At 72.4% G+C, this 115,343-nt stretch carries 89 protein-coding genes (1 of these 89 running past the window's edge); 41 read left to right on the forward strand and 48 right to left on the reverse strand.

Going from position 1 to position 115,343, the window contains the following annotated elements; translation table 11 throughout:
• The 4 genes from HCK04_RS18250 to HCK04_RS18265 all read right to left on the reverse strand — a co-directional run.
• The coding region (locus HCK04_RS18250; protein ID WP_205830422.1) for a hypothetical protein at nt 1-267 on the reverse strand (267 nt) is incomplete at its 3' end.
• Nucleotides 268-321: 54 nt separating this feature from the next.
• Nucleotides 322-951: a DedA family protein gene (locus tag HCK04_RS18255; protein WP_142648557.1), complete on the reverse strand. Its 630-nt coding sequence runs from the start codon at nt 949-951 to the stop codon at nt 322-324.
• A 268-nt stretch (nt 952-1,219) separates the two neighbouring features.
• Complete coding sequence (locus HCK04_RS18260; RefSeq protein ID WP_185948991.1) at nt 1,220-1,744, reverse strand: DUF6789 family protein; 525 nt, start codon at nt 1,742-1,744, stop codon at nt 1,220-1,222.
• 83 nt (nt 1,745-1,827) lie between these two features.
• Complete coding sequence (locus tag HCK04_RS18265) at nt 1,828-4,812, reverse strand: LuxR family transcriptional regulator (protein ID WP_142648558.1); 2,985 nt, start codon at nt 4,810-4,812, stop codon at nt 1,828-1,830.
• 352 nt (nt 4,813-5,164) lie between these two features.
• Here HCK04_RS18265 and HCK04_RS44245 point away from each other — a divergent pair, with 352 nt between their 5' ends.
• Nucleotides 5,165-6,313 carry a LuxR family transcriptional regulator gene (locus HCK04_RS44245; RefSeq protein ID WP_205830423.1) on the forward strand — a complete coding sequence of 383 codons (1,149 nt, stop codon included), beginning with the start codon at nt 5,165-5,167 and terminating at the stop codon, nt 6,311-6,313.
• Between the two features lie 2 nt (nt 6,314-6,315).
• On the opposite strand, the gene HCK04_RS42495 is transcribed toward HCK04_RS44245, so the two are convergent.
• Together HCK04_RS42495 and HCK04_RS18320 are read right to left on the reverse strand one after the other, a co-directional pair.
• Complete coding sequence (locus HCK04_RS42495) at nt 6,316-18,507, reverse strand: type I polyketide synthase (RefSeq protein WP_142648559.1); 12,192 nt, start codon at nt 18,505-18,507, stop codon at nt 6,316-6,318.
• The gene (locus tag HCK04_RS18320) at nt 18,504-20,291 is read right to left on the reverse strand and encodes a condensation domain-containing protein (RefSeq protein ID WP_168066041.1); all 1,788 of its coding nucleotides are present in this window, start codon (nt 20,289-20,291) and stop codon (nt 18,504-18,506) included. The genes HCK04_RS42495 and HCK04_RS18320 overlap by 4 nt, the downstream gene beginning before the upstream one ends.
• Nucleotides 20,292-20,504: 213 nt before the next feature.
• Between HCK04_RS18320 and HCK04_RS18325 the strand changes: the two genes are divergently transcribed.
• From HCK04_RS18325 to HCK04_RS18370, 10 genes are read left to right on the forward strand one after another with little or no spacing between them, the layout of a single operon-like run.
• Nucleotides 20,505-21,452: a ketoacyl-ACP synthase III family protein gene (locus HCK04_RS18325; protein WP_142648561.1), complete on the forward strand. Its 948-nt coding sequence runs from the start codon at nt 20,505-20,507 to the stop codon at nt 21,450-21,452.
• Between the two features lie 12 nt (nt 21,453-21,464).
• Nucleotides 21,465-22,865 (forward strand): ATP-grasp domain-containing protein, encoded by a 1,401-nt coding sequence (locus tag HCK04_RS18330; RefSeq protein WP_142648562.1) that lies wholly within the window; start codon nt 21,465-21,467, stop codon nt 22,863-22,865.
• Complete coding sequence (locus HCK04_RS18335; RefSeq protein WP_142648563.1) at nt 22,862-24,190, forward strand: type III PLP-dependent enzyme; 1,329 nt, start codon at nt 22,862-22,864, stop codon at nt 24,188-24,190. Before HCK04_RS18330 ends, HCK04_RS18335 begins: the two co-directional genes overlap by 4 nt.
• Nucleotides 24,187-24,459: an acyl carrier protein gene (locus HCK04_RS18340; RefSeq protein ID WP_142648564.1), complete on the forward strand. Its 273-nt coding sequence runs from the start codon at nt 24,187-24,189 to the stop codon at nt 24,457-24,459. Before HCK04_RS18335 ends, HCK04_RS18340 begins: the two co-directional genes overlap by 4 nt.
• Before the next feature lie 9 nt (nt 24,460-24,468).
• Entirely contained in the window at nt 24,469-25,329 is an 861-nt protein-coding gene (locus HCK04_RS18345; protein WP_142648565.1) for a hypothetical protein, read from the forward strand.
• Complete coding sequence (locus tag HCK04_RS18350; RefSeq protein WP_142648566.1) at nt 25,326-25,907, forward strand: hypothetical protein; 582 nt, start codon at nt 25,326-25,328, stop codon at nt 25,905-25,907. Before HCK04_RS18345 ends, HCK04_RS18350 begins: the two co-directional genes overlap by 4 nt.
• Nucleotides 25,900-27,141, forward strand: a complete 1,242-nt coding sequence (locus HCK04_RS18355; protein ID WP_142648567.1) for an acyl-CoA dehydrogenase — start codon at nt 25,900-25,902, stop codon at nt 27,139-27,141. Before HCK04_RS18350 ends, HCK04_RS18355 begins: the two co-directional genes overlap by 8 nt.
• Nucleotides 27,141-27,512 (forward strand): 4'-phosphopantetheinyl transferase superfamily protein, encoded by a 372-nt coding sequence (locus HCK04_RS18360; RefSeq protein ID WP_142648568.1) that lies wholly within the window; start codon nt 27,141-27,143, stop codon nt 27,510-27,512. Before HCK04_RS18355 ends, HCK04_RS18360 begins: the two co-directional genes overlap by 1 nt.
• Before the next feature lie 17 nt (nt 27,513-27,529).
• Nucleotides 27,530-28,486 (forward strand): ATP-binding cassette domain-containing protein, encoded by a 957-nt coding sequence (locus HCK04_RS18365; protein ID WP_312845749.1) that lies wholly within the window; start codon nt 27,530-27,532, stop codon nt 28,484-28,486.
• A gap of 40 nt (nt 28,487-28,526) precedes the next feature.
• Nucleotides 28,527-29,294 (forward strand): ABC transporter permease, encoded by a 768-nt coding sequence (locus HCK04_RS18370; RefSeq protein WP_142648569.1) that lies wholly within the window; start codon nt 28,527-28,529, stop codon nt 29,292-29,294.
• Between the two features lie 47 nt (nt 29,295-29,341).
• Here HCK04_RS18370 and HCK04_RS18375 read toward each other — a convergent pair whose 3' ends face one another.
• The 3 genes from HCK04_RS18375 to HCK04_RS18385 form a co-directional block, all read right to left on the reverse strand.
• Complete coding sequence (locus tag HCK04_RS18375) at nt 29,342-30,823, reverse strand: helix-turn-helix domain-containing protein (protein ID WP_142648570.1); 1,482 nt, start codon at nt 30,821-30,823, stop codon at nt 29,342-29,344.
• Nucleotides 30,824-31,096: 273 nt separating this feature from the next.
• Nucleotides 31,097-32,050 (reverse strand): glycosyltransferase, encoded by a 954-nt coding sequence (locus HCK04_RS18380; protein WP_142648571.1) that lies wholly within the window; start codon nt 32,048-32,050, stop codon nt 31,097-31,099.
• A gap of 58 nt (nt 32,051-32,108) precedes the next feature.
• On the reverse strand, nt 32,109-32,687 hold the full coding sequence (locus tag HCK04_RS18385) for an HAD family hydrolase (RefSeq protein ID WP_260617322.1): 579 nt from the start codon (nt 32,685-32,687) through the stop codon (nt 32,109-32,111).
• A gap of 186 nt (nt 32,688-32,873) precedes the next feature.
• Here HCK04_RS18385 and HCK04_RS18390 point away from each other — a divergent pair, with 186 nt between their 5' ends.
• From HCK04_RS18390 to HCK04_RS18435, 10 genes are all read left to right on the forward strand, one after another.
• Nucleotides 32,874-34,514, forward strand: a complete 1,641-nt coding sequence (locus tag HCK04_RS18390) for a carbamoyltransferase C-terminal domain-containing protein (RefSeq protein WP_142648572.1) — start codon at nt 32,874-32,876, stop codon at nt 34,512-34,514.
• The gene (locus HCK04_RS18395; protein ID WP_142648573.1) at nt 34,511-35,518 is read left to right on the forward strand and encodes a glycosyltransferase; all 1,008 of its coding nucleotides are present in this window, start codon (nt 34,511-34,513) and stop codon (nt 35,516-35,518) included. The genes HCK04_RS18390 and HCK04_RS18395 overlap by 4 nt, the downstream gene beginning before the upstream one ends.
• Nucleotides 35,515-36,609 (forward strand): glycosyltransferase family 9 protein, encoded by a 1,095-nt coding sequence (locus tag HCK04_RS18400; protein WP_142648574.1) that lies wholly within the window; start codon nt 35,515-35,517, stop codon nt 36,607-36,609. The genes HCK04_RS18395 and HCK04_RS18400 overlap by 4 nt, the downstream gene beginning before the upstream one ends.
• Complete coding sequence (locus HCK04_RS18405) at nt 36,606-37,799, forward strand: glycosyltransferase (RefSeq protein ID WP_142648575.1); 1,194 nt, start codon at nt 36,606-36,608, stop codon at nt 37,797-37,799. Before HCK04_RS18400 ends, HCK04_RS18405 begins: the two co-directional genes overlap by 4 nt.
• 3 nt (nt 37,800-37,802) lie before the next feature.
• Complete coding sequence (locus tag HCK04_RS18410; protein ID WP_142648576.1) at nt 37,803-38,354, forward strand: SIS domain-containing protein; 552 nt, start codon at nt 37,803-37,805, stop codon at nt 38,352-38,354.
• Nucleotides 38,351-39,868: a PfkB family carbohydrate kinase gene (locus HCK04_RS42500; RefSeq protein ID WP_142648577.1), complete on the forward strand. Its 1,518-nt coding sequence runs from the start codon at nt 38,351-38,353 to the stop codon at nt 39,866-39,868. The genes HCK04_RS18410 and HCK04_RS42500 overlap by 4 nt, the downstream gene beginning before the upstream one ends.
• A 22-nt stretch (nt 39,869-39,890) precedes the next feature.
• A complete protein-coding gene (locus tag HCK04_RS18420; RefSeq protein ID WP_142648578.1) occupies nt 39,891-40,571 on the forward strand; it encodes an SDR family oxidoreductase in 681 nt (226 codons plus the stop codon).
• Entirely contained in the window at nt 40,562-41,509 is a 948-nt protein-coding gene (locus tag HCK04_RS18425) for a glycosyltransferase family 9 protein (protein WP_142648579.1), read from the forward strand. Before HCK04_RS18420 ends, HCK04_RS18425 begins: the two co-directional genes overlap by 10 nt.
• A complete protein-coding gene (locus HCK04_RS18430) occupies nt 41,506-42,465 on the forward strand; it encodes a UDP-glucuronic acid decarboxylase family protein (RefSeq protein ID WP_142648580.1) in 960 nt (319 codons plus the stop codon). Before HCK04_RS18425 ends, HCK04_RS18430 begins: the two co-directional genes overlap by 4 nt.
• A gap of 106 nt (nt 42,466-42,571) precedes the next feature.
• Nucleotides 42,572-43,741, forward strand: coding sequence for an alpha-hydroxy-acid oxidizing protein (locus tag HCK04_RS18435; protein WP_142648581.1), 1,170 nt, complete (start codon nt 42,572-42,574; stop codon nt 43,739-43,741).
• Between the two features lie 162 nt (nt 43,742-43,903).
• On the opposite strand, the gene HCK04_RS18440 is transcribed toward HCK04_RS18435, so the two are convergent.
• The 4 genes from HCK04_RS18440 to HCK04_RS18455 form a co-directional block, all read right to left on the reverse strand.
• Complete coding sequence (locus HCK04_RS18440; RefSeq protein ID WP_142648582.1) at nt 43,904-44,497, reverse strand: hypothetical protein; 594 nt, start codon at nt 44,495-44,497, stop codon at nt 43,904-43,906.
• 121 nt (nt 44,498-44,618) lie between these two features.
• On the reverse strand, nt 44,619-45,536 hold the full coding sequence (locus tag HCK04_RS18445; protein WP_142648583.1) for a MerR family transcriptional regulator: 918 nt from the start codon (nt 45,534-45,536) through the stop codon (nt 44,619-44,621).
• A 38-nt stretch (nt 45,537-45,574) separates the two neighbouring features.
• Nucleotides 45,575-46,294 (reverse strand): Mut7-C RNAse domain-containing protein, encoded by a 720-nt coding sequence (locus HCK04_RS18450; RefSeq protein ID WP_142648584.1) that lies wholly within the window; start codon nt 46,292-46,294, stop codon nt 45,575-45,577.
• A gap of 17 nt (nt 46,295-46,311) precedes the next feature.
• A complete protein-coding gene (locus HCK04_RS18455) occupies nt 46,312-46,761 on the reverse strand; it encodes a MarR family transcriptional regulator (protein WP_142648585.1) in 450 nt (149 codons plus the stop codon).
• Nucleotides 46,762-46,824: 63 nt separating this feature from the next.
• On the opposite strand from HCK04_RS18455, the gene HCK04_RS18460 reads away from it, so the two are divergent.
• Nucleotides 46,825-47,694: an alpha/beta hydrolase gene (locus tag HCK04_RS18460; protein ID WP_142648586.1), complete on the forward strand. Its 870-nt coding sequence runs from the start codon at nt 46,825-46,827 to the stop codon at nt 47,692-47,694.
• 1 nt (nt 47,695) lies between these two features.
• Here HCK04_RS18460 and HCK04_RS18465 read toward each other — a convergent pair whose 3' ends face one another.
• Both HCK04_RS18465 and betA read right to left on the reverse strand, forming a co-directional pair.
• Complete coding sequence (locus tag HCK04_RS18465) at nt 47,696-49,153, reverse strand: aldehyde dehydrogenase family protein (RefSeq protein ID WP_142648587.1); 1,458 nt, start codon at nt 49,151-49,153, stop codon at nt 47,696-47,698.
• 1 nt (nt 49,154) lies between these two features.
• Entirely contained in the window at nt 49,155-50,789 is a 1,635-nt protein-coding gene (betA, locus tag HCK04_RS18470; RefSeq protein ID WP_142648588.1) for a choline dehydrogenase, read from the reverse strand.
• A 29-nt stretch (nt 50,790-50,818) separates the two neighbouring features.
• Here betA and HCK04_RS18475 point away from each other — a divergent pair, with 29 nt between their 5' ends.
• Nucleotides 50,819-51,661: an IclR family transcriptional regulator gene (locus HCK04_RS18475; protein ID WP_142648589.1), complete on the forward strand. Its 843-nt coding sequence runs from the start codon at nt 50,819-50,821 to the stop codon at nt 51,659-51,661.
• A gap of 6 nt (nt 51,662-51,667) precedes the next feature.
• Here HCK04_RS18475 and HCK04_RS18480 read toward each other — a convergent pair whose 3' ends face one another.
• The 6 genes from HCK04_RS18480 to HCK04_RS18505 form a co-directional block, all read right to left on the reverse strand.
• The gene (locus HCK04_RS18480; protein WP_142648590.1) at nt 51,668-52,834 is read right to left on the reverse strand and encodes an FAD-dependent oxidoreductase; all 1,167 of its coding nucleotides are present in this window, start codon (nt 52,832-52,834) and stop codon (nt 51,668-51,670) included.
• Between the two features lie 37 nt (nt 52,835-52,871).
• Entirely contained in the window at nt 52,872-53,219 is a 348-nt protein-coding gene (locus HCK04_RS18485) for a bifunctional 3-phenylpropionate/cinnamic acid dioxygenase ferredoxin subunit (protein ID WP_142648591.1), read from the reverse strand.
• Nucleotides 53,220-53,524: 305 nt separating this feature from the next.
• The gene (locus tag HCK04_RS18490) at nt 53,525-53,869 is read right to left on the reverse strand and encodes an SPW repeat protein (RefSeq protein ID WP_142648592.1); all 345 of its coding nucleotides are present in this window, start codon (nt 53,867-53,869) and stop codon (nt 53,525-53,527) included.
• Nucleotides 53,870-54,007: 138 nt separating this feature from the next.
• Entirely contained in the window at nt 54,008-54,643 is a 636-nt protein-coding gene (locus tag HCK04_RS18495; protein ID WP_142648593.1) for a hypothetical protein, read from the reverse strand.
• Between the two features lie 81 nt (nt 54,644-54,724).
• Nucleotides 54,725-57,460 carry a M14 family metallopeptidase gene (locus HCK04_RS18500; protein WP_168066043.1) on the reverse strand — a complete coding sequence of 912 codons (2,736 nt, stop codon included), beginning with the start codon at nt 57,458-57,460 and terminating at the stop codon, nt 54,725-54,727.
• Nucleotides 57,461-57,689: 229 nt separating this feature from the next.
• Nucleotides 57,690-58,349 carry an SDR family oxidoreductase gene (locus HCK04_RS18505; RefSeq protein ID WP_142648595.1) on the reverse strand — a complete coding sequence of 220 codons (660 nt, stop codon included), beginning with the start codon at nt 58,347-58,349 and terminating at the stop codon, nt 57,690-57,692.
• Between the two features lie 148 nt (nt 58,350-58,497).
• On the opposite strand from HCK04_RS18505, the gene HCK04_RS18510 reads away from it, so the two are divergent.
• Together HCK04_RS18510 and HCK04_RS43650 are read left to right on the forward strand one after the other, a co-directional pair.
• Nucleotides 58,498-59,265, forward strand: coding sequence for a DUF4239 domain-containing protein (locus tag HCK04_RS18510; protein ID WP_142648596.1), 768 nt, complete (start codon nt 58,498-58,500; stop codon nt 59,263-59,265).
• Between the two features lies 1 nt (nt 59,266).
• A complete protein-coding gene (locus HCK04_RS43650; RefSeq protein WP_142648597.1) occupies nt 59,267-59,896 on the forward strand; it encodes a hypothetical protein in 630 nt (209 codons plus the stop codon).
• 83 nt (nt 59,897-59,979) lie between these two features.
• Here HCK04_RS43650 and HCK04_RS41235 read toward each other — a convergent pair whose 3' ends face one another.
• From HCK04_RS41235 to HCK04_RS18535, 5 genes are all read right to left on the reverse strand, one after another.
• Nucleotides 59,980-63,687, reverse strand: coding sequence for a DUF87 domain-containing protein (locus tag HCK04_RS41235; protein ID WP_240971564.1), 3,708 nt, complete (start codon nt 63,685-63,687; stop codon nt 59,980-59,982).
• Nucleotides 63,684-64,649, reverse strand: coding sequence for a hypothetical protein (locus HCK04_RS18525; RefSeq protein WP_142648598.1), 966 nt, complete (start codon nt 64,647-64,649; stop codon nt 63,684-63,686). The genes HCK04_RS41235 and HCK04_RS18525 overlap by 4 nt, the downstream gene beginning before the upstream one ends.
• Nucleotides 64,642-65,892, reverse strand: coding sequence for a DUF559 domain-containing protein (locus tag HCK04_RS18530; RefSeq protein ID WP_142648599.1), 1,251 nt, complete (start codon nt 65,890-65,892; stop codon nt 64,642-64,644). The genes HCK04_RS18525 and HCK04_RS18530 overlap by 8 nt, the downstream gene beginning before the upstream one ends.
• Nucleotides 65,893-66,175: 283 nt before the next feature.
• Nucleotides 66,176-66,307, reverse strand: coding sequence for a hypothetical protein (locus HCK04_RS43655; RefSeq protein WP_260617323.1), 132 nt, complete (start codon nt 66,305-66,307; stop codon nt 66,176-66,178).
• 180 nt (nt 66,308-66,487) lie between these two features.
• Nucleotides 66,488-67,243 (reverse strand): DUF998 domain-containing protein, encoded by a 756-nt coding sequence (locus tag HCK04_RS18535; RefSeq protein ID WP_142648600.1) that lies wholly within the window; start codon nt 67,241-67,243, stop codon nt 66,488-66,490.
• Between the two features lie 174 nt (nt 67,244-67,417).
• Between HCK04_RS18535 and HCK04_RS18540 the strand changes: the two genes are divergently transcribed.
• The gene (locus HCK04_RS18540) at nt 67,418-68,023 is read left to right on the forward strand and encodes a TetR/AcrR family transcriptional regulator (RefSeq protein WP_142648601.1); all 606 of its coding nucleotides are present in this window, start codon (nt 67,418-67,420) and stop codon (nt 68,021-68,023) included.
• A gap of 287 nt (nt 68,024-68,310) precedes the next feature.
• Here the strand turns inward: HCK04_RS18540 and HCK04_RS18545 are convergent, their stop codons facing one another.
• Entirely contained in the window at nt 68,311-70,080 is a 1,770-nt protein-coding gene (locus tag HCK04_RS18545; protein WP_142648602.1) for a 5'-nucleotidase C-terminal domain-containing protein, read from the reverse strand.
• Nucleotides 70,081-70,201: 121 nt separating this feature from the next.
• Between HCK04_RS18545 and HCK04_RS18550 the strand changes: the two genes are divergently transcribed.
• Complete coding sequence (locus HCK04_RS18550; RefSeq protein WP_142648603.1) at nt 70,202-71,218, forward strand: DNA polymerase ligase N-terminal domain-containing protein; 1,017 nt, start codon at nt 70,202-70,204, stop codon at nt 71,216-71,218.
• 24 nt (nt 71,219-71,242) lie between these two features.
• Nucleotides 71,243-71,611: a hypothetical protein gene (locus tag HCK04_RS18555; RefSeq protein WP_142648604.1), complete on the forward strand. Its 369-nt coding sequence runs from the start codon at nt 71,243-71,245 to the stop codon at nt 71,609-71,611.
• A 12-nt stretch (nt 71,612-71,623) separates the two neighbouring features.
• Here HCK04_RS18555 and HCK04_RS18560 read toward each other — a convergent pair whose 3' ends face one another.
• A complete protein-coding gene (locus HCK04_RS18560; protein ID WP_142648605.1) occupies nt 71,624-72,259 on the reverse strand; it encodes a sigma-70 family RNA polymerase sigma factor in 636 nt (211 codons plus the stop codon).
• Between the two features lie 70 nt (nt 72,260-72,329).
• The gene (locus HCK04_RS18565; protein ID WP_142648606.1) at nt 72,330-73,607 is read right to left on the reverse strand and encodes a site-2 protease family protein; all 1,278 of its coding nucleotides are present in this window, start codon (nt 73,605-73,607) and stop codon (nt 72,330-72,332) included.
• Nucleotides 73,608-73,853: 246 nt separating this feature from the next.
• On the opposite strand from HCK04_RS18565, the gene HCK04_RS18570 reads away from it, so the two are divergent.
• Entirely contained in the window at nt 73,854-74,315 is a 462-nt protein-coding gene (locus HCK04_RS18570; RefSeq protein WP_142648607.1) for an ester cyclase, read from the forward strand.
• Nucleotides 74,316-74,447: 132 nt separating this feature from the next.
• Here HCK04_RS18570 and HCK04_RS18575 read toward each other — a convergent pair whose 3' ends face one another.
• Nucleotides 74,448-76,769 (reverse strand): cellulose binding domain-containing protein, encoded by a 2,322-nt coding sequence (locus HCK04_RS18575; protein ID WP_142648608.1) that lies wholly within the window; start codon nt 76,767-76,769, stop codon nt 74,448-74,450.
• Between the two features lie 668 nt (nt 76,770-77,437).
• On the opposite strand from HCK04_RS18575, the gene HCK04_RS18580 reads away from it, so the two are divergent.
• Entirely contained in the window at nt 77,438-78,733 is a 1,296-nt protein-coding gene (locus HCK04_RS18580) for an FAD-dependent oxidoreductase (RefSeq protein WP_142648609.1), read from the forward strand.
• Nucleotides 78,734-78,924: 191 nt separating this feature from the next.
• Here the strand turns inward: HCK04_RS18580 and HCK04_RS18585 are convergent, their stop codons facing one another.
• The 5 genes from HCK04_RS18585 to HCK04_RS18605 all read right to left on the reverse strand — a co-directional run bounded on the left by HCK04_RS18585 (nt 78,925) and on the right by HCK04_RS18605 (nt 91,322).
• The gene (locus tag HCK04_RS18585; RefSeq protein WP_168066045.1) at nt 78,925-83,592 is read right to left on the reverse strand and encodes a HAMP domain-containing protein; all 4,668 of its coding nucleotides are present in this window, start codon (nt 83,590-83,592) and stop codon (nt 78,925-78,927) included.
• Nucleotides 83,593-84,196: 604 nt separating this feature from the next.
• The gene (locus HCK04_RS18590) at nt 84,197-85,585 is read right to left on the reverse strand and encodes a M1 family metallopeptidase (RefSeq protein WP_142648610.1); all 1,389 of its coding nucleotides are present in this window, start codon (nt 85,583-85,585) and stop codon (nt 84,197-84,199) included.
• 96 nt (nt 85,586-85,681) lie between these two features.
• Entirely contained in the window at nt 85,682-86,410 is a 729-nt protein-coding gene (locus HCK04_RS18595; RefSeq protein WP_142648611.1) for a BPL-N domain-containing protein, read from the reverse strand.
• A gap of 12 nt (nt 86,411-86,422) precedes the next feature.
• Entirely contained in the window at nt 86,423-90,445 is a 4,023-nt protein-coding gene (locus tag HCK04_RS18600; RefSeq protein WP_142648612.1) for a Pls/PosA family non-ribosomal peptide synthetase, read from the reverse strand.
• 235 nt (nt 90,446-90,680) lie between these two features.
• Nucleotides 90,681-91,322, reverse strand: a complete 642-nt coding sequence (locus HCK04_RS18605; RefSeq protein ID WP_142648613.1) for a helix-turn-helix domain-containing protein — start codon at nt 91,320-91,322, stop codon at nt 90,681-90,683.
• Nucleotides 91,323-91,434: 112 nt separating this feature from the next.
• Here HCK04_RS18605 and HCK04_RS41240 point away from each other — a divergent pair, with 112 nt between their 5' ends.
• The 3 genes from HCK04_RS41240 to HCK04_RS18615 all read left to right on the forward strand — a co-directional run bounded on the left by HCK04_RS41240 (nt 91,435) and on the right by HCK04_RS18615 (nt 94,735).
• The gene (locus tag HCK04_RS41240; protein ID WP_142648614.1) at nt 91,435-92,643 is read left to right on the forward strand and encodes an acyl-CoA dehydrogenase family protein; all 1,209 of its coding nucleotides are present in this window, start codon (nt 91,435-91,437) and stop codon (nt 92,641-92,643) included.
• Complete coding sequence (locus HCK04_RS18610; protein ID WP_185948992.1) at nt 92,640-93,383, forward strand: SDR family NAD(P)-dependent oxidoreductase; 744 nt, start codon at nt 92,640-92,642, stop codon at nt 93,381-93,383. Before HCK04_RS41240 ends, HCK04_RS18610 begins: the two co-directional genes overlap by 4 nt.
• Nucleotides 93,384-93,577: 194 nt before the next feature.
• Nucleotides 93,578-94,735, forward strand: a complete 1,158-nt coding sequence (locus HCK04_RS18615) for a lactate 2-monooxygenase (RefSeq protein WP_142648616.1) — start codon at nt 93,578-93,580, stop codon at nt 94,733-94,735.
• A 96-nt stretch (nt 94,736-94,831) separates the two neighbouring features.
• Here the strand turns inward: HCK04_RS18615 and HCK04_RS44250 are convergent, their stop codons facing one another.
• From HCK04_RS44250 to HCK04_RS18630, 3 genes are all read right to left on the reverse strand, one after another.
• Nucleotides 94,832-96,109 (reverse strand): MFS transporter, encoded by a 1,278-nt coding sequence (locus tag HCK04_RS44250; protein ID WP_142648617.1) that lies wholly within the window; start codon nt 96,107-96,109, stop codon nt 94,832-94,834.
• Between the two features lie 39 nt (nt 96,110-96,148).
• Nucleotides 96,149-96,613 carry a MarR family winged helix-turn-helix transcriptional regulator gene (locus HCK04_RS18625; RefSeq protein ID WP_205830425.1) on the reverse strand — a complete coding sequence of 155 codons (465 nt, stop codon included), beginning with the start codon at nt 96,611-96,613 and terminating at the stop codon, nt 96,149-96,151.
• Between the two features lie 195 nt (nt 96,614-96,808).
• A complete protein-coding gene (locus tag HCK04_RS18630; RefSeq protein WP_142648618.1) occupies nt 96,809-97,726 on the reverse strand; it encodes an AraC family transcriptional regulator in 918 nt (305 codons plus the stop codon).
• A 143-nt stretch (nt 97,727-97,869) separates the two neighbouring features.
• Between HCK04_RS18630 and HCK04_RS18635 the strand changes: the two genes are divergently transcribed.
• The gene (locus tag HCK04_RS18635) at nt 97,870-98,883 is read left to right on the forward strand and encodes an aldo/keto reductase (RefSeq protein ID WP_142648619.1); all 1,014 of its coding nucleotides are present in this window, start codon (nt 97,870-97,872) and stop codon (nt 98,881-98,883) included.
• A 15-nt stretch (nt 98,884-98,898) separates the two neighbouring features.
• On the opposite strand, the gene HCK04_RS18640 is transcribed toward HCK04_RS18635, so the two are convergent.
• Complete coding sequence (locus tag HCK04_RS18640; RefSeq protein ID WP_205830426.1) at nt 98,899-99,924, reverse strand: LacI family DNA-binding transcriptional regulator; 1,026 nt, start codon at nt 99,922-99,924, stop codon at nt 98,899-98,901.
• Between the two features lie 398 nt (nt 99,925-100,322).
• Between HCK04_RS18640 and HCK04_RS18645 the strand changes: the two genes are divergently transcribed.
• Nucleotides 100,323-101,780 carry a GH1 family beta-glucosidase gene (locus HCK04_RS18645; RefSeq protein ID WP_205830427.1) on the forward strand — a complete coding sequence of 486 codons (1,458 nt, stop codon included), beginning with the start codon at nt 100,323-100,325 and terminating at the stop codon, nt 101,778-101,780.
• 127 nt (nt 101,781-101,907) lie between these two features.
• Complete coding sequence (locus HCK04_RS18650; RefSeq protein WP_205830428.1) at nt 101,908-102,723, forward strand: SAM-dependent methyltransferase; 816 nt, start codon at nt 101,908-101,910, stop codon at nt 102,721-102,723.
• 58 nt (nt 102,724-102,781) lie between these two features.
• On the opposite strand, the gene HCK04_RS18655 is transcribed toward HCK04_RS18650, so the two are convergent.
• Both HCK04_RS18655 and HCK04_RS18660 read right to left on the reverse strand, forming a co-directional pair.
• Complete coding sequence (locus tag HCK04_RS18655) at nt 102,782-103,966, reverse strand: globin domain-containing protein (protein ID WP_142648621.1); 1,185 nt, start codon at nt 103,964-103,966, stop codon at nt 102,782-102,784.
• A gap of 73 nt (nt 103,967-104,039) precedes the next feature.
• Entirely contained in the window at nt 104,040-104,468 is a 429-nt protein-coding gene (locus tag HCK04_RS18660) for an Rrf2 family transcriptional regulator (protein WP_142648622.1), read from the reverse strand.
• A 122-nt stretch (nt 104,469-104,590) separates the two neighbouring features.
• On the opposite strand from HCK04_RS18660, the gene HCK04_RS18665 reads away from it, so the two are divergent.
• Nucleotides 104,591-105,151, forward strand: coding sequence for a cysteine hydrolase family protein (locus HCK04_RS18665; protein ID WP_142648623.1), 561 nt, complete (start codon nt 104,591-104,593; stop codon nt 105,149-105,151).
• Between the two features lie 226 nt (nt 105,152-105,377).
• Nucleotides 105,378-106,025 (forward strand): protein-L-isoaspartate(D-aspartate) O-methyltransferase, encoded by a 648-nt coding sequence (locus tag HCK04_RS18670; protein WP_260617324.1) that lies wholly within the window; start codon nt 105,378-105,380, stop codon nt 106,023-106,025.
• On the opposite strand, the gene HCK04_RS18675 is transcribed toward HCK04_RS18670, so the two are convergent.
• Nucleotides 106,013-107,614, reverse strand: a complete 1,602-nt coding sequence (locus HCK04_RS18675) for a fatty acyl-CoA synthetase (protein WP_142648714.1) — start codon at nt 107,612-107,614, stop codon at nt 106,013-106,015. The genes HCK04_RS18670 and HCK04_RS18675 overlap by 13 nt on opposite strands.
• Nucleotides 107,615-107,935: 321 nt before the next feature.
• On the opposite strand from HCK04_RS18675, the gene HCK04_RS42515 reads away from it, so the two are divergent.
• On the forward strand, nt 107,936-108,901 hold the full coding sequence (locus HCK04_RS42515; RefSeq protein WP_260617325.1) for an inositol monophosphatase family protein: 966 nt from the start codon (nt 107,936-107,938) through the stop codon (nt 108,899-108,901).
• A 14-nt stretch (nt 108,902-108,915) separates the two neighbouring features.
• On the opposite strand, the gene HCK04_RS18685 is transcribed toward HCK04_RS42515, so the two are convergent.
• The gene (locus HCK04_RS18685) at nt 108,916-109,059 is read right to left on the reverse strand and encodes a hypothetical protein (RefSeq protein WP_168066047.1); all 144 of its coding nucleotides are present in this window, start codon (nt 109,057-109,059) and stop codon (nt 108,916-108,918) included.
• A 106-nt stretch (nt 109,060-109,165) separates the two neighbouring features.
• Nucleotides 109,166-110,038, reverse strand: a complete 873-nt coding sequence (locus tag HCK04_RS42520; protein WP_142648624.1) for a LysR family transcriptional regulator — start codon at nt 110,036-110,038, stop codon at nt 109,166-109,168.
• Between the two features lie 116 nt (nt 110,039-110,154).
• Between HCK04_RS42520 and HCK04_RS18695 the strand changes: the two genes are divergently transcribed.
• Entirely contained in the window at nt 110,155-111,018 is an 864-nt protein-coding gene (locus tag HCK04_RS18695; protein WP_142648625.1) for an aldo/keto reductase, read from the forward strand.
• A 201-nt stretch (nt 111,019-111,219) separates the two neighbouring features.
• Here the strand turns inward: HCK04_RS18695 and HCK04_RS18700 are convergent, their stop codons facing one another.
• Entirely contained in the window at nt 111,220-112,062 is an 843-nt protein-coding gene (locus HCK04_RS18700; protein WP_168066049.1) for a hypothetical protein, read from the reverse strand.
• Nucleotides 112,063-112,280: 218 nt separating this feature from the next.
• Between HCK04_RS18700 and HCK04_RS18705 the strand changes: the two genes are divergently transcribed.
• The gene (locus tag HCK04_RS18705) at nt 112,281-113,105 is read left to right on the forward strand and encodes an SAM-dependent methyltransferase (protein WP_142648628.1); all 825 of its coding nucleotides are present in this window, start codon (nt 112,281-112,283) and stop codon (nt 113,103-113,105) included.
• 389 nt (nt 113,106-113,494) lie between these two features.
• On the opposite strand, the gene HCK04_RS18710 is transcribed toward HCK04_RS18705, so the two are convergent.
• The 3 genes in view from HCK04_RS18710 to HCK04_RS18720 are tightly spaced (at most 29 nt apart) and all read right to left on the reverse strand, a layout consistent with a single transcriptional unit that may run on beyond the window.
• Nucleotides 113,495-114,298: an ABC transporter permease gene (locus HCK04_RS18710; protein ID WP_142648629.1), complete on the reverse strand. Its 804-nt coding sequence runs from the start codon at nt 114,296-114,298 to the stop codon at nt 113,495-113,497.
• A complete protein-coding gene (locus tag HCK04_RS18715; RefSeq protein WP_142648630.1) occupies nt 114,295-115,269 on the reverse strand; it encodes an ATP-binding cassette domain-containing protein in 975 nt (324 codons plus the stop codon). Before HCK04_RS18715 ends, HCK04_RS18710 begins: the two co-directional genes overlap by 4 nt.
• 29 nt (nt 115,270-115,298) lie before the next feature.
• On the reverse strand, nt 115,299-115,343 hold the 3' end of the coding sequence (locus HCK04_RS18720) for a DUF4097 family beta strand repeat-containing protein (RefSeq protein WP_142648631.1). It continues 801 nt past the right edge of the window; 45 of the gene's 846 nt are visible here — the last part of the coding sequence; its start codon lies beyond the right edge, outside the window — the gene reads right to left on this strand; its stop codon occupies nt 115,299-115,301.

Here is a 115,343-nt window from a genome sequence, read left to right on the forward strand (position 1 = left end):
GGCGGCGACCACGGCCGCGATCGCCGGCCAGGGGACGACCAGGGGAACTGCCGCGCCCGCCTTCTGCGCCAGCCCGGCGCGCATTCCGAGCAGCGCGGGAACGGCCACGACGAGACCGAGCCCGGTGCCGATCGCGGTGACGAGCGCCGCCTCGGCCGCCACCGCCTCGGCCGCCGCCGCCTCGGCCGCCGCCGCCTCGGCCGCCACCGCCTCGGCCGCCACCGCCTCGGCCGCCACCGCCATGGCCAGGCCGCCCGCGACCGACACGGCGCCCGTGATCCACCACGCCGACGACCACCGCCGGGTGCTCGCCGTGCTCGCCTACCTGCGCGCCGCCGTCTGAGCGCGTTCCGGGGACGGCGCGGGCAGACGCCGGGCGGCGCGCCGCTTCCTGAGCCATCTCACCAGCTCGGCGACCGCGGTGATCGACAGCACGATGCCGAGGCCGAGGAGCAGGCCCTTGATCGGGTCGTTCTCGAACGCCATCCCGCCGAAGAAGCCGATCAGCCCGGAGTACACCGCCCACGAGCCCGCCGCGATCGCGTCGAAGAACGTGAACGAGCGCAGCGGATGCCGTACGGCGCCCATGGTGAGCGTGGTCGCGGTGCGCCCGCCGGGGATGTACCTGGCCACGACCAGGACGAGACCGCCCCGCTCGGCCAGCGTGTCGCGCGCCCAGACGAACGGCTTCGTGTTCCGCAGCCTGCCCGCCGACCTGCTGCCGATCAGATAGGAGACGTGGTCACCCGCGCACGCACCGAGAGCCGCGACAACGATGACCAGGGCCAGGTTGGTCTCGCCCGACGCGGCGAACACCGCGGCGGTGATCACCGAGGTCTCGGCCGGAACGACCGGGAAGAACCCGTCGAGCAGCGCCAGGGCGAACAGCGCCACGTACAGCCAGGGCGATGACATCACCTGGTGGACCAGGTCGAGGATGGCGTGCGTCATGGGCGTGACTCCGATCGTTGGACACCCGTAAACCGTGTCGGCCTGGGGGCATCGGAGACATCCGGGAGATCCCGGATCGGACGCGGGCCCATCCCTCAACCGGGATCAGGGCCGGCACCCCGTGAAGCTGGGAACGCCGCAGGTCACGGCACATCGGACTGCACGTCACCGCCTGCATCCACCTGAAGGGCGGGCGGCGGCCCTGCCGGACGGGCCGTCGGCGAGGTATCCCGAAGTCGGCTTCTGGTAACCGGACGAGCGGCCGGAATCAGCGTGCGGCGGCCGGCTCGGGGGTGGGCATGACGCGCCGGACCTGCTCGCGCATGCCGGGCGCGAGCTCGGCCGCCATCTGCCCCTTGTCGGTGCGCAGCCGGTTGAGCGCGAAGGCGAGCGCGGTGCCCCACAGCAGGTGTCCCGCCAGCAGCGCGGCCTGGCGTCCGGGGCGGTCCTTCGGGACCGGCGGGTACGCGCCGATGCTCGGCGCCATGCCCTGATAGCCGAAATACCACACCAGCAACCCGTACGCCGTGCCGATCGGGACGGGCACCCGCTGCCCGGCCGACAGCAGGCCGAGCACAGAACCACAGGAGGAGCCGAACGCGAAGTGCGCGATCGTGCCCAGCACGTTCTCGCCCCTCCTGGGCTTGTCCCGCCCGGAAAGGGACAGCCGTGCGAACCGCCGCGGCGGCGGCTCCTCCAGCAGGCCGGCCCTGTCCGCCGCCATCAGCATCGCGCTGTACACCGCCGTCGCAAGCGCGCCGCCGACGGCGCCGTTCACCAGGTTGCGCATCATGAGGAGGCTTTTCCCACCCGGACCGGATCACCTGCCCTCGCGGTGCCCCGTTCTCGGTAAACAATCAAGGCCCAGCGGCGCGGTCACGATTTCACGGACGTCGCGTAGAGCGCGCGGGCGACCCCGACACGATTGGACACGCCGAGCTTGGCGAAGATCCGCGACAGGTGCATCTCCACGGTCTTCTGGGTGACGTAGAGCCGATCGGCGATCTCCCGGTTCTTCAGCCCTTCGCTGACCAGCCGGGCGATCTGCCGTTCGCGTTCGGTGAGGAGGGCGGCGCCGGGCAGGCCGCCGGGCGGGCCGGAGGGCATCAGCGACTCCGTGACGACGTGCTCGGTCACCGCTGCGGTCATGTCTGTGGCGCTCGTCGGTCGTGCGGCCGGACCGGTGAGCACAGGCTGTTCCCGGCCGCACCTGTTCGCCGCCTCCGCGACGCCTCTGGCCCGCGCCGCGTCCCACGCCAGCCCGGCGGCGTCCAGCGTCGCGGCGGCTTGGAACGCGGCCTTCGCCCCGGCCACCGCCTCGGCCGCCGCATCGGTGGCGGCGAGGACCTGTGCCCGGGCGAGCAGCGCGACGGCCGCGGGCACGGGGGAGTCGAACCGCGCGGCGAGAGCCTCGGCCGCGGTGGCCCATCGGGAGGCCACGTCGGGCCGCCCGGCGTCGAGCGCCGCGCGGGCGAGCAGTTCGTATCGCCGCACCGTCGGACCCGCCGCGCGGTCGTCGCCGGCGATATCGAGCAGACTCCGGCAGCCGTCGGGATCGCCCGCGGCCAGCCTCGCCTCCGCGACCATCTCGGTGGCCAGTGCCCCGGGCCAGCCTCGCACGACCGGCGGGCCGGACGCCGCCAGGCGGCGTCGCAGGGTGTCGAGGTCGCCCACGCGGGCCGCGACCAGGCAGCGCGCCGCCTGCGCGTAGGAGCGGAGGGCGGTGCTCCCCGACAGCCAGGCCGCCTGCGCGGCCTCGTCGGCGCTCTCCTGGGCCGCCGCGAGCCGGTCGCCGGCGCACAGCGCCATGACACGCGCCACCAGCGCCTGGCATTCGACGGCCCACCGGCCCGTCGACCGGCTGACGGCCACGGCACGATCGAGATGCCGAATCGCGTCGTGGGGGCGTTCGAGGAGAAGCGCGGCCCAGCCGATCCAGAGCGGCGCGTCGGGCCGCGCGGCGAGCTCGTCGTCGGTGAGGGCGCCGAGGACCGCGGCGGCCCGGGGGAGTTCGCCGAGTCCTCCCGCCGACGGCGTCGCCGAGAGCACGGCCGCGACGGCGAGCGTCCCCCGGGCCGCGCAGCCCAGCAGGCGAAGGCCGAGCCGATCGGCCATGCGGCAGGCGCGTGCGGCGTCGTCGCACGCCACGGCGGGGTCTCCGCTCGCCGTTTCGAGCCACGCCTGCTCGTACGACAGGATCGCGCGATCGGCCTCGTGCCGGGTGTGCGCGAGCTCGGCGCGTACGAGGATGCGCGCTTCGCCGGATCGGCCCACAGCGTGCAGAAGATGGGCACGCTCCGCGACCACCGTGGTGCGCAGGCCGGAGACGCCGGGCGGGAGCGACCGCAGGGCCTCGCCCAAGGCGTCGGACGCCGGTTCCGGCTGCCCCGCCGACACGCAGGCTCTGCCGAGCGCGAGCAGCAGGCCGACGCGGCCGTCGGGATGATCGTCGTCATCGCCGGGAAGCAGGTCGAGGGCCGCCCGCCGCCATTGGGCCGCCCGCCGGGGACATGTCGCCTCGATCTCGTCGGCGGCCACGGCGAGCAGCGCGACCGCCGTGCGGTCGCGCGAGGTGGCGATTCGCGTGACGTGCGGCGCCCTCTCGACCGCCCTCTCGACCGCCCTCTCGACCGCCCTCTCGACGGGCATCCCGGCGGGCATCTCGGCGGGCATCCCGGTGGCGACGGCGGGCGTCCGGCCGCCGGTCAGCAGGCGGGCCACCCGTGCGTGCGCGGCGAGCCGCCAGCCGGGGCTCACGCCGTGGTAGACGGCGCGGCGCACCAGTGGGTGCCGGAACCCGAAACGTCCGGTGCCCGCCACGAGACGGATGAGGTCGTGGGAGGCGATCTCGTCGATGGCAGGATAGGCGTCGTCCTCGTCGAGCTCGGCGACCGCGGCCACCAACGGCACGGTGAGAGGATCGCCGAGCACCGAACACGCGGCGACGACCAGCCTGCTCGTGTCCGACAGGCGGGCGACCTCGGCGGTCACGCCCGAGGCGAACCACGGCGGCACCGGGGCGATGTCGGCCTCGTCGATGCCGGGCGGGCCGCCGTCCAGCAGATCGGTCAGGGCCGCGAGATAACCCGGATTGCCCTCGCTCGCGCGGTACAGATCCCTGCGCCATCGCACGGGCAGGTCCTCGTCGATCAGCGCGAGGGCGTCGCTCTCCGCCAGCGGTTCCAGGTGCAGACGGGTGAGCTCCCGCGCCGTGTCCGCGGCGGCGCGCAGCCGCGGGGACGCCTGCCGGGGCCGGTGCGCGAAGGCCAGGAGCACAGGGGCGCGCGGCGGCGTGGACAGCAGCCGCGACACCACGTCGATGGTGCCCGCGTCGGCGTGATGCAGATCGTCGAGGACGAGGGCGATCGGCCGCGACGCGGCGAGAGTCTCCAGGAGCATGCGTACGGCGTGGCCGGCGCGGCGGGGCGCGGCGGCCTCCGGCGGCGCGCAGCCGCCCGCGGCAAGGGAGGGAAAGACAGCCGCCAGCACGTCCCCGTGGACCGTCGTCAGCCCCTCTGGCCGTACGCTCCGCATGGTGGCGGAGAGCGGACCGTCCAGAGCGTCGACGATCGCTCCGAACGCCAGATCGCCGTCGGCCGGGTGCGGCCGTCCGGTGAACACGGCGGCTCCCGCCGCCTGTGCGATGCGGGTCACCTCGGCGAGCACCGCGGTCTTGCCGATTCCGGGATCTCCGCTGATTTCGACGAGAGCGGAGCGGCCCTCCGACAAGCGGGAAACGGCCGCTTCGATCTCCCGGTGTTGTGCCTCCCGTCCGATGAGCGGACCCGCCGACCGACATCGATTCGGCGCCGCAGCGGTCGTGTTTTCGGGTGCCGGATACCACCCTGACAGCGCACTCATTTCTGTCACTCAATGGCCTCGCACTCTTGTCGCGGTGCTTGCTAACCGGATTTCGGGCACGGTTGTGAAACGATCGGAGGGGTTGTGGGAGCGCTCCCACAATGTTTACAGAATTGTCCGCGGAATGTCAGTGGCCGCTGAGTGGCAAGAAATGTCCTGGCAGGTTGTTGTCAGCCGCCTGCTTTGGCCTGCGTCGTGAAAGTGGCGCCGCCGCCCGCGCGTCCACGCTCCGTAAGGGTGCGGCGACGTGGTGTGGGACCGGTCCACAAGTCCGCCGACATGCTCCGGTTGCCAAAGCAGATGGCAACCGGAGCCGCGGAGACGGGTCGGCGGGCCAGCCTTAATATGACGGGTGTCCGGCAGGCTGCCGCGGCCTTCTGTGCCGGATAACTGCCATGTGACGCGGTACAGCGATCTGCCGGCGGTGTACGAGGGAAATGGCATGTGGATTCGCAGGCATTGCCGTAATAGCGTGTTGCAGGGTTTCGGTTTGGACGCGACCAGCGAATCGGTTTACCTCACCATCCTGGCCGAGCCCGACAGCACGGTCGCCGACCTGGCGCTGCGGCTGGACCTGGACGAGGATGACGTCCGGGCCGCGCTGGACTGTCTGCGACGGCTCTCGCTGTTGCGGCCGTCGCGGGATAGCCCGGGGGCGTTGTGCCCGGTGAGCCCGGAAATCGCCTTGGAAGCCCTCGTCAAACACCAAGAGGCCGAGCTGGTCCGGCAGCAGAACCAGATCGCGGAGAGCCGGGCGGCGATCGCCGTGCTGGCGGCCGAGTATGCGATCACGCGGCACGCGTCCGGCGACGTCCTCGAACGCCTCGCGGACATCGACGCGGTCCGTGAGCGGTCGGTGCAACTGGCGCGTGACGCGCGCCACGAGTTCCTGTCCCTGATGCCGATCGGCGCGCAGTCCGCCGAGGGCATGACGGCGAGCCGGTCGGCGGACACGCAGATGCTGGAACGCGGAGTGGACGTGCGCACCCTCTGCCTCGACACGATCGATCGGGATCCGGCCACGTCGGGGTACGCTCACCGGCTCATCCGGCTCGGCGCCCGGGTGCGCACCGTTCCGGTGCTGCCCATCCGGATGATCATCGTGGACCGGGAGGTGGCGATGGTCCCGGTCGACTCGGAGCGCACCGCGCTGGGCGCGGTCCTGGTCCGCGGCGCGGGCATCGTCGTGGCGATGCGCACGCTGTTCGACCTGCTGTGGGAACGCGGCCGGGACTTCGGCGCGCCCCGGGCGCGCGACCGCCACGGCCTCACCGGCCAGGAGCGCGAACTGCTGAGGTTCCTGTACGAGGGGCACACCGACGAGGTGGTCGCGCGCAAACTCGGGATCTCCATCAGGACGTGCCGCCGGATCACGGCCGACCTGATGAACCGGCTGGGCGCCCGCAGCCGGTTCCAGGCCGGGGCACAGGCGGCGGAACGCGGCTGGTTCCACTACCCCGTGCCCGAAACCGACGTGTGCCTGGACGCGCCGTTGTCGTGACGTCACGCGTCCACCGGCCGGCGCTCCCCGGGCAGCCGGTCGCGCAGGTGATCGACCAGAGCCGCAGGTGTCGGATGGTCGAACGCGACGTTCGCCGGCAGGGCCAGCCCGCTGGCGGACGCCAGGCGGTTGCGCAATTCCACGATCATGAGCGAGTCGAGGCCGAGCTCGAACAGGGTGGCGTCCGGCTCGATCGCTTCGGCGGAATGGCCGCTGACCTCGGCGACGTGCCCGACGACCAGGTCGAGGAGGAACGCGTCGCGTTCGTCCGGCGACAGGCCGGACGGCATCGGCGAGGCCGCGGCGTCCCGCGTGGCCTCCCCTCCGGCGCGTGCCGCCGCGAGGTCCAGATCGGCCGGCATGAGCAGCGGCTCGGCCACCGTGAGGGCGTCGTCGAACAGGCCCAGCCCGTCTTCGGCCGGCATCGGCCTGATCCCGGCGCGCCGCATCCGTTCGAGATCGGCCTGCCCGAGGCCGCCGCCCATGCCGTCGGCGTCCCACAGCCCCCACGCGAGTGACGTCGCGGGCAGCCCGAGGGAGCGGCGGTGGTGGGCGAGGGCGTCGAGAAAACCGTTGGCCGCCGCGTAGTTCGCCTGACCCGCGGTGCCGAGCACGCCCGCCACGGAGGAGAACAGCACGAAGGCGTCCAGGTCGAGTGTGCGGGTGAGCTCGTGGAGATGCCACGCGCCGTCGGCCTTCGGCCGCATGACGGCGTCGACCTGCTCCGAGGAGAGCGCGGTGACCACGGCGTCGTCGAGCACGCCGGCGGCGTGGACGACCGCGGTGAGCGGGTGATCCTCCGGGACCGCGGCGAGCAGGGCCTCCACGGCGGCGCGGTCGGCGACGTCGCAGGCGACGACCCTGACCTCGGCGCCGTGGGCGGCCAGTTCGGCGACGAGCGCGCCGGCACCCTTCGCGGCGTCACCCCGGCGGCTCGCCAGGATCAGGTGGCGCACGCCGTGCTCGGTGACGAGGTGCCGGGCGAACAGCGCGCCAAGGCCGCCGGTGCCCCCGGAGACGAGCACGGTGCCGCCCGGATCGAGGTGCCGGCCGGTCCGGCCCGTGATGAGCGACACCTGTGCCGGCTCCGGCAGGTGGAGGATTCCGTTGCGTACGGCGACCTGCGGCGCACCGGTGGCCACCGCCTCCGCGATCGCGTCCTCCGACTCGGGCGCCCCGTCGACGTCGACGAGCGTGAACCGGCCCGGATGCTCGGCCTGGGCCGAGCGGATCAGGCCCCAGGACGCGGCGTTGGCGAGGTCCTCGACCGGGTCGGTGGGGAGGGCGGCGACCGCGTGCCGCGTGACGAAGACCAGCCGGACGCCGGCGACGGTGTCGTCGGAGAGCCACCGCTGGGCGATTTCCAGCGTGCGGCGGGTGGCGCGGCGGGCGGCGGCGGGCGTCATGTCGTCCGGCGGCAGCGGTACGACCACGCCGGCCGGCGGCTCCGCCTGCGCCGCGATCGCCGCCCGCGCGGCGGACGGGTCGCCACCGGGCACCGTGACGACAGGGCGCGATCGGCCGCGCGGCGGCTCGGCGGCCTGCCAGGCGATGCGGTGCAACGCCGCTCGGCGGCCGGACGAGCTTCCGAGCTGCTTCGGCGAGACGGGCAGCATGACCAGCGACTCGACGACGACCGCCGGGCGGCCGGTCTCGTCCCACGCGGTGATCGACACCGCGCCCGGGCCGGCGGGCGAGACGCGCACCAGCAGCTCGCGCGCGCCGTTCCCGGATATGGCGACCCCGTTCCAGATGAATGGGATGCGCGGCCTCGGGGTGCCGTCTCCGCCGTCGGTGATCAGGTCGATGAGCGGCTCCGGCGCGCCGTCGAGGCCCAGCCCGTGCATCACCGCGTCCAGGAGGGCCGGATGCAGGTCGAACAGGCCGGAGCGAAGGCGCGGGTCCTCCGGCAGCCGGAGCTCCGCGTAGAGATCGTCGCCGTGCCGGAAGGCGGCGCGCAGGTTCTGGAACACCGGACCCCAGCCGTAGTGGCCGCGGGCGTTGAACCGCTGGTAGAAGTCGCCGACCTCGATCGGGATCGCGCCGTCGGGGACGCCGCCCCGACCCGTCGCCGCGTCCTTGGCGCGCCGTGCCGGGACGCCGGAGGTCCGGGCAGGCCCGAGGACGCCGGTGGCCAGTTGCGACCAGGGACGCCCGCGTGAGGCGGTCGCGCTTCTGCACCGCAGGGAGAACTCCCGCCGCCCGGCCGGGTCGGCGGGCCCGGTCCGCAGCTGGAGCTCGATCCTGCCGTCCGGCGGGACGATCAGCGGTGCCTTGTGGGTCAGCTCGACGACCTCGGCGCAGCCGGTCTGCCGGGCCGCCCACGCGGCGAGCTCCAGGAACGTCACACCCGGCACGACGACGTGACCATGCACCTCGTGGTCCGCGAGCCACGGCTGCGTACGCGCCGAGATGCCGCCGGTGAACAGCATGCCGCCGTCGTCGAGTTCGATGGCCTGGCTGGCCAGGGGGTGGCGCTCGGCCGCCGGCGGTTCGTCGCCGGCGCGGCCGCGGCCGGAGGCCGGCAGCCAGAACCGGCGATCGTCGAAGGCATACGTGGGGAGGTCGACGGGCGTGCCCGTCCCGCTGGGAAGGAGGTTCCGCCACTCGACGGCCTGGCCCTGGCAGTACGCCTCCGCCAGCGCGGCGGTCAGGCCCCGCACCGCGTCGTGTGCGGGGCCGAGCACCATGACATGGCCGGTCCCGGCCTCGGTGAGCAGCCGGACGCCGTCGGAGGGCGTGGTCGCCTCCCCGCGGATCCAGTGCTCGGAGAGGGCCAGGTCTCCGGCGGTGACGAGCCGGCCGGTCGAGGGGGAGACCATCGATATGGCGGGCTCGCCGAACCGGATGCCGTCCACGACCGCGCGGAACTCGCGGAGCGCCGCCTCCTCGCCGGGCCATCGGCTGAGCCGGCCGAGGGCGGTGACCAGAGCCGCGGCGTCGGAAAGGGACAGGGTTCCGGCGACGTACGCGGCGGCGGGCGCGCCGCACCCGATGCCGAGCACGCACTCGGGCACCGGTCCGAGGTGGCCGAGCAGCCGGGTGAGCGCGACGTCGAACGCGAACCGCGCGGCGTACGCGTGGGCGGAGCGGCCGTCCTTGAGCGTGTCCGGGGCGTCGCGTAGCACGTCGCGCAGGGGCTCGTCCAGATGGACGTCCAGCGCGGCGCAGGCGGCGTCGAACTCGGCGGCGAACACGGGGAACGCGTCGTGCAGGTCGAGCGCGGCACCGGTCTCCCCGGCGCTCTCGCCGGAGTAGAGGAAGCCCGTCGGCGCCGTCTTCGCGACCCCGCGCACGACGCCGGGATGCTCCTCGCCGGCGGCGAGACGGTCGAGCGCCTCGACGCGCTCCGTGTGGGTCCGGCCGCTGACGGCGGCGCGGTGCTCGAACGCGTGCCGGGTGGTGACGAGCGCGTGGGCGATGTCATCGGGGGACAGCTCCGGGTGACGCCGGGCGAAGTCCCGGAGCCGGGCGGCCTGCGCCCGCAACGCCGTCTCGGACCGCGCCGAGACGAGCCACGGCACAGGAATCGGGACCGGGACCGGCATCGGCACCGGTTCGCCGGGTCGAGCCCCGGACGCGTGCTCGGACGTCCCTTCCTGCGGAGCCTGCTCGATGACGACGTGGGCGTTGGTGCCGCTGATGCCGAACGACGACACCGCGCCGCGGCGCGGCCGGCCCGTGCCGGGCCAGGCGGTCGGCTCGGTCACCAGGCGGAGCGCCCCCGAGGACCAGTCGACGTGCGGGGTGGGCCGGTCGACGTGCAGGGTCTTCGGCACCGTGCCGTGCCGCATCGCCATGACCAGCTTGATGACGCCGGCCATTCCGGCCGCCGCCTGCGTGTGCCCGATGTTGGACTTCACCGATCCCAGCAGCAGCGGCGTCCGCGCGTCCCGGTCCCGGCCGTACGCGGCGAGCAGCGCCCCGGCCTCGATGGGGTCGCCGAGCGTGGTGCCGGTGCCGTGCGCCTCCACGACGTCCACCTCGGCCGGTTCGAGCCCGGCGGCGGCGAGCGCCTGCCCGATCACCTGTTCCTGCGCCGGCCCGTTGGGCGCGGTCAGCCCGTTGCTCGCGCCGTCCTGGTTGACGGCGCTGCCGCGGATGAGGCCGACGATCCGGTGGCCGTTGCGGGTGGCGTCGGACAGCCGTTCGAGCAGGAGCACCGCGGCCCCCTCACCCCACGCCGTCCCGTCGGCGGCGGCGGCGAACGGCTTGCACCGGCCGTCGGCGGCCAGCCCGCGCTGCCTGCTGAACTCGGTGAAGACCATGGGGGTGGCCATCACGGTGGCCGCGCCGGCCAGCGCCATGCCGCACTCCCCGGAACGGAGGGCCCGGACGGCGAGGTGCAGGGCGACCAGGGACGACGAACACGCGGTGTCCACCGTCAGCGCCGGTCCGCGCAGGCCGAGGGTGTAGGCGATGCGGCCGGAGTTCACGCTCGCCGCCGTACCGGTCAGCAGGTGGCCGGCGACGTCCTCGGGAACGTGCCCGCCGTCGCCGCCGTACTGGTGTGACGAGGCTCCGACGAAGACGCCGGTGTCGCTGTCGCGCAGGGTGGCGGGGTCGATCCCGGCGCGCTCCAGGGCCTCCCAGGCGAGCGTGAGCAGCAGCCGCTGCTGCGGGTCCATCGCGAGGGCCTCGCGCGGGCTGATGTCGAAGAAGGCGGGATCGAACTCCCCGGCGTCGTGGAGGAAGCCGCCGAGGTTCGTGTACGACGTGCCGGGCCGTGCGCTCTCCGGGTCGTACAGGCCGTCGAGGTCCCATCCGCGGTCGGCGGGAAACTCCGACACCGCGTCGGAGCCGGCCATGAGCAGGTCCCACAGGTCCTCCGGGGAGCGCACGCCGCCCGGATAGCGGCAGGACATGGCGACGATCGCGATGGGGTCCTCGGACACGGGCGGCGCGGCGCCGGCCGGGCCCGTGACGGGGGCGCGCTCGCCGGTGAGCTCGGCGTACAGGTGATCGGCGACCGCGGCCGGCGTCGGGTGGTCGTACGCGAGCGTGGGGGGAAGCGCCAAGCCTGTGGCGGCGGTGAGCCGTTCCGGCAGCTCGACGGTCATCAGCGAGTCGAACCCGAGGTCGCGGAACGGCCGGTTCGGGTCGGTCTCGTCGGCGGAGTCGCCGCAGATCGCCGCCGTGTGGCCCAGCACCACCTGCAGAATCCGCGGGCGCCGTCTGGCGGCGGGCAGGGCCGCGAGCTCCTCTCGCAGCCCCGGGCCGGGCGTCCGGTCCGGCGCGTCCGCCGGAGCGCGCGGCGTCTCCCTGCTTTGGGCCTCCCGCGCCGCCGCGAGGTCGTCCAGCAGCGGACGGGTGCGCCCTGCGGTGAACGGCGGCACGAACCGCTCCCAGGCGATGTCGGCGACGGTCAGGCAGGTCTCGTCGTCGTCGAGGGCGGCCTGGAGGGCGGCGATCGCCTTCTCAGGCGGCATCGCCTCGATGCCGTGCCGTGCGAGGTGCCGGGCGAACGCGGGGTCTTCACCCATTCCCGGGCCCTCCCACAGTCCCCAGGCGAGCGAGGTCGCGGAGCGGCCCAGCGCGCGGCGCCGCTCGGCCAGGGCGTCGAGGAAGACGTTGGCCGCCGCGTACGCGGCCTGGCCGGTGGTGGCCCACAGGCCGGTGCCGGCGATCGAGGAGAACAGCACGAAGGCGTCGAGCGCGGTCGCGCCGAGCAGGTCGTCCAGGTTGGCGGCACCGGCCGCCTTGGAGCAGGCCGCCGCGAGCTCGTCCGCCGTGAGCTCCGCGATCGGGACGCGCCGACCGACTCCCGCCGTGTGGAACACCGATGTGATGGGGCCGTGTCCGGCGTTGACGGTGGCGATCAGATCGGCCAGCGCGGCGCGGTCGGCCACGTCGCAGGAGGCGATGGTGACGGCGGCGCCGTGCCCGGTGAGCTCCTTTTCGAGTGCCTCGGCGCCGGGCGCGGACCGGCCCCGGCGACTGACCAGCACCAGGTGTTCGGCGCCCGCGGCGGCCAGCCATCGGGCGACGTGCGTGCCAAGACCGCCGGTGCCGCCGGTGATCAGGACGGTCCCGCGGGGACGCCAGGGCTCGGCCGCGGACGTGGGCCGCGGCGCGGTCGCCAGGCGGCGTCCGAACAGCCCGGCGGGGCGTATCGCGATCTCCTCTTCGTGCCCCGGTGCGGTCAGCGCCGTACGCACCAGATGCGCGCACCGGGTGTCGGCCGGGAGGTCGACCAGGCCGCCCCACATCCGCGGGTGTTCCAGGGCGACGGATCGGCCGAGCGCCCAGATCTGCGCCTGGGCGGGATTCTCCACCGGATCCGTGGGGCCGGTGCCGACCGCCCCGCGCGTGAGCATCCACAGCGGGACGCCGAGCGCGGCGACGGCCAGGGCCCGCACCAGCGTCAGCGACGCGGACAGGCCGCGGGAGATCTCCGGGTGACGCGGGTCCGTGCGGTCGTCGAGCGCCAGCAGCGACAGCACCCCGCCCGGCGCGGCGCCGCCGCCGAGCGCGGCGCGCAGCCGCGACGCGAGCGCCTCCGGGCCGCTCTCGCCGCCGTCGTCGGCGATCACGCGGACGTCCGCGCCTCCGTCGCCGAGGACGCTCGCACACGCGGTCACCCACTCGTGGCCGGCGTACCCGGCCGGAACCACCACGAGCCAGGTGCCGCGCGGAGCGGGAGCCACCGTCATGGGGATCGGCCGCCAGACGATGCGGTAGCGCGACCCGTCGCGGACGGCCGGGGACGGTTGCGATCCGGACGTGGCGGTCAGCCAGAACCGCCGGTGCTGGAAGGGGTAGGTCGGCAGGTCAACGCAGGCGTCCGGCCGCCCGGGCCGTCCGGGCCGTCCGGGCCGTCCGGGCCGTCCTGGGCGGCCCGGGGGCAGGGTGACGCCGGCGGTGCGGGCGCGCGCCCAGCCGAGGGCCCGGTCGGCGGTCTCGGCCTCGGGGCGCCCGCGCTGCAGGACGGACATGAACTCCGGCGCCGCGCCGGGCTCGGCGGCGGGGCCGGGCTCGGCCGCCGGGGCGGCGAGAGTGACCCGCGCGAGCGGGGCGAGCACGGCGTCGGGGCTCAGCTCCAGATAAGAGGTGACGCCCTGTTCGGCGAGCCGGCGGACGCCGTCGAGGAAACGCACCGCCTGGCGCGCGTGCCGGGCCCAGTAGGCGGGCGAGCGCAGCTCCTCCGGGGTGGCGATCCGGCCGGTGAGGTTGGAGACGACGGGGATGGCGGGCGGCCGGAAGGCCAGGCCGGACGCGACCGCGATGAGGTCGTCGAGCATGCCGTCCATGTGCGGCGAGTGGAAGGCGTGGCTGACGTCCAGCCGCCGGGTCGCCCAGCCCAGCTCCGCGCAGCGCCGGGCGACGGCGAGCACGGCGTCGGTGTCGCCGGAGACGACGACCGAGGCCGGGCCGTTGACGGCCGCGACGCCGACCCTGTCCTCCTGGCCGGCGAGCAGCCCGAGCACGGCGTCCTCCGAGGCCCGGATCGACACCATCGCGCCGCCCTGCGGCAGCTCCTGCATCAGCCGCCCGCGCGTGGCCACCAGCGTGGCGGCGTCGGCCAGGGAGAGCACGCCCGCGACGTGAGCGGCGGCGAGCTCGCCGATCGAGTGGCCGATGAGATAGTCCGGGGTGATGCCGTGCTCCCGGGCCATCGCGTACAGCGCGGTCTCCAGGGCGAACAGCGCCGGTTGGGTGTAGCGGGTCTGGCCGAGCAGCTCCGCGCCGGCCGATCCGGCGGGCGCCCACATGACGTCGCGCAGCGGCAGGTCCAGATGCGCGTCCAGGTGTGCGCACGCCTCGTCGAGCGCGGCCGCGAAGACCGCGGACGCCTCATAGAGCTCACGGCCCATGCCGGGCCGCTGGCTGCCCTGCCCGGCGAACAGGAAGGCGGTCTTGCCTGCCGGGCCGGCGGCGCGGAGCACGCCGGGAGCGGTCTCACCGGCGGCGAGCGCGCCGAGGCCGGCCAGCAGGCCCGATCGGCCGGCCGCCGTGATCACGGCACGGTGCTCGAAGACGGTGCGGCCCGACGCGAGGGCGTGCGCGACGGCGTCGGTGTCGAGCCCGGGGCGGGCGGCCACGTAGTCCCTGAGCTGCTGCGCCTGCGCCCGGAGGGCCGGCTCGGTCTTGGCCGAGACCAGCCAGGCCGCGGGCGGGCCGTCGTCCGCGTGCGCGGTTTCCGGGGCGGCCGGGGCCTGCTCGACGATGAGGTGCGCGTTGGTGCCGCTGATGCCGAAGGACGAGACCGCCGCGCGGCGGGGGCGGCCGGTGTCCGGCCAGGCGGCCGGCTCGGTCAGGAGCCGGACGGCGCCGGAGGACCAGTCCACACGGGGGGTGGGCTTGTCGACGTGCAGGGTCATGGGCAGGAGCCCCGCGCGCATGGCCATGACCATCTTGATGACTCCGGCGGCGCCCGCGGCGGCCTGGGAGTGCGCGATGTTGGACTTCACCGAGCCGAGCAGCAGCGGCCGGTCGGCCCGCCGGCCCTGGCCGTAGGTGGCCAGCAGGGCCTCGGCCTCGATCGGGTCGCCGAGCGAGGTGCCGGTGCCGTGCGCCTCGACGGCGTCCACGTCCGCGGGTCCGAGCCCGGCGGCGGCCAGGGCCGCGCGGATCACCCGCCGCTGGGCGGGGCCGCTGGGCGCGGTCAGCCCGTTGCTGGCGCCGTCCTGGTTGACGGCGCTGCCGCGGATCAGCGCCAGGACCGGATGGCCGTTCCGCCGCGCGTCCGACAGCCGTTCGAGCACCAGCAGCGCCGCGCCCTCGCCCCAGCTCGTGCCGTCCGCCGCGGCGGCGAACGGTTTGCACCGGCCGTCGGCCGCGAGCCCGCGTTGCCGTCCGAACTCGGTGTACATCGTGGGAGAGGCCATGACGGTCACGCCGCCGGCCAGGGCCAGGCCGGTTTCGCCCAGCCGCAGCGCCTGGCAGGCCATGTGCACCGCGACCAGCGACGACGAGCAGGCCGTGTCGACGGTCACCGCCGGGCCGCCGAGGCCGAGCGTGTAGGCGATGCGGCCGGAGATGACGCTGCCGGTGCCACCGGTCATGAGGTAGCCCTTGAGCTCGTCGGGCCCCTCGTGCCCGCGCGGGCCGTACTCCTGCGGGATGGCGCCCACGTAGACGCCGGTGTCGCTGCCCGCGAGCGTCCCGGCGGGGATCCCGGCCCGTTCCAGGGCCTCCCAGGTGACTTCGAGCATCAGCCGTTGCTGCGGGTCCATCGCCAGCGCCTCGCGCGGCGAGATGCCGAAGAAAGCGGCGTCGAAGCCGGCCGCGTCCGCCAGGAATCCGCCCACGGCGGGGATCCGCCAGCCACGGTCGGCGGGTACGCCGGAGACGGCGCAGACGCCGGACTCCACCAGACGCCACAGATCCTCGGGGGAGCGTACGCCGCCGGGGAACCGGCAGGCCATCGCCACTATGGCGATCGGCTCGCCGGCCTCGGCCTCGGCCTTGGCCGCGGTGGTGGTGGCCGCGGTGGTGGTGGTCGCGGTGGTCGTCGTAGTCGTCGGAGCCGCCGCGCCCGGCGTCGTCTCGGCCAGGCGCCCCGCCAGATGTTCGCCGATGGCCATCGGCGTGGGATGGTCGAAGATCAGCGTCTCCGGCAGGCGCAGCCCGGTCGCGGCGCTCAGGCGGTGGCTCAGCTCGACGCCGGTGACGGAGTCGAGGCCGAGGTCGCCGAAGGCGCGCCGCACGTCGACGGCCTCCGGCGCCGAGTGCCCGAGGACGTCGGCGACCTGCGCGCGGACGAGCCCGATCGCCGCCTCGCGCCGTTGCGCCTCCGGCAGGCCGGACATCACGTGCCTCCACCCGTCGGCGTCGTCGGCCCGGGTCGGCGACGTGACGGCGGCGGCCGGCGCGATCCAGTGCGACGTGCGCTGGAAGGCGTAGGTCGGCAGGTCGACCAGGGCCGTCTCGTCTCCGAAGACGGCGGACCAGTCGACGTCCGCCCCGTGCACGTGGGCCAGGGCGATCGAACGCAGCACACCGGCGCGGTCGGGCCCGGCGGCGAGAACCGTGCCGGCCTCCCTGCCGGCCTCCCTGCCGACGTCCATGCCGTCGTCCTCGCGGGACGCGTCGAGCGCGGCCTGTATCGCGCCGCTCAGCAGGGGGTGCGCCGCGGCCTCGATGAAGACCCGGTGCCCCTCGCGGACCAGGGCGCCGATCAGAGCGCTGAGCCCATCGGGGGCGTCCTCGGATGCGGAGCCGACGTCGGCCCGGTCGAGCCGGCCGGCCGTACGCGTCGAGTAGCAGGGGATGCCGCCTGGCAGGCCCGGGGAGAGCGCGCCCGGTCCGCGCCCCGCGCCCCCGGCGATCAGCTCGGCGCCCTCGCCGAGGCTCAGCAGACCGGCCGCGCAGGCGGCCGCGATCTCTCCGTCGCGGTGGCCGACGACCGCGTCGGGGCGGACGCCGGACGACCGCAGCGTCGCGGCGAACGCCACCGCGACGGCCCACGACAGGGACCGGGCGACCTCCGGCGTCTCGGCGGGGGGCGCTCCGGGCGCGTTCCGCACCACGTCGCGCGGCGACCAGCCGGTGAACCGCGCGAGCGCCTCGGCGCACTCGTCCAGGTGGCGGCGGAACGTCCGCCCGAGGGGCGTGGCCGCGTCCATCAGACCGCCCGGGGCGGTGAGCCGGTCGAGGACGTCGCCGGATGACGTCCCGGAGAACACGAGGACCAGCTTGGCCTCCTCACCGGCGTCCCCCCGGATGAGATTCCCGGCCGGCGCGCCCTGCGCCGCCGCCGCGAGGCCCGTCAGGAACTCCGCGGGATCGGTGCCCAGGATGACGGCGCGCTCCCGCAGCGGCGCCCGGGTCATGGCGAGCGAGCGCGCCACGTCCGCCGGTGCGAGCCGCAGGTCCGCCTCGGCGAACTTCCGGAGCCGTCCGGCCTGGGCACGCAGGGCCTGCCCGGTCGCCGCCGAAAGCACCCACGGGAGAAGCAGGCCGTCGGCGGCGGCGCGCGCCACCGGACGGCGCGGCGGAGCCTCGCCCAGCACGACGTGGCAGTTGGCGCCGCCCATGCCGAACGCGGAGACGCCCGCCACCAGCGGACGGTCGGGCTTCGGCCAGGGGGACAGCGTGGTCTGGACCCGCAGGCCCAGCCGCTCCAGCGGGATCGCGGGATTCGGCGTGACGAAGTTGAGGCTCGGCGGGAGCTCCCGGTGCGCGAGGCTGAGGGCCACCTTGAGCAACCCCACGATTCCCGCGGCGCCTTCCAGATGCCCCACGTTGGTCTTGACGGATCCGACGGCCAGCCGGTCGCCGTCCGGCCGCCCCGTCCCCAGGACCGCGCCGAGCGCGGCCGCCTCGATCGGATCGCCGACCCGCGTGCCGGTGCCGTGCAGCTCGACGTACTGGACCTCGTGCCGGCCGACGCCCGCGCGGCGCGTCGCCAGGTCGATCACCCGCTCCTGTGCCTCGCGGTTCGGGACGGTCAGCGCGCCGGCGCTCCCGTCGTGGTTCACGGCGCTGCCGAGGATCACGCAGTGCACGCGGTCGCCGTCGGCCTCGGCGAGGCGCAGCGGCTTGAGGACGACGGCCGCGGCGCCCTCGCCGCGGACGTACCCGTTGGCGCGGGAGTCGAAGGTGAAGCAGCGTCCGTCGGGCGACAGCGCGCCGAACCGCTCCGCGCCGACCGTGCTCTCGGGCACGATGGTCAGGTTGACCCCGCCGACGATCGCCAGCTCCGCCTCCCCGCCGCGCAGGCTCTCGCAGGCGAGGTGGACGGCCAGCAGCGACGAGCACTGGCCGCTGTCCACGGCGAAGCTCGGGCCGCGCAGGCCGAGGTGGTGGGAGATCCGGTTGGCGATGAGGCCGCGGTTGGAGCCGGTCAGGGTGTGGTGGCTGATCCCGGACGGCCCGTCGCGGTGGAGCACCGTGTCGTAGTCGGCGGACATCGTGCCGACGAACACGCCGACCGGGTGATCCTTGATCGAGGTCGGCGCGATCCGAGCGTTCTCCAGGGACTCCCAGGCGAGCTCCAGCATGAGCCGGTGCTGCGGGTCCATGGCGGCGGCCTCGACCGGCGGGATCCCGAAGAACTCGGCGTCGAACTCGTCGATCCCTTCGAGGAACCCGCCTCGCCGGTGTTCCGGTGCGGCCTCCGGCCGGCCGGGAGGCGGATCGGTGATCGCGTCCGTGCCCGACCGCAGCAGCCGCCAGAACGCGTCCGGGTCGGGTGCCTGGGGGAGCCTGCAGGCCAGGCCGATCACGGCGATCGGTTCGACGTGGCTCACCGCTGCTCCTTCCGGCCGTCGCCTTCGGCGAGGACGGGTCTGCGGCGCCAGGCCGCCGGGTCGTCCGGATCCTCGGGAGGCCCGGCACAGATCACGTACCGGCCGGGAGCCATCGCGGTGTATCGGCCCGTCAGCATGCTCATGCAGGCCTCGTGAGCCTCCCGGGGGGTACGTACGGGGCCGCCGGCGGTGACGTAGGCGGTCAGGACGGTGCGGCCGTGGTCGTCCGGGGCGGCGAACACCCGGGCCGGCACCCGGACGGCGTCGTCGACCAGTCGCTGCACCTCCGGCAGCTCGATCCAGCAGCCGTCCACCCGCTGCCACTCCGGGCCGCGGACGACCGGTGTCAGGCCGGTGATCTCGGTCATGCGGCGGAGATCCACATCTCCGGTGGCCGCCTCGGCCAGCAGCCGGTCGATCCCGAGCAGCAGCGACTCGATCTCGGCCGCGGGCACCAGATCGGCGTGACCGGTGGTGAGGCCGAGCAGCGGCTCGCCGTCGGAGTCGATGACCCGCAGCAGGAGCAGCACCCGGAAGTACGGCGGCACATGCCAGCGGAGGGTGGTCCGGTCGAGCGCGGCCTGCGCCTCCTCCGGCGGCCCGGCCGGCCGGACCTGGCTCTCGAAGAGGTTGATGTTGCAGGCGCAGTCCCGCTGGAACAGCACGCCGCGGCGATCGCCTATCTCGGCCTGCAGATTCTGGAGCAGTTTGACGTCGTACAGCCCGTGCATTGCCGCCCGGAGCGTCCCGCTGCCGGCCCGCCGGATCAGCTGGTCGAAGCTGGTGGTGTCGGCATCGACCGCGAGCAGAGTGTCCTGCGCCAGGGTGCCGACGTAGTCGTGCAGGTCGCGGCCGATCCGGTTGTTCGCCAGCGAGGCGAACACCAGGTCGGTGTTGCCGGTGCGCCAGGCGAGCACCGCGCAGAACGCGGCCGAGAGCACCATGGGGAGGGTGGTCTGGGTGCGCGCCGCGACGTGCGGCAGCGCGAGCCGCAGCGCGGGCGAGTCGAGCCAGCAGCCGAGCGGGGCGCCCTCGCCGGAGGCGGAGCCCGGCACCGCGTAGGCGTGGCGCACGTCGCGTTCGGCGCCGCCGGCCGGCCGGGGCATCGCGTACACGCTCTGCGGCATCCGCGACATGTGCTGCCCCCAGTATCGGAGCGACGCCTCGGCGCGGCGCCGGCCGCGCGGGGAGTGCTCGACGGCCGCCTGGTCGACCGGCTGGTGCGTACGCGGCCCGGCGCGGCGCTCGGCGGGATGGCGGATCATGTGGTCGAACTGCCGCACGACCACGGCCAGGCTCTCGCAGTCGACCGCCAGGTGGTTGCACGCGATGAGGACCAGCCGGATGGCGCCGTCGTGCACGGCGACCGCCGCGCGGAGCATCGGGTTCCCCATCTCGTCCACGGGCCTGGCCTGGAGCGCCGCGATGAGATCGGTGACCTCCTCCGGGTCGACGGGCGACCCGGCGTCGGCCTTGGTCTCGTACACGTCGACGGCCACCCGGCCCGATCCCGACACGCGCTGGCGTGCCGAATCGCCGGTGACGCAGGACGTCCGCAGCGACTCGTGGCGCTCGACCAGGGCCGCGAGCGTCTCGGCCACGTCGTCGAGCGTGGTCCCGTCCGGCACCGTGACGGCCCACTCCATCATCCGGTAGAGCCCGGCTCGCGTGTCGTCGCCGAGCCATTCGAGGGTGTTGATCTGCCCGAGCGTCAACGGCCCCTCCACCGCGCGTTCTCCGGCGTATTCAACAAGCATGCGCTCGGTGAAAGTCAGGTCACCCATGCCGCCTCCTGAGAACTCAGCACCCGGGCGTTTTACGAATTTGATGCGGAGAGTAATTTTCCGGCGGACCGGCGGCATATTGGGGAAACCCCTATATCTCCCGTCCCGCCGTCCGGCGGGCAAGGGTAGGGAAAACCCCAATATTGCTCCGGGGGTGGTCGGGCCTAGCCTGTGCATCGTTTCGACGAAGTGACCCATGTGGAGGCACGTCTCATGCCCACCGCCCTCGTCCCGGCCATAGAGGCGGTGCAGGGTTTCGTCCCGAGCCGGTCGGTCGCCATCGAGGAGGTGGCCGATCGACTGGGGATCAACCGGCACCAGCTACGGGTGTTCCAGCGCGTCCACGGCCTGGCGCGGCTGCCCATGGATCCGGACCTCGACCTGATCGACCTGCTCGTCGCGCCGGCGCGGGCGCTCGTCCCGTCGGCGGCCGACCGGGAGCGGATCCGCTACCTGGTCTACGCGCACACCGCCCCTGACGTCGCGCCCGCGCACGTCAGCGCGGCGCAGGAGCTGTGCCGCAGGCTGGACCTGCCCAGGGCCACGGCGTTCGCGGTCACGCAGCAGAACTGCGCCAGCGGGCTGGCCGCCGTCGACATCGCGGTGCGACTGCTGCTGGCGGACGGAGACCCCGGCGGGCGCGCCCTCGTCGTGACCGGGGAGAAGGCGTCGTCGCGGATCTTCTCGGTGATCCCCAACACGACGGTGATGGGGGAGGGGTCGGCCGCCTGCCTGGTCGGCGTGGCGGGCGCCGGCCGGCGTATCCGGTCGTACGCGGTGCGGACCCGCGGTGAATACGCGCAGTTGTATCGCCCGCGGCCCGAGGTGCTCGCGGAATTCTTCACCTCCTATACGCCGGCCGTCGTCGAGATCATTCGCCAGGCCGTTCACGAGGCCGGGCTGAGTCCGCAGGAAATAACGATGATCGTGCCGCACAACGTGAACAACTCGTCATGGCGGGGCGTGATTCGCGAGCTGGGTTTCGGGGTCGAGCGAATATATCTCGACAACGTGCCCCGATATGGCCATTGTTTCGGATCGGATCCGTTCATCAATCTCGCCTCCATGCGTGACGAGGGCAGGCTGCGCGACGACGGCGTCTATCTGCTCGCCGCCGTCGGCCTGGGCGCCACGTACGCCGCGATGGTGATCGGCGGATAGGGGGAACACGCTGTGACACGCGAGAGCACGGACTACCTCCGGCGGCTGAAGACCGCGCTGACCGGAGACCCGGCCACGCCTCTGGCGTTCCTGTGCAACTTCGAGGTGGAGGCCCAGTGGGCCCGGCATCACGTCGGCCTGCCCGCGCCGGCGGCGGCGCCCACGGCGATCGTCCAGCGGATGGAGGAGCTCGGCATCCTGCTCGCCGGGCCCGGCGACGTCCTCGTCGTCAAACACGCGCCGGACGAGGGCTACCTCCGCTACCTGGAGGAGGACCTCGGGGTCGGCCTCCCGGAGGTGCTCGTGCCGGAGAGCACCACGCCGGACAGATCGACCGCGGAGGATCTGCTGAACTCGCCGCGCGCGCTCGACCGGCTGAGCCTTCTCGGCCGACGCGGGGCGCAGCTCATGCCGATGGGGACCTCGGAGCACGAGGAGAAACTGGCGGTCTCCGCCCAGGTGCCGCTGGCCGTGCCGGACGCGGCGACTTTCGAGCGGGTCAACAGCAAGATCTACAGCCGCAGGATCACCGAGGAGCTCGGGCTGCCCGCCGTGCCCGGATGGTGCTGCGAGTCGCTCGGTGAGCTGCGGGACGCGCTCGCCGAGGCGGCCGGCGCCTCGAAGCCGGTGGTGGTCAAGGACGCGTACGGCGTCTCCGGCAAGGGCCTGGTCGTGCTCGACACCCCGGCCAAGGCCGACCGGCTGCTGCGCATCGTGGAGCGGCGCGCGGCCCGCACCGGTGACGACCGTCTCGCGGTGGTGGTCGAGCGCTGGATCCCCAAACGCGCCGACCTGAACTACCAGATCACCGTCGACCGCCGTGGCGACGTGCGGTTCGACTTCGTCAAGCAGGCGTTGACCGAGCGCGGCGTCCACCAGGGGCATCTCATGCCTCCCGAGCTCGGCGCGGACCAGCACGCGCTGCTGCGCCGCGCCGCCGCGGAGGTGGGCGGCCGGCTGGCCGCCGACGGGTTCTCCGGGGTGGCGGGCATCGACGCGATCGTCGCGGAAGACGAGCGGGTCTACCCGGTCCTGGAGATCAACGCCAGGCTCAACATGTCGACCTACCAGGGCGGGATGACCGAGCTGTTCCACCAGCCGGGTCACGTGGCCTTGGCCCGGCACTACCCGGTGCGGTCGGCGGCGCCGATCGTCTTCGACGACCTGCGCCGGGTGCTCGGCCCGTTGCTGTCCCCGGCGCCGGGCGGCCGGGTCGTCGTCACCTGCTTCGGCACCGTCAACGCCGGCACCGTCGACGCCGGCACCGTCGACGCCGGCACCGGTGACGGCCCGCCACACCAGGGCCGGCTCTACACCCTGCTCACCGCTCCCGACCACGACCGGCTGGCGGCGCTCGACGAAGCCGCTCGGGCCGCCCTGGCCGGTGTGCTCCAGCCCAGGGAGGGCTCATGACCGATGCGTACGCCGTCCAGGGCATCCCGGTCGCGGATCTCGCCGACCGGTTCGGCACCCCCTTGTACATCTACGACGCCGACGTGCTGGCCGAGTCCTACACCGCGCTCCGGCGACGCCTCCACCCGGCCGTCGACGTCTTCTATTCGGCCAAGGCCAACCCGAACGTGAGCGTCTGCGCCGTCATGCGGTCACTCGGCGCCGGTCTCGAGGTGTCCTCCCTGGCGGAGCTCGCCACGGCGCGATGGGCCGGCGCGCGGCCGTCCGACGTCATCTTCCTCGGGCCGGGCAAGTCCGAAGAGGAGCTGCGGGCCTGCCTGGAGTATGGGATCGCGGCCGTCGTCTGCGAGTCGCTCGACGAGCTGGCCGCGCTCGACCGGCTCAGCCCTCCGGGGACCCGGGCCCTGCTGCGGGTCAACCCGGCGTTCAGCACCAAGGGCGCCCGGCTGTCCATGGGCGGCAAACCCCGGCAGTTCGGCATCGACCACGAGCTGCTGCTGCAGAGCGGGCCGTCGCTGCGCGCCCTGCGCAACGTCCGCGTCGTCGGGATTCACGCGTACATGGGCACCCGCATCCTCGACGCCGACGGCGTCGTCCAGAACACCGCCGGCATTCTCGCCGCCGCGCGTGAGCTGAGCGCCGAGCTCGGTTTCCCGCTCGAGACCGTCGACATCGGCGGAGGCCTCGGCATCGCGTACTTCGAGAACGAGAAGGACCTCGATCTCGACCAGTTGACCAAGGGGGTCAACGCGGTCGTCGCGGACTTCACGGCCGAGCACCCGGACTGCCGGGTGATCATGGAACTCGGCCGCTATCTGGCGGGCCGCTGCGGCCTCTACGTCGTGCGGGCCAGGTATGTGAAGTGCTCCAAGGGGGAGTGGTTCGTCGTCACCGACGGCGGGATGAACCATCACATGGCCGCCGTGGGGGTGGGCAGTTTCGTCAAGCGCAACTTCCCCATTCGCTCGATCGACCACCACGACGCCCTCGCCGACCGCCGCTACACCGTCACCGGGCCGCTGTGCACCCCCGACGACGTGCTCGGCCGCCGGGTGGCCCTGCCGGAGATACGGCCGGGCGACCTGATCGGCGTCGAACGCTCGGGCGCCTACGGACCCACCTCGTCGCCGGTGCTGTTCCTCAGCCACGGCTATCCCGCCGAGGTCCTCGTCTCGGGCGCGACCGCCCACCTCGTGCGGCACCGCGACACCGTCGAGGACCTGCTGGGACGGCAGGTCCTCATCGACCAGCCGGTGCCGGCGGCCGGCGGCCAGGAGACGAGCACAGCGAACAGTTCCACCGTGAGAAGGGAAACCCGGCAATGACCCGACCCGAGATCGTCGCAGCCGTCGTCCGGTCCATCGGTGAGGTCCTCCAGCGGGAGATCTCCGACGTGACGGAGGACACCCGGCTGTTCGACGACCTCCAGCTGGACTCCACGTCGATCCTCGAACTGCTCATGGCCGTGGAGGACACAATGGACGTCGAGATCGACCCCGAGGGCCTGGACATGGACAGCTTCCGCACTGTCGGCACCCTGGTCGACTACCTCCAGGGGCTCGTGGACCTCGTCGCCACCGGAAACGCGGGCTGACGCACGGCCATGGCCCTGTCATTGGAGACCGCGGTCGCCTACGTGCCGCGGGTCACCCGTCCGTGCCACTTCGAACCCGACATCCTCGAGTTCAACGAGGGCGTGCTCGCGCCGTACGGGATGCGGTTCGATCCGTCGTACGCGGCGGGCGGGAGCAACACGACCTTCCTCGAACTCGCGGAGGGGGTGCTGCGGGCGGCCCTCGGCCCGCTGCCCGCCCCTGACCTGCTGATCGTCGCCTACGCGCTGCCCGACCCGCACGCGCCGGAGAAGACGCTGGCGGCGCACCTCACCCGCGTGTTCGACGGCCGTCCCATGAGTTTCGCGGTCTCCGAGCAGGGACTCGGCGCTCCGTTCACGGCACTGCGGATCGCCGACGCCTACCTGCGCTCCGGCCGCTGCCGCAGCGTCGTCCTGCTGATCCTCGAACAGACGTCGTTCCCCTACCCGGAGCCGTTCGCCCAGGACGGCGGCCTGGTGGATTCGGCGGTGCTGCTGGCGCTCGGACCCGGCGGCGGCTGGGAACTGGCCGGGGTCGGCTCCGCGGGCCCGCACTGCGACCTCGCGGATCTGCTCGGCAACCCGCCGGGACTGCCGCGGGACGAGCGGCCCGGCGAGCGGCTGGTGGTGACCGGTTCGTGGGGTGACTCCCTCGACCTGGGGCCGGCCGGGCCGAAGGCGCACCAGGCGCCTCCCGGCTCCTACTGCACCGGTGTCTGGCTGGAGTTCGCCCGGCACCACGAGGAGTGGCGCGACGCCTACCGGACGATCGTGTTCGGCGACGTCGATCCGCGCACCGGCGCCGGCCATGTGGCGACGTTCACCCGCCGCGAGCGCGCCGCCGGGAACGAGCGGAGAGGGCACCCATGACGACAGACGCATCGGCGACGTTCGGAGACTATCCGGCCCTGCTCGACGCCCTGCACGCCGACGTGGCGCCCGGTCGTCTCGTCGCCTCGCCCTCCGGGCGCGTCCTCGCGTCGGCGCAGGCGCTCGGCGAGGACGGGACGCGGAGGTTCACGCGCTTCGGGCTCGTGTGCGTGCCCGCACCCGGCGGCAGCGCCCGGGACGACGTGACGGCCGGCCGGTTCGCCGAGGGGCTGCTCACGCTGCAGCGCACGGTCGTCCACCGGACGCTGACGCACACGATCGCGCGCCTGGGCGAGCGGACGAGCGAGGGCACCAGCCTGCTGACGCGGCCTCAGCTCCAGGCCGACCTGGCCGATGTCGCGATGGAGCTGCGGGAGGCGGCGGTGGAACCGGCCGAGGAGACCGGCCGCGACCTCCGCTGGGCTCGCCACATGCGCCTGACCCGCGCGGGGCGGGTCCTGCTGCGCCTCCTCGGCGGCTCCAGCATGCTCGCCGAGGGGCCCGGGATCGATCTGTACCTGGCCGAGGTGACGGGGAACGTCTACCTCCAGCCCGAGGAGGGTGACGGCGATGTCTGAGCCCGGCCGGACGGCCTCGGCGTATCTCCCGGACACGTACGGCGGACGGGCGGGCGAGCTCGAACACTTCCTCCGGGAGGTCGCGCGGGACCTGCGCGGACCGGGCGAGGAGCTCGACGCCGATCCGGGTGCCGTCTCCCGGTTCCTGCACCTGCCCGCGGTGCGGATCCAGCAGCACATGCTCACCCCGGCCCGGTATGCCCGCGACCGGGATCTCCTGCCGCGTTTCGTGCCCGCCGAGGCCTCGTGCGCGGAGTGGGTGCTCGCGGCGGAGTGGCTCGCGTACGGCGATCCGGGCATGACGCTGGCCAGCCCGGGTCCGGCCCTGTCGACCGCGGTCCTGCGGGCACTGGCCGACGAGGCGCAGCGCGACTGGTTCTTCACCAGGACCTCCGACTGGCCCTCGTGGTCCTTCTTCGCGCTGACCGAACCCGGGAAGGGCTCGGCGGCGACCGAGCTCACGGCCCGTCTCGATCCCGCCCCCGGCGGCGACGGCTGGGTGCTGACCGGAGAGAAGATGTACATCGGCAACGGCGCGCACGCGCGGGCCGGTGTGGTGTTCTGCCGGCGGGCTCCGGGACCGTGGGGCATCGAGGCCGTCATGGTGGACACCGGCGATCCCGGCTTCCACGCCGAGATGCTCCCGATGACCGGGTTGCGCGGCGCGCGGATCAGCCGGTTGAGGTTCGACGGCATGTACATTCCGCCCGAGCGGATACTCGGCCGCGACCGGCCGCGCAGCCGGCGCGGGCTGCAGGGAGCGCTGCAGGCCATGCTGTGGTTCCGGCCGAGTGTGGCGGCGTTCGCCCTGGGTGCCGGGCGGGCGGCCTGCGACTACGTGCTGGAGCAGCGCCCCGCGCTCGCCGGTGCGGACCGCGCCCAGGTCGACGGCCTGGCCGACCGGCTGCGGCGGCTGCGCCGCCTCCTCCACGAGGTGGCGGCGGAGATCGACGCCGGTTCGCCCAACACGTTCCGGGTCAGCGGCGTCAAGATGCGCGCCGCGCACCTCGCGGAGGACGCCACGATGCTGGCCGCCCGGCTGCTCGGCCCGGCGTCGCTGGTCGAGCATCCGTGGCTGGACAAGCTCTACCGGGACGTGCGCGCGTTCGAGTTCATGGAGGGCACCGGGAACGTCCACCGCCGCGGCGTCTTCCAGGGGCTGTTGAGGGACGACTATTTCACGCCGCGAGACCGGGACGTCCGTCCCGGACGTGCCGTCGAAGGGGTGATCTGATGCGTGTCGGTGTCGACCTGATGTCCGTCGGCGAGCTGGAGCGGCTGCGCGCGCGCCGCTGGTTCGACGGCTACGCGTTCGCCCCGGCGGAGCTCTCGGAGGCCGCGGGTCTGTCGGACGCGCGCGCCAGAGAGTTCCTGGCCGGGCGGTTCGCCGCCAAGGAGGCCGTGCTCAAGGCGTTCCGGATGGGACTGTTCCAGGGCGTGGCGCCACGCGAGATCGTGGTCGCCCGCGCCTCTTCCGGAGCCCCCGAGGTCACGCTGCACGGCGCCGCCCGCACGGCCGCCGACGCCGCCGGGGTGCGCCATCTCGACGTCTCGATCACACACAAGGGCGACCTGGTCGTCGCGGTGGCGGCGGGCTGGTCATGAGCGCATCGGGAGCGGCCGTGCCCATCATCGAGGCCACAGGGCTGGCCCATACCTTCAGGGTCGGCGGCCGGCAGGTCGAGGCGGTCCGGGGCGTCGACTTCGAGGTGCGCCCCGGCGAGATCATCGGGTTCCTGGGGCCGAACGGCGCAGGGAAGACCACGACGATGCGCATCCTCACCACGCTGCTCAAGCCCACCGCGGGCCGGGCGGTCGTCGTCGGCGCCGACGTGGGCGCCGACCCCGGCGCCGTCCGACGGCGTATCGGCTACGTGGCGCAGTCCGGCGGCACCGACGGAAACTGCCGGGTGGCCGAGGAGCTGGTCACCCAGGCGCGGCTGTACGGCATCGCGAAGCAGGACGCGGTGCGCCGCGCCGCCGACCTGTGCGAGCGCCTCGACCTGACCGGGCTCGCGGACCGGCCGATCAGGACGCTGTCGGGCGGGCAGCGGCGGCGCACCGACATCGCCCTCGGGCTCGTCCACCAACCGCCGCTGGTCTTCCTGGACGAGCCGTCCGTCGGCCTGGACCCGCAGAGCCGCAGCGACCTGTGGGCGCACATCCGCCGCCTGCGGGACGACCTCGACACGACGGTCTTCCTCAGCACGCACTACCTCGACGAGGCCGACACGCTCTGCGACCGGATCCTGGTGATGAACCATGGGCGGATCATCGCGGAGGGCACCCCCGACGCCCTCAAGCGCCGGATCTCCGGCGACGTGATCAGCCTGACCCTCGGCGGCGACGCCGACCGGGCGAAGGCGGTGCTCGCCGAGTGCCCCGGGCTGGACGAGATCGCCGTGTCCGGGCAGACCGTACGGCTCACGGCGCGCGGCGGCGAGCAGGCGCTCGTCTGGCTGCTGCGGACGGCGGACCAGGCGGACCTCGACCTGCGCTCCGTCAACATCGCCCGGCCGACGCTGGACGACGTCTTCCTTGCCCTGACCGGTTCCTCGCTCAAGGAGAACCCCTCGTGACCGTGGCGCTGCGGCGGTCCCCGACCGTGGAGGAGCTTGCGTGTCCCTCATCCCTGCGAGCCTGCTGATCTTCACACGCCAGATGCGGCTGTCGCTGCGCTCCCCGGCGTGGCCGATCATCGGGCTGTTCCAGCCGGCGCTCTATCTGGCGTTCCTCGGCCCGCTCCTGGTCAGGGTCGCCGGGGCGGGCGTCGACGGCCTGCCCGCCGGGGCGGCGTGGCGCTTCTTCGTGCCCGGTCTGCTGATCCAGCTCGGCCTGTTCGGCCCCTTGTTCGCGGGCCTGTCGATCATCGCCGACCTGCGATCGGGGGTGTTCGAGCGGATGCGGGTCACTCCGGTGAGCCGGTTCGCCCTGCTCGCCGGCCGAGTCATGAGGGACACGGTGGTCCTGCTCGTACAGACGGCGGTCCTGCTCGCGGTGGCGTACGCGTTCGGCCTGCGCGCCCCCGTCGCAGGTCTCCTCCTGATGTTCCTCTTCGTCGCGGCCATCGCGGTCGGGCTGTCCGCCCTGTCTCACGGGCTCGGCCTGCTCGTGCGCCAGGAGGAGTCGTTCACGCCCCTGCTCAACGCGGCGGCCATCCCGCTGCTGCTCCTGTCGGGGGTCCTGCTCCCGATGACGCTCGCGCCCCAATGGCTCGACATCCTCTCCCGGCTCACTCCGTTCCGTTACGTCATCGACGGCATGCGCAGCGCCTTGTACGGCGATTACGGCAGTTCGGCCGTCGCGGTGGGCGCCGGGGTCGCCCTCGCCACCGCCGCGTGCTGCCTGGCGCTCGGCGCCCGCCTTTTCGCCAGGAGGAACGCCTGAGGACACCGGCCGGAGACGGCGACGCACAAGCGATCGTCCGGCGCGGGTCAGACGTCGCCGGAGTCGTTCAGACAGGCGCATCCGGACGCCCGGTCGCCGGCGCGGCGCAGGATCGCCAGGGCCTGTTCGCAACGTTCCAGCGCCTCGTCGAGATCGTCCGGGTCGCCGTGCGCCGTGGCCGGGTTCCCGCCCTCGGTGTCGAGCCGGCCGGGGGCGTCGTCACGCGCCGGCTGCCGGCCTGCGGCGTCCAGACACCACGTGAGCAGCCGGTGCACCGCGGCCGACCGGTCCTCGGGCGATTCGTCGGCCTCGGCGCAGTCGGCAGCGTACAGCCGGACCAGGTCGTGGAAGCGGTAGCGGCCACCGCCGGTCTCCTCCAGCAGGTGGACGGCGGCCAGCGCGTCGAGCAGCCGCCGCGCCTGCCGGTGACCGGTCCCGGCCAGCGCGGCGGCCGCCGGAACACCGAGATCGCCTCCGTGATGCAGGCCGAGCAGCCGGAACATGCGGGCGGCGTCCGGCGCGAGCGCGCGGTAGGACCAGGAGAGCACCGATCGCACGGTGGTCGCCTCGTCTTCCGTGGTGGCCAGCAGATCCAGCACCCCGCGGGTGGCCGCGAGCTCGGCGGCGAGCGTCGTCAGCCGCAGCGACGGGCGTGCCTGCGCCCGTTCCGCCGCGATCCGCAGCGCCAGCGGCAGATAGCCGCACCTCCTGGCGATCTCCGCCGCGGCCTCGGGCTCCTCCGCGACACGCCGGCCGCCGATGGCGCGGCCGAGCTGGTCCAGCGCCTCGTGCTCCGGCAGCGGCGCGAGCACGACGCGCGCGGCGCCATCCCTGACGACCAGGCCGGACAGCCGGCTCCGGCTGGTCACCACCAGCCGGCATCCGGCCGAGCCGGGGATCAGCGGACGCACCTGGCCGGACGTGGCCGCGTTGTCCACGACGATCAACGTACGCCTGCCGTCCAGAAGGGTGCGCAGCAGGACGGACCGCGGCTCCAGCCCGGCCGGTATGGACGCGGGGGAGCACCCGAGATCACGGAGGAACCGGGCGAGCACGTCGGCCGGCTCGGCCGGCACGCCGGTCGGGTCGAAGCCGCGCAGGTCCACGAACAGGCATCCGTCCGGGAACCGGTGGGCGGCGCGATGCGACCAGTGGAGCGCCGTCGCCGTCTTGCCCACACCGGCGGGGCCGGAAACGATCACCACCTGGTGGCCCTGCTGCGTGTCGTCGATTTCGGCGAGCGCGGCCGAGCGGCCGGCGAAGGCGCGGGGGGCCGCCGGAAGCTGTGCCGGACGAAGGAAACCTCCGGGCTGCCGGTGTCGCGCCGGGACGAGCCCGGCAAGGGCGCCCTCGGCCCGGAGCACCTCGTCGCAGCGCCTGGCCACCAGCGGCGTGGGCGGGCGTTCGCCCGTCTCGATCCTGCTCAGGTAGCCCTTGCTGTAGTGGGTCAACGCCGACAGCGATGCCAGGGAAAGGCCGCGTTCCCTGCGTAGATTCCGGAGTGCGGTCCCAAACGACGCGTTCTCCATCGAAACCCCAGACTCGGCGAATTCCGGACCGTCGTCACGCGCGGTGCCCAGGGGTTTCGCCCACTGGACCTCCTCTCGGCACACCTCGCCCAAGCAATCGTGTTGCCTCAGGCCGCGTCCCGCCTGATGGTGCAGGAGAAGGCAATCCCGCGATCTATCGACTATTTAAGCACTGATCGCCTCAATGGACATATTGATATCCGTTTGTACCATATTACGGACTGTAGCTTTCTTGATTTCGGGTTTTCCGTTGGCGTGTGCCTCACGGCCGGCTCATCCGGGGACGAGCTCGCCGAGGAGGCGGTCCCAGTCGGTGAGGAAGCGGTCGAGGTTGTAGCGGGCCAGGGCGGCCGAGCGGGCGGCCTTGCCCGCCTGTACGGCGAGCTCGGGCTCGGCGGCGAACCGGTGGAGTGCCCGTAGCAGCGTGGGCAGTTTGGTGGAGACGACCCCGGCCTCCGGCGGCACCGCCTCCACGGCCTCGGTGGTGGCGAGCGCCACGATCGGCATGCCGATCATCATGGCCTCGATGAGCGACAGGCCGAGCGAGGTCCAGCGGTAGGGGTGCAGGTAGACCCTGCGCCGGGCCAGCTCGGCGTGCATGGCGGCCTGCGGCAGGTCCTCGAACGCCTCCATCTCCCCGGCCAGGCCGAGCTTGGCGGGCAGGTTCGTGACCTTCATGCCGAACACGTCGAGCGGGGCCGTCGCGGCGAACGTGGGCAGCAGATCGGTGCCCGCCACCCGCCAGCGCCTGATCGGCTCGTTGACGACCACGCCGGCCCGGGCCAGCTCGCCGGTGTAGAGGTGGCCGGGATCGACGACGCCGTGCTCGATCACGTGGGTGGGGGCGCGGCCGGAGTCCCAGAACAGGTCGTTGAAGTGGGTGACGTGGACGATCGGGATGTCGTCGCGGTCGGCCAGCACATGACGGGTCTTGGGCACGTCCCCCGCGGGCGTGTTGTGCTCGACGTAGGCGCCCGGCACGTCGCGGCCCAGCCACTCGCGGGCCAGGCGCAGCTCGTGCGGCCGCTGGTAGACGACCACGTCGACGTCCTCGCCGGCCAGCCGGTCGTACGGCACCTCGCGTACGCTGCCGGGCCAGGGATAGGTGTCGGCCCGGCCCCGCCCGTCGGGACCTCGATCGGGGGTGAGCGGCACCAGATAGTCGTGCCGCCCGTGCACGAAAGAGGTGGTCCACGAGCCGTGGACGTGCCAGACCATGATCTTCATCGCGTCGCTCCCCGTCCGTCGTCGTGCCGGAACACCGCGCCCTCCGCCCGCGGGCGCCTCACCCATCTGCCCTGGTCATGCCCGCACCATCCTCAGCCGTGAGCGGAACTCCCCCGAGCAGCAGATCGACGGCCGCCGCGAGGTCGGGCGCCACCTCGGGGGCGGCCGCCACCTCCTCCGCCAGCGTCACCGGGGTCGGCACGAGGACGCCCCGGGCCCCGGCGGCGCGGGCCGCCTCCATGTCGCGGCCGATGTCGCCGATGACCACGCAGTCCTCCGGGCGTACGCCGAGCCGCCGGGCCGCGCGCAGCACGAGACCGGGCGCGGGCTTGCGGCAGTCGCAGCGGTCGCCGTCGTCGTGCGGGCAGATCTCCCACACGTCGAAGGGGCCGAGCAGCGCGTCCACCCGGTCGTTCACGGCGCGCAGGGCCTCCGGGGCGATCAGGCCCCTGGCGACTCCCGACTGGTTGGTCACGATCCCGACCTTGACGCCTTCCGCGCGCAGCCGGTCGAGCACCTCCCGGGCCCCGGCGACGGGCTCCACCCGCTCAGGATCGGTGTTGTAAGGAACGTCGTGGATGAGCGTTCCGTCACGGTCGAAGAGCACCGCGGCGGGTGGACGGGCGGGCTGGGACACGGGCCACCTCCTGCGCGAATCGCCCGCCTGGCTACCCGGGGGACGGGTCGGCAAACACCGGTCGATAACTACGCAGAGTGACAGTTGTTGAGTGCATCACCCACTCACGTCGACTTCTCTACAAAACAGTGTTTGGGAGCGCTTCTCTCGGTAACCAGACCCCCACTGCGCAACGGAGGGAAACCGATGCGGTTCTTGGGGATAAACGCGATATTCCATGATCCAGCCGCCGCGCTGGTCGTGGATGGCGAGGTGATCGCCGCCGCAGAGGAAGAGCGCTTCAGCCGGCGCAAGCACGGCAAGCGCCCGGTGCCGTTCTCCGCCTGGGAGCTGCCGGAGCTGGCCGCCGCCTGGTGTCTCGAACAGGCCGGTCTGCGGCCCGAGGACCTCGACGGCGTCGCCTACTCCTACGACCCCGAGCTCGTGGTGCCCGGCGGACCGGGGCAGGACGGGCACTGGGAGGACCTGCGCACCGCCTACGCACGCCGCGCCCCCACCTTTCTCGCCAACGCGCTGCCCGGTCTCGACGCCGCCCAGGTGCGGTTCGTCCCCCACCACATCGCGCACGCGGCTTCGGCCGGGCTGGCCGCGCCCCATCGTGAGTCGGCGGTGCTGGTCTGCGACGGCCGCGGCGAGGCCGTCTCGCACCTGGCCGGGCACTACCGGGACGGCGAGCTGACCGTCCTGGCGAGCCAGGCGCTGCCGCACTCCCTCGGGCTGATGTACGAGGACCTCACCCAGCACCTCGGTTTCCTGCGCTCCAGCGACGAATACAAGGTGATGGCCCTCGCCTCATACGGCGAGCCGCGCTTCCTGCGCGAGATGCGCGACCTCATCTACGCCACGGGCGACGGCGGCTTCCGGGTCGAGCGGATCGACTGGAGCGTGTACGCCAAGGCGCTCGGCAAGGGCGAGAAGTGGACGGCCGACCACGCCGACCTCGCCGCGAGCGTGCAGATCCGGCTCGAAGAAGTGCTGCTCGACCTGGCGAGATGGCTGCACGAGCGCACCGGAGACCGCTGTCTCACGATGGCCGGGGGTGTGGCGCTCAACTGCGTGGCCAACACCCGCCTGTTCGCCGAGGGCCCGTTCGAGGAGGTGTGGGTGCAGCCCGCCGCGGGCGACTCGGGCACCGCGCTCGGGGGAGCGCTGCACCTCGCCCAGGCCGGCGGCGACCCCGTCAGGCCGATGCCCGGCGCCGACCTCGGGCGGAGCTGGACGGACGAGGAGCTGGGGGCGTGGCTCGACGTCGCGCGGGTGCCGTACGAGCGGCCCGCCGACCTCGCCGCGACCGTCGCCGCCGAGCTCGCGGCCGACCGCGTGATCGCCTGGTTCCAGGGGCGTGCCGAGTATGGCCCGCGCGCGCTCGGCCGCCGATCGCTGCTCGCCCACCCGGGCAACCCCCGCAACACCGAGCGGCTCAACGACGTGAAGGGCCGCGAGCAGTTCCGCCCCATCGCCCCGATGGTGCTGGCGGAACGCGCCTCGATGATCTTCGGCAGGGGCCCGGTGCCGAGCCCGCACATGCTGTTCGTCCACGACGTGCGGCCGGAGTGGCGCGACCGCATCCCCGCCGTCGTGCACGTCGACGGCACGGCCCGGATCCAGACGGTCGAGCGCGGCCGAGACCCGCTGCTGGCCCGGCTGCTGGAGGAGTTCGAGGCGCGCACCAGGCTGCCCGTGGTGGTCAACACGAGCCTCAACACGGCCGGCCGCCCGATGGCGGACGACCCCCGCGACGCGCTGGAGTGCTTCGGCTCTGCCCCGGTGGACGTGCTCGTCCTCGGTCCGTACGTCGTGCGCAGGGGGGCGGTGTTCGCCGGATGACGACCGAGCTGACCCGGGAGACGAACCCGGCTTCCACCAAGGAGCCGCACCAAGAGGCGGGACCGGCCGTCACGGTCGTGATCCCGACGATCGGGCGTGAGAGCCTGGCCGCCACGCTCGCGGCCGTCGGCCCCGGCCCCGAGATCGTCGTCGTGGACGACCGGCCGGGTGATCGCCCGGAGCCGCTGCCGGTGCCCGGCCGCGTACGCGTGCTCAGGTCGGGCGGGCGGGGCCCGGCCGCCGCGCGCAACGTGGGATGGCGGGCCGCAGCGACGCCGTGGGTGGTGTTCCTGGACGACGACGTGGTGCCGGGCCCCGGGTGGGTCCGCACGCTGACGGAGGACCTCGCCCGCCTGCCCCAGGACGTCGGCGGGAGCCAGGGGCGGCTGGAGGTGCCGCTGCCGCCTGGCCGTCGTCCGACCGACGCGGAACGCAACACCGCCGGGCTGGCCGGCGCCGACTGGATCACCGCCGACATGGCCTACCGCAGGACCGCCCTGGAGGCGGCCGGCGGCTTCGACGAGCGTTTCCCCGGGGCCTACCGGGAGGACGCCGACCTCGCGCTGCGCGTCGAGCGGGCGGGATTCTCCCTGGTCAAGGGGGAGCGGCTGACCCGTCACCCCGTGCGTGACGACGGCTTCTGGTCCAGCGTGCGTTTCCAGCGCGGCAACGCGTCGGACGCGCTCATGCGGCACCTGCACGGCCCCGGCTGGCGGGCGGCCATCGGCGGCCACGGCGGCAGGCTCGGGCGGCACGCCCTCACCACCGGCATGGGCCTGCTCGCGCTCGCCGCCGCCGGGGGGCGTCGCAGGCGCCTGGCCGCCGTCGCGGGGCTGGCCTGGCTCGGCCTCACCGCCGAGTTCGCCCGGGTGCGCATCGCCCCCGGGCCGCGTACGCCGGAGGAGATCGCGCGCATGGCCGTGACCAGCGTGGTCATCCCTCCGGTGGCCTGCGCGCACCGGATCAGGGGCGAGATCGCGGTCCGGACGGGGAGGCGCTCGTGATCGGGACCGCTCTGGTGGTGCGGCCCGACAACGCGGGCGACGTGCTGCTCGCGGGGCCCGCCGTGCGCGCGATCGCCGCCGGGGCGCGGGAGGTCGTGCTGCTCGCCGGTCCGTACGGCAGGGCCGCGGCCGAACTGCTGCCCGGCGTCGGCCGCGTGCTGGAATGGCGGGCCCCGTGGATCGACGCCGACCCGGTGCCGATGACCTCCGAGCACGCGGCTCGCCTGGTGGAGCAGGTCCGTGCGGTCGGCCCGGACGTGGCCGTCGTCTTCACGTCCTTCCACCAGTCGGCGCTGCCCACGGCCCTGCTGCTCCGGCTGGCCGGAGTGCCGCGGATCGCCGCGATCAGCGAGGACTATCCCGGTTCCCTGCTCGACGTGCGGCACGTCGTGGACGAGAGCGTGCACGTCCCCGAGCCCGAGCGGATGCTCGGCCTCGCCCGCGCCGCCGGCTTCGACCTCCCGCCGGGCGACGACGGGCGGCTCGCCGTGCGCGGTCCGCTGCCGGATGTGCAGCACCTCACCGGCCCGCCCGGTTATGTGGTGGTGCATCCCGGCACGACCGCGCCGGCGAGGGCGTGGCCCGCCGAGCGCTGGGCGGAGGCGGTCGAGGCGCTGCTGGCCGCGGGCGAGCGGGTCGTCGTCACCGGCAGCCCCGGCGAGCGGGCGCTGACCGCGCTCGTCTCCGGATCCGCCCTCGTCTCTGGGTCCGTGATCGGCGCCGGCTCCGCGATCGATCTGGGCGGGGCGACCACGTTCGCGGAACTCGCCGCCGTGCTGGCGGGGGCGTCGGCGGTGGTCGCCGCCAACACCGGCCCCGCCCATCTCGCGGCGGCCGTCGGCACGCCCGTGGTCAGCCTGTTCGCGCCGGTCGTGCCCGCCGCCCGCTGGGCGCCGTACGGCGTGCCCACGGTGGTGCTCGGCGATCAGGACGCCCCCTGCCGGGGGAGCAGGGCGCGGATCTGCCCCGTGCCCGGCCATCCGTGCCTGGCCTCGGTCGGTGGCGAGCAGGTGGCCCGGGCGGTGCGCCGCCTCATGCCGGCCGGGGAGGTCATGCCGCCCGAAGAGGCGGTGAAGGAGAGGGTGCCATGAGGATCGCCCTGGTGTCGGAGCACGCCAGCCCGCTGGCGACCCTCGGCGGGGTGGACGCCGGCGGGCAGAACGTGCATGTCGCCGCCCTGGCTCTGGCCCTGGCCGAACGCGGCAACGAGGTCGTCGTGCACACCCGGCGCACCTCCCCCGGCCAGCCGGACGCCGTCCCCATGGCGCCCGGCGTCACCGTCGAGCATGTGCCGGCCGGGCCGGCGGAGCCGCTGCCCAAGGACGAGCTGCTGCCGCACATGCCCGAGTTCGGCGCGCACCTGGCCCGCAGGTGGAAGGCCGAGCCGCCCGACGTGGCGCACGCGCACTTCTGGATGAGCGGGCTGGCCACGCTGGCGGCGGCGGAGCCTCTCGGGATCCCGGTCGTGCAGACCTACCACGCGCTCGGCACCGTGAAGCGGCGCTGGCAGGGCGAGGCCGACACCAGCCCGCCGAGCCGGCCCGCGATCGAGCGCGACATCGGCCGCCGGGCGGTCGCGGTCATCGCGACCTGCTCCGACGAGGTGCGCGAACTCGTCGCGATGGGCGTGCCGCGTGACCGGATCGCGGTCGTGCCGTGCGGCGTCGACCTCGGCGTGTTCCGCCCGGACGGCCCGGCCGCCCCGCGCGGCGACCGGCCCCGGGTGCTGAGCATCGGCCGCATGGTGCCCCGCAAGGGAGTGGACACCGTCGTGCGGGCCATGCGCCACGTGCCCGGCGCCGAGCTCGTCATCGCGGGCGGCGACCCGGGCGATGACGAGAGCGCGCGGCTGCGCACGCTCGCCGACGGCCTCGGCGTCGGCGACCGGGTGCGGCTGATCGGCAGCGTGAGCCGGGCCGGCGTCCCTGCCCTCATGCGCTCCGCGGACGTCCTGGTGACCGTCCCGTGGTACGAGCCGTTCGGCATGGTGCCCCTGGAGGCCCTGGCCTGCGGGGTGCCGGTGATCGCCTCGGCGGTCGGCGGCCATCTCGACACCGTCGCGGGATGCGGCGTGCTCGTGCCGCCACGGCGGCCGCGTGCGCTGTCCCGCGCGCTCTGCGACCTGCTGACCCGGCCGCGGCTGCGGGCGGCGCTGTCGGCCGCCGGGGCCCGGCGGGCCGCCGCCCGCTTTGGCTGGCCGAGGATCGCCGAGCAGACCGAGTCCGTCTACCGAAACCTGGCCGGCGGGTGCCTGGGCACCCTCGCCGCCGCGGGAGGCTGAGCGATGCATCCTCATCTGGCCCGGCTGAGCACCGCGCTGACGGCGGTGGACCCGGAGACGCCCAAGATCCACGCGTGGGGCTACAAGCTCGCGGCGGTGCTGAGCGGCGGCGGGCGGCTGCTCGCCTGCGGCAACGGCGGCTCGGCCGCCGAGGCGCAGCACCTGACCGCCGAACTGGTCGGGCGCTACCGCGCCGACCGGCGGCCGTACGCCGCCATCCCCCTGCACGGCGACACCTCGTCGCTGACCGCCATCGGCAACGACTTCGGCATGGCCGAGCTGTACGCGCGGCAGGTGCGGGCGCACGGCCGCCCCGGCGACGTGCTGATGTGCCTGTCGACCAGCGGGACGAGCCGCAACGTGACCGAGGCGGCCGAGGCCGGCCGCGAGTGCGGCCTGACGACCTGGGCGCTGACCGGCCCCGGGCCGAACCCGCTCGCCGAGCTGTGCGACGAGGCCCTGACCGTGCCCGCGGGCGACACCGCGACCATCCAGGAGGTGCATCTCACGGTGATCCACATGCTCTGTGACGTGATCGAGAAGGCGGTCACGTGAGCGGACCACTCGTCATCGTCGGCGACTCCCTGCTCGACGTCGACGTCGAGGGCACCGCCGACCGGCTGTGCCCCGACGCCCCCGTCCCCGTCGTGGAGGGGCAGGCGGAGCACCACCGGCCGGGCGGCGCGGGGCTCGCGGCGCTGCTGGCCGCCCGCGACGGCACGCGCGTGGTGCTGATCACCGCATTGGGCGACGACCCCTCCGGCCGCTGCCTGGAGGACCTGCTGTCGCCCATGGTCGAGATCGTACGGCTGCCGCTGCGCGGCACGACCGTGCGCAAGTCGCGGGTGCGCGCCCGCGGGCAGACGCTGGTCAGGATCGACACCGGCGACGGGCGGGCGATGGGCCGGCCGGGCCAGGTCGCCTCCGCCTCCGCGTTCGCCCGCGCGGCCGGAGCCCTTGCGGCGGCGAGCGCGGTGCTGGTCGCCGACTACGGGCGCGGCGTGGCCGACCTGCTGCGTGAGCCGCTGCGCGGGCTCGACGTGCCGCTCGTCTGGGACCCCCATCCCCGGGGGTCGCTGCCCGTGCCGGGATGCGCTCTGGTCACGCCCAGTGAGGCCGAGGCCCGCGGCATGTGCGAGGAGCCGTACGTCTCGCCGGAACGCACCGCCCGCAGGCTGGTGCGCGACCTCGGTGCCGAGGCCGTGGCGATCACCCTGGGGGAGCGCGGGGCGATGCTGGCCCGCCGCGGCGGCAGGTTCGGGCCGGTCCCCGCCCCGCACGTCGCGTCGGGCACGGACGCCTGCGGCGCGGGCGACCGCTTCGCCGCGGCGGCGGCGCTCGCTCTCGCGGACGGCGCGTCATCCGAGGACGCCGTCGCCCGCGCGGTCGGCGAGGCCACCAGGTTCGTGGAGGAGGGCGGGGCCGCCGCGCTGCGCCTGCACCACTCCGGCCGGTATCGGTCGGGCCGGTATCGGTCCGGCCAGGATCACTCCGGCCAGGATCACTCCGGCCAGGATCACTCCGGCCAGGATCACTCCGGCCAGGATCACTCCGGGCAGTACCGCTCCGGGCGGCACTGTCCTGCGACGGAGCCGCCGGTGCCGTTCGGGCCCGGCGCGTCCGCCTTCGACGTTGCCGGTGCCGTACGCGCCGCGGGGGGCCGCCTGATCGCCACCGGTGGCTGCTTCGACCTGCTGCACGCCGGGCACGTGAGCCTGCTGCGGCGGGCCCGGGCCTTAGGAGACGCCCTGGTGGTCTGCGTGAACTCCGACGACTCGATCCGGCGGCTCAAGGGGCCGGGAAGGCCGCTGGTGAGCGAGCGCGACCGGGTCGAGGTGCTGCGCGCGCTCGGCTGCGTGGACGCGGTGACGGTCTTCGACGAGGACACGCCGTCGCAGGTCATCGAGCGCCTGTGCCCGGACGTGTGGGTGAAGGGCGGCGACTACGACGAGCGGTCGATGCCGGAGGCCGAGGCCGTGCGCCGGACCGGCGGGGAGATCGTCATCCTGCCGACCGTGCCCGGCTACTCCACCACGGACCTGATCGCCGCCGCCCGGGCCGCCTCGTGACCTCTTACCGAAAGGGACCCTGATGGTGGGAAACGTGTTGATCACCGGTGGTGCGTCCGGCCTGGGCCGGGCCACCGTCATGGCGGTCGCCAAGGCCGGCGGACGGCCGCTGATCGTGGACGTCAACGAGCCGGACGGCGGGTTCGACCACGTGCGGGCCGACCTGGCCGACCGTGAGCAGGCCGAGCGTGCCGTGCACGAGCTCGCCGAGCGGGCGGGCGGGCTCGACGGCGTCGTGACGGCGGCAGGCGTCGACGCCTGCGGACGGCTTGAGGACGTGGCCGCCGAGCAGTGGGAACGCGTGATCGCGGTCAACCTGCTCGGGACCGCCGCGGTGGTCCGGGCGGCCCTGCCCCACCTGCGCCGGTCGGGAGGAAAGGTCGTCACCGTCGCCTCCACGCTCGGAGTGCGGGCGCTCAGCGACGCGACGGCCTACTGCGCCTCGAAGTTCGGCGTCGTGGGCTTCACCCGGGCCCTGGCGGCCGAACTGGCCGGGCAGGTGGGGGTGACCCTGCTGATCCCCGGCGGCATGCGGACGAACTTCTTCGACGACCGCCCCGACCAGTACAAACCCGGCCCCGACGCCCGGCTCAACCAGCCGGAGGACGTCGCCTCGGCGATCCTGTTCGCGCTCGGCCAGCCGCAGGGCTGCGAGGTCAGGGAGATGGTCGTGTGCGCCTCGACGGAGACGTCATGGCCCTAGAACACGCGCGAAGACCGGTCCTGCTCGCCCTGCGCGGGCTCGGCCTCGGCGACCTGCTCGCCTCGGTGCCCGCCCTGCGCGCGCTGCGCCGGGCCCACCCCGAGCACCGCTTCGTGCTGGCCGCCCCGGCCTACCTCGGCGGGCTGCTGCCGCTGATCGGCGGCGTCGACGAGCTGCTCGACGTGTCCGGCCCCGGGCCGGTGCCGTACGAATCCCCGGACGTCGCGGTCAACCTGCACGGCAGCGGCCCGGAGAGCATCCAGGCGCTGCGCCGCACCCGGCCGGGCCGCCTGCTCACGCACGCCCACCACCTGGTGCCGGGCACGGACGGGCCGCCCTGGGAGCCGGAGACGCACGAGAGGCGGCGGTGGTGCTCCCTGCTGGAGTGGCACGGCATCGCGGCCGACCCGGAAGACCTCGCGCTGGGCGACCCCGGGCCGAGCCCCCTCGCCGGCGGCGAGGTGGTCATCCACCCGGGGGCGGCGTTCCGGGCGCGGCAGTGGCCGCCGGACCGCTTCGCCCAGGTGGCGGCCGAACTGGCCGGTCAGGACCACCGGGTCGTCGTCACCGGCGGCGTGACCGAGGCCGCGCTCGCCCGGCACGTCGCCCAGCTCGCCGGCCTGCCGGAGGAGTGCGTGCTGGCCGGCCGTACGAGCCTGCCCGAGCTCGCCGCGCTGACGGCGCACGCGGCGCTCGTCGTCTGCGGCGACACGGGCGTGTCGCACCTGGCCGTCGCCGTCGGCACGCCCGCGGTCATCCTGTACGGCCCGGTGCCGCCCGCCTTGTGGGGGCCGCCGCCGGACGGCCCGTACATCGCGCTGTGGGCGGGACGCAGGGGCGACCCGCACGGCGACCGGCCGTCGGAGGGACTGCTCGAAATCGGGGTGCCCGAGGTGCTCGACGCGGTCGGGAAGTTGCGAGGAGTGGGGGTGCGGTGAACGATTCCCGTGTCGTGGTCACCGGGGGAGCCGGGTTTCTCGGCTCCTACCTGTGCGAACGCCTGCTGGAGCGCGGTGCCGCGGTCGTCTGCCTGGACAACTTCCTCACCGGGTCGCCGCGCAACGTGGAGCACCTCATCGGGCGGCCGGCGTTCCGGCTCGTGGAGTGCGACCTCACCGGCTTCGTCCACGTGCCGGGCCAGGTCGACCTGGTGCTGCACTTCGCCTCGGCCGCGTCGCCCGCCGACTATCTGCGCCATCCGATCGAGACGCTGAAGGTCGGCAGCATGGGGACGCTGCACGCCCTCGGCCTCGCCGCCGAGAAGGGCGCGCGGTTCGTCCTCGCCTCCACCAGCGAGGTGTACGGCGACCCGCTGGAACACCCACAGAAGGAGACATACTGGGGCAACGTCAATCCGGTCGGGCCGCGCAGCGTGTACGACGAGGCCAAGCGGTTCGCCGAGTCGCTGACCACGGCCTACCGCAACTCGCGGGGCGCCGACACCGGGATCGTGCGGATCTTCAACACGTACGGCCCGCGGATGCGGCCCCACGACGGCCGGGCGATCCCCACGTTCATCCGGCAGGCGCTGCTCGGCGAGCCGATCACCGTGACCGGCGACGGCAGCCAGACGCGGTCGATCTGCTACGTGGACGACACGATCGACGGCGTGCTCGCGCTGGCGGACAGTGACTTCGCCGGGCCGGTGAACATCGGCAACCCGGCCGAGATGTCGATGACGGAGCTGGCGGAGACGATCCGCGACCTGACGGGCTCGTCCTCCCCGATCCGATATGTCGAGCGGCCGGTGGACGACCCCGCCGTCCGCCGTCCCGACACCTCGCTCGCGGAGGAGCGGCTCGGCTGGCGTCCGCGGATCGATCCCGTCGCCGGCCTGCGCCGCACGATCGACTGGTTCGCGAAGGCGCTCACCACCTACCCCCGCGCCTCCTGACCGGGACGGGCCCGGGCGGTTCCGCTCTTCGGCTCTTTTCCGCATAGTTGGCCGTCGCTTGCCGCCCGGCTCGGGTAGCGCACCCTGCCGGGGGTAACGCGCCCGTATGAGCTTCGCGAAGTATCAGGACGAGCTGTACGCCCAGGGGCAGACCGGCCATCAGCCGCCCTATCCGATGACCTTCGCGGAGCTGGAAAAACGGGCGTCGGCCGCGATGCCGCCGAAGATCTGGGCGTACGTGGCGGGCGGCGCCGGTGACGAGCACACCCAGCGGGCCAACCGCGAGGCGTTCACACACTGGGGCCTGTATCCGCGCATGCTCGTCGCGCCCGCCGAGCGCGACATGTCGATCGAGTTGTGCGGGACACGGCTGCCCTCGCCGGTGTTCATGGCGCCCATCGGGGTGATCGGGGTGTGCGCCCAGGACGGCCACGGCGACCTCGCCTGCGCACGGGCCTCCGCTCGCACGCACGTCCCGTTCTTCGCGGCGACGCTGTCCGCCGACCCGATGGAGGACGTCGCCGCGGAGCTCGGCGGCACACCCGGCTTCTTCCAGCTCTACACGCCGCCCGATCGAGATCTCGCCGAGAGCCTGGTGCACCGGGCCGAGGAGGCGGGGTTCAAGGGCATCGCCGTCACCCTGGACACCTGGGTCACCGGCTGGCGGCCCCGCGACCTGCGCGGATCGAACTATCCGCAGGTGCCCGGCGGATGCCTGAGCAACTACACCAGCGACCCCGTGTTCCGGCGGGGACTGCGTCCCGGCGAGGACGCCACCGAGGCGTTCGTACGCACAATGCCGATCTTCGGCGGACCGTTCAGATGGGACGACCTCGACTGGCTGCGCGCGCGGACCCGGCTGCCGCTGATGCTCAAGGGCATCTGCCATCCCGAGGACGTCCGCCGCGCCAAGGACCACGGCGTGGACGCGATCTACTGTTCCAACCACGGCGGACGGCAGGCCAACGGAGGACTGCCCGCCCTGGACTGCCTGCCCGGCGTGGTCGAGGCCGCCGACGGGCTGCCGGTCCTGTTCGACTCGGGTGTGCGCAGCGGCGCCGACGTCGTCAAGGCGCTGGCGCTGGGCGCCACGGCGGTGGGGATCGGCCGCCCCTACGCGTACGCGCTCGCGATCGGCGGCGTCGGCGGCGTCGTGCACGTGCTGCGCTCCATCCTGGCCGAAGCGGACCTCATCATGGCCGTCGACGGCTACCCCACCCTCAAGGACCTGACACCCGAGGCACTGCGCCGCGTGGGCGGCGTCACGACCTCGTGATCCTGGCCGCGCGCCGTGGCCGGCTTCCTGCGTCGTCGTCGGCGTTCATGGCAGCAGCGTCGGCCCTGGGCTGTACATGGCGGCGATCGGCGCGGTGTTCGCGGTCATCCGTGGGCTGGTCGCCGACCCGGCGAAGGCAAACAGCTCGTGAGGCCGTGGCGTTCAGGCGACCGTGGCGGACAGGATCTGGCGGAGGGTCTCGCGGGCCGCCGGCCAGTCGTCGCCCAGGGCCAGACCGGCGTGATGGTAGGCGTCGAACACCATCGGAATGTCGAGGGCCGTCAGGGCGGCGCCCTTCGGGCCGCGGGCGGCGATCTGCAGGGCGATCCCCGCCTGCATCCGCTGCCATGCCGGGTCCTGCTCGAACGACAGGTCGTCCGCGCTGTTCTCCTCCCCGTCCTCCTCGTCGTCGTGGAAGACTTCCTGGGCCAGCGGCGCCACGAGCCGTTCGGCCAGTTCTCCGACTCGCTGCGCCCCGGCACGCCGCCCCGACGCGAGGTCGGCCAATACGTTCCGTACGACGGGGAACCCGCCCAGGCGGAACCGGTCGGCGAGCAGCTCGGCCAGGTGCGCGAGCGCGGCGAACTGCCGCGACTCCGGCGCGGCCTCGACCGCGTCCCTCAGCCGCACCTCCGGGTCGTTGCGATGTTCGGCGAGCTCCTCGGGCGTGGGCGGCTCCGTCGCGAGGGGCCATTGGAAGGTGAGGTAGGGATGCGCCCCGGACAGCCATTCGGCGGTGAGCCGCACCCCCGTCACCAAGCTCGCGGTAGTGGGCGAACACCTCGGTGAAGGCTGGGCGGCCATCGGTCATGGCGGACACTCCGGAGCGCGCGGCGACATATCGGAGTGATCTTCGCAGGAGGGGCCGGGGCGTGTCTCACGAAGCGCGCAGGGCGTCGGCGAACCAGGTGAGGGCGCGGGTCGGGTCGTCCGGGGGCGGCCAGCCGTTGACCACGGCGAGCAGCCGGACGTACGTCTGGCGACGCGGGTCCCGGGCGGTGTCGACCAGAGCCAGGAGCCGGTGCCGGAGGGCGGCGTCGTCCGGCCGGCCGACGAGGGCGGCATACCGTGCGGTCGCGGCGGCGACGATCGCGGCGGCCTGCGGTGAGGCGGGGTCGGCGCCGGCGGCCAACGCGGGGGCGACGTGGTCGCGCACGATCGCCACCGCGTCCGGGCGTGGGACGTTCCCCCGGCCCTGGTCGGCCACGATCTGTTCGGCCAGGCGTCGCATGAGCGCGCCGAACTCCGGGTCGCGGGCCAGCCCGGCCAGCTCGATCCACGCCTCGACCTGCTCGTCCTCGGGGTCGTCGGGCAGCTCGGGGGTCATCGTGCGCCTGACTCCGGTCAGGTCCGCGTCCAGGCCGCCGAACGCGGCGTCGAGAAAGCCGTCGATCAGGCGTCGCCGTTCGTCCGCGGAAAGCCTGGCGAGTCTGTGCATGAGATCCATCTCCTCTGGGGTGGAGCCGCGCCGTGCCACCGCCGTCGCCACCGCGCGCCGCAGGCGCAGCACCCGGATCTGCGTCGCCAGGGCCTCGGCGTGCGCCGCCGCGACCTGGGCCAGGGACAGCTCCCGGTCGAGGAGCCGCCGGATCGTGGGCAGGTCGATCCCCAGGTCGCGCAGGGTCCGTACGAGCTCGAGCCGGGCGGCGGCGTCGGCGTCGTAGAGGCGGTGGCCGGCCGGGCTGCGGCCGGTGGGCGGCACGATCCCGCGGTCGGCGTAGAACCGGACGGCCTTGACCGTCAGCCCGGTCCGCCGTGCCAGCTCACCGATCGAATAGAGCGTGTCGCCGTCCATGCCCCCACCCTCGCGTCTCCCCTTACGGGAGACGCAACTCACGACCGCTGACCGGCACGTACGGCGTGGAGGGCGCGGCCGACGACGGCCGCGAGGTCGCCGCCGTGGGCGCCCCGCCAGTAGATCCGGCCGCAGTCGAGGCAGCGGGCGAACTCGTCATAGCTGCGCCGCGTGCCGGGCTCAAGCGCGTCCTCCACCTCGGCCTTGCCGACCGGGGCGAGCCGCCCGTTGCAGGCCGTGCATCGGGTCCACGGGGCCAGCGGCGGCCGGAAGCGGTCGAGCACGTCGAGGAACTGGTCGTCCGGCCTGGCCCCGCGCACGTACGCGCCGTGCCGCAGCGACCGGCGCCGCAGGATGCCCCGGTCCTGCGTGAGCAGCACCCGGTCTTCGGCGTCGGCCTGCTCGATCAGGGCGTCGTCGTCCATGTCGTTGCGATAGGCGGTGTCCAGGCCGACCAGGCGCAGCCGCCGCGCCAGCGTCCCCAGGTGGACGTCGAGGACGAACCGGCAGTCGGGCACGGCCTGCGGCCTGGGCACGGGCGGCACCTCCACCACCTCGTCCGGGCCCGGCCGGTACGACCGCTCGACCGGGCGGCCACCCGCCAGGAATGTGCCGGCCTCGGTCAGCGGCACGCCCGCCGACTCGATCAGGTGGCCGAGCGAGGACGTCCCGTCGTACGGCACGGCCACCTCGGGCCGCCGGTTGCGCGGCGCGAGGAAGATCCACAGCTCGGGCGAGAAGCGTACGGACACGTCCATGCCCCCAGCATGCGCCTTCACGTCCGCAACGCGTCGAGCGTCGTACGGAGGAAGTGGCGCACTGCGGCCGTCTCCCGTTCGTCGAAACCGGACAGGACCGTGACCGCCGTGTCGATGAGCGGCCCGAAGTGGCGCCACCCCAGTTCCTTGGCGCGGTCTTCGACTCTCAGCAGGACCCGCCGCCGGTCCTTGACGTCGCGGACCCGGCTGACCAGGCCGAGCCGTTCGAGCCGGTCGACGACCCCCGTGGTGCCCGCCGAGTTGAGGCCAAGCCCGGCGCCGAGGAAGCCGGCGGTGGCGTCGATCCCGGCCCGCTCCGCGTCGAGCAGGCAGATGAGCGCCCGCACGTCGGTGACGTGCATGCCGTGCTCGGCCGCGAACTCCGCCTGCCGCAGGCCGTATTCCACCGTGACCGCCCGCAGCAGATGGAAGATCTCCATCTCCGGACCCTCGTGCCCACCCGACATGACCCACTCCTATTATCTCGTTCAACGAGATTATCGCTCAGCGAGACATTGTGAGGGGCAGGCATGACGAGCGCTGACGACGGGTTTCTCGCGGCCTACGACGCCGTCCTGGCGGCGCGCTGGCCCGCCTCCACCGAGACGGCGGAGATCCGCACGCCCTACGGCACGACCCGCGTCAACTCCGTCGGCCCCGCGGGCGCGCCGCCGGTGGTCCTCCTGCACGGAGGCGGGACCACCTCGACCGTCTGGTCCGGTACGGCGACGGCGCTCGGCACGGCCTACCGCGTGCACGCGGTCGACACCGTCGGCGACGCGGGCCGCAGCGTCGCCGGCGAGCGGCCGATCCGGAAACTCGGCGACCAGATGGCCTGGCTCGACGCCGTGCTCGACGGGCTCGGCGCCTCGCGGGTGTCCCTGTGCGGCCATTCCTACGGCGCGTGGAGCGCACTCCACTACGCGCTCCATCACGCGGGGCACGCGCCCGGCAGGGTGCGGGCCCTGGTGCTGATCGACCCGACCAACTGCTTTGCCGGGTTCTCCCGCCGCTATCTGCTGCGCGCCCTGCCGATGCTGCTCCGCCCGACCGTACGGCGGCGCCGCGCGTTCCTCGGCTGGGAGACGGGGCACGCGGCGCTCGACGAGACGTGGCTGCGCCTCTACGACCTGGCCGCCGCCTTCCCGGCCGCCCGGCCGCTGACCGGGCCGCGTCCCGGCCCGGAGGCGCTGCGGGCGCTACGGCTTCCGGTGCTGCTCCTGCCGGCCGAGCGCAGCAGGGCGCACGACATCGGCCGGGTGGCCGCCTCCGCCGCGGCGCTGCTGCCGCAGGTGGAGACGGCCGTGCTGCCCGGGGCCACCCATCACACCCTGCCCCTCGCGGCCCCGCCCGAGATGGACGCGCGCATCGGGGAGTTCCTCGCCGCGTACGGCGCCTGACTCAGGGGCGGAACCAGTGCTGGGGGCGGGGATCGGTGTTCTGCCAGATGTGCTTGATCTCGCGGTATTCGTTCAGGCCGGTCGGGCCGAGCTCCCGGCCGACGCCCGACTGCTTGAACCCGCCCCACTCCGCCTGCGGCACATAGGGGTGATAGTCGTTGATCCACACGGTGCCGTGCCGCAGCCGGGCGGCCACCCGCTGCGCCTTGCCCGCGTCGGTCGTCCACACGGCCCCGGCGAGGCCATAGTCGGTGTCGTTGCCCAGCGCGACGGCCTCATCCTCACCGGAGAACCGCTCCACCGTCAGCACCGGCCCGAACGACTCCTCCCGGACGACCCGCATGTCGCGGTGGCAGCCGTCCAGCACGGTCGGCGGGAAGAAGTAGCCCTCGCCCTCCAGCCGCCGCCCGCCGCAGCGCAGTTTCGCGCCCTCGGCGATCCCCGCCTCGACGTACGCCTCGACCTTGGCCAGATGCGCGGCAGAGATCAGCGGCCCGGTCTCGGCCTCGGGGTCGAACGGCCCGCCCAGCCTGATCCGCTCCGCCCGGCGCACCACCGCGTCCACGAACTTCTCGTGGATGGAGTCCTCCACCAGCAGCCGGGCGCCGGCCGAGCAGACCTGCCCCGAGTGCAGGAAGACGGCGGTCACGGCGAAGTCGACCGCGGTGTCGAAGTCCGCGTCGGCGAAGACGATGTTGGGGTTCTTGCCGCCCAGCTCCAGGGCGACCCGCTTGACCGTCCGCGCGGCGGCGGCCATGATCCACCGGCCCGTCGCCGGCCCGCCGGTGAACGAGACCAGGTCGACGTCCGGGTGCTCGGCCAGCGGCGCGCCCGCCTCCGCGCCGGCCCCGAGCACGAGGTTGCCCACGCCCGGGGGCAGGCCCGCCTCCTCCAGCAGCCGCATCAGCAGGATCGCGGTCGACGGGGTCAGCTCGCTCGGCTTGAGCACGAAGGTGTTCCCGGCCACCAGCGCGGGCGCCACCTTCCAGGAGGTCTGCAGCAGCGGGTAGTTCCACGGCGTGATCAGGCCGCAGACGCCGACCGGCTCGTACACCACCCGGCTGATCGCGTCGGCGCGCCCGGTGTCGACCACCCGGCCCGCGTCCGTGCCCGCGATCCCGCCGAAGTAGCGGAAACACGCGATCACGTCGTCGACGTCATACTCGCTTTCCACCAGGCGCTTGCCGGTGTCCAGCGACTCCGCCCGCGCGATCTCGGCCTTGTCGCGCTCCAGCAGAGCGGCCACCCGCAGCAGCAGCGCCCCGCGCTCCCGCTCCGGCGTACGCGGCCACGGGCCATCGTCGAACGCCCGCCGGGCCGCCGCGATCGCGGCCTCGGTGTCGGCGCGGGTGGCCTCCGCGACCGTGGCCACGTGCCGCCCGTCGGCCGGGCAGTGGATCTCGCGCCGGCCGCCCTCGGCAGCGTCGCGCCACTCCCCGCCGATGTGCAGGTCCTTCATCTCAGGCGTCCTTCCTGTGCCGGTAGAACTCCACCGGCTCGGGGGCCAGGGGAGTGTTACCGAGGATCAGGTCGGCCGCCTTCTCCGCGACCATCATCACGGGCGCGTAGATGTTGCCGTTCGTCACGTACGGCATGACCGAGGCGTCCACGACCCGCAGGCCCTCCAGGCCGTGCACTCGCATCGTCAGCGGGTCGACCACGGACATCTCGTCCACGCCCATCTTGGCCGTGCAGGAGGGGTGCAGCGCGGTCTCGCCGTCCTTGGCCACCCAGTCGAGGATCTGCTCGTCGGTCTCGACCTCAAGGCCGGGCGACAGCTCGCCGCCGTTGAACGCGTCCATGGCGGGCTGGTTGAGGATGTCGCGGGCCACTCGTACGGCCTCGACCCACTCGCGGCGGTCCTGGTCGGTGGACAGGTAGTTGAACCGCAGCGCGGGCTTCACCCGGGGGTCGGCGCTCTTGATCTTCACGGAGCCGCGGGCGTCGGAGTACATCGGCCCGATGTGCACCTGGTAGCCGTGCCCGCCGGCCGGCGCGCTGCCGTCATACCGTACGGCGACGGGCAGGAAGTGGAACATCAGGTTGGGGTAGTCGACGTCCTCGTTGCCGCGCACGAAGCCGCCGGCCTCGAAGTGGTTGGTCGCGCCGGGGCCCTTGCGCAGGAACAGCCACTGGGCGCCGACCATCGGCCGGTTGCGCCACTTCATCGCGGGCTGCATCGACACCGGCTGCTTGCAGGCGTACTGGATGTAGACCTCCAGGTGGTCCTGGAGGTTCTCGCCCACGCCGGGCAGGTCGTGGACCACGTCGATGCCGTGCGCCTTCAGGTGGTCGGCGTCGCCCACGCCGGACAGCTGCAGGAGCTGCGGGGAGTTGATCGCGCCGCCGCAGAGGATGACCTCCCCGGCCCGCACCCGCTTGCCGTCGAACTCGACGCCGACCGCGCGCTTGCCCTCGAACAGGATCTTCGTGACGAACGCCCGGGTCTTGACCGTGAGGTTCGGGCGGTCCATCACGGGGTGGAGGTAGGCCCGGGCGGCCGACAGGCGGCGCCCGCGGCGCAGGTTGCGGTCGAACGGCGCGAAGCCCTCCTGGCGGTAGCCGTTCACGTCGTCGGTCAGCGGGTAGCCCGCCTGCTGCACGGCCTCGAAGAACGCCTTGAACAGCGGGTTCTTCGCCGGGCCGCGCTCCAGCACCAGCGGCCCGTCGTGCCCGCGCATCGGGTCGGACGGGTCGGCGGCCAGGCAGTTCTCCATCCGCTTGAAGTACGGCAGGCAGTGCGCGAAGTCCCAGGTCTCCATGCCCGGATCGGCGCCCCAGCGCTCGTAGTCCATCGGGTTGCCGCGCTGGAAGATCATGCCGTTGATGCTGCTCGACCCGCCGAGGACCTTCCCGCGGGCGTGGTAGATCCGCCGGCCGTGCATGTAGGGCTCGGGCTCGGACTCGTACTTCCAGTCGTAGAACCGGCTGCCGATGGGGAACATCAGCGCCGCGGGCATGTGGATGAACACGTCCCACAGGTAGTCGGGACGGCCCGCCTCCAGCACGAGCACGCGGTTCGAGGGGTCGGCCGACAGCCGGTTCGCGAGCGCGCTCCCCGCTGATCCACCACCGACGATGACAAAGTCATACATGTCCGCCTCCCGGGCAGGATGATATTGATATGCGCAATAGAGTGCAGCATTCGCAACGTCACGCGCCGGACCCCGATCTCGCGGGGGCCGACGAGACCGCCGCGAGGTCCGAGGGAAGCGGCGGCGTCCAGTCGGTGGACCGGGCCGTCACGATCCTGGAGATCCTCTCCCAGCGCGGCGAGGCCGGCGTGAGCGAGGTCGCCGCGGAGATCGGCGTCCACAAGTCCACCGCGTTCCGGCTTCTCGGCGCGCTCGAGGCGCGCGGCCTGGCCGAGCAGGCCGAAGACCGCGGCAAATATCGCCTCGGCTTCGGCATCGTCCGGCTCGCCGCCGGGGTGGCCGCGCGGCTCGACCTCGTCCAGCAGAGCCGCCCGGTGTGCCGGCGTCTCGCCGAGGAGATCGGCGAGACCGTCAACATCGCCGTCGCGCGGTCCCACTACGCCATCAACCTCGACCAGGTGCGCGGCCAGGCGGCCGTCACCGCCCACAACTGGGTGGGCCAGCCCACCCCCCTGCACGCCACGTCGAGCGGCAAGGTCCTGCTCGCCCACCTCGACGAGCGGCGCCGCGAACGGCTCATCGCCGCCGCCGGGCTGGAGCGCTTCACCCCGGCCACGGTGACCGACGCGGGCGAGCTGCGCCGGCAGCTCGCCGAGGCGCTGCGGCAGGGCTACGCGGTCACCGTGGAGGAGTACGAGATCGGGCTGAACGCCATCGCCGCGCCCATCCGCTCCCACGAGGGCGAGGTGGTGGCCGCCGTCAGCGCCTCCGGCCCGGCCTACCGGTTCAGCGAGGAGCGCATGCACGAGCTCGCGCCCGTGCTCGTCGCGGGCGCCGCCGACATCAGCCACCGTCTCGGCCACGGTGGGTGACGGCGCTCATCGCGCCCCGGCGGGCTCGTTCACGCGGCGCCGCCACCGGGTGAACGAGCGCGGCTGGTCGACGCCGAGCACCGCGACCGTGCGGCCCTCCCGCCGGTAGACGGCCAGGAAGCGCCGGGACGCGAGGTCGCCCTCCTCGACGCTCACCTCGTCTCCCGGCAGCGTGTGCCCGGCGAACTGCACGCGCATGCCGTACTGGTCGGACCACAGGTAGGGCGGCGCGAGCGTGTCCGGCACGGACGCGCCGCCGGACAGCAGCGTCCGCGCGGCCGTCGCGGGACGCCGGGCGGCGCCGGTCCAGTGCTCCACGCGCAGGTGGACGCCGAGAGCGGGGTCGAACCAGGCGGCGCAGTCGCCGACCGCGACGACTCCCGGCACGTTCGTCGCGCCGCCCGCGTCGCAGACGACGCCGTCGCCGAGCAGCACCCCGCTGCCGTCGAGCCACTCCACGACCGGCCGCGCGCCGATGCCGACGAGCACCACGTCGGCGTCCAGGCGGCGTCCGTCGTCGAGCAGCACGCCGTCGACGCGGCCCTCGCCCGTCAGGCCGCGTACGGCGGCGCCGCAGATGAGGCGCACGCCGTTGTCCTCGTGCAGCCCGGCGAGCGCGGTGCCCATCTCGGGCCCGAGCGCGCGGGCGAACGGCGCGGGCGCGGCCTCGACGATCGTCACGTCGAGGCCGAGCGTGCGGGCGACGCAGGCGACCTCCGCGCCGATGAACCCGGCCCCGATCACCACGAGCCGCCGGGCGGCGCCGAGGTCGGCCCGCAGGGCCGCCGCGTCGTCGATCGTGCGCAGCGTGTGCACGCCGGCGAGACCACCCCCGAGGGTGCGGGCGACCGCGCCGGTGGCGATGACCACGCCGTCGGCCTCGACCGCGGAGCCGTCGGCGAGCGCGACGCGCAGCGACCGCCCCCGGTCGAGGCCGGTGGCGGCGACGCCCAGCCGCCACTCGGCGCCGAGGTCCTCGTCGTCGCCCTCCAGAGCGAGATCGGCCGTCGTCATCTGCCCGGTGAGGAACTCCTTGGACAGCGGGGGACGGTCGTAGGGGCGGTGCGGCTCGGCCCCGACGATCGTCAGGCGCCCGTCGAAGCCCTGGGCGCGCAGCGCGCGGGCCGCCGACAGCCCGGCGAGCGACGCGCCGACGACAGCGACCGATTTCACGACATCCTCACGGCTTTCACGACACCCTCACGGCGTCTCAGGCCGAACCGGTGCGGACGCCGGGCGGCAGGTTCGGCGGCAGGTCCGACGGCACGACGTAGACGGTCTCGTCCTGGACCACCACCTGGTGGGTGCGCACCGGCAGCTTCGCGGGAGGAGCGTCCACCTGGCCCGTGCGCAGGTCGAAGCGCGACGCGTGCAGGGGGCACTCCACCTCGCACCCTTCCAGCCACCCGTCCGCGAGCGACGCGTCCTGGTGCGTACAGGTGTCGTCCACCGCGTACAGTTCACCGTCCTCTGTGTGGAAGACGGCGATCGGGGGATCTGTCTCGATTCGGAGGGCCTCACCCCTGGGCAGGGCGGCGAGGGGGCACGCAGGAATCATGCGAGGGTTTCCCAGTTTCGTAAGGTGGAACAGGAAGCGCTATGCGCAACAGACTGAGTGGAGATCGCGCCAAAGTCAAGGGGCGACATGCCGCCTGTGGAGTGATAAGCGCGACTCTGGTCCCCGCGCAGGTGAGGCCCCCTGTCTCCGCCATCCCCTGTCGTCGCACCGCCACCGCCCTGTCGCACGCCGTCCCCGTGCCGGCCGTGCGAGCCGGAGGGACGCAAAGACGTACGGCCCCGCCGCCTGTCGCCGGGGGGACGACGGGCGGCGGGGCCGTACGCGTGGGTGGGGTGGTAGGGGAGTCAGGCGGCGACGGTCGTGCGGCCGCGCACCTGCAGGACGGTCAGCAGACCGACGATGACGGTGACGCCGCCGGTGATCCAGGCGGTCCACGCAGAGGCGGAGTCGCCGTCGAAGCCGAACGCCCAGGGGGAGACGAGCAGCAGAGCGCCGAACGCCGCGGTCACCCAGGAGCTGGCGCCGCCCGCGCCCAGGATGGACCACAGGGCGGAGACGACGAGCAGGGCGCCGAGGATGAGCAGTGGTTGCGTGGCCGCCTGGGCGTCGGCCCAGAAGAACGGTGCGAGCACCGCGACCAGCCCGGCGACGAGGGCGACGACGTCGGACAACGATCTCGTGAGATCCATCCGTGCCTCCGTACGGGGAGAGGTGACCTGTTATCTGACGGTCTGCCTGATTGACCGCCCGGTCAACAATCCGCTACGTCAGGATTTCCTAACCCTGCGTCACATCGTCCTGGACGGGACTGGTGCGGACCCGCCCGGTCAGGACTGGTTGAACAGCGACAGCGTGATGGTGGAGTGGTATTCGCCGGCGGCGACGTCGACCGGGGTGCGCAGGGCCAGATCGGCGTTGACCTCCGAAGTGCCGATCTCGTCGGCGGAGTTGGCGGTGGAGACCAGCAGCTCCTGCCCCTGCAGACCGACCGTGGGAGCGCCGGTGCCGTCGGAGATGGCGCTGGAGACCGGCTCACCGGCCGCCACCGAGCCGGTGGAGGAGTCGCTCAGCAGGTGGGGCCGCCAGCCCAGGTATTCCGGGCCGATGGTCTTGCTCGGGTCGTCGGTCGCGACGAACTCGCTGGCCTGGCCCACGACCGCCCAGTACTCACCGTCGGGGATCTCCTCGAGGGTGCGGGTGTCGGTCACGGTGACCGTCGGCAGGGTGCCGGTGAACTGGCGGGCGGTGGCGTCCGAGCCGTTCTCCTCCAGCGACACCCCCGTGTTGTCGGCCACCGTCATCGACAGCTGGCCGGGGGTGGTGGTCGGCTGGATGTTCACCGACACGTCGATGCCGCCGGTGCCGGCGGGGTCGTCGTCGGCCAGCGCGGGGGTGGCCGCGGCGGCGAGGGCCAGGCCGAGCACGGAGGCGGCGATTATCTGTGTGGTCCTGGTGATTCTCATGCGGATCGCTCCATTTATGGGGGGCGGGGCCGGCCGGATGGGCGGCCGGCCCCGGGTCTGTGCTACAGCGGTGTCAGCGGCTCAGTGGCAGTCGGCCGCGCTGTAGGCGGCGTCGTAGGACGAGGTGACCTGCTTGCCGTCGATCGTGGCGGTCGCCTTCACGGTGACCGTGCCGGCGTCGATGCTCCCGGCCCGGGTGTTGAAGGACTGGTAGGCCTGCTTGCCCGGGGCCACGTCGGCCACCGTCTTGGAACCGTACGGGGTGGTCAGCTCCACCGTCGCCGGCCCGTCACCGGCGTTGACGGCCGTCGCGGCGACGTACGCCGAGCTGCCCGTGCAACGGGACGAGGCGGTCACGGTCAGCGGCACCACCGGCGCCTTGTCGACGGTGACGGTCTCCTTGTTGTAGTTCTTGCCGTTGCCGTCCGGCTTGTAGTTCTTCTCGATGTTGCCCGCGAGGTCCATGGCGAACCAGTGCACCTCTGTCGTCTTGTCGACAGTGATCTTCGCGGCGCCCTCGCGCATGCCCGACGAGGTCAGCTTGGGCGAGCTCAGCGTCGGCCGGCTGCCGTCGAGGGTGTAGTAGACGTTCGCCGGCTCGTCCACGGTGAAGGTGAACGTGGCCGAGGTGTCGGTCCTGTCGGTCACCACGAGCTTCGACTCGGGCTTCTGCTTGTCCTTCTCGTACGCCTGGGCGACTTCGAGGATGCCGATCTGGCCGTTGGAGAACTCCATCGCCTCCTCGTGGCCCTCCTCGAACGGAGGCTGGAAGCCGACCGAGGTGTACCTGTTGGTCGCCGGGTCGTAGACGTCCGCGCCGACCTCGAAGTCCCAGCCGATGATGCCCTTGTTGTACCAGAACTCGTCGGCGCTGTTGCCGGCCGCCGAGTAGAGCACGTCGATCACCGGACCGGTGCGCCCCGGCCAGATGGCCGTGCCGCGCCAGCCCTGCACGGCCGACAGGATGTGGGCGGAGGCGTTCCAGAAGTACTCCTCGGTGCCCAGGTCCGGCCGCGGCAGCGTCTCGCGCCCGGCGCTCTTGTACGCCCCCGGAGGCCACATGAAGTAGCCGCCGTAGGAGTGGGTGTTCATCGCGAACTTGATGTTCGGGTACTGCTCCGTCAGCCAGACCTCGTTGCGGGTCTCCGGCTCCGACAGCTCGGACGGCCCGGAGTAGGTCTCACCGGTGCAGGTGGTCGAACCGCCGACGTAGCCGTCGAAGGCGCTGCCCACCGAGAAGTTGCGGTTGAGGTCGACGCCCCAGGAGTTGCGGCGCGCCGGGTCCGACCCGTCGGCAGCGCAGTAGTTCACCATGTTCTTGCGCTGCATGTTGTAGTCGTACATCGAGTAGTGCGCGCCGTCGGGGTTGATCGTCGGCACGATGAAGATGTCGAGGTTGTTCACCAGCTTCTTGGTGTCCGCGTCGAGCGCGTAGTTGCGCAGCAGCCGCTCGGCGGTCTCCACACAGGTCAGCGGGGTCACCCACTCGCGGGCGTGCTCCTGGCAGTAGAGGAACACCCCGGTCTTCGAACCGTCCCGGCTCTTGCCGATGCGCAGCGCCTTCATCTGGAACGGCTGGCGCGAGACGGTCGCCGGCGCCTTCAGGCCGTCGGTCAGCTTCGTCGCCGCGGCCGCCGCCACCACGCCGGTGCCCGGGCTGGTGCGATAGAGGGCGGCGGTCAGCAGCGCCGAGGCCGCGGGGTCGCCGTTCAGCGCGGCGACCACCTCGGAGGCCGTGCTGGTGACCGAGCCGGAGGCGTCCGTCGCCAGGTTGACCACGACGTCCTTGCCGTTGACGGTGACCGAGAGCGGGGCCGAGGCGGTGCCGGGGTTCGCCAGCGCGACGCTGACGTCGTTGCCGCCCTCGCTGCCGTACGCCTTGGACGTCACGTAGAACGTGCTCGCCAGCGCGCTCCCCGAGCCGCTGCCGAACTGCGCCTGCGCCTGGCGGCGGTAGCCGTTCGTCTTGTACGGGAGGTCGATGATCTCCGAGATGTTCGGGAACTGCTTGGCCAGCGCCACGATCCGGCCGGTGACCTCGGTGGGGTCCATGTAGTGGTCGACGAAGTCCTGCACGTAGTGCTTGCCCGGCGCCTTGCGCGGCTCGCCCAGCCACTTGGTCACCGGCACGGTGACCGTGCCGCCCCGGCTGCTGGTGATCGTGACCTGGGTGGGGGTCTCCGTGATCGGCAGCGGCGAGTTGAACCGGTGGTACATGTACTGGCCCGCGTCGGTGAAGCGGGACATCGTCGTCGAGCCGCCGGAGTCGGGGGCCGTGCCGGGGCCGCTGTCCCAGGTGGCGGTGAGCACGGTCTGGGCGTCGGTCGCGCTCGTCTTCACTTCCACCGACAGGAAGCGCTGGTTGTCGAGGCTGGTGAACCACTCGGCGCGCAGCGGGGTCAGTGTGTCGGTCTCGGCCGCGTCGGCCGATGCGACGGCGAGAGCCTGCCGCCGTTCTGCCAGGTTCGCGGCGTAGTCGCTCTGGTCGGAGATGGCGTCGCGGACGTCGAAGCCCTGGTCGCGCAGGCTCCGCGCCTCGTCGGGGCTGAGCACGGCGTGCACCTCGATGCCGCCGTCGACGGGCTTGGTGTATTCGGCCAGGTCGACGCCCATGGCGACCAGCTTGTCCACGCCCGCCTGGTCGGCGACGACGACGCGCATGAGCGCTACGCCGTTCTGCGCGGTGCTGGAGGCCCGGTCCGGCGGGACCGGATCCGGGGAAGGATCGGCGAGCGCCGGGAGGGCGTTCAGAGTGATCGCCAGGGGGAGTGCGAGCGCGGCGGCATAGCGACGCGCTCTCCGGGGAGAGCTACTCATCGAGTTCCTCCATCTGGCGTGCCTTCCGGGGAGGGGGGCCGGCCCGGAGTGGATCACGCGAAGTTCGAGGGAAGTCTTCGTCACCCCGCAAAACGCGTCAAGCCGCATGAACCCCACAAATTCGGGATTTTTCCGTAACGAGATGATCTAGTGCCCAATTGGGTATTTAGTACCTCTTGCTATTCGGGGCGGTTTGGGTAACGGTCCTGAAAACGCCGCTGTGCGGTCGTCACATCAGCACGAGCCGTATGGCCTCGTCGATGGGCACGCCTCCGCCGATGAGTTCGAGGACGCGAAGCCGCGTCTCCGGTGTGTCGATCAGTGCGGCGATCACGGCGGCCACGTCGTCGCGCGGCACCGAACCGGGGGGAAGCGGCGGGTCGGCGAGCGTCACCAGGCCGGTGCCCGGCTCGTCGGTGAGCCGCCCGGGCCGCAGGATCGTCCAGTCGAGCGGGCGGGCGCGCAGGTCCTCCTCCGCCGCCGTCTTCGCGGTGATGTAGGCCGCCCAGACCTCGTCGCTCCCCGGTGCGGGCGGCGATCCCGCGCCCATCGAGGAGATCTGGATGAAGCGGGACACCCCGGCCCGTTCGGCCGCGTCGGCGAGCAGCACCGAGGCGCCCTGGTCCACGGTGAACTTGCGCGCGACGCCGCTGCCGGGCCCCGCCCCGGCGGCGAAGACGACGGCTCCCGCCCCCAGCAGGATCTCGGCCACCTTCTCCGGCGTGGTCCGCTCCAGGTCGCACACCACCGCCTCGGCGCCGGCCGCCTCCACGTCCGCGACCTGGTCCGGGTTGCGGATCAGCCCCACGGGCGCGTCGCCCCGCCCGCTCAGCAGGCGCGCCAGCCGAAGGGCGATCTTCCCGTGTCCGCCCGCGATCACCACGCGCATGCGATCACCTCCGCGCCGATCCTGCCATGACCTCTCCCGCCCGGCCGGGCAGGCCGCGCCGTGACTTGCCTGTCTTGGCTGGTCAATGATTACTTCGTGTGATAGTCATGTCACCACAAGTAATCGGCAAAGTGTCTGTGGAGATGTCATGCTCTTGGGCGTACTCGCGGTCGCGGCGGCCGTCGGGCTGGTGGCCGTGGCGGCCCTTCTCTTCCGCGCGCTGGGCCGGGGCACCGACGACCGCGATCCCGGCGGCGCGTCCGCCGGTCACGCCGGGTCGATGCTCTCCTCGCTGTTCCTGCTCGTGTTCGCCATCGCGATCGTCGTGCCGTGGACCTCGGCCGACTCCGCGCGGCAGAACACCTACGCGGAGACCCACGCGCTCGTGGAGGCCTACTGGGCCGCCGCGCCGCTCCCGGCCCCCGACGCCGCCCAGGTGCGCGAGGGGCTCCGCGAGTACGCGAGATACGTCGTCGAGGACGAGTGGCCCCAGATGGCGGCCGGACATCTCGGCAGCGAGGGATCGGCGCGGCTGGAGGCGTTACGCGCCCACGTGACCGAACTGCCGGTCACGACCGACGAGGCGCGCGACGCCAGAGACGCCGTGCTGGAGCGGATGGCGGACATGTCCGCCGCCCGGCGGCAGCGCGCCGCCGACGCGGGCACCGAGCCGCCCCCCGGCGTCATGCTGCTGACGGTGCTCACGGGCGTCCTGGTCATCGTCTTCCCGTTCCTGGCAGGGGCGCGGCCCCGGGGGCTCACGCTCGTGCCGGTGCTGACGATGGCGGTCCTGCTCGGCGTCGGCGTCTATCTCGCGTGGAACATCTCCCACCCCTTCAGCGGCGGCCTGGCGGTGCAGCCCGACGCGTTCGTGAGCGCCCTGCACGAGTTCCAGCGGATCCCCGAGGGCCACTGACATGGGCAGGACGGCGGGCCCGCGCGTGGCCGTCGCGGTCGCGGCCGTTTCCGCCTGCGCCGCGCTGGCCTGTGCCGTGCCGGCCTGCGCCGTGCCGGCCGCGGCGGCTCCCGCCCCGGCGGCCGAGCAGCAGGTGCGGGCCGAGCGGCAGGACACGGGCGCGGGCGGCACGGTGGCCCGGGGGATGGTGCGGGCAGCGGCCGATGTGTCCCTCACGGCACCCGATCCGGACGGACCGGGCCTGCGGGTCGGTGTCTGCCTCGACGTCGACGTGCTCATCGGCCTGCACGCCGAGGTCGGCATCGGACGGCCCGGCTGCACGTCACCCAGGCCCGTGCCGCCGCCCGCGCCCTCCCCGAAGCCTCCGCCACCGGCTCCCGAGAAGCCCGCACCGACGCCCCGGCATGCTCCGCACCGGGTGGTGGCCGTGGCCCGGCCGCCCGTGGCGGCGTCGTCCCCGCGCCCTCGTCCGACGCCGCGGCCCACTCCGTCGCCGTCACCGGTCTACCGTGTGCCGGCCATGCGCGCGATCGCGCCCGTACGGCACCGCAACCCCCTGGGCACGCTCACCGTCGTCATCGTCCTGTCGGTGGCGATCGCCGCCGCCGGTGGCGCCGCTTTCCGGCGATAGACCGCCGGAAGGGGAGCACGGGCGGCGGCAGGAAGGACGGGCGGCGGCAGGGAGCACGGGCAGGGAGCATGGGCGGCGGCGCCCTACCGGTTCGCCCGGGCCACGACCTCCTCGCTCGTCAGGGGGCTGCTCGGGTGGTGGGTCAGGCACAGCGGCGTACGGACCTTCGTGAACGACCCGCCCTCGAACGCCGCGTAGAACTGGCCCGACCGCAGCCGCGCCACGTCGGGGACGTCGCCGCCCTTGGCCCTGGCCAGCTCCCGCGCCGCCGTGATCTGGGCCGGCGCGTTGAGCAGGCCGAAGAACTGGGTGGCGGCGTTGCCCGTGATCCGGTTGTGCAGCCCCTTCGGCGCCTGGGTGGCGAACACCAGCCCCAGGCCGTACTTGCGGGCCTGCGCGGCGAGAGCGAGCGTGCTCTGGGTGCACACGGTCGTCGTACCGGACGGCGCGAACGTCTGGGCCTCGTCCATCACGAACAGCCCGCCGAGCGGCCGGTCTCCGGCGGGATGCCGCTTGATCCAGGAGAACAGCGCCATCTGCAGCTGGTTGACGAAGCCCTGCCGCTGCTGGTCGGAGGCCAGGCCGGTGAGGCTGATCACCGAGACACGGGCCCGCTTGCCCTCCGGCGGCGTCAGCAGGACGCCCGGATCGACGGGCGTCCCGGTCCCCGCGAACAGGGGATCGCTGATCGTCTCCGCCCTCAGGTGCTGGGCCATCTCGGTCGCGAGCCTGGGCGCGCCTTCGAGAGTGCTCACGCCGTCCGGCAGGTCGTCGAGGAGGGCGATCAGGCCGGCGAGGCTCGTGCCGCCGCGCCGTCCGTAGTGGGCGACGGCCTCGCGGAGCACCGCCTGGCCGAGATGCGCCTTGGCCGTCTTGGCCTCCAGCTTCGCCCGGGGCACGAGCGCGGCGAGGGCGGCGTCCACCGCCTCGCCGAACTCGTCAGGGTCGTCGGCGACGCTGCCGAAGTCGGGCAGCGGCTGGAAGCTCAGCGGCCGTCCCGCCTCCTTGCGCGGCGTCCAGATCACCACGTCGGTGTTGGCCAGGTAGTCGTCGGCCCTGGCCGCGTCGCCCTCGCCCCACTCCGCGGGTGGCTCCGGCCACCGGTCGCCCAGCCGCGCGAGGTCGTTGTTCGCGTCGAGGACGATCGCCGAGACCCCCTGAAGGGCGCACTCCTCCACGAGACGGCGGATCAGCACCGTCTTGCCGGAGCCCGATCCGGCGAAGATCGCCGTGTGCTTGCGCAGGGTCTCCAGGTGCACGCGCACCGGCCGGCCGTCCGCGGTCGCCGCCCCGATCGTCAGGTACGGCGACGCCGGGTCCTCATCCGCCGACAGCGGCCTTCGCGGCCGGGGAACCGCCGCCTCCACCACCGGTAGCTCCGAGGCCGGAATCTCCACAGTCGGCATCTCCGGGGCCGGTGCTTCGACCGGTGACGCCTCAGGGGCGGGCAGCGGCGGCCAGACCTGCAGATCGGGAACGGCCGGACCAAGGGTCAGGCCGCCGGAACTCGCGACGCCCGTATCGGAAGGTTCCGGCACATCCCCGGAAGCCGGAGGCGACTCGCCATCGGTGGCCGGCTGCGGTGCGGTCTCCGTAGCCGGGAGCTGCGCTATGCCCGTGGCGGGGGACGCCGCGGTGTCCTGTGCGGGCGGCGGCGCGCTGTCGGTGATGGGGGACGGTGCGATGTCCGTGGCCAGGGGCGTGGCGATGCCCGTGGCGGGGGACGCCGCGGTGTCCGGAGCGGGGGACGGCGCACTGCCGATGGCAGAGGACGGCGCGCTGCCGGTGGCGGGCGAAGGCGTGGTGCCGGAGGCCGGGGAGGGCGCTTCGGTCAACGGCAGCGTCGTGAGTCCCGGCACCGCCTCCCGGCGGAGCAGACGCCGTTCGGGGTTGGCGGTGCGCCGGGGGCGGTCCTGCGCCCGGTTCGACCGGGCGGACCTTCCGGTGACGGAGTCGGACACACGCGGAACGGCCGCGTCGCCCAGCGCCTCCGCGAACAGCTTCACCTCGCTCGTCGGCTTACGCGAGACGAGCCACGCCCGGAGGTCCGGCGAGTTCTCCGTCAGCAGGGTGCGAAGCGCCGAGAAGATCCGCAGGTCGTCCTCTTCGACCTGGAGCACCCGGCCGCCCGCCTGCTCGAAGGCGGCCAGGGCCGCCTGGGTGGCCGGTCCCTTGGCCCAGCTCTGGTTCCTGAGCACGAACAGCTTGCGCGCGGGGATCCGCTCGTCGAGCCCGGCCGCCGTGGACGCGGCCTTCAGCCGGTTGAGCGCGGCGGTGTGATGGGACGCCGAGATGGCGCGGAAGCACCAGTGGGCCTCGTTCTCCGTCGCCTCGTCCAGCGTCCGCCGCAGGCGCGCGTGCAGGGGCGGCTTCGTGCTCGGGGGCGGGTCCTGGGTGAACAGGCGCCCGTCCTCGCCCTGCTCGGCGATCCAGGCGGACAGTCCGGCCGACAGCAGCCCCGGCATCACGACGTCCTCGGTGATCGGGTCAAGCGCGTCCACCACGTCCGCACGCTGCCGCAACTCCGCGAACCGCCTGTCGAGCGCGCCGAAGTCGGGCTCCGGCTGCGGCGGCGGAGATACAGGAACGACCCTGACTGGCTGGGAGCCGGCCAGCCGTTCCAGCTCCACGACCTGTCCGCTCGCCAGGCACGACCGGACGTGCTTGTCGATCCGGATGAGCAACTGACGAGGCGTGTACTGATACGCCTCCTCGAACGCCTCCGGCTTCACCGGCCACGTCGGATAGGGCGGGGTGAAGCCGACCGCGCCGTACTGCGCGCTGAACCGCTTCTCGATCAGCTCGATGCCCGTTCGCGCATCGGGGATGTTGTCGAGCGGCACGGCTTCCTTGAACCGGTCCTGCACCGTATCGATGGCTTTCGTGCGGATGAGTTCCCACGTCGCGGGAAGGCAGGAGAGCACGGTCAGCGTCCGGCGGGTCACCTCGCGCAGAGTCATCAGACCGCCCGCGATCTGCTCGAGCACCAGCGCCTCCTGCCAGGAGTCCCTGGTGTCTCCCGCCATGGCGACGGACGACTGTGCGAGCAGGACGTCGATCTGGTCCACCGCGATGACGGAAGGACCGGTCAGCGCCATCAGGCGGGACAGGTCCCTGACCATCTCCTGAGGGGACTTCACGATCGTGGTGAAACCCCAGCCGGCCCGCTCGCCCGGTTCTCCTTCCGGCGCCGAGGTGAGGTAGGCGTCTCCGACGTCCTGCGCGGACGGGTCGTCGGCCGCGCGCAGGACGAGCGCCCTGGCGACGTCTTGGGCGACGCCGCCGACGTGCCGGTCGTACCGGCGCAGGGCGCGCACGAAGTCGTCCAGGTCCTGCCGGGAGAGCGGCGCCTCACCGGTCAGCGACCGGCGTGCTTCTTCCGGGATCTCGGCGAGCAGGCACAGCCGCCACAGAAGCTCGGTGAGCTGGGTCCCCGATCCCGGGATCGGCCGGGAAAGGCTGTCCAGCATGGACAGCAGCACGCTCTCCCACAAGCTCCTGGCGTCGAGCAGGCTCACCAGGAAGAAATAGCCGTCCTCCTCGTGCACCTTCTGCCGGACCCAGCCGAGCAGGTGCGTCTTGCCGGAGCCGCGCTGTCCCTCGATGACGATGCCGATGGGGCTCGCGTCGGCGCTCTCCTCGGCCTCGATGAACCCGTCGAGGACGGTCTGCGCGGTCTGCCGGTGCAGAGTGCCGACGTGGAACGGCGACGGCCGCCACACGTCGTCGGGGACATTGGCGTAGTTGAACCTCAACGCCGCCAGAGCGTCCAGTTCCTTGCCGGTCATCATGCTCCGATCAGAATGCGGTGCTTGGGCTGGTCACCGATGACGACGGCGGCGTCCCGATCAGCCTGAGACAGGCTCTTCTGGCTCTCCCAGGGCACGAGACGCACGTCGGGCAGGGCGATCATGCGACGGAGGGCGGTGTCGACCTGGTCCCTGGGGGCGTCGCCCAGCAGCGGACGCAACTGGGTCAGGCTCACCCAGGTGTTCGGCTTGTCGGCGAGCTGCGCGTACGCCTTGCGGATCAGAGTCTCGATGTCCTCGGACGAGAGTGCGGGCACGCTCGCGGGCGGGGTCTCCACGATCGGCGGTTGCGCGGTGGGCGTCTCCGAGATCGACGTCTCCGTGGTCGGCGTCTCAGCGACCGAGGGCTGTGCGACCGGCGGCTGCGGAACCGGCGGTTGCGCGGTCGGCGTCTCGGAGATCGACGTCTCCGTGGTCGGCGTCTCAGCGACTGAGGGCTGGGCGGCCGGCGTCTGTGCGACCGGCGTCTGTGCGACCGGCGGCTGCGGAATCGGTGACTGTGCGATCGGGGGCTGGGCGATCGGGGGCTGTGCGATCGGTTCTGGCGTCGTCTCTGCCTTCGGCGCCTCGTTCACCTCAGTGAGGAGGTCCTCCTGACGGCTGTAGATCTCGGCGAGGCTGTGCTCGCTCCGGACGATGTGCCGCTGGAGGTTGCCGACGAGGGCCTTGACCGCCGCCGCCGCGAAACCGGTGCCCGGCGCGCTGATGCCGTCCCGGGCGAGTTCGGACGCGTGGTGCCAGCCCTTGTCGGTAAGCACGTGGCTGAAGGAGCGCCCCGTCTTCCGGCTGGTGACGAATCCGCCCTCGTTGAGGGTTGTCCGCTCCTTGCCCGTGATGGTGACGCCGTACTTCTCCTTGAGCTCGGGATTGGGCATCTCCCGGTCTTCCGCCATCAGGATCAGCAGGGCGCAGGTCGCGGAGAAGGACAGGGGTTTGTCAGGCATGGGGTGACCCTTCGAACGTTCCATTGCGGCACTGGTGGAGGAAGCGTTCCAACTCGGCGAGCACGGTGCTGAGACGTTTCAGCACCTGCTCGTTGGTGAATCGGCGGACGGCGTAGCCGTCCCGGCGCAGGCGCTCGTCGCGCTGTATGTCGGCGGCGCGGCGGAGCGGGCCGAGGTGCTCGGGACCGTCGATTTCGACCACGCATCGTTCGGCACGCCAGAGCAGGTCGACGCGGATCGGGTTGTTGAGCGGTCCGGAGGCGTGGAGCTGGTTCCACTCGCGGCCCGCCGCCCAGTCGCACGGCGACAGCGCCGCCTCCAACCGTCGTTCGGCGGCACTGCCCGGGTGCGGCAGCCCGGCGAGAGGCGGATAGGTGAGCGCCGGCAGGTCGGACTCCTCGGCGTCGCCCGGCTCGATCCCGTGGATGAGCGCCGCCACATCGTCGGGGATCGGGGCGGCCACGGACTCGATGCGGTCGACGGCGCGCGGGGGTGGTCCGGTGAGCCAGACGCCGAACCCGCCGTGCTGGGCGAGCCATTCGCAGGCTGTGACCAGCACCTCCTCGGCGGCGGGCGGGAGACCGGAGGGAATCCGCACGAGGATCGCGGCCTCCGGCCGCCGGTAGCCCGCGCGGAGCACCCGGGCCAGCCCGGCGGCACGGATCTCGGGCGGGAACGTGCGGGCCCGGCCGGCCGTACGGCCTCCGGACGTCACGCCGCCCGTGAACCTGTCCGTGACTCCTACCGTGACCCGGCCCGTGCCCCCGGCTGTGAACCTGTCCGAGGCGGCCCGCTCGCGCAGGGCGCGTTCGGCCAGGTCGGCGAGGAAGGGCGCGAAGTGCCTGCTGGCCGAGCCCGTACGCAGTGCGAGGGCGCGGACGGCGGGCACGGCTGCGCCGCCGGACCCGGTGATGCCGGCGGCCTCTTGCAGCCAGGCGGGGAACATCGCCAGCGCGGCGTGCTCCAGCTCCCGCAGCACGTCGGCGACCAGGTCCGCGGGGGTCAGGGGCGCGGAGGCGAGGGACGCAGGGGTCAGGGACGTGGGGATCAAAGCCGGGTGGGGGACGTAGGTGACCAGCGCGGGCGCGTCGTCGGGCAGGGGGTCGAGCGCCAGCGCGACGACGTCCGAGTCGCCGTGCAGAGGCGGGTTCTGTCCCGCACGCAGATGCACGTCCGATCGTGCCTGCGGGTACGCGTCCTGGCCGGCGTGCGGGTGCATGTCGTGGTCTGTGTGCGGGTGCACGTCTTGTCCTGCGCGCGCTTGCTCGTCCGATCTCGCGGGCGCATGCACGTCTCGCCCCGCGTGCAGATGCACGACACGGCCCGTGGGTAGCTCCCTCCACGAGCGCGTCACGCCGTCCCCGCCCCTGTTGTTGAAGATCCGACAATCTTGACCCGGCAGAGGTTATCGGGCAGTGACAGGACCGTCCACACAATCGGGAATTTCCGGTTTTGCGCTACGCCGTCTCGGCTCTGACCAGGCGGAGGAACGCCTTGATGCCGGCCAGGACCTCCTGGTTGTCGGGTCAGACGGCTGAGGGAGTCCTCGAACGTCCCGTCCGTCGCGTCGAGCCGCCGACGGTCTCGCCGGAGAAGCAGGTGACGGCCGCGAGCAGGACGGCCGACAGCAGGTGGGAGGCGATGGCCGCCCGGCGCATGCGCACCGCGATGCGGTGGGCCTCCGCCTCGCTGGCGAGACCTCCACCCCACGCTCGCGGCTCACCTGTTCTCGTGGATAAGGGTGGGGCTGGAAGAGGGTGCCTCGGATCCCGAATGTGATCTTGTATCGGGAGATGAGGGCGTAATCGTGCTGGGTCGCGGGCAGTGAACAACCCGGCTCAGCCGGTCGCCGAGGGGCGGCTGTACCCACGCCAGAGGGCGACCCCCGCGCAGATGAGGCCGAGCAGGAACGGATGGACGGCGCCGCGTTCGATGAGGCCGACGAGGACGTTGGCCCCGGAGATGAGGTCGGCGAAGTAGGCCACCATCGAGACCAGGCCGATCGCGCCGACCGTGACCAGCGTCCGCCCGAGTTTCAGGGAGAGCCCGACGCGTCGGTGCATGCTCCCGAGCGCGATGGCCAGGACGTTTCCGCCGACGAAGCCTGCCAGGGCGCCCAAGGCGTGGAAGTCGCCGGTGCCGTCGTTCATCGCCTCGCCGGATCCGGGAAACAGTCCCAGCAGGACGCCGCCGGCGGCCAGCAGCGTCGCGGGCGCGAGCGCTGCCCAGCGGTACCGGCCGTGTAGACCGCGCAGCACGGCCACACCGGCCGGAATCGGGATCCCGAACAGGAAGAAGCCGGTGTTCATCACCCATGCCAGTGGTGAGTACATGTACTGCCCGAACAGCGTCGAGGGCCCATGGACTCCGAGATTGCTGATGAAGTGGTACGTGTAGCTGTAGGGCGGATCCGTCCATGCCGCGGCGGCGATGAACTCGGCGAGTAAGAAGATCATCGGCCCCGCGATGAGCAAGGCTCCCGCGGTTCGGTGCTGCCAAGGCCGCCATGCGTCGGAGACGAGCGCTTCGGGCTTCGCGTCGTTCGCGGGTTCGTTTCGTTCGAGGCTCGAGAACGAGTCGATGTTGCCGCCCATGGTCATGGTCCTTTCCGGTGTCGGCGCTGGGCGCCGGGGTCGGTGCAGGGGGTCGTGCCGAGGCGGCGCAGCATGGGGATCGCAGCCACCCGATAACTTCACTCGCACACTTACTATATCGAGACTACTTTTACCGTCAATGTAGTTGTAGCTCGGGACTAGTAGGATCTGGTCATGGTTGACGGAACGGCCGTGGGACGGCGGGAACGCAAGAAGGCGGCAACGCGGGCGGCGATCTTGGACGCGGCGATGGCACTCTTTCTCGAGCGCGGCTTCGACGGGGTCAGCGTTCGCGAGATCGCCGACAAGGCGGACGTCTCACCCAAGACGGTCTTCACGCATTTCCCGCAGAAGGAGGCGCTTGTCTTCGGCGACGAGGACGAACGGCATGAGCGCCTCGTGGCCGCGGTCAGTGGCCGGGCGCCGGGGACGACGATCTCCGACGCGCTGAAGGCGCACTACCTCTCCGAGATCGCCGCGATGAGGTCCGGGCCCCAACGCCAGATCCTCACCCTCATGGAAGAGACGCCGGCCCTGATCGATTACGCGGAGAAGATGTGGTTCCGCCATGAGGACGCCCTCGTCGCCGCGATCACCAAGGAGTTCGGGTACACGGAGCCGACCGACGAGATCCGCTTCTACGTCCGTTTCGCTCTGCAGATCCAGCTCAGCGCCACCCACGAGGCGAATCCGGAATCGACCATCGACGCGGGGTTCCGGCTTCTCGATGAAGGCTGGGCGCGCTACCAGGAAGCAAGAGACCAGAGCGCATCCGGGTGAAGACTCGCGAGCTGGTGGCTTCGCCGAGGCGGACGGAGGCCCCGGTCACGAGGGCTCGCCGGGCCCGCAACACTGATCCCGAGCGCTGCGGCGCCCTGAATCCGCAGGTGAGGCGCCGCGGCAGCGAAGCGATGTTGCGGAGACTTTCCGCAGGCGGGCTCGACGAACCGTCGATGCGCGCGTTCCACGATCACCTATGGGGAGTGAAAACGCCCTCCGAGCACGACCGCTCAACGAAGAAGGGGGCGGCCCGGGATGGGCCACCCCCGAATGTCACTCCGTGAAGGTCACTCGGAGAAGACGGGAACCCCGTCGCGGACGAGCTTCCAGTTCGGCTCGGCGAACGAGGCCGGGTCGATGGTGCCGGTCGCGGCGGCGTACTCGATCAGCGCCTGGCGGATCTCCACCTGGGCGTTGTAGACCACCGGGGCGGTCGAGACGTGCGGGAAGCCGCCGCCGCCCGACTGGCGGTAGTTGTTGATGGCCACCACGAACTGCTGGTCGGCGGTGACGGGCTGGCCCTGGTACGCCAGGTTGACGATGCGCTGGCCGACCGGCTTGGAGATGTCGATGTCGTACGTCACGCCGGAGAGCTGGTCGTAGTTGTAGTCGGGCGTGCCGCCGGCGTTGGTGAGCGTGCCGAGGTCGATCGGCGCGCCCGGGGCGACCTGGGCGAAGTACTTCGCCGAATACTCCAGGAAGTCCTTGATCTGGGCACCGGTCAGCTTGATGCCGAGCAGCGTGTTGTCGTAGACGTACAGCCCGGCCATGTCGCGGACGCTGACCGGCCCGGCCGGGAACACGGCGGTGCGGCTGAACGGCGCGGCGATCGACAGCACGGGCAGCGAGGCGTCGGCGGTGCCGGCGATGGCCTTGCTGACGAGGTCGGTCTGGACCTTCTGGATGTAGTCGAGGATCGGCGTGTCCTTGTACGGCGACTCGGCGGCCGACAGCTCCTGGGACGACTGGGCGATGACCTTGTTGACGTAGCCGACGGTCTTGTCGTGCGCCTCCTTCATGAGGGCGACGATCTTCGGGTCCTCGGCCACGGTGTTGGTGTTGAGCGTGGTGGACGACTTGCCGGTCACCGTCCACTTCCCGCGCTGCTTGTCGAGCGTGAAGTCGACGACGCTGAGGCGCTGGCCCCACTTGCTGGGTTCGGTCAGCAGCACCTGCTGCCCGGTGACCTTGTTGGTGACGAAGCGCTGGGGCACCTCGTTGTGCGCGTGGCCGAACAGGACGGCGTCGATGCCCGGCACCTGCTCGGCGACCAGGGCGGCGGCGTTCTCGACGGGCAGCTCCGAGCCGTAGGAAGACATGCCGTCGTCGCCCGAGTGGGCGGTGACCAGCACGACGTCGGCGCCGTGGTCGCGGATGACGGGCACCCACTTCTTGGCGGTCGCGACGAGGTCGAGGAACTTCAGCTTGCCGTCGACGTTCGCCTTGTCCCAGATCGCGACGCCGGGGTTGGTGAGGCCGAGCACGCCCACCTTGATCGGCTTTTCGCCCTTCACCTTCATGGTCTTGATGATGTACGGCTCGTAGGCCGGCTGGCCGGTCGTGGCCGAGACGGCGTTCGCGCCGAGGACGGGCGCCTTCATCTGCTCGACCCAGGCGCCGAGCAGCGGCAGGCCGTAGTTGAACTCGTGGTTGCCCAGGGTCACGGCGTCGTACCCGATGGCGTTCATGGCCTTGGCCATGGGGTGGGTCGCGTGGGTCGAGGTGATCGGCTCGACCTTCGCGTAGTAGTAGTCCAGCGGCGTGCCCTGGAGGATGTCGCCGGAGTCGAACAGCAGGGTGTGGTCGGCGCCGCGGTCGGCCCTGATCTTCGACACCATCGTCGAGATCTTCGCGAGGCCGACGTCGTTGTGCGCGCTGTCGTCGTACTCCGCGTTCTTGTAGTAGTCCCAGTTGAGCGCGTTTCCGTGGATGTCGGAGCTGGCCATGACGGTGATCTTGACCGTGTGGCTCGGGGCCGCTGTGGCGGGGGTGCCGGGCAGGAGGAGACCGAGGGCCACGATCGTGGCGCCGGCGGTCAACCTGATCGCTGAACTCATGCTGGGCGACGATAGCCACCCCCAATCACCAAGTGGTCACGAAGTCCTTAACCGGACATGTCGCTACAAGGTGACACGCTTGTCACCCACAGTGGGTCATGCCGTGGGTAGGACCACGGAGATGGCGGACAAACTCGAGACCTACCGGGCCAAACGCGACGCGACGCGCACCCGCGAGCCGATCCCCGCCGAAGGGCCGCTGCCGCGGGGCGAGGACGACACGTTCGTCATCCAGGAGCACCACGCCCGCTCCCTCCACTGGGACCTGCGCCTGGAGCGGGGCGGGGTGCTGGTCTCCTGGGCCATCCCCAAGGGCCTGCCGCCCGACCCCGCGACCAACCACCTCGCCGTCCACACCGAGGACCACCCGATGGAATATGCCCGGTTCGAGGGCGAGATCCCCCAGGGCGAGTACGGCGGCGGCACGATGACGATCTGGGACCGCGGCCATTACGCGACCGAGAAGTGGAGCGACCGCGAGGTCAAGATCGTGCTGAGCGGCTCCCGGGTCACGGGCCGCTACGTGCTGTTCCGGACCCGGGGACGCAACTGGATGATCCACCGGATGGACCCGCCCGACGGGCAGTGGGAGCCCCCGCCTGCCTCGCTCGCGCCGATGACGCCCGTGACCCGCGCCCGGGTGCCCCGCGACCCCGAGGCGTACGCCTGGGAGTTCTGGTGGGGCGGCACGCGGGCGCCGGCGTACGTGGAGGGCGGCAGGCTCACGCTGCGCGACGCGGGCGGCGCGGACGTCACCGGGGAGCACCGCTGGCTGCGCCCGCTCGCCGAGTCGTTGGGCAGCAGGGCCGTCGTGCTGGACGGCGAGGTCGTCACGATCGCCGGCACCCCCGTCTACGTCGCCTACGACCTGCTCTACGACGACGGCCGGTCGTTGCTCGGCGAGCCGTTCGAGCGCCGCCGTGCGAGCCTGGAGGGCCTCGCGGTCGGCGGGCCGCGCTGGCAGACGGCGCCGTCCTGGCCGGGGGAGGCGGGCGCGGTGCGGCGGGCGGCGGCCGAGCAGGGCCTGCCCGGCGTCGTGGGCAAGCGCCTCGACTCCGCGTACGCGCCGGGGGAGGAGTCCCCCGCGTGGGTGCGGCTGCCGGGGAAGGCCCCGGGTAAGGCCGGTGGCGCGGGGTAGGGCGACCAAAGGGGAGGTGGCGAGATGTCCGAGCAGCACCACCCGGTCACCGGCGAGCACAAGTACGAGCAGGAGATCTCCTCTGCCGAGGAGCACGAGGAGCGCCCCGGACGCAGCCTGATCACGACCGACCACGAGGTCATCAGGCGGTGGGCCGGGGAACGGGGCGCCAAGCCCGCCACCGTTCCCGGCAGCGAGCACGAGGGCCGCCCAGGCGTCCTCCGGTTCGACTTTCCGGGATACGGCGGTGAAGACCTGAAGGAGATCTCCTGGGACGAGTGGTTCAGGACGTTCGAGGAGCGCGACCTCAACTTCATCTACCAGGAGCACCGCAAGGACGGCAGCCCGAGCAACTTCTTCCGGCTGGAGAGCCCCGAGCACGCGGACGCCTGAGCTCCTTTCGTTTCAGGGCGTTTCGGCGTCCTGGGCTTTCTGGCCGTCCGGTGCGGCGGCGCTCGCCGACCGGAGCAGACCGAGCTCGGCGGCGTAGTCCTCCAGCTTGGTCCGCAGCTGCCGGCGTCCCCGGTGCAGCCGTGACATGACCGTGCCGATGGGGACGTCGGTGATCTGCGCGATCTCCTTGTAGGCGAAGCCCTCCACGTCGGCGAGGTAGACCGCCATCCGGAAGTCCTCGGGCAGCTCCTGCAGCGCGCGCTTCACCCGCGAGTCGGGCAGCCCCTCCAGAGCCTCCACCTCGGCGGACTTGAGCCCCGACGAGGTGTGCGAGGCCGCCTCGGCGAGCTGCCAGTCCTCGATGTCCTCGGCCGCGGACCGCTGCGGCTGCCGCTGCTGCCTGCGGTAGGTGTTGATGTAGGTGTTGGTCAGGATGCGGTAGAGCCAGGCCCGCAGGTTCGTGCCCTCGCGGAACTGATGGAAGTTGCTGAAGGCCCGCATGTAGACGTCCTGCACCAGGTCTTCGGCGTCGGCGGGGTTGCGCGCGAGCCGTAGGGCGCCGGCGTAGATCTGGTCGATGTACGGCAGCGCGTCCCGCTCGAACCGCAGCCGCCGTCGTTCGGCCGCCGTGTCGTCGACGATCGTCATGTCCCACCTCCCTGAGAGCCTGCCCTTATCCGTTACGACTGCTCTCGGCTGACGCGGGAGCCGGCGGCGTTCAGGCGGCGTCGCGGCGACCGGACGGCGGGACGGTTCCGCCAGGAGCCGGGCCTCCAGAAGCAGGGCCTCCGGAATCAGGTCCGCCGGGCGTACGGCCCGCGGGCGGCGGCGGGGCGAGGTCGGCGCCGCGCGGCGTCCGGTACGGCTCGCGCGCCCGCAGATCCACCGTCTGGATGATCCGGCTGATGTCGGTGGGTGTGACCAGGCCGATGAGGCGTCCGGCGTCGTCGAGCACCACGGCCCGGCCGTCCGCGTCGCCGCTCATTCGCTGGAGCAGCTCCGTGAGCTGGTCGCCGGGGTGCGCGGTGGGTACGTCCGACGGCGGGCACGCGATGTCGCGCAGCCGGGTGATCGCGCGGTCGTCGGGTGGCACCCGCCGGACGCGGCCCAGGGTCACCAGTCCCGCGAACCGGCCGTCGTCGCCCAGCAGTGGATAGGTGGACAGGTGACGGCGCAGCACGAGCCGGTCGATCAGGCCGGCCACGGTCTCGTCGGGGTGCGCGACGACCGGGTCGCGCGACATCACCTCGCCCACCGTGATGCCGTGCAGCGCGGCGTCGATCTGCGTCTGCTGCTCCTCGGCGGTGGCCGCGTTCACCAGGAACAGGCCGATCAGGGCCAGCCAGAATCCCTGGAGGCCGAGGCCGGAGACGAGGTTGAGGAAGCCGAGCGCGATCAGGACGTAGCCGAAGACCCGGCCCGCCCGGGCGGCGGCCACGGCGGCCCGCATGCGGTCGTGCCAGCGGGCCCACAGGAAGGCGCGCAGCACCCGGCCGCCGTCCAGCGGTGCGGCGGGCACCAGGTTGAACACGGCGAGCAGCACGTTCACCACGGCCAGATAGGCGAACATCCCGCTGATCAGCGGTGGCGCCGCGATGGCCGAGACTCCCCAGGCCACCAGGGCGAACAGGCCGCCGAGCACGACGCTGGTCAGCGGCCCAACCCCGGCGATCTTGAGGTCGGCGCCGGGGGAGCGGGGCTCACCGCGCAGTTCGGCCACCCCGCCGAGCAGCCAGAGCGTGATGCCGTTGACCCCCAGCCCGTGCCGCTTGGCGACGATCGCGTGGGCCACCTCGTGCGCCAGCAGCGAGGCCAGGAAAAGCAGTGCCGACACCACCGCGGCCAGCACGTACGCCGCCGTGGACAGGCCGGGGAAGGCGATGGGGAAACGCCCGAAGGCCAGGCCGACCACCAGGATCACGACGATCACGACGACGCTGATGTTGAGCCCGACCGGGACCCCGCCCACACGGCCGAGACTGATCGATGATCGCATCCCTGCCACCCCCTCGGACCTCTGCTGTGACTGGCCTACCCACAAAGGCACAGGTCACGCGGCGGCCGGGGACCTGGAGACTCTCGACACGCCGCCGCTGGAACCGGTGTAAGAAAACCGCGCAAATGTGTAAAAACTGGGACCCATGTGTGGTGTTCCGGCGGCGTAAGCGTGACAGACTCCTGACTGGCTGCTGGGTAACGTTGTCAGGCAGCGTTGCAAACCGATCGTCAAAGGATTGTCGCCATGTCCGATGCGTGGGAAGTGAAACGCCGGCTGGCCCGAGCGCTGAACGAACACGATCTGGAGGCCTTACTCGACACCTTCAGCCCGGACGCCGTGCTCGTCTCGCCCTTCGGGATCGCGGAGGGACATGAGCAGATCGGGTGGATGTACGAGCAGGTCTTCAAGAGCTTTCCCGATTTCCAGCTGTTGGTGTGGTACGAGGCCACCGGCTGTGACGCGCCCATGATGGTGGAGTGGACGGCCACGGGCACGCACCTCGGGCCGATCCTGCTGCCGAGCGGGCGCGAGCTGGACGGGACCGGTCGCCCGGTCACCTTCCGGGGCACCTGTGCGTCCTTCATCGAGGACGGCAAGATCAAGACCCATCGGGAGTATTTCGACCAGTTGGAGATCTACACCCAGCTCGGTCTGTGCCTCGCGGAGGTCCCGGAAGACTCGGAAAGCTCGGACGCCGCGGGCTGAGCGTTCCGGGTGCGCGGGCGCGGGCGTGGGTTGCGTGCTTTCCGGGTGCGCGGGCGCGGGACGTCGGCCGGTCGGGCAGCGCGGCGGCGGCCGCGGACCTCGCCAGGTTCGCCCGCGGCCGCCGTCGGCGGATCACCTCAGATAGATGTTCGGTCTGGCGGGGGTGGACATGCCGTCGCCGAGGAAGAAGCCCGTGTGCGGCGGCTGGTTGTAGGCGGTGTTCTGCCACGCGATCGCGACCCGGTAGGTCGGGTCGTGCATCAGCGTGTAGATCTGGCGGTTCGTCGTCGCGGTCGTGCTGTAGATCCGCAGAGCGTTGTCGTTGCTCGTCGGCCAGACGACCTCCTCGCGCCAGTCGCCGAACAGGTCGGCCGACAGCGACGGGGTGGACTTGGTGCCGTTGTTGGAGTGCACGCCGGAGGCGGTCAGCAGGCGGGTGTCGCCGCCGGTGCCGTACTTGTCGATGTGGGTGCCGTCGAGCAGCTCACGCACCGGGTCGGCGTCCCACCAGGCGAGGAAGTTCGCCGAGCCCGGCTTGCGGCCGACGTTCTGCCCCCTGGTGTTGAACATGCCGCTGACGCCGGACGACCACGACTCGGCGCCCGGGCTGCCGGACCAGATGTCGTCGGAGACGCCGCGCCCGTTGTCACAGCCGCAGGACTGGCTCCACAGGACCGAGCCGGTGCGGGCGTCGGCCATGAACGCGCCGGGCTTGCTGGTGTCCTCGTCCACCTTGAACACCTCAAGGCCGGCGCGCGACGGGTCGAGGTCGCCGACGTGCATGGCGTCGCCGTGGCCGTTGCGGGTGTTCCACAGCGGCTGGCCGTTGTCGTTGATCGCCATCGCGCCGAAGACGATCTCGTCCTTGCCGTCGGCGTCCACGTCGGCGACGGCGAGGTTGTGGTTGCCCTGGCCGGTGTACTGGCTGCCTGCGGAGTTGGAGTCGAACGTCCACCGCTTGGTGAGCGAGCCGTTGCGGAAGTCCCACGCCGCGATCACCGTACGCGTGTAATAGCCGCGCGACATGATCAGCGACGGGCGGGTGCCGTCGAGATAGGCGGTGGCGGCGAGGAAACGGTCGACCCGGTTGCCGTAGTTGTCGCCCCAGGAGGAGACCGTGCCGCGCGGCGGGTCATAGTCCACCGTGGACATCGCCGCGCCGGTCTGGCCGTTGAACATGGTCAGATACTCGGGCCCGGACAGCACATAGCCGGAGGAGTTGCGGTAGTCGGCGTTCGCGTTGCCGATGACCCTGCCGGTGCCGTCCCTGGTGCCGTCGGCGGTTTTCATCGCCACCTCGGCCCGGCCGTCGCCGTCGTAGTCGTACACCTGGAACTGCGTGTAGTGGGCGCCGGCGCGGATGTTGCGACCGAGGTCGATGCGCCACAGCCGGGTGCCGTTCAGCTTGTACGCGTCGACGAACACGTTGCCGGTGTAGCCGGACTGGGAGTTGTCCTTGGCGTTGGACGGGTCCCACTTCAGCACGAACTCGTACTGTCCGTCGCCGTCGAGGTCGCCCACGCTCGCGTCGTTGGCGCTGTAGGTGTAGGACACCCCGTCGGGTGTGGTGCCGCCGGACGGCCGCTGGATCGGCACATCCAGGTAGTCGCCGCCGGTGAAGCGCAGCGACGACTCCGACGCCGCCTGCTCCGTGCCGTTCACCACGGCCCGCACGGTGTACGTGGCGTCGGCGGCGGCCCCGGAGTCGAAGTAGTTCGTGGAGTTGGTGATCGGCGAGGAGTTCAGCTTCGTCGAGCCTCGATAGACGTTGAACCCGGTGCCGATGCTCTCGGTGCCGAGCAGGCGCCAGGAGACCAGGTTGCCGCTGCCCGACCGCACGCTGATCAGGCCGCGGTCGAGGTCCTCCATCTGCCGCGCGCCCGCCGGGATGCTCGTGGGACTGGGGGACGGGCTGGGGGACGGGCTCGGTGAAGGGCTTGGTGAGGGGCTCGGCGACTGCGTCGGGCTCGCACTGGGGGAAGCACTGGGAGAAGCGCTGGGCGAGGCGCTGGGACTCGGAGAGGGGCTGCTCGTGACCCCGTCGGTGCAGGTCGTGCCGTTGAGCGCGAAGCTCGTGGGCGCGGGGTTGGACGAGTTGTTCCACGAGCCGTTGAAGCCGAACGACGTCGTGCCGCCGGTGGGGATCGAGGCGTTGTAGCCGGCGTCTTTGGCGCTGAACTGCGCGCCGCTCTGGGTGACCGTGGCGTTCCACGCCTGCGTGACGGTCTGGCCCGCCGCGTACGACCAGGTGAGCGTCCAGCCGTTGACGGCGTCGCCGAGGTTGGTGATCGTGACGGCGGCTCCGAATCCGTCCTGCCACTGGCTGGTCACCTGGTAGTCCACCCGGCAGCCCGCCGCCGCGGAGGCGGGCAGGGACGGCAGGACCGCGGTCCCCGCGAGCGCGGCGGCCGAGGCCACGGCGGCGACCAGAGCAGATCTTCGTCGTGTGGTCATCTGGAACTCCATGAGGGGGTGCCGATGGGGGGCGCAGTGCTCCAGCGGCGCTCAGCGGTGCTCGGCCGGTGCTCGGCCGGTGCTCGGCCGGTGCTCGGCCGGTGCTGGGCCGGTGTCCGGCGGTGTCCGGCGGTGCTGAGCCGGTGTTCAGCGGTGTCCGGCGGTGTTCAGCCGTGAGGGCGCTGGAAGCAGGGGAGTGATCGGGGTTCTCCGATGCGGGACCTCCGGGATCGGACCTGGCCCGGCGGCTGGGTGCGGCGGCTGGCGTGCGACGGGTTGGCGTGCGACGGGTTGGGGTGCGACGGGTTGGGGTGCGATGGGTGGGGTGCGACGGGATGCGCCGGGGTGCGTCATCACAACGCGAAACCGGTGGTGTGGTCAATCAGCCCGGTTCATCGATGTGAACGCAATCATCCGAGGCATCCGGCCCTGGCGATCTGCGGCTGGTCGGAGCCACCGCGGGCGTGTCACCTGCGCATCGACGCCGACCACCGATCATTGAAACTTTCAGTCACGCCGGCTTACGGACTCCTGTGAACGATCACAGATCTGATCTCTCACTCCCGGTTCCGAGCCCGTACGGAGCCGCTGCATCCGCCCCGCCGTTTCCGTTCGAAGTCACTGAAGGGAGCCGTCGCGCGTGCGGCCGCCGGGGAGGAGATCCGCCCATGCCACAGCCCGCCACCGTGATCGTCGTCGGCGCGGGGCTCGCGGGCCTCGCCTGCGCCTGGCACCTGCGTCAGGAGGGGGTGCCGGTCCGCGTGCTGGAGGCGTCCGACGGCGTGGGCGGCCGGATCCGCACCGACCGGCTGGACGGCTTCCGACTCGACCGTGGGTACCAGGTCTTCAACACCAGCTATCCCGAGGCCCGCCGGGTCCTCGACATCGGCGCGCTGGACCTGCGGCGGTTCACCAACGGAGCGATGATCTTCAAGGACGGCCGGCGCGAACGGGTCGTGCTGCCCTGGCGGCATCCCCGGCACGCGCTCAGCGGCCTGCTCGCCCACGTGGGCACGCCGTTCGACAAGGCGGTGCTCGCCGCGATGACCGCCCGCGATCTGCTGCTCCCCGACGCCCTCGTACGGCGGCGCGGCGGCGCCGGGCGCACCACCCTGGCCGAGCTGCGGCGCTGGGGCGCGTCTCCCGAGATCGTCGAGAACCTCTTCCGGCCCCTCCTCGCCGGAATCGTGCTGGAACGGGAGCTGGAGACCTCCGGCCGGATCTTCCATCTGCTGTGGCGGTCGTTCGCCCGCGGCAGGATCGGCGTGCCTGCCCTCGGCATGGAACGGATCCCCGCGCAGCTCGCCGCCCGCCTGCCGGACGACGCGATCTCGCTGGAGACGCCGGTGAGCGCCCTGACGGCCGACGGCGTGGCCCTCGCGGGCGGGGGCGAGATCGCCGGCGCGGCCGTGGTGGTGGCGGTGGACCCGCCGGCCGCGGCGCGGCTGGTGCCCGGCCTGCCGGTGCCCGCGATGCGGGCGGTCACGACCTTCTACCACGCCGCCCCCGCCTCGCCGCTCGGCGAGCCCACGCTGGTCGTGGACGTCGAGGGGATCGTCACCGACACGATCGTGATCACCGACGCCGCGCCCGGATATTCCGCGGACGGCCGCGCCCTGATCGCCACCTCGCTCCTCGGCGTCCACGGCGACCGGGACGAGCCCCGGGTGCGCGCCCGGCTCACCGAGATCTACGGTGACACCTCGTCGTGGGAGCACATCGCGACCTACGCGATCGAGGCGGCCCTGCCCGCCATGCCGCCCCCGATGCCGCTGCGCCGCCCTGTGCGTACGGAGGTGGTGGGGCGGGGCGTCCGGCGCTACGTCTGCGGCGACCACCGGGACACCGGTTCCCAGCAGGGCGCGCTGGTCTCCGGACGACGGGCCGCCCAGGCTGTGCTTGAGGACCTGAGCCGGGCGGCGCGGGTGCGGGACCGTCGGGCCACCCCGGCGCGTCAATCCTGAGCCCGTCGGTCCTGAGCCCGTCGGTCCTGAGCCCGTCGGTCCTGAGCCCGTCGGTCCTGAGCCCGTCGGTCCTGAGCCCGTCGGTCCTGAGCCCGTCGGTCCTGAGTCCGTCGGTCCTGAGTCCGTCAGCGCTGAGCTCGTCAGCGCTGAGCCCGTCAGCTTTGAGGCCCGTCGGCTTGGAGCCGCCGCGCCTACTGGTCGCCGTCGCCGGGCAGCTCCAGCCAGCGCCGCATGCAGACGATGAGCTCATCGGCGTCCACCGGCTTGGTGACGTAGTCGCTCGCGCCCGATGACAGCGTCTTCTCCCGGTCGCCGTGCATGGCCTTGGCGGTGACCACGATGATCGGGAGCTGGGCGAAGCGCGGCATCGACCGGATGGCCGCGGTGGCGGCGTAGCCGTCCATCTCCGGCATCATGATGTCCATCAGCACCAGGTCGACGTCGTCGTTGCGCGTCAGCATCTCGATGCCCTTGCGGCCGTTCTCCGCGTACAGCACCTCCATGCCGTGCAGTTCGAGGATCGTGGTGAGCGCGAAGACGTTGCGCACGTCGTCGTCCACGACCAGCACCTTGCGGCCCACGAGCGCGGTGTCGAGTTTTCCGGGCTCCCGCGCCCCCTCCTCCGAGGGCGGCTGCACGAGCGGCAGGACGCTGCCGGGCTCATCGGCGGACAGGTGCAGGGTGATCCGTTCGCGCAGCTCGTCGAGGCTGGGCAGGCGCTCCAGCGGCTGGTTGCGGGAACGCACCTGCAGCAGGTCCTCCTGCCGGCGCGACAGCGTACGCGAGTGATGCGCGAGCACCGGCAGTGCGCGCAGCGCGGGATCGGCGTCGAGCCCCTTGAGGAGGTCGGCCGTGGTGTCGTGCGGCAGGCCGAGGTCGAGCACCACACAGTGGACGCTCTCCTGCCGCAGCATCGACAGCGCCGACCGGGCGTCGCCCACGGTCGACACCCGCACCGGTCCGTGGATGTCGTGCAGGTCGGCCGCGACCCTCTGGGCCAGCATGGACAGCAGGCCTCCGGGCTTGGCCTCGACGACCAGCAGGTGGCGCCTCGCCCTGCCGTTCCTGCCGTCCCGTCCGCCCTTGCCGTTCGTGCCGTACGGGGTCCGGGCCGCCGCGGGCGCGTCGTGCGTGACGGCGGAACCTCCATCGGCGGAGTGCCCGGCGGCGGAGTACGCGGCGCTGGAGTACGCGGCGCTGGAGTGTGCGGCGCTGGAGTGTGCGGTGGTGGAGTGCGGGGCGAACAGCGGCACTCCCTCCGCCCGTGTGGCGGGTTGCTCCCTGCGCGCGCCGCCGAAGTGGGCCAGCGGAAGATAGAGCGTGAACGTGCTGCCCTCGTCCGGCGTGCTGGTCGCGCGGATCTCGCCGCCGAGCAGGGTCGCGATCTCCCGGCTGATCGACAGGCCGAGGCCGGTGCCGCCGTACTTGCGGCTGGTGGTGCCGTCGGCCTGCTGGAACGCGTCGAAGATCTGCGAGAGGTTCTCCGCGGCGATGCCGATGCCGGTGTCCATCACGTGGAAGGCCAGGATCTCCTGGCCGGCGACGCCCGGCAGGTCCACGCCTGCCGCCCGTTCGATGCGCAGCTCCACCGAGCCCGACTCGGTGAACTTGACCGCGTTCGACAGCAGGTTGCGCAGCACCTGCCGCAGCCGCTGCTCGTCGGTGAGCAGCCGGGCCGGCACATCGGAGGCCACGGTCATCTCGAACCGCAGCCCCTTCTGGCTGGTCAGCGGGCGGAAGTTGGCGTCCACGTAGTCGAGGAGCTGACGCAGGCTGACCGGCTCGGGCGTGACGTCCATCTTGCCGGCCTCGATCTTGGACAGGTCGAGGATGTCGTTGATGAGCTGGAGCAGGTCGGTGCCGGCCGAGTGGATGACGTTGGCATATTCCACCTGCTTGGCCGTGAGGTTGCGGGTGGGGTTCTGGGAGAGGAGCTGCGCCAGGATGAGCAGCGAGTTGAGCGGGGTGCGCAGCTCGTGGCTCATGTTGGCGAGGAACTCGCTCTTGTATTTGGACGCGAGCGCGAGCTGCTGGGCCCGGTCCTCCAGCTCCTGGCGGGCCTGCTCGATCTCGCTGTTCTTGGTCTCGATGTCGCGGTTCTGCTGGGCCAGCAGTTCCGCCTTCTCCTCAAGCTCGGCGTTCGAACGCTGGAGCTCCTCCTGCCGCACCTGGAGCTCGGTGGCGAGACGCTGCGACTCGGCCAGCAGCGCGTCGGTGCGGGCGTTGGCCACGATCGTGTTGACGTTGACGCCGATCGTCTCGACGAGCTGTTCGAGGAAGGCCCGGTGGATGCCGGCGAAGCGCCCCAGGCTGGCCAGCTCGATCACGCCGAGCACCTGGTCTTCGACCACGATCGGCAGCACGATGAGGTTGACCGGCCCGGCCTGGCCGAGACTGGACGACACGGTCAGATAGCCCGGCGGGATGTCCTCCACCAGGATCGTCCGCCTGGCCTGCGCGGCCTGCCCGACCAGCGACTCGCCGAACGCGAAGCGGCGCGTGGTGTCGCGGTGGCCGTAGCAGCCGACCACCCGCAGCTCCGCGCCGGCCGTGGTCTCCTCGGCCAGCAGGAACGTGCCGTGCTGCGCGTTGACCAGCGGGGCCAGCTCGTTCATGACCAGCTCGGCGACCGCCGACAGGTCGCGGTGGCCCTGCATCAGCCCGGAGAGGCGGGCGAGGTTGGTCTTGAGCCAGTCCTGCTCCTGGTTGGCCCTGGTCGACTCGCGCAGCGACTCCACCATGGAGTTGACGTTGTCCTTGAGGTCGGCCAGCTCGCCCTCGGCGTCCACGGTGATCGACCGGGTCAGGTCGCCGGAGGTGACCGCGCTGGTCACCTCGGCGATGGCACGCACCTGGCGGGTGAGGTTGCCGGCCAGCTCGTTGACGTTCTCGGTCAGCCGCTTCCAGGTGCCTGACACGCCCTCGACCTCGGCCTGGCCGCCCAGCCTGCCCTCGCTGCCCACCTCGCGGGCCACGCGGGTGACCTCGGCGGCGAACGACGACAGCTGGTCGACCATCGTGTTGATGGTCGTCTTCAGCGCGAGGATCTCGCCGCGGGCGACGACGTCGATCTTCCTGGTGAGGTCGCCCTCTGCGACGGCCGTGGTCACCTGGGCGATGGAGCGCACCTGGTTGGTGAGGTTGTCGGCCATGGAGTTGACGTTGTCGGTGAGGTCTTTCCAGGTGCCGGCGACGTTGGGCACGCGGGCCTGGCCGCCGAGCTGGCCTTCGGTGCCGACTTCGCGGGCGACGCGGGTGACCTCGTCGGCGAACGCGCTGAGGGTGTCGACCATGGTGTTGATGGTCTGGGCGAGCGCGGCGACCTCGCCCTTGGCCTCGACGGTGATCTTCTGGGAGAGGTCGCCCTTGGCGACCGCCGTGGCGACCTGGGCGATCGAACGCACCTGGCTGGTGAGGTTGGACGCCATCACGTTGACGGAGTCGGTGAGGTCCTTCCAGGTGCCCGACACGCCGCGTACGGTGGCCTGGCCGCCCAGCCCTCCCTCGGTGCCGACCTCGCGGGCGACGCGGGTGACCTCGTCGGCGAAGGACGAGAGCTGGTCGACCATCGTGTTGATGGTCTCCTTCAGCTCCAGGATCTCGCCCCGGGCGTCGACGCGGATCTTCTGCGACAGGTCGCCCTTGGCGACGGCCGTGGTCACCTGGGCGATGGAGCGCACCTGGTTGGTGAGGTTGTCGGCCATGGAGTTGACGTTGTCGGTGAGGTCTTTCCAGGTGCCGGCGACGTTGGGCACGCGGGCCTGGCCGCCGAGCTGGCCTTCGGTGCCGACTTCGCGGGCGACGCGGGTGACCTCGTCGGCGAACGCGCTGAGGGTGTCGACCATGGTGTTGATGGTCTGGGCGAGGGCCGCGACCTCGCCCTTGGCCTCGACGGTGATCTTCTGGGAGAGGTCGCCCTTGGCGACCGCCGTGGCGACCTGGGAGATGTTGCGGACCTGGCTGGTGAGGTTGCCGGCCATGAAGTTGACGGAGTCGGTGAGGTCGCGCCAGGTGCCGGAGACGCCTTTGACGTCGGCCTGGCCGCCGAGCTGTCCTTCGGTGCCGACTTCGCGGGCGACGCGGGTGACCTCGTCGGCGAAGGAGGAGAGCTGGTCGACCATGGTGTTGACGGTGTTCTTGAGTTCGAGGATCTCGCCGCGGGCGTCGACGGTGATCTTCTGGGAGAGGTCGCCGCGCGCCACGGCCGTGGTCACCTGGGCGATGGAGCGCACCTGGCTGGTGAGGTTGCCGGCCATGAAGTTGACGGAGTCGGTGAGGTCGCGCCAGGTGCCGGAGACGCCTTTGACGTCGGCCTGGCCGCCCAGTTGTCCTTCGGTGCCGACTTCGCGGGCGACGCGGGTGACCTCGTCGGCGAAGGAGGAGAGCTGGTCGACCATGGTGTTGACGGTGTTCTTGAGTTCGAGGATCTCGCCCTGGGCGTCGACGGTGATCTTCTGGGAGAGGTCGCCCTTGGCGACGGCGGTGGTGACCTCGGCGATGGAACGCACCTGGCTGGTGAGGTTGCCCGCCATCGCGTTCACCGAGTCGGTCAGGTCCTTCCAGGTGCCGGACACCGCCGGCACCTCGGCCTGACCGCCGAGCTGTCCCTCGGTGCCCACCTCCCGCGCCACGCGCGTCACCTCGGAGGTGAACAGGGAGAGCTGGTCGACCATCCCGTTGAAGACGGTCGCGATCTCCGTCAGCAGGCCGTCGTCTCCGTCCTCGGGAAGCCGGGTGCCGAAGTCGCCGTCCCGTACGGCGGTGAGGCCGGCCAGGAGCTGCCGCAGATCCCGTTCGGAGTCACCGCCGGTCGCGCGCGCTGATCGCGTCCGCTTCGTGGTGCCTGTCCTCTCGACCATGGTCCACCCTCGCGATCACCGTCATAACAGGAGAAAAAGCATATTAAGCACTAAGAACGTATCGGCCGCCGTGACCGCGGGCGTGGACGCGGCGGGTTCACCGCCCTGCAAGGCTACCGAGCAGGCGATCTCCGCGGAGCGCCCCCGCAGGCGACGTGTCGGTGTCGATCACGGCGTCGGGATACATCGGTGGCGTGCATGTTCTGCTCGGCCGGTGGAGTCACGGCCTGCGTCGAACATCTTGTCGTAGTGCTCGCGCGCCTGCTCGGCCATCGAGTCGTCGAGCCACGCGACCGGCTCGGCCCGGTCGACCGAGCGGCTCGTGGTCGGGGCCGCGGCCCATGCCGACGCTCGGCCTGCCGGCGTCGGCGTCGGGGTCCTTGGAGTAGCGCAGATGCAGACCGGGCCGGTGCTCCACGAGCTTGGTCGGCTCGTCCGGGCTCTTGATGGTCGGCAGCCCGCTCACCTCGCCCCTTCCCTGTCGCGCCCCTCGCGTCTTGTGGTCACGCGGGGTGCGTGGGCGCTGTCCTCCCTCCCCATTCACCACCAGGGCAAACCTCCCGTTTCGTGCGCCCGGGGCCCGGCAGCGAAGATCGCGCCGGGATCAGACGCGGGGCTTGGCGGCCTGGTAGAGCCATGCGTCGAAGAACGGGCGGAGGTTCTGCCCGCTGAGCTTCTCGGCGAGGGAGACGAAGTCGGCCGTGGTGGCCGTGCCGTGCCTGTTCTGCTGCGCCCAGGTCTTCAGCAGCGGGAAGAACACCTTGTCGCCGATCTTCGTACGCAGGGCCTGGACGGTCATGGCGCCCCGGAGGTACACCGCGTTCTCGTCGAACATGTGCGCCTGGCCGGGATCGCCGGTCTTGAGGTGCCAGAAGCCGCCGGTCTTCCGGTAGTGCTCGTCGAAGATCTCCTTGGCGGACGGCCCGCCGTGCTGCTCCTGGTAGAGCCATTCGGCGTACGTCGCGAAGCCCTCGTTGAGCCAGATGTCGCGCCAGCTCCGCACGCCGACGCTGTCGCCGAACCACTGGTGCGCCAGCTCGTGCACGATCTCCAGGTCGTCGGACGGGCCGCCGCTGTAGACGGGCCTGCCCTGCGTCTCCAGCGCGGTCACCGAGCCGTCGCCGTCGGCGATGCCGCCCGTGGAGGAGAACGGGTAGGGGCCGAACAGGCCGGTCTCCCACGCGACCGCCTTCGCCGTGAAGTCGTGCAGGTCCTTCGACTCGTCCGCGAGCGACGGGTCGTAGGCGGTCACGTTGGGCATGCCGCCGACCGTGCCCTCGTTCACCACGAAGTGCCCGATCGCGAGCGTGGCGAGATAGGGCGCCATCGGCTGCTTCATCTCCCAGTGCACGGTGCGGTAGCCGTCGTCGTCCGCGCTGTCCGTGCCCGTGTGCTCGCCGTTGGCCAGTACGGCGAGATCCTCGGGCGCGGAGATCCGGAAGGAGAAGGTGGCCTTGTCCGCCGGGCTGTCGTTGGCCGGGAACCAGCTGCGCGCGCCGTCCGGCTGGGACGCCACGTACACGCCGTCCTCGGTCCTGAGCCATCCCTGCTCGCCGGTCGCGTCCGAGACCGCCTTCGGGGCGCCGGCGTAGGAGACCGCGACCGTGAAGGTGCTCCCCGACAGCAGGCCGTTCGGCGGGGTGATGACCAGCTCCTGGCCGTCGCGGTGGTAGGACGCCTGGGCGCCGTTCACCAGCACGCCGCTGATCTGCGGCCCGGAGAAGTCGAGATTGAACCGCGACAGGTTCTGTACGGCGGTCGCGGTGATGGTCGTGGTGGCGTCCACCGAGTGGTCGTCAGGGTCGAACCGCAGGCGCAGGTCGTAGTGTCCGACGTCGTAGCCGCCGTTGCCCTGGAGGGGGTAGTAGGGGTCGCCCATTCCCTCCGATCCGGGGAGGAAGGTGACCGGCCCCGCGGCGGCGGGAGCGTTGGGAGCGGCCGAAGCGGCGATCAGGGTGAGGCCCACGGCGAGGGCGGCCAAGCTACGCACCATTCCCCCATCATGGGGATTTTTAGGTAAAAGCGGTAATTCGTCCATATTTGTCACTTAAATGGCGAATATTCTCATTGGCTACATGCGTCACGGCAGTCACCCGGCCATGACCGCGTCCACGAGGTCGAGGCCGAGATCCTGCGCGTGCCGCACCGGCAGACCGGCGTCGGTGAACCAGTCGTCGGTGGCCTCCGGATGCGGGCCGACCACGGCGACCCGGCCCGCGCCGTACGGTGTGACGAGAGCGGCGACGGCGCCGTTGGGATAGGTGGCGAGGACGCTGGCCCGGCTGCCCGGTTCGAGCAGGAAGCAGGGGCCGTCCTGGAAGAACACGGTCCTGTCCCGGCCGCGCCACCGCACGTCGACGAGCGTGTCCTCCTCGTCATCCACGGTCGCGCCCGGCGTGGCGATGTACTGGTCGGTGTCGCCCGGCAGCAGGGCGAACCCCGGGGTGGCTCCGGCGAGATAGCCGCCGAGGCAGAAGCCGAGATAGCGGCCGCCCCGGGCGACGAAGTCGCGGAGCAGGTCGCGATGCCGCTTGAGATGCCGATAGCCGCGGTCGAGGTCGCCCCCGCCGGGCTGGGCGTACACGGCGGCCCCGGCCAGCGCCTCCGCCGAGAGCGGGATCTCCTCGCGCGGGCCCGTGTAACGGACGTCGAAGCCCCAGCGGCTCCCCTCCAGCAGCCCGGCGACCGCCTCCGAGCAGCCGGGAAGCGAGGCCGGGCCCCGATAGACGAGCGCGAGCGGCCGTCCGGAGCGCGGAGGAAGGGGCTTCTCCTTGCGGAAGAGGCGGCGCAGGGCCCCGCGTACGCCGGTGGATCCCATGGTGTTCCTCTCTCAGGCGGTGGCGGCCTGCGCCGGGATGCCCCGCCAGCTCGTGCCCGGCGTGAGCCGCTCGCCCTTCATCAGCAGCGACAGCGCGCCGAGCGAGACGTCCTCGCCCACCACGGAGTCGTAGAGCACGACGGCACGCGGGCCGATGCTCGCGCCGGACCGCACGGTCACGGCGGACATCTTCATGACCCGGTCTTCGAAGAGGTGGGTCTGCAGGGACACCCCCGATCCGATCGCGACGTCGTCGCCGATCTCCACCAGGTCGAACTCGGTCATGTAGGTCGTCGCGATGCAGGTGCGCCTGCCGATGCGGGCCCCGAACCAGCGCAGCACGGGCGGCAGGAACGGGGTGCCGGACAGCAGCGCGACCCCGGCCGGGACCGCGGCGGCCTCGTACAGCCCGGTGACGAACTCCGTACGCCGGACGAACGTGCTCCACAGCGGCTCCACCCTCGGCCGGTAGACGCCGATGAGCAGCCGCTTGAGCCCGGCGCAGCAGCCGATCACCGTCAGCCCCGCCGCGCAGGCGGCGAGCGGCGAGGCGGCCACGACCGCGGGCAGGGGCAGGACGCGGGCGAGCGCGTGCACGCCCAGCAGGTAAAGGTAGAAGGCGGTGCCGAACAGCGTCGCCGGGAGCGTGGCGCGGAAGAACTCGACGCCCAGGCGGTGCAGCACCAGCCGGCGGGGCGGCCGGAACGTTTGCTCCTCGGAGAACGAGCCGCTGTCCTGCCGTACGGGCAGGTGCATCGGGGGAGAGCCGAGCCACGAGGTGCCCTCGGGCACGCCGTCGCGCGGCGGGATCGTGCTCACGCCCACCAGCGACCCCGGCCCCATCCGGGTGCCCGCCGGGATGACCGCGGCGTTGCCGACGAACGCCCGCCTGCCCACCTCGGTCGGCAGGAAGGCGACCCGGCCCCGGGCGAAGCCCGCGGCCCCCACGCTCGCCATGTCGGCGACGAAGCTCTCCTCCCGCAGCGTGAGGAGATCGGGGTCGAGCTGCGCGGCCGTGGACACCTCCGCGCGGCGGCCGACCCGCGCGCCGAGCAGCCGCAGCCACGGGGCGGTGTAGAGCGTGCCGTAGAGCGAGTTGGTCGACCGCAGGCTGAACTCCAGGAGCTTGTCCGCCACCCACTTGCGTACGCCGAGCCAGGAGCGCGCCGGGTGGACGCCGGCCGGCGCCTTCCGCAGGACCAGGCGCTTGCCCGCGGCCACCGCCGCGCAGACGACGGCGACGTACAGCGGGCCCGCCACCAGGACGGCGGCCGGGCCGGCCGCGATGCCCCAGGTGGCCACGGCCGCCCAGACGAGCAGGACGCTCGGCACGATCGAGGCCACCGCGACCGCCTCAAGGCAGCAGAGGCCGGCCACCGCCGCGGCCACGTGACGCGCCTTCCAACCCGGCGGGGCGGGGGCGCCCAGCATCGTCTCCACCACGGGCCCGAGCGACTCCACGGGGCTCGGCGGCGACCCGGCCCACCGCGCTCCGTCCGGCACCGTCTCGCCCTGCGTCAGCGCGGACTGGTCGCCGAGCCCGGCGTGGGCGCCGACCCGCGTGCCCGGCCCGAGCACTGCGCCGTTCCCGACGAACGCGTGCGGGCCGATCTCCACGGGGGCGACGACCACCCATCCGTCCACCACCACCCACGCGTGCAGGGAGGAGCGATATCCGACCGAGGCGCCCGCGCCGATCCGCAGCAGCGCCGGGAGGTTGACGTCGGCCGTCGCGACGGCGGCGCCGGGCCCGACCCGCGCGCCGAGCAGCCGCAGGTAGGGCCCCATCATCGGGGAGCCGCTCAGCAGCGGCAGCGGGGAGACCGACAGCAGCAGGTGCAGCGCCCACAACCGCACGTAGGTGACGCCCCACAGCGGATATCGGCCGGGCCGCACGCCGGCCGTGAGCGGCCGGGCGAGCAGCACCGGCAGCAGCCAGTGCACGCAGACGTACGCGGTCAGCGCGGCCATCGCCAGCGAGGAGAGCAGCTCGGCGCCCTGACCGGGCAGCAGCAGCCACCCCTCGTCCGTCATCGGGACGCCGGGGGCCGGGCGGGGGTTGGCCCACCCGTACAACGTGACGGACAGCGGCAGTGTGATCACGAGCAGCAGCGCGTAGACGGCCGCGCCCTGCGCGGCCCCGGCCAGCGCGATCCGGCGTCCGGTGTGCCGCAGGGGAGCCGGGCGGGGCGGGGCGGCCGGCTCCGGCCCGCCGGTACGGGAGCCCAGATGCGCGGCGAGGCGGCGCACGGTGGGGTTGGCGTAGAGGTCGCGTACGGCGAGGCCCGCGCCGATCTCGCCGGCGCGCAGCAGCGACACCACACGTGCCGCCAGCAGGGAGTGACCGCCGAGGTCGGTGAAGAAGTCCGCCTCGACCGACAGCGTCTCGGGGGCGACGCCGAACGCCTCGGCCCACACCGCGCGCAGGCGCGTCTCCAGCTCGCCCTCGGCGGGCGTCACCGGCCCGGAGCCCACGAGGCGGCGGCCGGTCGGCGGGGGCAGCCTCCGGCGGTCCACCTTGCCGCTCGGCATGGCCGGCAGCGCGGTCACGACGTCGAGGAACGAGGGCACCATGTAGGCCGGAAGCCTGCGGCGCAGCCGGTCGTGGAGCCGCCCGGCGAGGGCCGGGTCGCCGTCGCTCGCCGCGGGCACGACGTAGGCGGCGAGCTCCTCGGCGGAGGCGCCGGGCACGGGCATGAGGGCGGCCACGGCCTCGGCGACACCGGGGTCCTCCAGCAGCACGTTCTCGATCTCGCCGAGGTCCACCCGATGTCCCCGGATCTTCACCTCGGCGTCGGCGCGGCCCAGATATTCGATGTCCCCGGTCGCGGTCACCCGGCCGAGGTCGCCGGTGCGGTACAGCCTGCCGCCGGGGGAGGCCAGCGGATGCTCGATGAAGCGGTCGGCGGTCAGGTCGGGGCGGCCGACGTAGCCGCGGGCGACGCCGGGCCCGCCGATGCAGATCTCGCCGATCTCGCCGTCCGGCACCGGCTCGCGCCGCTCGTCCAGCAGCACCACGGAGTAGGTCGGCAGCGGCCTGCCGATGGTGACCGGCCGTCCCGGCAGCAGCTCGGCGCAGGTCGCGGTGACGGTCGCCTCGGTGGGCCCGTACGTGTTGAGGATCCGGCGGCCCGGCCGGCTCCACCGCTCCACCAGGCGGGGCGGGCAGGGCTCGCCCCCGACGAACACCGTGCGCAGGCGCGGCAGGTCGCGGGGGATCGTCGCGAGCAGCGTCGGCACGCAGTAGAGCATCGTGATCTCGCTGTGGTCCAGGAAGTCCGCGAGCTCCGCGCCGAACTGGGGTAAGCCCGCCGGGCCCGCGACGAGGGTGGCCCCGGCCGACCACGTCGGCCAGATCTCCTCGATGGAGAAGTCGAAGGAGATCGTCATGCCCTGGTAGACCCGGTCGTCCGGGCGCACGCCGTACAGGCCGGGCACGACGTCGAGGAAGTTGGTGATGCTCGACTGCGCCACCTCGACGCCCTTCGGCCGGCCGCTCGACCCGGAGGTGTACATGACGTACGCGACCGGGTCGTCGCCGGGCGCGCCGTCGAGCGGGCGGGTGGCCGGCGCGGCGGCGGCGAGAGCGGCGGATGCGTCGAGGTCGAGCACGCGGCGCCCCGGCGCGACGGCGGCGGGCGACCGGCCGGCCGTGGTGAGCACGAGGTCGACGCCGGCGTCGTCGAGGATGTAGCCGACCCGGTCCGGCGGCGACTGCGGGTCGATCGGCACGAACGCCGCGCCCGCCTTGCCGACCGCGAGCAGCGCCACGTAGGTGTGCACCGACCTCGGCAGCAGGATCGCGACGCGGGATCCGCAGCCGATCCCCATGCCCCGCAGCAGGTGCGCCAGCCGGTTCGCCCGGGCGTCCAGCGCGGCGTAGGTCAGCCGCACCGGCCCGCACTCCAGCGCAGTCGCCCCCGGCGTCAGGTCGCACCGCGCCTCGAAGACGTGGTGCAGCCGTCCGTGCGACCGCCTTAACGAGATCCGCGAGCCGTTCTCGGTCCGTGCTGTTCGCGATGCGTGACTCGGCATGATCACCCTTTGGCCGATCGCGTATGGCGTGAGCGGGTGCGGTCGATGCGCACGGAGAGCGTCCGTGCGACCCGCGGAAGGGACGCGGAATCAGGTCCGCCGCGGGATTCCCTGATGCCCGATGACACCGCCGCGCGGCGGTCGTCCTACCGAGTGTGTGCCCCCGATGCCGCCGCGCTTCGGCAGCGAATTCCCCGGACAGGGCAAAAGTACGGCGACGACACCCGGGCCGGCCTCAGGAGCGCCGCTCGCGTTCGGCGAGGAGCCGGGCGGTCTCGCCGGAGACCTCGCTGGCGAGGACCGCCGCGACCACGTCGATCAGATGGCTGGTGAACAGCCGGTCGTCCCGGGCAGGGGGACCGCCCGCGCGCCGGGCCAGCTCGACGTACGTCATGCGGATCGCCATGAAGCGCTGGTGCAGGCGTACGGCGGCCTCGGGCAGCAGGGGGGCGACGAGCTCCCGCCAGCGGCCGATGCTGCCGCCGCCGTCCTCGGGGAGGCTGGGCGGCACGCGGTGCACGAGCTGCTCCATCACGCGCAGGTAGTCGCGCCCGCCGTCGGGGTCGGCCAGCTTGGCGGCGGCCGGGCGGACGAGCGCGGCGGCGAGCGTGCGCAGCGCCTCGCCCGGCGGCAGCGGCCCGCGTGCCTCGTACTCGTCCAGGAGCTGGTGGCGCCGCGCCTCGATCTCGGGCCGGTGCTTGGCGAGCACCGCCTTCAGCAGCCCGGCGCGGTCGCCGAAGTGATACTGCAGCGCGGTGGAGTTGCGCTGCCCGGCGGCGGCGTTGATCTCGCGCAGCGAGACCGCGTCGATGCCGCGCTCGGCGAACAGGCGCTCGGCGGCGTCCACGAGCCTCCGGACCGTGGTCTCCGCCGGCATCACGCCTCCCTTGTCGCTCGTGCCTTGTCGCTCCTACGGCTGAAGGATACGGTATTTCAGGCGATCGCATTATTTCGTGATCCAGCCGCATTATCGTGCCCGAGGGAGGGCCATGGCCATCGACTTCACGCTCGCCCCCGAGCACGAGCAGGAGACGGTGATCCCGGCGGTCAAACCGTTCGAGGACTCCGAGGAGAAGGCGCTCACCCGGGACGAATACCTGCGCACGATCTTCGGCCTGCGCCGCCGGGCCAAGGAGGAGGGGCTCTGGCTGCCGCACATGCCCAAGGAGTGGGGCGGCATGGGCCTCGGCCACGTCGAGCTGGCCATGGTGCAGGCCGAGGCGGCCAAGACCAGGCTCGGACCATGGGTGCTCAACTGCGCGGCCCCCGACGAGGGCAACATGCACACGCTGCTCCACTGGGGCACCGACGAGCAGAAGGAGCGCTACCTGCGGCCGCTGCTCGACGGCGTGAAGATGTCGTGCTTCGCGATGACCGAGCCCGAGGTGGCCGGCTCCGATCCCACGCTCATCCGTACGAGCGCCGTGCAGGACGGCGACGAATGGGTGATCAGCGGGCACAAGTGGTTCATCTCCAACGCACGGAGGGCGAGCTTCGCCATCCTGATCGCCAAGACCGAGTTCGACCTGCCGGAGGGCGCGCGGGGCGCCAACACCGCCTTCCTCGTGGACCTGCCGGCCGACGGCTGGAACGACGTACGCGAGATCGAGACCATGCACGGCTCGACCGGCCACAGCGAGATCGTCATCACCGACCTGCGCGTGCCCGGCTCCGCCGTGCTCGGCGGGCGGGGCAACGGCCACCGGCTGGGCCAGTATCGTCTCGGCCCGGCCCGGCTGGCGCACTGCATGCGCTGGATATCACAGGCGGAGACGGCCCTTGACATGATGGTGGGCAGGGCGCTCGACAGGTTCAGCCACGGGTCGCTGCTCGCCGACAAGCAGGGCGTGCAGTGGATGATCGCCGACTCGGCCATGGAGCTCTACCAGTGCAAGCTCATGGTCCTGCACGCCGCCTCGAAGATCGACAAGGGCGAGGACTTCCGTACGGAGGTCTCGATGGCCAAGCACTTCGTGGCGAACAGCCTCAACCGGATCGTCGACCGGGCCGTCCAGGTCCACGGCGCGCTCGGCTACTCGACCGACACCCCGCTGGCGCACATGTTCCAGCACGCCCGATGGGCGCGGTTCGCGGACGGCGCCGACGAGATCCACCAGATGCGCATCGCCGAACGCACCATCGACGCCTATCGGGCCACCGGCACGACCAGGGCCGCCACGGGAGGACTTCCGCTGTGAACACCGACGACATCTCCGGCAAGGTCGCGCTCGTCACCGGGGGCGCGAGCGGCATCGGCGCGGGTGTGGCCCGCCGCCTCGCGGCGTACGGCGCGCACGTGGTGCTGGCGGACGTCGACGCCGAGGCCGGGGCGCGCACCGCCGAGGAGATCGGCGCCGCGTTCGTGCGGACCGACGTGTCGCGGCTTGAGGACAACCAGGCCGCGGTGGCGCTCGCGGTCGAGCGGCACGGCGGGCTCGACCTCGCCTTCCTCAACGCGGGCGTCGCCTCGGGCTGCGGGCTCGGCGAGGACTTCGATCTCGACCGCTACCGGCGCGTGATGGGGATCAACCTCGACGGCGTCGTCTTCGGCGTGCACGCCGCGCTGCCGGCGATGCGGGCCGGGGGCGTGATCGTGGCGACCGCCAGCATGGCGGGGATCGTGGGCATTCCGCAGGACCCCGTCTACGCGGCCAACAAGCACGCGGTCGTCGGGCTCGTCCGCTCGCTCGGCCCGCAGCTCGAACCCCTCGGCATCCGGGTGCAGGGGCTGTGCCCGTCGTTCGCGGACACCGGGATCCTGAGCGGCGACATCAAGGAGCTGCTCGACGAGCTGAAGTTCCCCATCCTCGACGTCGAGACGGTCGTCGACGCGTTCTTCTCGCTGCTGGCGAGCGAGGGCACCGGCGAGTGCTGGTTCGTCGTGCCGGGCCGGGAGAGCCGGCCCTTCCTCTTCCGCCGCGCCCCCGGCCCCCGCTGACCGCCGTCCCCGGCCAGGAGCCGAACCCGCCCGGCGGCGCTGCTCCCACTCAGCGGACACGCTTATCGGCGATCAGCGCTGGTGCGCTCTGACCCCCACCTGGTGCACGGGGCCCGCTGACCGGTTCCCGATAATGTGTTCGCCGGAAGCCGCCGGGGCGACGGCCGGACGGAAGCGGAGCGAGGGCGAACGCGATGAGCTGGGCGGACTTCCAGTACGAGATCTACCTCAACGGCATGACCGGCGCCGTGCCCCGGCTGCCGACCGACCTGACCCGGCTGGAGGAGATGGCCGAGCGGCGGCTCGGGCCCGGCCCGTTCGGCTACGTCGCCGGCAGCGCGGGCAGCGGGCGCACCGAGCGCGCCAACCGCGAGGCGCTCGACCGCTGGCGGATCGTGCCGCGGATGCTCCGCGACGTGCGTGAACGCGACCTGTCGGTGACAGTGCTGGGCAGGAGGCTGCCCGCGCCGCTGGCGCTCGCGCCGATCGGCGTGCTGTCGATCATGCATCCGGAGGCCGAGCGGGCCGCCGCCCGCGCGGCCGCCGCGACGGGCGTGCCCTTCGTCCTGTCGTCGGCCTCCAGCACGCCGATGGAGGACGTCGCGGCGGCCATGGGCGACGGCGAGCGGTGGTTCCAGCTCTATTGGGGCAAGGACCGCGAGGTCACCCTCAGCTTCCTCGCCCGGGCCAAGGCGGCGGGGTTCACCGTGCTGGTCGTCACCCTCGACACGCCGCTGCTGGCCTGGCGGCCCCGCGACCTCGACCAGGCCTACCTGCCGTTCCTGCGCGGCGTCGGCACCGCCAACTACTTCACCGACCCGGCGTTCCAGGCCGGGCTCGCCCGGCCGGTGCACGAGGACCCGAACGCCGCCGTCCTGCACTTCGTGGGGATGTTCGGCGACCCGGGCAAGACCTGGCCGGACCTCGCGCTGCTGCGCGAGCACTGGGACGGCCCGATCGTGCTGAAGGGTGTGCTGCACCCCGACGACGCCCGTCTGGCGGCCGACGCGGGCATGGACGGCGTCGTCGTCTCCAACCACGGAGGACGCCAGGTCAACGGCTCGATCGGGGCGGCCGACGCCCTGCCTGCCGTCGCCGACGCCGTGGCCGACCGGCTCACCGTGCTGTTCGACGGCGGCATCCGCACCGGCGACGACGTCGTCAAGGCGCTCGCCCTCGGCGCGCGGACCGTGCTGCTCGGCCGCCCGTACGCGTACGGGCTGGGCCTGGACGGGCAGGCGGGAGTGGAGCACGTGATCCGTTGCGTGCTGGCGGAGACCGACCTCACGCTGGCGCTTTCCGGCTGCCCTGGGGCCGCCGCGCTCACTCCCGACCTGGTCACGCGGATCTGACCCGGCCCCCAGAACCCCGGAACGTGCCGCCGATTCCGGGGCGGCGAGCCGCAGGGCAGGGCCGGGGGCCGCCGCGCCCGGCCCCCGGCGTCTCGATCAGGTGGCCGAGCCGAGGTCCTCGGCCAGGGCCGCCTCCTCCAGTTCCTCCCGCCGCGCGGCGGCCGGTGCGGCGGCGGCCGCCTCGGCCGCCTGGGCGCGCTCGGCGTCGCCGAGCTGCCGGTGCGCGGTGGCGAGGACGACCACGCTGAGGAGCACGGCCGTCGCCCCCATGTAGAACGGCGCGTGCTGGCTGTCGAAATACTCGGCGAGCTTGCCCGCGACGAAGGGGGCGAGGCCGCCGCCGATGAAGCGGATGAACCCATAGGCCGCGGAGGCGACGGGCCGCTCCACGGGCGAGATGGTCATGACCGCCTGGGTGGTGACCGTGTTGTTGACGCCGATGAAGATCCCGGCGACGATCACGCCGCAGATCACGACGACCCGGTTGCCGGTGAACACCGCCATCACCAGGATGTCGAGGCTGAACAGGATGAGGTTGGCGTACAGCGTGCGGGCGATGCCGAAGCGGGCCTGCAGCCGCGGGGCGGCGAAGACCGAGAAGACCGCGACGAGGATGCCCCAGCCGGTGAAGACGAGGCCGAGCTGGTGCTCGTTCAGCTCCATCGGATAGGGGGCGTAGCCCAGCAGGGTGAAGAAGCCCCAGTTGTAGAGGAGCGCGGTCAGGCCCAGGACGAGCAGGCCGCGGTGGCGCAGCGCCTTGATCGGGGCCGCGACGCTCGTCTTCTTCGCCGGCGTGGGCGTGGGCCGCACCAGGGTGACGGTGGCGATCAGCGCGATCCCCATCAGGACCGCGACGCCGTAGAACGGGCCGCGCCAGCTGATGCCGCCGAGCACGCCGCCCAGCAGGGGCCCGACCGCGATGCCGACGCCGAGCGCGGTCTCGTACAGGATGATCGCCCCGGCGAAGCCGCCGCTGCTCGACGCGACGATGACGGCGAGCGAGGTGGCGATGAACAGGGCGTTGCCGAGGCCCCAGCCGGCGCGGAAACCGACGATGCCGCCGATGCTGCCGGACGTCCCGGCGAGGGCGGCGAACACCACGATCAGGGCGAGGCCCACGATGAGGGTGCGCTTGGCGCCGATGCGGCTGGAGACCCATCCGGTGACCAGCATCGCCACGGCGGTGACGACCAGGTAGCTCGTGAACAGCAGCGACACCTGGGCGGGCGTGGCGTGCAGCTTCACGCTGAGTGCGGGCAGGATCGGGTCCACCAGCCCGATCCCCATGAAGGAGATCACGCAGGCGAAGGCGACGGCCCAGACCGCCTTCGGCTGCTTGAAGGGGTTGGAGACGGGGGCATGAGCAGAGCTCACCGGACCTCCTGGGAGATAGCGAGGGGAGCGCCCTGATCCCTACTCGTCGGCGGTGCTCTCAAGCAGGCGCCGGAGCAGGGGGAGGAACTCGCCGGCGACCCGCGTCAGCTCGCGCAGCTCGCCGGGGGACAGCGTGCCGAGCATCTCGGCGAGCCGCTCTCTGCGCCGGCGGCGCCGCTCGGCCAGCAGCGCCCGGCCGGCGTCGGTCACGCTGACCCGCACCGCGCGGCCGTCGAGGTCGTCGGCCGTCCTGCGCACCAGGCCCTCACGCTCAAGGCGCTGCACGAGCTGGGTCATCGACGGCTGGGTGACGGACTGGCGGGCGGCCAGGACGCTCAGCCGCTCCGGGCCGTAGCGGTCCAGGTGCGACAGGGTCATGGTCGCCGTGAGGCTGAGATCGCTCTGCGTGGACAGCCGCCGTATGGCGAGCACCGCGAGGTCGTCCAGGACGGCCGCGACCGCCTGATGGTCCTCAGGGGTGTCGGCGCTCGGGGTGTCGGACACAGGAGTTCCTCCGGACGGAAGCAAAATTACATAGGAAGCTTATACAACCATCGGGAGCGCGGCGCATCGCCCCCTTGTCCGGGCTTCGGTCGAGCAGCGGCGGGGGGAACCAGTCCCCGACGCTCTTCGGTTCCTCGCCGCTCGGCTCGTACGCGAGATACGCCCTTTGTGTCGTACGACGTACCGGTGGCCGGATCAGGCGGGCTCGTCCATCAGCTCCGGCAGCCTCGGGGCGTCCGGCGCCATGGCGCTCAGCCGCGCGGCGTCCCGGCCGGGGGAGGCCCCGAACACCTTGCGATAGTCCCTGCTGAACTGCGACGCGCTCTCGTAACCGACGAAATAGCCGATCTCCGCCACGTTTCCCGAGCGGGTCATGAGCAGGGTGCGGGCCGCCTGGAGACGGATCTGCTTCTGGAACTGGACCGGTGTCATCGACGTCGCCGCGCGGAAGTGCCGGTGAAAGGACGACGGGCTCATGCCGCACAGCGCCGCCAGGTCCGTGACGGAGAACTGCTCCCGGTAGTGCTCGCGGATCCAGCGGATTCCCCGGGAGATGTGCGCGAGATTGCCGTCGACGAGGCCGATCTGCCGCACGAGCGCGCCCTGGTCGCCGTTGATCAGCCACCAGAGGATCTCGCGGCGATATCCGGGCGCGAGCACGCGCAGGTCGCCGGGCCGGTCCGTGATGCGCAGCAGACGTACGACAGGGTCCAGCAGCTCCGGAGTGGCCTCGCTCACCGCCATGCCGGTGAACGCCGGGGGCCTGCCGGCCGCGCCCGTCTCCAGCAGGAGCGGCGCGATGTCCGAGGGGCGCAAGGACATGCTGAAGACGACGAACGGCCTGTCCGGGGCGGCCTCCAGGGCCTGGCCGATAACCGGGAGGTCCACCGACACGACGAGGTACTGCCCGGCGCGATAGTCGTACGGGACCCCGTTGAGCACCGTGCGTTTGACGCCCTGCGCGACGATCGCGAGGGACGGCGAGGAGAACGTGGCGATCGGCGACGTGGGCCGGTCGAGGGACGCGATGGTCACGCCGTCCGCGATCCCCCGCTGCAGGCCACCGGGGGTGAGGCGCGTGATCAGCCGGCGCATCTCGTCAAGGAGGTCCATGCGCGCCAGTCAACCACCCGGGCCGAGCCGCGAGATTGACAGGATCGTGCAAGGCGGCGCCAGGATCGGGCTCACGCCACGGCGGGCCGGCTTGGTGGGATGAGCAGGTCAGCAGCCCTGCGAATCCGGAAGGCACACACGACATGAAGCGCAGAACTCTCGGCGCCACCGGGATGTCCGTCAGCGACCTCTCCCTCGGCGCGATGATGTTCGGGGCCATGGGCAACCGCGACCACGACGACGCGGTCCGCGTCATCCACCGCGCGCTCGACGCCGGCGTCAACGTCATCGACACCGCCGACGTCTACTCCCAGGGCGAGTGCGAGGAGATCGTCGCCAAGGCGATCAAGGGCCGCCGCGACGACCTCGTCATCGCCACGAAGTTCGGGCTGCCGATGGGGGAGGACCCCAACCGGCGGGGCGGTTCCCGGCGGTGGATCTTCCGTGCGGTCGAGGACAGCCTGCGCCGCCTGGACGTCGATCACATCGACCTCTACCAGATGCACCGCCCCGACCACGAGACGGACGTCGCCGAGACGCTGTCGGCCCTGACCGACCTCGTCCGCGCCGGGAAGATCCGGGCGTTCGGCTCCTCCATGTTCCCGGCGGAGCTGGTCGTGGAGGCGCAGTGGGCGGCGCAGCGCACGGGGAGCCACCGGTTCCTGACCGAGCAGTCCATGTATTCGGTGTTCACCCGCAGGCCGGAGGGCGCGGTGTTCCCGACCGCCCAGCGCCACGGGCTCGGCGTCCTCGCCTTCAGCCCTCTCAACGGCGGCTGGCTCTCCGGCCGGGCCGACCTCACGACCGGCCACCGGGCCTCGTCGCGGCCCTCGCACTACGACCCGACGACGCCGACCGGCAAGCTCAAGACCGCCGCGCTCGCCGAGCTCGCCGCTCTGGCCGACGAGGCCGGGCTGACGCTGCCGCAGCTCGCGATCGCCTTCGCCCGCTCGCACCCGGCCGTCACGTCCGTGCTGATCGGGCCGCGCACCGCCGACCAGCTCGACGGGCTCCTGCCCGGCGCCGACGTGGACCTGACCGACGACATCCTCGACCGCATCGACGCCATCGTGCCGCCGGGAGTGGACCTCAATCCCGAGGACAACTACGCCGCCACGCCGCCCGCGCTGCAGGACGCCCGGCTTCGCCGCCGGTGAGCTCTTGGGCCTCCGTCAGAGCGGGGGCGTGCTGGAGCCGCGGACGACGAGCGTCGTCGGCAGGATCCGGGGCGGCGGGGTCTCCGCGCCGTTGATCATGGAGACCACCGCCTCCGCGGCGGCCGTGCCGAACCCGGCCTTGTCCTGGGCGATCGTCGTCAGGCCCGGCGGCACGAGCGCGGCCACCTCGATATCGTCGAACCCGACCAGGGCGATGTCCTCGGGCACCTTCAGACCGGCCTCGCCGATCGCGCGCAGCGCGCCGACGGCCATCTCGTCGCCCGCGACGAACACGGCGTCGGGCCGCTCGTCCGCCTCAAGCAGGCGGCGCATCGCGACGTGGCCGCCCGACAGGTAGAAGTCACCCTCCACGACGAAATCGGGCCGCTGCGGCAACCCCAGCCGGGACAGCTCCTCCTGGTAGCCCCGCAGCCGCTCGGCGCCCGGCCGCGTGTGCGCCGGGCCGGTGATCGTGGCGATGGCCCGCCGTCCCTGCTCGTGCAGGTGCCGTACGGCCAGGCGGGCGCCGCCCGCGTTGTCCGAGGTCACATAGGTGGCGCGGGACCCCTCGACGGGACGGTCGAGGCTGACGCAGGGGACGCCCGATTCGGACAGCCGCCGCAGGGAGGGATCCCAGGTGCCGCTGTCGATCATCACGACGCCGTCGAGGTTGTGCCTGCGCACGGCGCGCACGTAGGCGTCCTCCGTCCGCTCCCCGCCCATGTCGCCGCTGGTGGCGAGCATGAGAAGGTGATATCCGCGCCCGCTGAGCGCCGTCTTCAGGCCGATGAGGATTTCCTGGAAGAACGGATGCCGCCAGCCGGGCCGGCGGTGGTCGGTGTCCCACACCAGGCCCACCATGAAGGATTTCTTGGTGGCCAGGGTGCGGGCGGACTCGTTGGGTAGATAGCCGATTTGGCGGGCCGTCCGCAGCACCTGCTCCCTGGTCTTCGCGTTCACCACCTCGGGGTTGTTGAACACGCGGGAGACGGTCGCGGGAGACACGCCGCACAGGCGCGCAAGCTCTCTGATCGTTGCCACGGACCAAACGCTATCGCATCTCGCTGTAACCGGTTTCATGCAACCGGTTTCCCCAAAAATAGGCAACCGAGGTGAGCGCGTCAACCAGTAAGCGGAATTTCCGCTCGTCACGATTTCGTGACTTGACAACCTCCCGCCTTCTTATGTTCTGATGGCGGACATCGGCCGGCTTTTTCGTTGCCACGGGTCCGGCCGCTTTCGCGTCTCGCAGCCGCTTCCCTATCTCCTGTGAGGGAGTTCAGGTGTCCGCTGCGGAACTCCGTCTGCCCGCGTATGTGCCCGCCGTACGGCTTGGCGGGTCCCGCGGCCTTCGGGGGAACGGTCCATTCGCCCGCACGGCAGACCGCCGTGCCCGGGCTGTTCACCGAAGCGGGCACGGAACCTGGAGCGAACAGGGAATGACGGCGACCGACGCACGCCTCGCCATGCCGCGGACCTTTCCCGCCGGCTTCGTGTGGGGCACGGCCACCGCGGCGTACCAGATAGAGGGGGCCGTCGACACCGACGGCCGGGGGCCTTCGATCTGGGACACCTTCTGCCGGGTGCCCGGCGCGGTGGCACGGGGCGAGTCGGGTGAGTTCGCCTGCGACCACTATCACCGCTGGCAAGAGGATGTCGATCTCATGAAAGATCTGGGGGCGGGGGCCTACCGATTCTCCGTCGCCTGGCCGCGCGTCCTGCCCGACGGCCGGGGACCGGTGAACCGGCGAGGGCTCGACTTCTACCGGCGGCTCGTCGACGCCCTTCGCGAGGGCGAGATCGAGCCGTATGTGACCCTCTACCACTGGGACCTGCCGCAGGCGCTGGAAGACCGCGGGGGCTGGCGGGTCCGCGACACCGCCGAACGCTTCGCCGACTACGCCGAGGTGATGTACGACGCGCTCGGCGACTCGGTCTCGAACTGGATCACGCTCAACGAGCCCTACTGCTCGTCCATCGTCGGCTACGGCGAGGGCCGGCACGCGCCGGGCGCCAAGGAGGGGCACGGCGCGCTGGCCGCGGCCCACCACCTGCTGCTCGGCCACGGCCTGGCGGTCGCGCGCCTGCGGGAGATGGCCAGGCCCGGTCAGCAGATCGGGGTGACGCTCAACATGTCGCCGACCGTCCCGGCGACCTCCTCGCCGCAGGACGTGCAGGCCGCGCGGCGGATGGACCTGCTGGTCAACCGGCAGTTCACCGAGCCGCTGTTCGGCGGGGCCTACGCCGCCGACATGGCGGAGACGTTCGGCCGGATCACCGACTTCTCCTTCCGCCGGGACGGCGACCTGGACGTCATCGGCACGCCGGTGGACTTCCTCGGCGTGAACTACTACTACCGGCTGCACGTGGAGGCCGCGCCGTACGCGGAGGCCGACCCCGCCAAGCGCTCGGCGTTCGACCTGGGCGTGCGCACCGTCACGCCGGAGGACGCGCGCACCAGCGGGCTCGGCTGGGTGGTCGAGCCCGAGGGGCTGTACGAGACCCTCGTGGGGCTGACCTCCCGTTATCCGGACCTGCCGCCCGTCTACATCACCGAGAACGGGTACGGCGACGACGGCGTGATCGACGACAGCGGGCGCATCGACTACCTGCGCGACCACCTGACCGCGACCCGCGACGCGATGGAGGCCGGCGCCGACGTGCGGGGCTACTTCTGCTGGTCGCTGATGGACAACTTCGAGTGGGCCCGGGGCTACTCCGCCAGGTTCGGCCTGGTGCACGTGGACTACGACACTCAGGTGCGCACGCCCAAGGCCAGCTTCCACTGGATGCGCGACTTCATCGCCGACCCGGTCGTCACCGGTCCCGTCATGACGAGTCCGGTCGACATCCTGGTCGCCGGAACCCCTGGGGGTGAGCGCCCGGCGGGGGACTGAGGGGGCCCGCCGTGCTGTGGGGGTTGACCGGCCGCGTCCGGGCGTGCCGGTCAACTCCCCTTTTGGCGCGCCTAATTCCGACGTATCGGATATCTTTGATCAACGTACGCGCGCATCAGGGGCAGGGATGAACATGGAGCAGGGCCCGCCGGGCATCGACGTGACCGTCCCCAGTGTCGCCCGGATCTACGACTACCTCCTCGGCGGCAAGGACAACTTCGCCGTCGACCGGGCGGCGGCCGAGAAGCTCATCGAGCTGACCCCGAACGCGCGCGAAGGCGTGCGGACCAACAGGCGCTTCATCCGCCGGGCCGTGACCCTCATGGCGCGGGAGGGCATCCGCCAGTTCCTCGACATCGGCGCCGGGCTGCCGACGCAGGAGAACGTCCACCAGGTCGCGCTCCGCGAGGCCCCCGACGCGCGGGTGGTCTACGTCGACAACGACCCGATCGTGCTCGCCCACGGCCGGGCCCTGCTGGCCGACAACGACCAGACGATCGTCGTGGACGGCGACCTGCGCGAGCCCGAGGCCATCCTCGGCGACCCCCGGATCAACGAGCACATCGACTTCGGCCGGCCGGTGGGCCTGCTCATGGTGGCCGTGCTGCACTTCGTCCCGGACAACGACGACGCCGAGCGCATCGTCGCCACGCTCCGCGACCGGCTCGCCCCCGGCAGTGCGATGGCCATCAGCCACCTGTCGTACGGGGACCTCGACGAGGAGAAGATCCGCGAGGGACGCGAGCTGTACAAGAACACCTCCGCCGGTGCGGTCACCCCGCGCACCCACGCCGAACTGCTGCGGTTCTTCGACGGGTTCGACCTGGCGGAGCCGGGCCTGGTCCTGACCGAGGAGTGGCGGCCCGAGCCCGACGAGCCGAAGCTGCCGAGGATCCCGGGCGTGGACGGCTACGCCGGCGTCGGCCTGCTGCGCTCCCGATAGGGCCCGGTGCGAGGGCCGGTGAGAGGGCCCGCCGCGGCCGGGCGGCGGGCCGCCGGGGTCACGCGGCCGCGATCCACAGGTCGGGGCCGAACACCTCGTAGTGGATGCGGGAGGCGGGCACGCCCCGCTCGACCAGCTGCGCGCGTACGGCCCGCATGAACGGCAGCGGCCCGCACAGGCAGGCGACGACGTCGCCGGGCAGCTCGACCGCCGAAAGGTCGGCCAGTCCCGCCGCGACCGCCGGGTCGCCCACGTGGCCGTCCGGCAGCTCCTCGTACCACCGGTGGAGGGTGGCGCCGGGCAGGGCCGCGACCAGCTCCGCGAGCTCCTCGCGGTGGACGTGCGCGTCCGGCGAGCGGTCGGCGTGCACGACCAGCACCCGCCGCTCCGACCCGGTGGCGGCCAGGTGGTCGAGCATCGCCAGGATGGGCGTGACCCCGATCCCGGCCGAGGCGAGCAGCAGCGGGCCGTCGCCCTCGGGCAGGGTCAGGTCGCCGAAGGGCGCGGAGACCGAGAGCACGTCACCGGCCCGGATGTGTTCGTGCAGCCAGGAGGAGACCTCGCCCTCGGGCGTGCCCTCGCCGCGCACCCGCTTGACCGTGATCCGCCAGTCGCCGCGCTCCGGGGCGCTCGACAGGCTGTACTGCCGGATCTGCCGCGCGCCGTCGGGCAGCGTCACCCGGACGCTGACGTACTGGCCCGGCCGGAAGGACATGGGCAGGTCGGGGCGCAGGACGAAGGAGGCCGCGTCGGCCGTCTCGTCGCGCCGCTCGACCACCGTGGCGCGGGTCCAGCCCCGGCCCGCCTCGCGGTAGAGACCGCGCTCCAGACCGATCAGCGTCTCGGCCATGAGCCAGTAGACCTCGTCCCAGGCCTGCGCGACCTCGGGCGTCACGGTGTCGCCCAGCACCTCGACGATCGCGCCGAACAGGTACTTGTGCACCACGGCGTACTGCTCCTCGGTGACGCCGAGGGAGGCGTGCTTGTTGGCGATCCTCGACAGCATCGTGCGGGGCGGCTCTCCGGGATGCTCCACCAGCGCGGACGCGAACGCGGCGATCGAGCCCGCCAGCGCGACGCGCTGCTCGCCGTTGGCCTGGTTGCCGCGGTTGAACAGGTCGCGCAGCAGCTCGGGGTTGTCGGCGAACATCGTGTCGTAGAAACGGGCGGTGATGTCCTGGATCGCGCCCGCGATCACGGGCAGGGTGGCGCGGACGGTCGCGGCCGACTCCGGGGAGAGCATGACATCCTCCAAATTGGTATGAGAGATGCAAATTTAACGCCATGAATCTGCACGCTCTTTGCGTTGACGCAGGTCAGGAGAGACTGAGCAGCACCGGCCTCGACGTGGAGGAGGCCAGCTGATCCACCGTGATGGGATCGAGGGAGGCGTAGAAGGCCTGCTGCGCCGCACGCAGCGCCCCGCGCAGGCTACAGGCGGCCCGCAGCGGACAGGGGGTCTCCCCCTCGCAGGTGACGACCTCCTCCTCTCCCTCCAGTTCGCGGACCAGCCAGCCGATCGAGGCCGTGTGGCCGAACTCGGTCAGCTCCAGGCCGCCCCCGCGTCCCCGGCGGGCCTCCACGACGCCGAGGTGCTGCAGGCGGGCGATGGCCTTGGCGGTGTGGTTGTAGGGGATGCGCATCGCGTCTGCCACCTGGCGGGTGGTGAGCGATGCCCCCGGTTCCAGGACGGCCAGGCGCATGGTCACGCGCAGGGCCAGGTCCGTGAACTTCGTCAACCTCACGCCTTCGACGCTAGCAAATCGGTATGTAGCACTCCAATTTGGGGTGCTTTGTACGCGGGCGGAATGTCGGTGGCCGGTTCTAGGGTGGGAGGCACGAGGTCCGAGACGAGACGGGAACCCCCATGACGACTCTTGCCGATCGCCCGAACACCGCGCTGCTGGTCATCGACGTGCAGAACGGCGTGGTGGCGGGCGCCCCCAACCGCGACACGGTGATCGCCAACATCGACACCCTCGTGGGCAAGGCACGCGCCGAGGACGTGCCGGTGATCTGGGTGCAGCACTCCAACGACCACGATCTCCAGCAGGGCAGCGACAACTGGCAGTATGTGCCCGAGCTGGTCCGCCGCGACGAGGAGCCGCTCGTCCACAAGAGGTACGGCGACTCGTTCGAGGACACCGGCCTTGAGGCGCTGCTCGCCGAGCACGGGGTGGGCCGTGTCGTCGTCACGGGCGCCCAGACCGACGCGTGCATCCGCTCGACCCTCCACGGGGCGTTCGTCCGGGGATACGACGTGACGCTGGTCGGCGACGCGCACACCACCGAGGACCTCACCGCCTACGGCGCGCCGTCCACCGAGCAGGTGATCGCGCACACGAACCTCTACTGGCAGTGGCAGAGCGCCCCCGGCCGCCGCGCCGGGACGGTCCCCACGGCGGAGGTGACCTTCACCGCCGGCTGAGCCCGGGAGACCGGATCGGCCGCACACGGCCCCGATGCCGTCGAGGCGCGGGCCGTGCCGGCCTGACGCGGCCCGGGAGGGCATGGCGTTGCCGGTCGTGTCCGGTTCGCGGTCGTCGGCGTCCGGGCGTGCTTGGTGCCCTCGGATTCCGGCGCGGCTGAGGGGGCATCACCGGGGATGAGCGGGCCGCGGAGGAGGGTGCGGCTCATCGCCGAACGTGAGCGTGGTGGACGTGACCGCAACCGCCTGTCCCGAAGACCTCGTCCGGGCCGTCCGGGCGGTGGGCGTGCGCGACGAGCGCCTGCTCCAGGCCGTGCGCTCGACCCCGAGAGCCGGTTTCGTCCCCCCGGCATACGCCGCCCACGCGTACGAGGACGTGCCGATCCCCATCGCGCACGGGCAGGTGACCACCCAGCCATCGCTGTCGGCCACGATGATCGAGGGGCTCGCGCTCACCGGCCGGGAGCACGTGCTGGAGGTCGGCACCGGTCTCGGCTACCAGACCGCGCTGCTGGCCCGCATGGCCGCCGACGTGGTCAGCGTCGAGTTGTGGCCCGACCTCGTGCGCGCGGCGCGCCGAAACCTCGCCCGGCAGGGCATACGCAACGCGCAGGTGCTCGTCGGCGACGGCAGCAGGGGGGTGCCCGAGCACGCCCCGTACGACACCGTCATCGTCTCGGCCGCCTTTCCCACGGTCCCCACGCCGCTGGTGGAGCAGTTGCGGCTCGGCGGACGCCTGGTGCAGCCCATCGGTTCGGGCGGCCGGGAGGAGGTCGTGCTGTTCGAGCGCACGGTCATCGGCCTCGAACCGCTGCGGGTGCTCACGCTGGCCCGCTTCGTCCGCCTCCACGGCCGTCACGGCTACCCTTCCTGACCGCCCGGAAGCCGCAGGCCGGGGATGCGGTCGGCGAGGGCGGCGTGGCGCTCCCTGAGCTCACGCTTGAGGATCTTGCCGCTCGGGTTCTTCGGCAGCGCGTCCACGAACGCGACGGCCTTGGGCACCTTGAACGCGGCCAGCCGCGCCCGGACGTGGGCCCGCAGCTCCTCCTCGGTGACGGTCACGCCCGGCTTGGTCACCACGATCGCGACGACCGCCTCGATCCAGCTCGGGTGGCGGACCCCGACTACGGCCACCTCGGCGACCGCCGGGTGCTCGTAGACGACCTCCTCGACCTCGCGGCTGGCGACGTTCTCCCCGCCGGTCTTGATCATGTCCTTGATCCGGTCGACGACCGTGAGGTAGCCCTCCTCGTCCATCACCCCGAGGTCGCCCGAGTGGAACCAGCCGCCGCGGAACGCCTCGGCGGTCTTCTCGGGGTCGTCCAGGTAGCCGAGGATCGCGTGCGGGCTGCGGTGCACGATCTCCCCGATCTCCCCGGGAGGGACGTCGTTGCCGTCGGCGTCCACGACCCGCGTCTCGACGTTCAGCGCGGCCTGGCCGGCCGAGCCCGCCTTGCGGATCTGGTCCTCCGGCTGGAGCATCACCGCGACCGGCGCCATCTCGGTCTGGCCGTAGAAGTTCCACAGGCGCACGTCCGGCAGCCGCTCGCCGATCTCCCGCAGCACCTCGACCGGCATGATCGCCGCGCCGTAGTAGCCCTTGCGCAGGGAGGACAGGTCGCGCCGGTCGAAGTCCGGGTGGCGCAGCAGCGAGATCCACACCGTGGGCGGCGCGAAGAACTTGGTCACGCCGTGGCGCTCGATCGCCTCCAGCACGGCGGCCGGATCGGCCCCGGGAAGGATGTGGCTGGACGCGCCGAGCTGGATGTCCGGCACCAGGAAGCAGTGCTGCTGGGCGCAGTGGAACAGCGGCATCGCGTGCAGTTCGACGTCGTCGCGGGTCATGCCGCCGTCGATGACGCAGCTCGCATACTGGGCGATCAGCGCGGCGTGGGACAGCACGGCGCCCTTCGGGCGCGACTCCGTGCCCGAGGTGTAGAGGATCTGCGCGGGGTCGTCGGGCCCGATCGGCACGACCGGCTCGGCCACGTCTTCGGCGAGCAGCGCGTCGAACGGCTCCCAGCCCTCGTCCGGCGTGCCGTAGACCATGCGCAGGCGCAGCCCGTCGGCCTGCTTGGCCGCGTCTCGCGCCACCGGCAGCAGCGCGTCCTGCGCGATCAGCGCGACCGCGCCGGAGTGGGACAGGACGTAGGCGATCTCGTCGGCTCCCAGCATGAAGTTGACCGGCACGAGAACGGCCCCGGCGCGGGCCACGCCGAAGATGGTCCGCACGTAGTCCACGCTGTTGCGCGACAGCACCGCCACGCGGTCCCCGGGACGTACGCCCCGGGCGGTCAACGCGCCCGCCACCCGCGTCACGTCCTCGTCGAGCTCCGCGTACGTGCGCGCCTGGGCGGCGTCCGCCACGGCCAGCCGGGCGGGATGCCGCCGGGCGGAGCGCCGGAGCAGGTCCGCGAGCGACTGACGGCGGGCGAGGGCGACATCCGGCGAGGCGGGGGACATGAGCGGCTCCAGCACCAGAACAGAGGAAACTTCTGGATCAGCCTAGTGAGAACCATTCGCCTTGGGGAGATCCCCGCCCAGTGAGGGCGCGTCTGACGAATGCCGCCCGTCGCGAGCCGAGATTCGGGTAGACGCGTCCCAAGGCCGAGAAGGAGCCCATAGGCGGAGCCATGGACGATGACGCCCAGCCTACGGTCGTGACTGGTGAGAGGCGGCCCTGCCGTGTGACGGCGCTGGTCGGCGGCGCCGAGTCCCAGAGGCGTGGTCGGTGAGACGCCGCCCGTGCCGCAGGCCGGTGCCGGGAGTGGTAGTCCTGTCCTCGTGCCGATCACAGACGAGGAGCTGGCCCTGGCGGCGGCGCGAGCCGGAGCCGCCGTCGTGCGCGCCATGTGGGGGACGTCGCTGACGCGCTTCGCGAAATCGGCGGACGACTTCGCCACGGTCGCCGACATCGAAGCGGAGAAGGCCATCCTCGGCGTCATCCGCGAGGCTCGCCCGGACGACGCCGTGACGGGCGAGGAGAGCGGCCGCACCGGGCGGGACGGCGCGGAGCGCGAGTGGCTGGTCGATCCCCTGTGCGGCACGTTGAACTACGCCGCGCGCACCATGCTCGTCGCGGTGAACGTCGCCCTGCGGACGGGCTCCGCCGTCACGGCGGCGGCCTGCGCCGACCCCTTCGCCGGCGAGGTGTTCTGGACGGACGGCGCGCACGCGTACGTCCGCCGCGACGCCGGAGACACCCGCGACGCCCAGGACGGCCAGGACCCGAGGGGCGCCCGGGGCGTCAAGGACGCCGACGGCGCTTGGGATGGCGGAGATGGCGAGGTCGCGAGGGGCGCCCGGGACGGTGGCGACGGCGCGGATGCCGAAGGCGCTGGGGAGGTCAGGGAGGCTCAGGGCACCGGGGATGAGCGGCTCGTGCCGTCGGCCGAGTCGCGGCTGGTGGACGTCAACCTCGACCCGCCGTTCCCGAACGCGCCGGCCTTCCGGGCCGCCGCGCTCCTCGCCGACCCGGGGTTCGCCGAGCGCTTCCGCCCGCGGGTCGTCTCCACCACTCTGGCGGTGGCGTGGGTCGCCGCCGGCCGGCGCGCCGCGTACGTCACCGACGGCCACCTGCGCGACAGCGTGCACTTCGCGGGCGGGATCGCGCTGTGCCAGGCCGCCGGTTGCGTGGTGACCGGCATCCACGGCGAGCCGCTGCACACCGGTGCGGGCGGGCTCGTCGTGGCGGCCGACCGGGAGACGCACCGCGCGTTGCTGGAGATCATCGCCCGCGCCGGGCGGTGAGCATGGTCAGGGGGTCAGATGTTCTCGGGCTCGCCCTCGTCGACCTGGAAGAAGGTCTCCCAGGAGGCGCCGCAGTGGCAGCTTGTCCGCTCCAGTAGCTGACCGTCCTCGGTGACTGCGTAACCGTCGTTGAGGCGGACGTGGACGTGCACGCTCATGGGAGTCGCCTTCGTGGTCGTCGGCCGTTCGGGAGGAGCCTTGGGGCCGAACCCCGAAGGCTTAAGAGGTGTTATATACCAATTTGGGTGATTTTTGACGCAAAAGTCAACGTGAGGCGTGGTAGATCTCCTCGAGCAATGCCGCCCCCGCGGCGCCGCCGGGCGCTCCGCTCACCGCCACGGTCTCCCACATCGGAACGGGATCGGCGAGTTCCAGGAAGCGCACGCGGGTGGTCTTGAGGGAGAACGACCGGGGGACCAGGGCGACGCCGAGGCCGTTGCCCACGAGATCCAGCAGGGAGTGGACGTCGGTGACCTCCAGGGCCACGTGGCGCTCGACGCCGGCGGAGGCGAGCGCCTCGTCGGCCCGCGTACGGGTGCCCCAGTCGGGCGGGAAGTCCACGAACCGCTCGCCCCGCAGCGCCTCCAGCCGCACCTTCCCGGACGCGGCCAGCGGGTGCCCCGGCGCGCAGGCCAGCACGAGCGGCTCGGACGAGAGAGGGGCCACCACAAGGTCGTCGGGCTCGTGCGCCGGGCGGGACACCAGGGCGAGGTCGAGGCGGCCCTCGCGCACCTGCTCGACCAGCTCGCCCGAGCCGCCGTGGCGCAGCCGGATGTCGAGACCGGGATGCGACTGCACGAACCCGGCGAGCACGGCCGGCAGGTCCACCGCGTGCAGGCACTGCAGCGAGCCGATGGACAGCGATCCGCGCAGCAGCCCCTGGACGGCGGCGACGGCCTCACGTGCCGCGTCGCTCGCGGCGAGCGCCCGCCTGGCCTCCACCAGCAGCGCCCTGCCCTCGGGCGTGAGCCGCACCTGCCGGGTGCTGCGGCGGAACAGGTCGGCGCCCAGCTCCCGTTCGAGCGCGCGGATGGAGGCCGACAGACCGGACTGCGCGATGCGCAGACGATCGGCCGCCCGTGTGAAGTGGCTCTCCTCGGCGACCGCCACGAAGTATCTGAGCTGCCGTAACTCCACCGCTTATCACCCACGCTGCTCAATGCGATCGGAATCTTCTGTTGGACGGCTTAATGCCGAATCCGCAGGATAGGACACAGAACTCTGATCTGTGCCATTCGAAGGGGGATCTTCTTATGCGGACTCGCCGCATCGGCGACGTGCAGGTCGGCGCGATCGGTCTCGGGGGCATGCCGATGTCCATCGAGGGGCGGCCCGACGAGCAGCGCTCCATCGCGACCATCCACGCGGCACTGGACGCCGGGGTGACGCTCATCGACACGGCCGACGCCTATCACCTGCACGCGAACGAGGTGGGCCACAACGAGACGTTGATCGCCAAGGCTCTGGCGAGCTACGGCGGCGACACCTCGGACGTGCTGGTCGCCACCAAGGGCGGGCATCTGCGCCCCGGCGACGGCACCTGGACGCAGAACGGCTCGCCCGACTACCTCAAGCAGGCGTGCGACGCCTCGCTCAAGCGGCTGGGCGTCGACGCGATCGGCCTCTACCAGTTCCACCGGCCCGACCCGCAGGTGCCGTACGAGGACTCGGTCGGGGCGATCCGCGACCTGCTGGACGCGGGCAAGATCCGCTACGCCGGCATCTCGAACGCCGACCCCGACCAGATCCGCCAGGCCAACGACATCCTCGGTGGCCGTCTGGTCAGCGTGCAGAACCAGTTCTCCCCGGCCTTCCGCTCCAGCGAGCCGGAGCTGGAGCTGTGCGCGGAGCTCGACATCGCGTTCCTGCCGTGGAGCCCGTTCGGCGGCATCACCAAGGCGGGCGAGCTGGGCTCGCGCTTCGCGCCGTTCGCGGAGGTGGCGCGGGAACGCAACGTGAGCCCCTACCAGGTGTGCCTGGCCTGGATGCTGGCCAAGGCGCCGGTGGTCATCCCGATCCCCGGCTCCTCGCGGCCGGAGACGATCCTCGACTCGGTCAAGGCCGTGGACCTGGAGCTGTCGTCGGAGGAGCTCAGCCGCCTCGACGTGGCGGGCTGAGGACCGGCACACCCGTCCGGACCGAGCGGACGTGTCCGGGCCGGGCTCACTTCTCCGGAGTCGTCTCGTCCAGGGCCGGACCGAGTCGTCCGGGCCGAGCTCACTTCTCCGGGGGAGCCGACCCGTCCAGGGGCGACTCCGGGGCCGGGGCGACTCCGGGGCCGGGCCGACTCCGTGCGAGCCGACTCGTACGGGGACGGCTCACTCGTCCGCCCACTGACGGTGCCGGGCGGCCGCGGCCAGCGCGGCGGCCCGCGCCGCCTCGGTCGGTGTGAACGGCAGGTCCGGCCGCCGCGCCACCAATACGCCCCCGGTGGGCACGGGAATGGTCATCACGGTCGGTTCCTCCGCGGGGACCGGCTCGCCGGGGCCGTGCATGCCGATGTCGGCCGTCCGCAGCAGTTCGGTCATGGCCGCGACCAGCTCGCCCGGGTCGTCGCGTACGCGGCGGCCCAGCAGCAGCGCCTGGATGCCGGGGTCGATGAGGTCCCTGACCTGGGCGGGGACGATCACGGCGTCCGCCCCGCCGGCCCGGTCGACCGCCTGCCACAAGTCGTGGGGCGTCAGCGAGGCGGGGGCCTCGACGATGAACTCGTCCAGGGCGTCGCAGCCTCCCGGCAGCATCGACGCGCTTCCGGCGGGCGCGATCTGCAGGGCGAGGATGTTGCAGTGCAGCCGGGCGAACGCCCCGGCGAGCGCGGCGAGGCGGCCGGGCCGTTCGGCGACCCTGGCGCGCACCCGCCACAGGCTCGTGGACTGCTCCGCTCCGGCCCGTGCGCGTAGCCGTACGCCTCCCGGGGCCGACAGCCGCCGGTGCACGGCCGAGCCGAGGATCAGCGCCAGGCCGAGGCCGACGAGGATCACCGGGCCGGGGTCGCGGTGGCCGAGCAGGGTGGTCAGCACGTGGGCGAGGCCGACGGCGAGGAAGAGCGCGGCCAGTTCCGCGATCTCCCGCCGCCAGGACCGCCGGTGCTGCGGGTGCTGGTGATGCGGGCCGGGAGACGCGTGACCGCCCCCGTCGGCGGCATTTCTCGGTTCGCTCATACTCCGAAGTCTGACCGGGCGTTGTTACATGGTCACCGTCCGTGGAATGTCGCCCGCATTAATCCGTTTTCACACGCCCGTCGTTCTCGCCGCCAGATCATCAGGGCGCCGGTCAGCCTCGTTCTGACCACCGCCCCCGTTGCCCGTGAGCCAATCTCGGGAGATGATCATCATCGTACGGAATCCGTGGGAGCGGTCCCACCAGCGAGGAGCGACGTATGGACGACTTCGGACAGGCGCTCGCGGGCATCGATCCCAACGTGCCCAGCGTCGCCCGGATGTACGACTACTACCTGGGCGGAAAGGACAACTTCCCGGCCGACCGGGAGGCCGCCGAGAAGATGCTCGCCATCGGCCGCCAGATGGGCAACGACGGGCGGGAGATCGCCCGGGAGAACCGCGGCTTCCTCGGCCGTGCCGTACGGCACCTGGCCGAGTCGGGGATCACCCAGTTCATCGACATCGGCGCCGGGCTGCCCACGCAGGAGAACGTCCACCAGGTCGCGCAGCGGCACGCCCCGGGATCGCGCGTCGTCTACGTGGACAACGACCCCGTCGTCCTCGTCCACGCGCGGGCGCTGCTGGCCGACAACCCGGACACGATGGTCATGAACGGCGACCTGCATGATCCCGGCGCCATCTTCGACGACCCGGCGGTGCGGGCCCACATCGACTTCACCCGCCCGTTCGCCGTCCTCCTGGTCTCGGTGTTGCACTTCGTGACCGAGGACGAGACCGCCGCCCGCATCGTGGCGGAGGTGCGCGAACGGCTGATCCCGGGCGGCCACCTCGTGCTGTCGCACATCTACAAGGGCGACATCGAGGAGGAGGTCGTGGAGGCGAGCAAGCAGGTCTACTCGGCCACGTCCTCCGGCGGGCTGGCGGGCCGGTCGCTCGGGCAGATCACGTCGTTCTTCGACGGGCTCAAGATCCTGGAGCCCGGCGTGGTCCCCGTGCAGGCGTGGCGTCCCGACGTCCCCTGGGAGGTGCCGACGGACCCGGGCAACTCCGGCATTCTCGGAGCCGTCGGCCGCAAGCCCTGACCCCGGCGCCCTGTGTCCTGCCCCGGCGCCTTGTGCTCTGCCCCGGCGCCCTGTGTCCTGCCCCGGCGCCTTGTGCTCTGCCCCGGCGCCTTGTGCTCTGCCCCGGCGCCCTGTGTCCTGCCCCGGCGCCCTGTGCTCTGACCCGGTGCCCGGTTCTGGGCACCGCGCGCCGCGCAGCGGGCATCCCGCACCAGCATCGCGCACCGCGCGCACCGCATCCTGCGCCCCGCATCCTGCGCCGGGCACCCACGCACCGCGCGTCGCATAGCCGGCAGCGGGCATCCCGCATCGCGCTGCGGGGGCGGCCGGACGAGCGGGCCGTACGACGGGGCGGCTCGCGGAAGCCCGCCACTGGTTCCGGTGGCGGGCTGTCGCGGCGGCGTGCGTGGTCAGGCGCTGACCGCCTTCTTGTAGAGCCGGGTCGCCAGCGGGACGAACACGACCAGCATGACGGCGATCCACAGCAGCGACGCCGGGACGGCGTGCTGCAGGGGCCAGGCGTCCGCGGTCTTCATCGCGGCGCTGGTGTTGCCGAAGAGCTCGCGCGCGCCCTGCGTGATGGTCGAGACAGGGTTCCACTCGGCGACGACGCGGAGCGGAGTGGGCAGCGCGGAGCTGTCGAGGAAGGCGTTGGAGATGAACATCAGCGGAAAGGAGAGCGTGGTGGCGACGTTGTTGAAGCTCTCCGGGGTGCGCAGGGCCAGCGCGACGGTCGCGGTGAACCAGGAGAACGCGTAGGCGAACAGCAGCAGCAGCCCGAAGCCGAGAACGACCTCGTGCGGCGAGGAGTGCACCCGCCAGCCGACGATCAGTCCCATCACCGCCATGACGACCAGGCTGGCGAGGTTCATCAGCAGGTCGCTGACGGTCTGGCCGATCAGCACCCCGGACGGGGCCATGGGCAGCGAGCGGAACCGGTCGAAGATCCCCTTCTGCAGGTCCAGGGTCAGCGTGTAGCCCGTGACCTGCGCGCTCACGAGCACGGCCTGGACGAAGATGCCGGGGATCAGGAACTCTCGATAGGACATCCCCGGGACGTGGATGACGCTGCCGAAGACGTAGGCGAACATCAGCACGAACACGATCGGGAACATGATCGCGGAGCCGAGCAGGTCGGGCGATCGCCTGATCTTGAGGGTGTTGCGCCTGGCGATGGTCCAGCCGTCGGCGATGGGCATGGTGAGCGCGTTCATCGAGCGGCCTCCCGGGCCTCGGAGTCGGTGCCGGACGCCTGGTGCCCGGTCAGCGTGAGGTAGACGTCGTCGAGGGTGGGCCGCCGCAGTCCGGCGTCGCGCACCCGGACCCCGGCGTCGGCGAGCAGGTCGAGGACCCGGCGCAGCGACTCGACTCCGTCGGTGACCGATACGGTGACCTGGAGCGATTCCGGCACGGTCCGCACGTCGCCCGCGGCGAACCGGGCGAGGGTCTGCCGGGCGGTCTCCAGCTCGGCGGCGTCGGTCACGGTCAGCTCGATGCGGCTGCCGCCGACCTTGTCCTTGAGCTCGTCGGCGGTGCCGCGGGCGATGGCGCGGCCGTGGTCGACCACCATGATCTGGTCGGCCAGGCGGTCGGCCTCCTCCATGTACTGCGTGGTGAGCAGCAGCGTGCTGCCGCCCGCGACGAGTTCGGAGATGGTGTCCCACAGCGCGGCCCGGGCGCGGGGGTCCAGGCCCGTGGTGGGCTCGTCGAGGAACAGCACCGGCGGGTCGGCGACCAGGGCGCCCGCGAGGTCGATGCGGCGGCGCATGCCGCCCGAGTAGCCCTTCACCGGACGGTCCGCCGCCTCGGTGAGGTCGAAGCGTTCGAGCAGCTCACGGGCGCGGGCCTTGCTGTGCCGTGCGCCCAGGTGGTAGAGCCGTCCGATCATCTCCAGGTTCTCGGCGCCGGTGAGGTGTTCGTCGACGGCGGCGTACTGGCCGGACAGCCCGATGGACGAGCGCAGCCGCCGGGCGTCGCCGACGACATCGCATCCGGCGACGGTGGCGCGGCCGCCGTCGGGCCGCAGCAGCGTGGTCAGGACCCGCACCGTCGTGGTCTTGCCGGCGCCGTTCGGGCCGAGCAGGGCGAGGACCGTCCCCTGCGGGACGGCGAAGCTCAGCCCGTCGAGAGCGGTCACCTCGCCGTATCTCTTGACCAGTCCTTCGGCCGTGATCGCGTCGCTCATAGGGGGTCTCCTTGCTGGGTGTGCGGAGGTCAGGACCGGTGGATGTCGATGTCGCCCCAGTTGGTGTTCGCGTG

Source organism: Microbispora sp. CL1-1 (genome assembly GCF_012034195.1).
GTDB lineage: Bacteria > Actinomycetota > Actinomycetes > Streptosporangiales > Streptosporangiaceae > Microbispora.

Coding starts and splice junctions, on each gene's coding strand:
- HCK04_RS18255 (WP_142648557.1), bottom strand. CDS start 951: ATGACGCACGCCATCCTCGACCTGGTCCACCAGGTGATGTCATCGCCC.
- HCK04_RS18260 (WP_185948991.1), bottom strand. CDS start 1,744: ATGATGCGCAACCTGGTGAACGGCGCCGTCGGCGGCGCGCTTGCGACG.
- HCK04_RS18265 (WP_142648558.1), bottom strand. CDS start 4,812: ATGAGTGCGCTGTCAGGGTGGTATCCGGCACCCGAAAACACGACCGCT.
- HCK04_RS18320 (WP_168066041.1), bottom strand. CDS start 20,291: ATGGGTGACCTGACTTTCACCGAGCGCATGCTTGTTGAATACGCCGGA.
- HCK04_RS18325 (WP_142648561.1), top strand. CDS start 20,505: ATGCCCACCGCCCTCGTCCCGGCCATAGAGGCGGTGCAGGGTTTCGTC.
- HCK04_RS18335 (WP_142648563.1), top strand. CDS start 22,862: ATGACCGATGCGTACGCCGTCCAGGGCATCCCGGTCGCGGATCTCGCC.
- HCK04_RS18340 (WP_142648564.1), top strand. CDS start 24,187: ATGACCCGACCCGAGATCGTCGCAGCCGTCGTCCGGTCCATCGGTGAG.
- HCK04_RS18345 (WP_142648565.1), top strand. CDS start 24,469: ATGGCCCTGTCATTGGAGACCGCGGTCGCCTACGTGCCGCGGGTCACC.
- HCK04_RS18350 (WP_142648566.1), top strand. CDS start 25,326: ATGACGACAGACGCATCGGCGACGTTCGGAGACTATCCGGCCCTGCTC.
- HCK04_RS18355 (WP_142648567.1), top strand. CDS start 25,900: ATGTCTGAGCCCGGCCGGACGGCCTCGGCGTATCTCCCGGACACGTAC.
- HCK04_RS18360 (WP_142648568.1), top strand. CDS start 27,141: ATGCGTGTCGGTGTCGACCTGATGTCCGTCGGCGAGCTGGAGCGGCTG.
- HCK04_RS18375 (WP_142648570.1), bottom strand. CDS start 30,823: ATGGAGAACGCGTCGTTTGGGACCGCACTCCGGAATCTACGCAGGGAA.
- HCK04_RS18380 (WP_142648571.1), bottom strand. CDS start 32,050: ATGAAGATCATGGTCTGGCACGTCCACGGCTCGTGGACCACCTCTTTC.
- HCK04_RS18390 (WP_142648572.1), top strand. CDS start 32,874: ATGCGGTTCTTGGGGATAAACGCGATATTCCATGATCCAGCCGCCGCG.
- HCK04_RS18395 (WP_142648573.1), top strand. CDS start 34,511: ATGACGACCGAGCTGACCCGGGAGACGAACCCGGCTTCCACCAAGGAG.
- HCK04_RS18405 (WP_142648575.1), top strand. CDS start 36,606: ATGAGGATCGCCCTGGTGTCGGAGCACGCCAGCCCGCTGGCGACCCTC.
- HCK04_RS18410 (WP_142648576.1), top strand. CDS start 37,803: ATGCATCCTCATCTGGCCCGGCTGAGCACCGCGCTGACGGCGGTGGAC.
- HCK04_RS18420 (WP_142648578.1), top strand. CDS start 39,891: ATGGTGGGAAACGTGTTGATCACCGGTGGTGCGTCCGGCCTGGGCCGG.
- HCK04_RS18425 (WP_142648579.1), top strand. CDS start 40,562: ATGGCCCTAGAACACGCGCGAAGACCGGTCCTGCTCGCCCTGCGCGGG.
- HCK04_RS18435 (WP_142648581.1), top strand. CDS start 42,572: ATGAGCTTCGCGAAGTATCAGGACGAGCTGTACGCCCAGGGGCAGACC.
- HCK04_RS18445 (WP_142648583.1), bottom strand. CDS start 45,536: ATGGACGGCGACACGCTCTATTCGATCGGTGAGCTGGCACGGCGGACC.
- HCK04_RS18450 (WP_142648584.1), bottom strand. CDS start 46,294: ATGGACGTGTCCGTACGCTTCTCGCCCGAGCTGTGGATCTTCCTCGCG.
- HCK04_RS18455 (WP_142648585.1), bottom strand. CDS start 46,761: ATGTCGGGTGGGCACGAGGGTCCGGAGATGGAGATCTTCCATCTGCTG.
- HCK04_RS18460 (WP_142648586.1), top strand. CDS start 46,825: ATGACGAGCGCTGACGACGGGTTTCTCGCGGCCTACGACGCCGTCCTG.
- HCK04_RS18465 (WP_142648587.1), bottom strand. CDS start 49,153: ATGAAGGACCTGCACATCGGCGGGGAGTGGCGCGACGCTGCCGAGGGC.
- betA (WP_142648588.1), bottom strand. CDS start 50,789: ATGTATGACTTTGTCATCGTCGGTGGTGGATCAGCGGGGAGCGCGCTC.
- HCK04_RS18475 (WP_142648589.1), top strand. CDS start 50,819: ATGCGCAATAGAGTGCAGCATTCGCAACGTCACGCGCCGGACCCCGAT.
- HCK04_RS18485 (WP_142648591.1), bottom strand. CDS start 53,219: ATGATTCCTGCGTGCCCCCTCGCCGCCCTGCCCAGGGGTGAGGCCCTC.
- HCK04_RS18490 (WP_142648592.1), bottom strand. CDS start 53,869: ATGGATCTCACGAGATCGTTGTCCGACGTCGTCGCCCTCGTCGCCGGG.
- HCK04_RS18495 (WP_142648593.1), bottom strand. CDS start 54,643: ATGAGAATCACCAGGACCACACAGATAATCGCCGCCTCCGTGCTCGGC.
- HCK04_RS18500 (WP_168066043.1), bottom strand. CDS start 57,460: ATGAGTAGCTCTCCCCGGAGAGCGCGTCGCTATGCCGCCGCGCTCGCA.
- HCK04_RS18505 (WP_142648595.1), bottom strand. CDS start 58,349: ATGCGCGTGGTGATCGCGGGCGGACACGGGAAGATCGCCCTTCGGCTG.
- HCK04_RS18510 (WP_142648596.1), top strand. CDS start 58,498: ATGCTCTTGGGCGTACTCGCGGTCGCGGCGGCCGTCGGGCTGGTGGCC.
- HCK04_RS43650 (WP_142648597.1), top strand. CDS start 59,267: ATGGGCAGGACGGCGGGCCCGCGCGTGGCCGTCGCGGTCGCGGCCGTT.
- HCK04_RS41235 (WP_240971564.1), bottom strand. CDS start 63,687: ATGATGACCGGCAAGGAACTGGACGCTCTGGCGGCGTTGAGGTTCAAC.
- HCK04_RS18525 (WP_142648598.1), bottom strand. CDS start 64,649: ATGCCTGACAAACCCCTGTCCTTCTCCGCGACCTGCGCCCTGCTGATC.
- HCK04_RS43655 (WP_260617323.1), bottom strand. CDS start 66,307: ATGCGCCGGGCGGCCATCGCCTCCCACCTGCTGTCGGCCGTCCTGCTC.
- HCK04_RS18535 (WP_142648600.1), bottom strand. CDS start 67,243: ATGGGCGGCAACATCGACTCGTTCTCGAGCCTCGAACGAAACGAACCC.
- HCK04_RS18540 (WP_142648601.1), top strand. CDS start 67,418: ATGGTTGACGGAACGGCCGTGGGACGGCGGGAACGCAAGAAGGCGGCA.
- HCK04_RS18545 (WP_142648602.1), bottom strand. CDS start 70,080: ATGAGTTCAGCGATCAGGTTGACCGCCGGCGCCACGATCGTGGCCCTC.
- HCK04_RS18550 (WP_142648603.1), top strand. CDS start 70,202: ATGGCGGACAAACTCGAGACCTACCGGGCCAAACGCGACGCGACGCGC.
- HCK04_RS18555 (WP_142648604.1), top strand. CDS start 71,243: ATGTCCGAGCAGCACCACCCGGTCACCGGCGAGCACAAGTACGAGCAG.
- HCK04_RS18560 (WP_142648605.1), bottom strand. CDS start 72,259: ATGACGATCGTCGACGACACGGCGGCCGAACGACGGCGGCTGCGGTTC.
- HCK04_RS18565 (WP_142648606.1), bottom strand. CDS start 73,607: ATGCGATCATCGATCAGTCTCGGCCGTGTGGGCGGGGTCCCGGTCGGG.
- HCK04_RS18570 (WP_142648607.1), top strand. CDS start 73,854: ATGTCCGATGCGTGGGAAGTGAAACGCCGGCTGGCCCGAGCGCTGAAC.
- HCK04_RS18575 (WP_142648608.1), bottom strand. CDS start 76,769: ATGACCACACGACGAAGATCTGCTCTGGTCGCCGCCGTGGCCTCGGCC.
- HCK04_RS18580 (WP_142648609.1), top strand. CDS start 77,438: ATGCCACAGCCCGCCACCGTGATCGTCGTCGGCGCGGGGCTCGCGGGC.
- HCK04_RS18585 (WP_168066045.1), bottom strand. CDS start 83,592: ATGGTCGAGAGGACAGGCACCACGAAGCGGACGCGATCAGCGCGCGCG.
- HCK04_RS18590 (WP_142648610.1), bottom strand. CDS start 85,585: ATGGTGCGTAGCTTGGCCGCCCTCGCCGTGGGCCTCACCCTGATCGCC.
- HCK04_RS18595 (WP_142648611.1), bottom strand. CDS start 86,410: ATGGGATCCACCGGCGTACGCGGGGCCCTGCGCCGCCTCTTCCGCAAG.
- HCK04_RS18600 (WP_142648612.1), bottom strand. CDS start 90,445: ATGCCGAGTCACGCATCGCGAACAGCACGGACCGAGAACGGCTCGCGG.
- HCK04_RS18605 (WP_142648613.1), bottom strand. CDS start 91,322: ATGCCGGCGGAGACCACGGTCCGGAGGCTCGTGGACGCCGCCGAGCGC.
- HCK04_RS41240 (WP_142648614.1), top strand. CDS start 91,435: ATGGCCATCGACTTCACGCTCGCCCCCGAGCACGAGCAGGAGACGGTG.
- HCK04_RS18615 (WP_142648616.1), top strand. CDS start 93,578: ATGAGCTGGGCGGACTTCCAGTACGAGATCTACCTCAACGGCATGACC.
- HCK04_RS18630 (WP_142648618.1), bottom strand. CDS start 97,726: ATGGACCTCCTTGACGAGATGCGCCGGCTGATCACGCGCCTCACCCCC.
- HCK04_RS18635 (WP_142648619.1), top strand. CDS start 97,870: ATGAAGCGCAGAACTCTCGGCGCCACCGGGATGTCCGTCAGCGACCTC.
- HCK04_RS18645 (WP_205830427.1), top strand. CDS start 100,323: ATGACGGCGACCGACGCACGCCTCGCCATGCCGCGGACCTTTCCCGCC.
- HCK04_RS18650 (WP_205830428.1), top strand. CDS start 101,908: ATGAACATGGAGCAGGGCCCGCCGGGCATCGACGTGACCGTCCCCAGT.
- HCK04_RS18655 (WP_142648621.1), bottom strand. CDS start 103,966: ATGCTCTCCCCGGAGTCGGCCGCGACCGTCCGCGCCACCCTGCCCGTG.
- HCK04_RS18665 (WP_142648623.1), top strand. CDS start 104,591: ATGACGACTCTTGCCGATCGCCCGAACACCGCGCTGCTGGTCATCGAC.
- HCK04_RS18675 (WP_142648714.1), bottom strand. CDS start 107,614: ATGTCCCCCGCCTCGCCGGATGTCGCCCTCGCCCGCCGTCAGTCGCTC.
- HCK04_RS18685 (WP_168066047.1), bottom strand. CDS start 109,059: ATGAGCGTGCACGTCCACGTCCGCCTCAACGACGGTTACGCAGTCACC.
- HCK04_RS18695 (WP_142648625.1), top strand. CDS start 110,155: ATGCGGACTCGCCGCATCGGCGACGTGCAGGTCGGCGCGATCGGTCTC.
- HCK04_RS18700 (WP_168066049.1), bottom strand. CDS start 112,062: ATGAGCGAACCGAGAAATGCCGCCGACGGGGGCGGTCACGCGTCTCCC.
- HCK04_RS18705 (WP_142648628.1), top strand. CDS start 112,281: ATGGACGACTTCGGACAGGCGCTCGCGGGCATCGATCCCAACGTGCCC.
- HCK04_RS18710 (WP_142648629.1), bottom strand. CDS start 114,298: ATGAACGCGCTCACCATGCCCATCGCCGACGGCTGGACCATCGCCAGG.
- HCK04_RS18715 (WP_142648630.1), bottom strand. CDS start 115,269: ATGAGCGACGCGATCACGGCCGAAGGACTGGTCAAGAGATACGGCGAG.